Origin of the sequence: Actinokineospora inagensis DSM 44258, from assembly GCF_000482865.1 — a bacterium.
Taxonomy (GTDB): Bacteria; Actinomycetota; Actinomycetes; order Mycobacteriales; family Pseudonocardiaceae; genus Actinokineospora; species Actinokineospora inagensis.
Map to the genome: position 1 here is coordinate 1 of NZ_AXWW01000016.1, position 115343 is coordinate 115343.

At 69.8% G+C, this 115343-nt stretch carries 86 protein-coding genes and 5 pseudogenes (1 of these 91 running past the window's edge); 43 read left to right on the plus strand and 48 right to left on the minus strand.

The features are described 5' to 3' along the window. Positions 1-143 precede the first annotated feature (143 nt). Positions 144-473, minus strand: a complete 330-nt coding sequence (locus tag H504_RS0106230) for a hypothetical protein (RefSeq protein ID WP_026422076.1) — start codon at positions 471-473, stop codon at positions 144-146. Between the two features lie 49 nt (positions 474-522). Here H504_RS0106230 and H504_RS0106235 point away from each other — a divergent pair, with 49 nt between their 5' ends. From H504_RS0106235 to H504_RS0106325, 18 genes are all read left to right on the plus strand, one after another. Then, the gene (locus H504_RS0106235; RefSeq protein ID WP_084467419.1) at positions 523-1341 is read left to right on the plus strand and encodes a lantibiotic dehydratase C-terminal domain-containing protein; all 819 of its coding nucleotides are present in this window, start codon (positions 523-525) and stop codon (positions 1339-1341) included. Further along, positions 1338-2237, plus strand: coding sequence for an alpha/beta fold hydrolase (locus H504_RS0106240; protein WP_026422078.1), 900 nt, complete (start codon positions 1338-1340; stop codon positions 2235-2237). The genes H504_RS0106235 and H504_RS0106240 overlap by 4 nt, the downstream gene beginning before the upstream one ends. Then, positions 2237-2986, plus strand: a complete 750-nt coding sequence (locus H504_RS0106245; protein WP_026422079.1) for a hypothetical protein — start codon at positions 2237-2239, stop codon at positions 2984-2986. Before H504_RS0106240 ends, H504_RS0106245 begins: the two co-directional genes overlap by 1 nt. Further along, the gene (locus H504_RS38450; RefSeq protein WP_026422080.1) at positions 2983-3678 is read left to right on the plus strand and encodes an alpha/beta fold hydrolase; all 696 of its coding nucleotides are present in this window, start codon (positions 2983-2985) and stop codon (positions 3676-3678) included. The genes H504_RS0106245 and H504_RS38450 overlap by 4 nt, the downstream gene beginning before the upstream one ends. Beyond that, complete coding sequence (locus tag H504_RS0106255; protein ID WP_026422081.1) at positions 3665-3865, plus strand: hypothetical protein; 201 nt, start codon at positions 3665-3667, stop codon at positions 3863-3865. Before H504_RS38450 ends, H504_RS0106255 begins: the two co-directional genes overlap by 14 nt. Next, positions 3835-5097, plus strand: a complete 1263-nt coding sequence (locus H504_RS0106260; RefSeq protein WP_084467420.1) for an AMP-binding protein — start codon at positions 3835-3837, stop codon at positions 5095-5097. Before H504_RS0106255 ends, H504_RS0106260 begins: the two co-directional genes overlap by 31 nt. Before the next feature lie 189 nt (positions 5098-5286). After that, entirely contained in the window at positions 5287-6108 is an 822-nt protein-coding gene (locus H504_RS0106265) for a hypothetical protein (protein WP_026422083.1), read from the plus strand. After that, on the plus strand, positions 6105-7259 hold the full coding sequence (locus tag H504_RS0106270; protein ID WP_157440238.1) for a hypothetical protein: 1155 nt from the start codon (positions 6105-6107) through the stop codon (positions 7257-7259). Before H504_RS0106265 ends, H504_RS0106270 begins: the two co-directional genes overlap by 4 nt. A gap of 1886 nt (positions 7260-9145) precedes the next feature. Then, a complete protein-coding gene (locus tag H504_RS33580) occupies positions 9146-12523 on the plus strand; it encodes a phage tail protein (RefSeq protein WP_157440239.1) in 3378 nt (1125 codons plus the stop codon). Between the two features lie 3 nt (positions 12524-12526). After that, entirely contained in the window at positions 12527-12958 is a 432-nt protein-coding gene (locus H504_RS0106285; protein ID WP_035303411.1) for a hypothetical protein, read from the plus strand. Between the two features lie 160 nt (positions 12959-13118). Further along, entirely contained in the window at positions 13119-14534 is a 1416-nt protein-coding gene (locus tag H504_RS33585) for a KamA family radical SAM protein (protein ID WP_051385549.1), read from the plus strand. Beyond that, positions 14527-16278, plus strand: a complete 1752-nt coding sequence (locus tag H504_RS33590; RefSeq protein WP_051385550.1) for a class I adenylate-forming enzyme family protein — start codon at positions 14527-14529, stop codon at positions 16276-16278. Before H504_RS33585 ends, H504_RS33590 begins: the two co-directional genes overlap by 8 nt. Then, positions 16275-17513, plus strand: coding sequence for an MFS transporter (locus tag H504_RS33595; protein ID WP_035303412.1), 1239 nt, complete (start codon positions 16275-16277; stop codon positions 17511-17513). Before H504_RS33590 ends, H504_RS33595 begins: the two co-directional genes overlap by 4 nt. Continuing rightward, a complete protein-coding gene (locus H504_RS33600; protein ID WP_051385551.1) occupies positions 17510-19018 on the plus strand; it encodes an amino acid adenylation domain-containing protein in 1509 nt (502 codons plus the stop codon). The genes H504_RS33595 and H504_RS33600 overlap by 4 nt, the downstream gene beginning before the upstream one ends. Then, positions 19008-19241, plus strand: a complete 234-nt coding sequence (locus H504_RS0106310) for a phosphopantetheine-binding protein (RefSeq protein ID WP_026422087.1) — start codon at positions 19008-19010, stop codon at positions 19239-19241. The genes H504_RS33600 and H504_RS0106310 overlap by 11 nt, the downstream gene beginning before the upstream one ends. Beyond that, the gene (locus tag H504_RS0106315) at positions 19238-20554 is read left to right on the plus strand and encodes a flavin monoamine oxidase family protein (RefSeq protein WP_026422088.1); all 1317 of its coding nucleotides are present in this window, start codon (positions 19238-19240) and stop codon (positions 20552-20554) included. Before H504_RS0106310 ends, H504_RS0106315 begins: the two co-directional genes overlap by 4 nt. Next, a complete protein-coding gene (gene paaI, locus H504_RS33605; protein WP_035303414.1) occupies positions 20551-20955 on the plus strand; it encodes a hydroxyphenylacetyl-CoA thioesterase PaaI in 405 nt (134 codons plus the stop codon). The genes H504_RS0106315 and paaI overlap by 4 nt, the downstream gene beginning before the upstream one ends. Then, entirely contained in the window at positions 20952-21545 is a 594-nt protein-coding gene (locus tag H504_RS0106325) for a TIGR03086 family metal-binding protein (protein WP_026422089.1), read from the plus strand. Before paaI ends, H504_RS0106325 begins: the two co-directional genes overlap by 4 nt. 23 nt (positions 21546-21568) lie before the next feature. Here the strand turns inward: H504_RS0106325 and cutA are convergent, their stop codons facing one another. The 6 genes and pseudogenes from cutA to H504_RS0106360 form a co-directional block, all read right to left on the minus strand. Then, entirely contained in the window at positions 21569-21892 is a 324-nt protein-coding gene (gene cutA, locus H504_RS0106330; RefSeq protein WP_026422090.1) for a divalent-cation tolerance protein CutA, read from the minus strand. A 398-nt stretch (positions 21893-22290) separates the two neighbouring features. Beyond that, the gene (locus H504_RS33610) at positions 22291-23238 is read right to left on the minus strand and encodes a LysR family transcriptional regulator (RefSeq protein ID WP_051385552.1); all 948 of its coding nucleotides are present in this window, start codon (positions 23236-23238) and stop codon (positions 22291-22293) included. A 390-nt stretch (positions 23239-23628) separates the two neighbouring features. Beyond that, positions 23629-23976: pseudogene (locus tag H504_RS0106345) on the minus strand (transposase); the annotation flags it as partial. Between the two features lie 109 nt (positions 23977-24085). Next, positions 24086-25243: a hypothetical protein gene (locus tag H504_RS38455; protein WP_051385553.1), complete on the minus strand. Its 1158-nt coding sequence runs from the start codon at positions 25241-25243 to the stop codon at positions 24086-24088. Further along, on the minus strand, positions 25240-25629 hold the full coding sequence (locus H504_RS0106355; protein ID WP_157440240.1) for a hypothetical protein: 390 nt from the start codon (positions 25627-25629) through the stop codon (positions 25240-25242). The genes H504_RS38455 and H504_RS0106355 overlap by 4 nt, the downstream gene beginning before the upstream one ends. A 99-nt stretch (positions 25630-25728) precedes the next feature. Further along, positions 25729-26523, minus strand: a complete 795-nt coding sequence (locus H504_RS0106360) for an SDR family NAD(P)-dependent oxidoreductase (protein ID WP_035303417.1) — start codon at positions 26521-26523, stop codon at positions 25729-25731. Between the two features lie 106 nt (positions 26524-26629). On the opposite strand from H504_RS0106360, the gene H504_RS0106365 reads away from it, so the two are divergent. Then, a complete protein-coding gene (locus H504_RS0106365; RefSeq protein WP_035303418.1) occupies positions 26630-27202 on the plus strand; it encodes a TetR/AcrR family transcriptional regulator in 573 nt (190 codons plus the stop codon). A gap of 6 nt (positions 27203-27208) precedes the next feature. Here the strand turns inward: H504_RS0106365 and H504_RS0106370 are convergent, their stop codons facing one another. From H504_RS0106370 to H504_RS39505, 10 genes are all read right to left on the minus strand, one after another. Then, the gene (locus H504_RS0106370; RefSeq protein WP_026422095.1) at positions 27209-28894 is read right to left on the minus strand and encodes a serine/threonine-protein kinase; all 1686 of its coding nucleotides are present in this window, start codon (positions 28892-28894) and stop codon (positions 27209-27211) included. A gap of 232 nt (positions 28895-29126) precedes the next feature. Next, the gene (locus H504_RS0106375; protein ID WP_026422096.1) at positions 29127-30092 is read right to left on the minus strand and encodes a CE1 family esterase; all 966 of its coding nucleotides are present in this window, start codon (positions 30090-30092) and stop codon (positions 29127-29129) included. Between the two features lie 182 nt (positions 30093-30274). After that, positions 30275-32989: a polysaccharide lyase family 8 super-sandwich domain-containing protein gene (locus tag H504_RS33620; RefSeq protein WP_084467437.1), complete on the minus strand. Its 2715-nt coding sequence runs from the start codon at positions 32987-32989 to the stop codon at positions 30275-30277. A 225-nt stretch (positions 32990-33214) separates the two neighbouring features. Continuing rightward, on the minus strand, positions 33215-34336 hold the full coding sequence (locus H504_RS33625) for a DUF6895 family protein (protein WP_051385554.1): 1122 nt from the start codon (positions 34334-34336) through the stop codon (positions 33215-33217). Continuing rightward, positions 34333-35097: an ABC transporter permease gene (locus H504_RS0106390; RefSeq protein ID WP_026422097.1), complete on the minus strand. Its 765-nt coding sequence runs from the start codon at positions 35095-35097 to the stop codon at positions 34333-34335. Before H504_RS0106390 ends, H504_RS33625 begins: the two co-directional genes overlap by 4 nt. Then, on the minus strand, positions 35094-36008 hold the full coding sequence (locus H504_RS0106395) for an ABC transporter ATP-binding protein (protein ID WP_026422098.1): 915 nt from the start codon (positions 36006-36008) through the stop codon (positions 35094-35096). The genes H504_RS0106390 and H504_RS0106395 overlap by 4 nt, the downstream gene beginning before the upstream one ends. After that, a complete protein-coding gene (locus H504_RS33630) occupies positions 36005-36550 on the minus strand; it encodes a flavoprotein (RefSeq protein ID WP_051385555.1) in 546 nt (181 codons plus the stop codon). Before H504_RS33630 ends, H504_RS0106395 begins: the two co-directional genes overlap by 4 nt. Before the next feature lie 10 nt (positions 36551-36560). Then, entirely contained in the window at positions 36561-37838 is a 1278-nt protein-coding gene (locus tag H504_RS0106405) for a lanthionine synthetase C family protein (protein ID WP_026422099.1), read from the minus strand. A 50-nt stretch (positions 37839-37888) separates the two neighbouring features. Beyond that, on the minus strand, positions 37889-40942 hold the full coding sequence (locus H504_RS33635; protein WP_051385557.1) for a lantibiotic dehydratase: 3054 nt from the start codon (positions 40940-40942) through the stop codon (positions 37889-37891). Positions 40943-41014: 72 nt separating this feature from the next. Further along, complete coding sequence (locus tag H504_RS39505) at positions 41015-41188, minus strand: gallidermin/nisin family lantibiotic (RefSeq protein ID WP_084467438.1); 174 nt, start codon at positions 41186-41188, stop codon at positions 41015-41017. A 232-nt stretch (positions 41189-41420) separates the two neighbouring features. On the opposite strand from H504_RS39505, the gene H504_RS0106420 reads away from it, so the two are divergent. The 7 genes from H504_RS0106420 to H504_RS33655 all read left to right on the plus strand — a co-directional run bounded on the left by H504_RS0106420 (position 41421) and on the right by H504_RS33655 (position 46419). Next, entirely contained in the window at positions 41421-41975 is a 555-nt protein-coding gene (locus H504_RS0106420; RefSeq protein ID WP_026422100.1) for an RNA polymerase sigma factor, read from the plus strand. After that, positions 41972-42826: a hypothetical protein gene (locus H504_RS0106425; RefSeq protein ID WP_026422101.1), complete on the plus strand. Its 855-nt coding sequence runs from the start codon at positions 41972-41974 to the stop codon at positions 42824-42826. The genes H504_RS0106420 and H504_RS0106425 overlap by 4 nt, the downstream gene beginning before the upstream one ends. A gap of 32 nt (positions 42827-42858) precedes the next feature. Beyond that, positions 42859-43455, plus strand: coding sequence for a hypothetical protein (locus tag H504_RS38460; protein ID WP_157440242.1), 597 nt, complete (start codon positions 42859-42861; stop codon positions 43453-43455). Then, complete coding sequence (locus H504_RS33650) at positions 43452-44276, plus strand: hypothetical protein (protein ID WP_051385559.1); 825 nt, start codon at positions 43452-43454, stop codon at positions 44274-44276. Before H504_RS38460 ends, H504_RS33650 begins: the two co-directional genes overlap by 4 nt. Further along, a complete protein-coding gene (locus tag H504_RS0106440) occupies positions 44273-45148 on the plus strand; it encodes an ATP-binding cassette domain-containing protein (protein ID WP_026422102.1) in 876 nt (291 codons plus the stop codon). Before H504_RS33650 ends, H504_RS0106440 begins: the two co-directional genes overlap by 4 nt. Before the next feature lie 8 nt (positions 45149-45156). After that, positions 45157-45552, plus strand: a complete 396-nt coding sequence (locus tag H504_RS0106445; RefSeq protein WP_157440243.1) for a DUF2511 domain-containing protein — start codon at positions 45157-45159, stop codon at positions 45550-45552. Positions 45553-45750: 198 nt separating this feature from the next. Further along, positions 45751-46419: a helix-turn-helix domain-containing protein gene (locus H504_RS33655; protein ID WP_157440244.1), complete on the plus strand. Its 669-nt coding sequence runs from the start codon at positions 45751-45753 to the stop codon at positions 46417-46419. Positions 46420-46513: 94 nt separating this feature from the next. Here the strand turns inward: H504_RS33655 and H504_RS0106455 are convergent, their stop codons facing one another. Then, positions 46514-47224 (minus strand): ABC transporter ATP-binding protein, encoded by a 711-nt coding sequence (locus H504_RS0106455; RefSeq protein WP_035303421.1) that lies wholly within the window; start codon positions 47222-47224, stop codon positions 46514-46516. Between the two features lie 2 nt (positions 47225-47226). Then, on the minus strand, positions 47227-48027 hold the full coding sequence (locus H504_RS0106460; RefSeq protein WP_026422105.1) for a lantibiotic immunity ABC transporter MutE/EpiE family permease subunit: 801 nt from the start codon (positions 48025-48027) through the stop codon (positions 47227-47229). Between the two features lie 195 nt (positions 48028-48222). Between H504_RS0106460 and H504_RS0106465 the strand changes: the two genes are divergently transcribed. Next, positions 48223-48654 carry a hypothetical protein gene (locus tag H504_RS0106465; protein ID WP_157440245.1) on the plus strand — a complete coding sequence of 144 codons (432 nt, stop codon included), beginning with the start codon at positions 48223-48225 and terminating at the stop codon, positions 48652-48654. On the opposite strand, the gene H504_RS0106470 is transcribed toward H504_RS0106465, so the two are convergent. From H504_RS0106470 to H504_RS33660, 4 genes are all read right to left on the minus strand, one after another. Then, a complete protein-coding gene (locus H504_RS0106470) occupies positions 48655-49416 on the minus strand; it encodes a hypothetical protein (protein WP_026422107.1) in 762 nt (253 codons plus the stop codon). It lies immediately after the preceding gene. Positions 49417-49438: 22 nt separating this feature from the next. Further along, on the minus strand, positions 49439-49999 hold the full coding sequence (locus H504_RS0106475; protein ID WP_157440246.1) for a hypothetical protein: 561 nt from the start codon (positions 49997-49999) through the stop codon (positions 49439-49441). Between the two features lie 198 nt (positions 50000-50197). Next, the gene (locus H504_RS0106485) at positions 50198-50581 is read right to left on the minus strand and encodes a VOC family protein (RefSeq protein ID WP_026422109.1); all 384 of its coding nucleotides are present in this window, start codon (positions 50579-50581) and stop codon (positions 50198-50200) included. A 72-nt stretch (positions 50582-50653) separates the two neighbouring features. Then, the gene (locus tag H504_RS33660) at positions 50654-51394 is read right to left on the minus strand and encodes a TetR/AcrR family transcriptional regulator (protein ID WP_245614087.1); all 741 of its coding nucleotides are present in this window, start codon (positions 51392-51394) and stop codon (positions 50654-50656) included. Positions 51395-51556: 162 nt separating this feature from the next. On the opposite strand from H504_RS33660, the gene H504_RS0106495 reads away from it, so the two are divergent. Then, the gene (locus H504_RS0106495; RefSeq protein WP_245614088.1) at positions 51557-52753 is read left to right on the plus strand and encodes a cytochrome P450; all 1197 of its coding nucleotides are present in this window, start codon (positions 51557-51559) and stop codon (positions 52751-52753) included. A 12-nt stretch (positions 52754-52765) separates the two neighbouring features. Next, positions 52766-52966 (plus strand): ferredoxin, encoded by a 201-nt coding sequence (locus H504_RS0106500; protein ID WP_026422111.1) that lies wholly within the window; start codon positions 52766-52768, stop codon positions 52964-52966. Positions 52967-52984: 18 nt separating this feature from the next. Here the strand turns inward: H504_RS0106500 and H504_RS0106505 are convergent, their stop codons facing one another. From H504_RS0106505 to H504_RS40880, 4 genes are all read right to left on the minus strand, one after another. Next, positions 52985-53617 (minus strand): DedA family protein, encoded by a 633-nt coding sequence (locus tag H504_RS0106505; RefSeq protein WP_026422112.1) that lies wholly within the window; start codon positions 53615-53617, stop codon positions 52985-52987. A gap of 70 nt (positions 53618-53687) precedes the next feature. Continuing rightward, positions 53688-54608, minus strand: a complete 921-nt coding sequence (locus H504_RS0106510; protein ID WP_026422113.1) for a GNAT family N-acetyltransferase — start codon at positions 54606-54608, stop codon at positions 53688-53690. Positions 54609-55109: 501 nt separating this feature from the next. After that, positions 55110-56462 (minus strand): hypothetical protein, encoded by a 1353-nt coding sequence (locus tag H504_RS40875; RefSeq protein WP_157440247.1) that lies wholly within the window; start codon positions 56460-56462, stop codon positions 55110-55112. A gap of 71 nt (positions 56463-56533) precedes the next feature. Next, entirely contained in the window at positions 56534-58345 is a 1812-nt protein-coding gene (locus tag H504_RS40880; RefSeq protein WP_157440248.1) for a P-loop NTPase family protein, read from the minus strand. A gap of 478 nt (positions 58346-58823) precedes the next feature. Between H504_RS40880 and H504_RS0106520 the strand changes: the two genes are divergently transcribed. The 3 genes from H504_RS0106520 to H504_RS33665 all read left to right on the plus strand — a co-directional run bounded on the left by H504_RS0106520 (position 58824) and on the right by H504_RS33665 (position 62471). After that, positions 58824-59945: an FAD-dependent oxidoreductase gene (locus tag H504_RS0106520; RefSeq protein WP_026422114.1), complete on the plus strand. Its 1122-nt coding sequence runs from the start codon at positions 58824-58826 to the stop codon at positions 59943-59945. A 174-nt stretch (positions 59946-60119) separates the two neighbouring features. After that, positions 60120-60809: a methyltransferase domain-containing protein gene (locus tag H504_RS0106525; RefSeq protein WP_245614096.1), complete on the plus strand. Its 690-nt coding sequence runs from the start codon at positions 60120-60122 to the stop codon at positions 60807-60809. Positions 60810-60917: 108 nt separating this feature from the next. Then, positions 60918-62471 (plus strand): alpha/beta hydrolase, encoded by a 1554-nt coding sequence (locus H504_RS33665; protein WP_051385577.1) that lies wholly within the window; start codon positions 60918-60920, stop codon positions 62469-62471. 108 nt (positions 62472-62579) lie between these two features. Here the strand turns inward: H504_RS33665 and H504_RS0106535 are convergent, their stop codons facing one another. Both H504_RS0106535 and H504_RS0106540 read right to left on the minus strand, forming a co-directional pair. Continuing rightward, positions 62580-63245 carry a fasciclin domain-containing protein gene (locus H504_RS0106535; protein WP_026422116.1) on the minus strand — a complete coding sequence of 222 codons (666 nt, stop codon included), beginning with the start codon at positions 63243-63245 and terminating at the stop codon, positions 62580-62582. 139 nt (positions 63246-63384) lie between these two features. Further along, positions 63385-65136 (minus strand): cytochrome c biogenesis protein DipZ, encoded by a 1752-nt coding sequence (locus H504_RS0106540; RefSeq protein ID WP_026422117.1) that lies wholly within the window; start codon positions 65134-65136, stop codon positions 63385-63387. A gap of 255 nt (positions 65137-65391) precedes the next feature. On the opposite strand from H504_RS0106540, the gene H504_RS0106545 reads away from it, so the two are divergent. Together H504_RS0106545 and H504_RS40885 are read left to right on the plus strand one after the other, a co-directional pair. Further along, positions 65392-66195, plus strand: coding sequence for a hypothetical protein (locus H504_RS0106545; protein ID WP_026422118.1), 804 nt, complete (start codon positions 65392-65394; stop codon positions 66193-66195). A gap of 61 nt (positions 66196-66256) precedes the next feature. Next, positions 66257-68446: an NB-ARC domain-containing protein gene (locus H504_RS40885; RefSeq protein WP_051385562.1), complete on the plus strand. Its 2190-nt coding sequence runs from the start codon at positions 66257-66259 to the stop codon at positions 68444-68446. A 34-nt stretch (positions 68447-68480) separates the two neighbouring features. Here the strand turns inward: H504_RS40885 and H504_RS0106555 are convergent, their stop codons facing one another. The 5 genes from H504_RS0106555 to H504_RS0106575 are packed head-to-tail and all read right to left on the minus strand — an operon-like array spanning position 68481 to position 76612. Then, positions 68481-69854: a condensation domain-containing protein gene (locus H504_RS0106555; RefSeq protein ID WP_026422119.1), complete on the minus strand. Its 1374-nt coding sequence runs from the start codon at positions 69852-69854 to the stop codon at positions 68481-68483. Next, positions 69851-71200 carry an MATE family efflux transporter gene (locus H504_RS0106560; protein WP_026422120.1) on the minus strand — a complete coding sequence of 450 codons (1350 nt, stop codon included), beginning with the start codon at positions 71198-71200 and terminating at the stop codon, positions 69851-69853. Before H504_RS0106560 ends, H504_RS0106555 begins: the two co-directional genes overlap by 4 nt. Then, positions 71200-74781, minus strand: a complete 3582-nt coding sequence (locus H504_RS38465) for a type I polyketide synthase (RefSeq protein ID WP_026422121.1) — start codon at positions 74779-74781, stop codon at positions 71200-71202. The genes H504_RS0106560 and H504_RS38465 overlap by 1 nt, the downstream gene beginning before the upstream one ends. Positions 74782-74795: 14 nt before the next feature. Then, positions 74796-75617 carry an ACP S-malonyltransferase gene (locus tag H504_RS0106570; protein WP_026422122.1) on the minus strand — a complete coding sequence of 274 codons (822 nt, stop codon included), beginning with the start codon at positions 75615-75617 and terminating at the stop codon, positions 74796-74798. A 20-nt stretch (positions 75618-75637) separates the two neighbouring features. Then, complete coding sequence (locus H504_RS0106575; RefSeq protein ID WP_035303423.1) at positions 75638-76612, minus strand: ACP S-malonyltransferase; 975 nt, start codon at positions 76610-76612, stop codon at positions 75638-75640. Positions 76613-77371: 759 nt separating this feature from the next. Here H504_RS0106575 and H504_RS33680 point away from each other — a divergent pair. The 3 genes from H504_RS33680 (at position 77372) to H504_RS42855 (ending at position 79614) form a co-directional block, all read left to right on the plus strand. Next, positions 77372-78250: a MerR family transcriptional regulator gene (locus H504_RS33680; RefSeq protein WP_169735336.1), complete on the plus strand. Its 879-nt coding sequence runs from the start codon at positions 77372-77374 to the stop codon at positions 78248-78250. Positions 78251-78363: 113 nt separating this feature from the next. Beyond that, positions 78364-79287: an NADP-dependent oxidoreductase gene (locus H504_RS0106585; RefSeq protein WP_035303424.1), complete on the plus strand. Its 924-nt coding sequence runs from the start codon at positions 78364-78366 to the stop codon at positions 79285-79287. Positions 79288-79446: 159 nt separating this feature from the next. Beyond that, positions 79447-79614 (plus strand): zinc-binding dehydrogenase, encoded by a 168-nt coding sequence (locus H504_RS42855; RefSeq protein WP_245614089.1) that lies wholly within the window; start codon positions 79447-79449, stop codon positions 79612-79614. A gap of 41 nt (positions 79615-79655) precedes the next feature. Here the strand turns inward: H504_RS42855 and H504_RS0106595 are convergent, their stop codons facing one another. Further along, complete coding sequence (locus H504_RS0106595) at positions 79656-80483, minus strand: SDR family oxidoreductase (RefSeq protein WP_026422125.1); 828 nt, start codon at positions 80481-80483, stop codon at positions 79656-79658. Then, positions 80480-80842: a hypothetical protein gene (locus H504_RS0106600; RefSeq protein WP_157440250.1), complete on the minus strand. Its 363-nt coding sequence runs from the start codon at positions 80840-80842 to the stop codon at positions 80480-80482. The genes H504_RS0106595 and H504_RS0106600 overlap by 4 nt, the downstream gene beginning before the upstream one ends. Before the next feature lie 111 nt (positions 80843-80953). Here H504_RS0106600 and H504_RS0106605 point away from each other — a divergent pair, with 111 nt between their 5' ends. Beyond that, positions 80954-81814: a LysR family transcriptional regulator gene (locus H504_RS0106605; protein ID WP_026422127.1), complete on the plus strand. Its 861-nt coding sequence runs from the start codon at positions 80954-80956 to the stop codon at positions 81812-81814. Here the strand turns inward: H504_RS0106605 and H504_RS43965 are convergent. From H504_RS43965 to H504_RS0106620, 4 genes and pseudogenes are all read right to left on the minus strand, one after another. After that, positions 81706-82068: pseudogene (locus tag H504_RS43965) on the minus strand (Scr1 family TA system antitoxin-like transcriptional regulator); the annotation flags it as partial. The gene H504_RS0106605 and the pseudogene H504_RS43965 overlap by 109 nt on opposite strands. Positions 82069-82133: 65 nt before the next feature. Then, complete coding sequence (locus tag H504_RS38470; RefSeq protein ID WP_051385565.1) at positions 82134-82862, minus strand: hypothetical protein; 729 nt, start codon at positions 82860-82862, stop codon at positions 82134-82136. A 141-nt stretch (positions 82863-83003) separates the two neighbouring features. Continuing rightward, on the minus strand, positions 83004-84614 hold the full coding sequence (locus H504_RS33690; protein WP_051385566.1) for a helix-turn-helix domain-containing protein: 1611 nt from the start codon (positions 84612-84614) through the stop codon (positions 83004-83006). 179 nt (positions 84615-84793) lie between these two features. Continuing rightward, complete coding sequence (locus H504_RS0106620) at positions 84794-85162, minus strand: winged helix-turn-helix transcriptional regulator (protein ID WP_026422128.1); 369 nt, start codon at positions 85160-85162, stop codon at positions 84794-84796. An 85-nt stretch (positions 85163-85247) separates the two neighbouring features. Here H504_RS0106620 and H504_RS0106625 point away from each other — a divergent pair, with 85 nt between their 5' ends. From H504_RS0106625 to H504_RS0106640, 5 genes and pseudogenes are all read left to right on the plus strand, one after another. After that, positions 85248-86138: an NAD(P)-dependent oxidoreductase gene (locus H504_RS0106625; protein WP_026422129.1), complete on the plus strand. Its 891-nt coding sequence runs from the start codon at positions 85248-85250 to the stop codon at positions 86136-86138. Between the two features lie 54 nt (positions 86139-86192). Further along, positions 86193-87290: a hypothetical protein gene (locus H504_RS43565; RefSeq protein WP_026422130.1), complete on the plus strand. Its 1098-nt coding sequence runs from the start codon at positions 86193-86195 to the stop codon at positions 87288-87290. 293 nt (positions 87291-87583) lie between these two features. Continuing rightward, positions 87584-87835: pseudogene (locus H504_RS43820) on the plus strand (carbohydrate-binding protein); the annotation flags it as partial. A 189-nt stretch (positions 87836-88024) separates the two neighbouring features. Next, positions 88025-88984: pseudogene (locus tag H504_RS0106635) on the plus strand (chitinase); the annotation flags it as partial. A gap of 124 nt (positions 88985-89108) precedes the next feature. Next, positions 89109-89606 carry a hypothetical protein gene (locus H504_RS0106640; RefSeq protein WP_026422132.1) on the plus strand — a complete coding sequence of 166 codons (498 nt, stop codon included), beginning with the start codon at positions 89109-89111 and terminating at the stop codon, positions 89604-89606. Between the two features lie 23 nt (positions 89607-89629). Here H504_RS0106640 and H504_RS33695 read toward each other — a convergent pair. From H504_RS33695 to H504_RS0106680, 8 genes and pseudogenes are all read right to left on the minus strand, one after another. Further along, a pseudogene (locus H504_RS33695) lies at positions 89630-90864 on the minus strand (RNA polymerase sigma factor). A 58-nt stretch (positions 90865-90922) separates the two neighbouring features. After that, on the minus strand, positions 90923-91396 hold the full coding sequence (locus tag H504_RS0106650) for a YciI family protein (protein WP_026422133.1): 474 nt from the start codon (positions 91394-91396) through the stop codon (positions 90923-90925). A gap of 525 nt (positions 91397-91921) precedes the next feature. Further along, positions 91922-92503: a DinB family protein gene (locus H504_RS0106655; protein WP_026422134.1), complete on the minus strand. Its 582-nt coding sequence runs from the start codon at positions 92501-92503 to the stop codon at positions 91922-91924. A 12-nt stretch (positions 92504-92515) separates the two neighbouring features. Further along, positions 92516-93049 carry an RICIN domain-containing protein gene (locus H504_RS0106660; protein ID WP_026422135.1) on the minus strand — a complete coding sequence of 178 codons (534 nt, stop codon included), beginning with the start codon at positions 93047-93049 and terminating at the stop codon, positions 92516-92518. Continuing rightward, positions 93046-93546 carry an endonuclease/exonuclease/phosphatase family protein gene (locus tag H504_RS43970; protein ID WP_169735343.1) on the minus strand — a complete coding sequence of 167 codons (501 nt, stop codon included), beginning with the start codon at positions 93544-93546 and terminating at the stop codon, positions 93046-93048. Before H504_RS43970 ends, H504_RS0106660 begins: the two co-directional genes overlap by 4 nt. A gap of 566 nt (positions 93547-94112) precedes the next feature. After that, entirely contained in the window at positions 94113-99971 is a 5859-nt protein-coding gene (locus H504_RS33700) for a type I polyketide synthase (protein WP_084467427.1), read from the minus strand. A gap of 230 nt (positions 99972-100201) precedes the next feature. After that, complete coding sequence (locus tag H504_RS0106675) at positions 100202-100642, minus strand: hypothetical protein (protein ID WP_026422137.1); 441 nt, start codon at positions 100640-100642, stop codon at positions 100202-100204. A 9-nt stretch (positions 100643-100651) separates the two neighbouring features. After that, positions 100652-115343: the 3' portion of a toxin glutamine deamidase domain-containing protein gene (locus H504_RS0106680; protein ID WP_026422138.1), read on the minus strand. 1754 nt of this gene lie beyond the right edge of the window; 14692 of the gene's 16446 nt are visible here — the last part of the coding sequence; the start codon falls outside the window, past its right edge; its stop codon occupies positions 100652-100654.

Sequence of the window (115343 nt, forward strand, 5' to 3'; positions counted from 1 at the left end):
GGTTGGCCGGGTCTCGACCTGCCCACGACGTCCCTGGCCGCGTTGCCGAAACGACCAAGTACGTCCAGTACGAGGCCGTTGCGGCGCCTTGCCAGGAACGCCGTGGACAGGCCGATACCCAACCAACCCCCTGGGTCGAGCCACTAGACCGGTGGCCGCTCGACCGAATCGCCGACGAAGCCCTCCGCTGCGCACCCCCGTTTCCCCGGGTGCACCGGATCGCCACCAGGGCCTGCCACTGCCTCGGCGTCCCCGTCGATCGGGGCGAATGGGTCACCATCGACATCGCCGCCGCGAACCGGGACCTCGGCGATTTCAACCCCGGCCGTGAGACTCCCGGATTGTCGTTCGGCCTCGGCGCCTACCACTGCCTCGGCGTCGCTTTCGCCCGCACTCAGATCACCGCCGTTGTCTCCGCTTTGCTTGAGGCCGACCTTGTTCCGGGTGATCTGGTTCTCCGCCGAGGTCCACACACGACTACGGCGACAGCGTTTCCCTACCGCTTGACCGCAGGGGTGTGCCGTGGCTGAGTGGCGTTCAGTGCATGTCTATCGCTGGCACGGCCAGGACGACCTCCTCCTCGACGTGCTCGGCCCGCATCTGGCCCGGTTCTTCTACCTGCGCTATTGGCGCGGCGGCCCGCACTTGCGCCTGCGGGTGCCACCCGAGTCGTTTGAACCTTTGCGGGCCGCTGTGTTGGAGCACGTGAGCCGCCATCCCGCCCTACCTCGCGTGGAGAGCCCGGGGGCTGATGCCGCGCAACGGGAACTGGCCAGGCTGGAAGACAGCGATCCCATTCCCCTGGTTCCGCAGGACACCGTGCGAGAAGAACCATACGAGCCGGAATACGCCAAGTACAGCGGCCCGGAAGGTGTGGCGATCGCGGAAGAGCTGTTCCACACCAGTAGCTTGATCGCGCTCGACGCGGTGCGGGCGTTCCGCGAGAACCCCCGCAGCCGCATTGTCGTCGCGTTGGACATGCTGTTGGCTGGAATCAAGGTGTCTGAAGAGGACACTTCAGAATTCCTTGCGGGATATCACCGGTTCTGGTCTTCGTACGCGCCTGAGCAGTCCGGCTGGGCGGGGCAGTTCGAGGCGAACGCGGCCGCGGTGACGCAGGTCGTCGAACGCAGCCCGGTTGGACCGCTTGCCCACCGCTGGGCGGAAGCAGTGGCGGACGCGTGGGGTCGGCTCGGCGCGCGGGAGCCGGATGTCCAACGCAGACGGTTGTTGCTGCTCAACTACCTGCACACGCACAACAACCGGATGGGCGTTACACCGATGCACGAGGCATATCTGGGATACCTGGGTCTTCGTGCGCCAGTGGGGCGGCCGGTATGAGCGGCAAACCAACCGTGTACCTCGTGCACGGAATGTTGGAGACCGGGCACAGCCACTACGCCAAGCAGATCCCGCTGTGGCGTACCGACCACCGGATCATCGCCGTCGACCTGCCGGGCCACGGCAACTGCCGGGTCGACGCCGTCTCACCGTTCTACGCACAGGCCGTGAGCTACCTGTCCGCTGTGGTGGATCGCTTCGGACCCGGCCACGTGGTCGCGGCGTCGTACGTCGGTGTGCCGGTGGCGGTGCGGTGCCTGTCGCGCAGGCCGTCGGACGCGTTGTCACTGACGGTGAACGGGTTCGCGCCGGATGTGTCGAAGTCCGTTTTCGACGGTTGGAACCAGGGTTTCGACCGGTTGGAGTGGCTGGCCGACCGCACACCGTTGCTGCGTGAGAGCTACGAACACCTGCACGGCCCGCGCTGGAAGCAAACCCTTGCCTGTGTGCAGCGCGATATCGAGGACGACTACCCAGGTCGGGTCATGGTGACCTCCTCGATGCTCCGAGAACTCGACATCCCGGTTCTGGTGGCGAACGGGGACCAGCGGACCGTGGAGAAGCAGGCCGCGCTGACCGCCGCCGGGGTCGGACCGAAGGTGCGCGGCACGGTGATCCCCGATGCCGGGCACGTGCCGGGGCGGGACAACCCGGAGGTGTTCGCCAAGGTCCTGCGCGGATTCTGGCTCCGCCCCGAGCCGCTGACCAGCGACACGGTCCGGCAGGAGCTGTGCGAGCTGTTGCAGGAGCCCGATGACGGTCGACTGCTCGACTCGATGGAAACCCTTGCCGTCCTCGCTCATCTGGACAGCCGGGGGGTCGCGGTCGGCCAGGGTGAGCTGACCGACTACCCGGCCACCATCGCAGGCTGGGTCGACTGGCTGGGGAACGCCTGATGCGCGTCCTGGTCACCGCTCACCCGCTCACCGGCGATCCACGGCTGGCGCTTGCCCTTGCGGCACAGGAGGCCGGGCACGAGGTTGTGATCGCAGGTCGGGGTGTTGCCGCGTCTGGGGTGCCGGTGTGGCAGCTCGGGCAGGGGTTCATTTCGGCGGGCAACGGGATTGACGCGGCGCTTGAGGATGCCCGTGACCTGATCGCGCGGCTGGACGAGCGGGTCGCCGAGTGGCCGCCGGACCTGGTGGTGCACGACCCGTGCGACCTGGTCGCGCCGCTGATCGGCGCGAAGGGAGCAGCGTATTCCGGCGCCCCGGCCACGTCGCCACGGGTGCAGGAATTGATGGCGCCGGTCCTCGCTCCCCTGTACGCGGAGCGCGGGCTGCCGGATGTCCTCGCCGTGCTGCGCCGGTCTGTCTACTTTGATGTGTGCCCGCCCAGTCTGGCCGTTGATGACGTGTCTTGGTGGCCTCGTCGTCTCCTGTTGCGGCCACTCGTCAAGTCCATAATAGACTACGATGTCGTTGAGGCGCATGGAGAACCGGACATCGTGTTCGCCGCGTTGGCCGGTGGTGTGCCGTTGGTGTTGACGCCGCGATACGCGGATGAGCAGCGCATGGCCGACTTGTGCGCCCGAGCGGGCGTGGTTGTGTCCGAAGGGGATGATCCGGCGGGTGCCGCGCGCAAGGTCGCTGCTGAGATCGCGGAGATGCCGGTCCTCGCCGATGTCCTCAGGAGGCTCGGATGATTCCCGTCGTCGTGCTGCACGGATTCATGGAGACGGCTCGCGGTCACTTCGGTCACCAGATCGCCGCCTGGGGCAAGCACCGCCGCGTCCTCGCCCCCGACCTCCCCGGCCACGGCCGCTCCGAGGTCGACGCCCAAGATCCGTACGCCGACCTGTTGGAGCGCTACCTCATCGCTCTGCTGACCAAGTTCGGCCCCGCTGACCTCGTCGCCGCCTCGTACCTGGGCAGCCCGGTCGCGGCCCGGGTCGCCTCGACCAGACCCGACCTGGTCCGCAGCCTCGTCCTCACCGGTGTCGTCCTCGACGTTCCCGCCGACGTCTTCATCGGCTGGCTGAGCTCCTTTTCCGCCCTCGCTGACAACCGCCCCGACGTCGCCGCCGCTTACCACCGCCTGCACGGCCCCCGCTGGCGCGACACCTTCACCGCCTTCCGCACCGATGCCATCGCCCGCTGTGACACGCACTACGCCGTCACTGAAACGCTTCTGCGCGGGCTCCCCATGCCCCTGCTCATCGCCAACGGTTCCGCCAAGTCCGGCGAGCGCGAAGCGGCCCTGCGTGCCGAGACCTGGGGCTCGCCCGCTCACGGCCGGGTGATCGAGGGTGGCGGCCATATCCCCGGCCAGGACCGCCCCGAGGAATTCGCCGCCGCCGTGACCGATTTCTGGGAGGTCGTCCATGTCAACGCCTGAGTTGCGGCAGGACCTGGAACGCGCGTTGCAGGAGACGGACCACGAGCGGGAGTTGGACTCGCTGGAGAACACGACCGTGCTGGCTTTGTTGGTGGGCAAGGGTTATGAGGCCGGCCAGGCGGACCAGGTACCGAAGACGATTGGGGGTTGGTTGCGATGGGTCGAGCACTCTTCGACGGGTTCCTGAGTGAGGGGTCCGGCGGGATTCACGTGGGTGGCGGATTCACCCCGTGGTCGGAGTTGGTGCGGGGCCTGGACGCGGATGTGCGGCCGGGCAACGCCTATCTGGTCGACCCGACGTCCCCGGTCGAGGCGTTGACCGCTTTCTTCACCGTGGCCAAAGTGCCGGACACGGTGTTGTTGTGGGCGGCGCCGAAGGTGTTCACAGGAGAGACGCGGCAACTCGGTCCCGCCTTGCACGCCGTGCCTTGGGAAGGGGCAGTTGACCGTCCACTGTGGGGGATCATGACGTCCGGCAGCTCAGGTGCGCCGAAGCTGCCGATCGGCCACGCGGACACGTTGGAAGCTGTCGCGCTGCACTACGACGCCGCCGTCTTCCGCCCGATTTTCGACGGCGCGACCTTGGCCACCTGCCTGCCCCTGCAGTTTTCCGCCGCGTTCTTCATGGCCGTGCTTCCCGCCTTGTTCTTCCGCCGCGACCTCGTTGTTTTCCCTGCCCACGATTGGCGTCCAGTGGTGGAGGCCGCGCGGCGGGGTTACGTTGTGTGCCAAGCCGTTCCGGCGGTGACGGCGGCTGGCAGCCTCAGCATCGGCGAGCAGGCCGACATGTCCCGCGCCGCCGTGATCATGGGCGCCGGGTACGTCACCCAGCAACGCGTCGACACGATCCGTTCCCGTTTTCGCGACGTCACTCTCGCCAACATCTACGGCACCGCCGAGACCGGCGCCATCTCCCTCGACCGCGACCCCGGCGCGCACCGCCACGTCGGCAAACCCCTCCCCGGCAAACCCGTCTGGCTCACCGACACCGACGCGGGCGGCATCGGCCGCGTCGCCACCACCGGCCCCGACTGCATGCGCTACCGCTGGACCCCCGGCACTCCACCGGAACCCGTCGGCGACATCGTCACCGGCACCGACTACGGCCACTTCGACCCCAACGGCAACCTCTACCTCGACGGCCGCGTCGACGGCGGCGAGAAACTACACGGCGTCACCATCTACCCCCGCCGCATCGAACGCCACCTCCTCGACCTCCCCGGCGTCGTCGACGTCCGCGTCCTCGTCCGCCACACCCCCGACGGCCCCGACCACCTGGTAGCCCGCGTCATCGGCGACACCACCCCCGCCCAAGTCCGCGAACACTGCACCACGCTCCCCACCGTCGAACGCCCCACCCGCATCGAATGCCTCACCGAATCCGACCCCACCGCCTACACCGCCCACGGCAAGCTCTGAACCCGAGAGACCGCTTGTTGTCCAAAGTGGATGGTGGGTTCCGGCGAAGACAAGTGAGTCCGGCTCACGGAATCTGTTCGGCCGGTGGACATTTCGTGGACATTGACCAGACCTGGCCGTATCTCGTTGGCGCGGTGCGGTACGTTCTGTGGCCACCGGAGGACACCGGCCGCCGCTGGGAGGATGTGCATGTCGACTGTGCCCGATCTGCCGTTGGGGAACGACGACGGGGACGCCGTCTACCTCGCTGAGACACTGCGGCACGAGCGGATCGACCTGCTGCTCGACGACTCGGCCGGGGTCGAGTTGGCCCGGTCGGCGGTGCGGCAGACCGTGTGGCTGGTGATCGGCACGGTGTTGCTGTTCCTGTTCATCAGCATGCTGTCGGGTGTCGGCGGGTCGTCGTCGCGGTCGTCGTCGAGTTCGGGCACGCCGTGGTTGCTGATCGGTGTGTTCGTGGCGGTCGCGGTGGGGTTCATCCGGTGGATCATCTTCATCGGCACCACCATGCGCAAGGAGCCGGTCAGCGAATGGGCGACCCTGCTGGTGGGCAAAGCCGCTGCGGCGGACTCGGTGTACAGCCACGTTGCTGGGCGGTTGCGTGACCGCCAGTTGCCGATCCAGAACTACGTCGCCCGTCGCACCGCGGGTGCTTACAACGTGACCGGAAACCGGCTGGTCTTGGTCGACGGCATCCACTACGTCTACGTCTCGGTGTTCGCCTACGGCACGAGCCTCTACCTCGGTTGGAGCATGTGGCGGATTCGCTCCGGCTCCGACCTCTACCGCGACTACCGGGCCCAGAGCAGCGGCGACCGCCTCGACCAGGTCGGCAGGTTGCTCAACCTCGACCGCCTCAAGGCGATGCGCGAGGCCGTCCACTCGGTGTGCCGCGAGGCCCTGCACACCGCCGTGGAAGATGGTCGGATCTCCGAGGGCTACGGGTTCCCCAACGGCATGCCGCACATCGAGGGCCTTCCCTACGCCACCGCCCCGCGCCCGCAGGCATGACCGGGGTCGTCTTCGCCGGTGGGGGAGACGAGTGGTGGGCTTGGTCCGTCGCCAAGGTCGTTCCCAGCGCGCTGTCCGGAAGCTCGACACCGGTAGACGCGCCTGCTGTCCACAACGAACACTCCGGTAGTGCGGCCACGGTCATGCAGGTTGGCCAACTCCATGGCGGAATCCACTTCCACGAAGGGGAAGCGCTCGCTCCTGATGACTCGGTCTGGCTCCGGTCCGCGTGGGAAACGCTCGGCGACAGTGCCATGGAGATCCGCTACCTGACCACCGGTTCGTCCACTCTGGACGCCTACCTGGTCGTTCGCACCCAGGCCTCGTCCCGGGACGCCGCCGAGGCCCGGGTAACGTCCTTGCGGTCCCGCCTGGCGGTACCCCCGCACTGCGGCGCTGCCGTGCCCGTGGCCGACAAGACCGAGACGCACGCGGTGCTCGACCCGTTCCCGGCCGCCTCCATCGTCGAGATACGGAAGCGGATCACCGTCCAGCGGGCCACCCGCCACGACGCCGTCAGCCCGTGGTTGTCGGCGGTGATCCCGTTCGCGTACCGCCGTCAACCGTGGGACGCGCTGTGGTCGGCGCTCGCCGCTGTCCCGTTCCGGGCCATGCTGTCGATCGGGTTGGCGCCGTACCGGATCGGTCCTGGCCTGCGCTCCCACCTGGCGGCCCGCGCGGCGGAGTTCACCAGGCTCGCTCAACGGGGACCGTCGCCCACCGGGGTCTGGAGCAACCCGCGCCCACCCGACGAGTTCGCCGTCGCCGCTGCCCCACTGGTCGCCGACGCCGTTCGCCGCTACGTCGACCGCGCCTTCCTCACCCGCGTGACCCTCGCCGCCGACCACCCCGTCCCCGCGCTGCTCGCCGAGCTGGCCGCCGTCACCATCTCACCGCCGACCCCGAACTCCGGCTTCGTCGGCGCCGGACCTGTGGTCACCCCACTCAGCCCACCCGAGCACCCCACCGCGTGGAACAACGTCACCGCGCTGAACTTCACCCCACTCCCCGCCCACCTCCAGGGCCACCCACCCGAAACCATCGGCGACCTCGAACGCACCCTCTCCACCATCACCGACCTCGACGAATCCGCCGCCGCGTTCCGACTCCCGTACCGCACCCCCGGAACCCCCTCCCCATTCGACGGCTGACTCGGTTTCGTTCACATCGGTGTCAGCCGAGCGCACGCTGCAGCCCCCGAATCAAGCCAACTGCAGGTCAACGACAGTACGAACGGTCGACGAGTGCCCGGCGCCCAGTTGGGGACTGCCGCCTGCATTGTGGATAACCCATGCACAACAGCCTGTCCACAACGCGTTCGACCACCCACAGCCACGCCATTGAGGTCCGCCGCCGCAGTCACCACCCCCTAGGCTTGATTCGGGGGCTGCCAAGTTCGCCAGCGCCCGGTTCCGACCGGTGCGGCGAACTCGCGGCGGCACGGCAGGCGGCACCTGCTGATTCCGATCGGGTGAGCTCCGGGCGACGCCCCCGCCCCTGGGAGGACGGGCCATCACCGGGCCAACCGGCGAGGACGGCTGCTGACGCGGGCGCGTAGCCGGCAGTTCGGGTGGTGAATGTGCCCCGGCCCTGGGCGCGGCCGCGCAAGCGGGTCGCGTAACCGCACGGTTCGGTCGCGTAGCCGCACGGTTCGGACAGAGGAACTTCGCCGTCACCACCGCGGTGCAGCTTGACACCCGCCGCGTCATCCCATACGGGTCACGGGCGGCCCCCACCCTTCCCGGGGGGCGTCCCCGAGGCCAGTCTACCGGCTGGGCAAGATCGACAGGGGTTGGCGCCGTGGGCTGTGGGCGGACAGGCGGGATGTGGACAAGCGGTGGAGCGGACGGAGGATGCCGTGACCTTGCCCGGGGCGCGGGAGGTCGCCGAGCACTGTGCCGACGGTGTCCTCCGGATGGGCACGACACCCCCGACGACCGGTTCCAGCCGGAGGCCGAAGCGGCCCGCCGCGCGGAACGCCAGTTCTGACGAGTCCTTCGGGTGGATCACGTCGCCGGTGAGGATGGTGCGGAGGCCCGGTCACCGGGTGGCCGGCGAGCGGGAGCGCGTCCCGGCAGCCGATCCCGACCACCCGGACGTGCTCGCGGGGTACCGCGCCACCGACCACAGTGGACCACAACTCGAACTCGCCTGCCGCACCTGTTCCACGCACCGGCGGAACGTCCACAAGAGACAATAGGCAGGCGTTGACCGCGTCGAGCAGCGGCTCGATGCCGCGGTAGGCCGAACCGAACGGCACAACCAGGCCATCACCTGCGGAGTGCGGCCCGCAGGGTTTGCGCGGAGACCGGTCGCCGTCGCGCGGAACCCTGCCAATGCGGCCGGATGCAGCTCCGCCACCGCTTTCGCCGATAACCCACGCCGCCGCAAAGCCTCGTCCATGCGGTCGACGAACCTGTCCTCCTGTCCGATCGGTAGCTGGACGACCAGTGGTGCCGGGTGCGACCGCCGTCGAATCGACTCGACGGCTTGGCTGGTGAACCCTCCGGTTCGAGCCCTTCACCGGTCGGCGCGATTCCGGCGGTGCCCACTCGACTCCCAGGCATGCGCCGGTCCTACCCGATGTGGCCGCGGCCTGCACCAGACCCGACGAAGGAACGAGGATCACCTCGTAACGCGAGCACGGGACGACAGCGTTACGCATGAACATCCCCTCTGGCCGCGCGCCCCGATAGCGCGTCCGTGCGAAAAGCAGCCAACCCGAACGCATCGCGGATGCCGATTTCGGTCACCACGGCGGTTCGCTTCCCGTCACGTCGAACATTGAGGTGTAGCTGGAGGGCGACGACACGGCGTGGCCGGATGTGGCGGCGGTGAGGGGGCAGGGGGGATTGCCCGGATGGGTGGACGTGTGGGCGTTACCGGGGTGGTGTGGCGCGGGGACAGTCGGGGGGGCCTGGTTGGGGACGAGCGCGCCGGGAGGGCATATGGGCGAGCTGGGTGCCGGGCGCCGCCTGGTTGGGGGAGAGTGAAGGCGCCGGGGGAGAAGGGGGAGGCGGACGCCCAGCGTGGTGGGATGGGGCGTCGGGTGAAGGCGCGGGGTGGGGTGCCGCGGGTGGCCGGGTTGTCGGTGGCGAACCTGCGGGGGTTGCAGCGGGCGGTGGGGAATCGGGCGGCGGCGTCGTTGGTGGCGCGGCCGGTGCAGCGGTTGGTCGAGGCGCCTGGGGGGCGGCCGCAGGCGGAGGGTGATCCGCGGTTCGCCTCCGTTGAGGCCGATGTTCGGGGCAAGCAGAAGCAGGTCGCGGCGCATCCGGCTGCCGCGTCGGAGGCCAAGGCTTCGCAGGATGCCGCGGTGGCGCCGCCGGACGACAAGCTCGCACAGGGCAAGGCGGCCAATGCGGAGAAGATGAACGCCGCCAAGCCGGGGGAGTTCAACAAAGCCGCGTTCGTGAAAGCCGTTGAAGACGCCATCGCCGCGCAGGCGCCGAAGAACCTCGAAGAGGCGGACAAGTTCAGCGGGTCGGGCAAGGCGGCCGCGGTCAAGGGGCAGGTCCAAGGACAGGTCACCGCGGGGAAAGCGGCCTCGGCGGGGCCAATCGAGTCAACCACCAACGCGCCGCCGGACACCGCCGCGGCCAAGGACAAACCGGTCACCCCGCTGCGCCCCGACCAGCCGCCACCCACACCTGCCGCGCCGGACGCCGCGAAAGCCATACCGGAGAAAGCGCCCGACGCGGCGACGGATTTCTCCGCCGGACCCAGGCAGGTCGACCAGGAAATGGCGACCGCGGAGGTCACCGACGAGCAGTTGGCCAAGTCCAACGAGCCCGCGTTCACCGGCGCGCTGGCCGACAAGAAGGAAACCGAGCAGCACGCCGCGACCGCGCCCGGCCAAGTCCGCGCGCAGGAGGCGCAAACGTTGTCGGCGGCCAAAACGCATGCGGCCCAACAGGGTGTGGCGGCGATGGCGGGGCTATCCGGGGCGCGACAGCGGGCGGGGACGGCGGTCAGCGCCGAGAAGCAGGGCACCAAGGGCAAGGACGAGGCCAGCCGCGCCCAAGTCACCGCGACCCTGCAGAAAGTGTTCGACGGGACCAAAACCGACGTCGAGGCCATTCTGTCCGGATTGGACAAGAAGGTCGACGACACCTTCACCGCGGGTGAGAAGACCGCCCGTGACGCGTTCACCGCCGAGCACAAGCAACGGATGGACGCCTACAAGGACAAGCGCTATTCCGGGTTCACCGGGAAGCTGCGTTGGGTCAAGGACAAGTTCGCCGGACTGCCCGACGAGGCCAACCAGATCTTCGTGACCGCCCGGCAGGGCTACGTGACCCGCATGCGCGGTGTGATTTCGACCGTCGCCGACGTCATCGGCGCCGAACTGGGCCGGGCCAAGGCGCGCATCGCCACCGGTCGTGACCAGTTGCAGGCCGAGGTCCGGAAACTGCCCGCCGACCTGCAGTCCCTCGGCAAACAGGCGGCCGGTGACCTGGCGGGCAAGTTCGACGAACTCACCGAGTCCGTTGACGCCAAGGGCACCGAACTCGTCCAGGCCCTCGCCACCAAGTACAACGAAGCCCTCAAGTCCGTCGACGCCGAAATCTCCGCCGAGAAGGAGAAGAACAAGGGCTTGGTCGCCAAGGCGATCGGCGCGATCAAGGGTGTCATTGACGCCATCCTGCAGCTCAAAGACCTGCTGCTCGGCATACTCGCCAAGGCCGCCTCGGCGGTCATGAAGATACTCAAAGACCCCATCGGTTTTCTCGGCAACCTCGTCTCCGCCGTCGGCGCGGGCCTGCGCGCGTTCATCGGCAACATCGGCGAACACCTCAAGAAGGGCCTGGTCGGCTGGCTCACCGGCGCGATGTCCGGCGCGGGGCTGCAACTCCCGGCGAAATTCGACCTGCGCGGCATCCTGATGATGATCGCGTCCCTCCTCGGCCTCACCTGGGCCGCCATCCGCGGCCGGATCGTCGCCAAGGGTGTTCCCGAACCGGCCGTGGCCGCCGCCGAACAAGCCGTGCCGGTGGCCCAGAAAATCCGTTCCGAGGGCATCGGTGGAATCTGGGAGTCCATCAAGGACAAAGTCAGCGACCTCAAGGCCACCCTGTTCGGCAAAATCGCCGAATACCTCATCCCCACCGTGCTCGTCGCGGGCATCACCCTGCTCGTCTCGATGCTCAACCCCGCCTCGGCCTTCGTCCGCGCGGTCAAGATGATCATCGATATCGTGACCTTCATCGTCACCCAGGGCGCCCAGATCATCCAGTTCGTCAACGCCGTCCTCGACGCCGTCATCGCCATCGCGGGCGGCGGCGCGGGCGGCGTCCCCACCCTCATCGAGGGCGCCCTGGCCGCCTCCATCCCCGTCCTGATCGGCGCCCTCGCCGCCATCGCGGGCATCTCCGGCGTCACCGACAAGGTCAAGAAGATCGTCCAGTCCCTGGCCAAACCGGTGATGAAAGCCGTCGACTGGGTCGTCGACAAGATCACCGGGGTCGCCAAGAAGCTCTGGGCCAGGCTCAGGGGCGTCGGCAAGAAGGGGCGGGAGCAGGACGACCGCCAGGCCAGGCTGACGGGGGCGGTTCGCGACGTGCACGGTCTCATGCGGGCGCAGGGCGCCACCGTGGAGTCCGTGACCGCCGGGTTGGCCCCGATCAAGAGCAGGTACCGGCTCACCGACCTGGCCATCGTGCGCGACGACGTGGGCCGCTACCACCCGCGCGCGGTCATCAACCCGTTGGTCGACGGAAGTCCCGGCCCGCTGTTCAACGCGGCCGAGCTGGCCGAGATGCAGGCCGTCGCCGACGAGTACGCGGCCAAGATCCGGGAGAAGCCCGCCGAGGTCGCCGCGTTCAACGCCGACCCCCGCAAGTACCTGCTGCCCAACGCCAAGACCGGCGCCACCAAGATCACCCTGGGCCGCTCGGTGGAGTCGGCGGCCACACCCGGCCTGCGCGAGCTCGCCGCCGAAGCCGGGCTGACCCTGCTCAGCGGCGTGCACCTCCAGTTCGTGGACGCGGCAGGCCAGCCCATCGGCGGTCAGCAGAACGAGCTTGACTTCGTACTCCTGGGTGCGGAGGGTGTCACCGAGGTCATCTCGGCGAAGTTTTCTCCCGGAAGCGTGAAGTTCAAGCGGGACCGGACGATGCTGGGGCACTTCTACACGATGCCCACCGGGCCGCCCGCCGCCATCGTCGCGTACATCAGGGACAGGTTGAACATCGACTCACCCGCCTACGGCGCGGTCGCCGGGGTCCGGGTCGTGCATTCAGGCGGGTCGCAGTCGCTCGCCGAGTTCCGAGCCGCCCACCTGGCTAAGATCCCGGTCGGCTCGGTGACCATCAAGGCGGTGACGCCGGATGAGCCGGACGCCAGGGGCATCCGGTTGCGGGCGACCAAGGTCGAGCTGATCGACGAGATCGTCAAGCTGATGCGGCCGCCGCTGTAGGAGGTGAACGTGGTGCAGGCGATGCAGGTCTTCTCGGCGCCGGGGGACGAGGACGCGCCGCTGCCGGTGGTCTACCCGGGGTGGTCGTTCGACCGCGAGGTCTACCTGCCGCTGTGGGACTGGTACCTGATCGTCGACCAGGCCAGGTCGCGCGACGCGGGCCTCGGCGAGCTGCTGGCGGAGGTGTCGGGCAGCGCCGATCCCGCCGACCCGCTGCCCAAGGTGGTGCCCGGCGAGCTGCTGGACCGCCTCGTCGAGTTCGTCGAGCGGTTGGCCGCCGAGTTCGCCGGTGGGGTGGACCTGGCCGCCGAGCAGGCGGAGCGGGACCTGGGGGACTACAGCAGCGTCGTCTACGCCGACATGCTGCGCGCGGTCGGCCAGGTGCTGCGGGAGGCACGCCGCACCGGCGAGCCATTCGAGGCCTGGAACGAGTGACGGGCAGGTCGGCACATAACCAGCCGACATAACTGCCGCCCGGATGGGGGTGGCCGACGTCTCAGTCGCTGCCGTGACCGGCAACGATGAGGATGGCTAATCGGTCGATTCGGTACTTCTCCTTGATGGGGTCGGATGGGGTCGTGATGATTTCTGCGACATGGCTCATTCCACACGGCACCGATGGGGAGCAAGTGTGTCGGAACAGCCCTATTCCTACGTTCGGAAAGAACTGGTCGAGCCCGACTGGACTCGATTGTCGGGATGGCGCGACGTCGGGTCGGCGGACTGGTTCGACCCGCAGTGGCAGCGTGCGCACTGCGTGAAGACCGTTGTCGGGTTGCGGGGGGTGTACGGGGATCTGCTGCCCGAGTCGTTCTACGGTGACCTGGCGCGTGACCAGGCCGAGCGGGCGACGATGTCGTTGTTGTTGCCGCCGTATGTGCTCAACATGATGGCGCCCGAGCAGGTGCCCGACGCTGAGGCGATGTACGCCGATCCGGTGCGCAGGCACATGTTGCCGGTGTTCTCCGACCGCATGACCGAATGGCCCAGCCACCCGCACGCTTCCCGCGATTCGTTGCACGAGGCGGACATGTGGGTCGTGGACGGCCTGACCCACCGCTATCCGACGAAGGTGTTGGCGGAGTTGGTCGCGACCTGCCCGCAGTACTGCGGGCACTGCACCCGGATGGACCTGGTGGGTAACTCCACCCCGCAGGTGCCGAAGCTGAAGTTCACCGTGAAGCAGTCCGATCGCTACGACGCGATGCTGGACTACCTGCGGCGCACTCCCTCGGTGCGCGACGTGGTGGTGTCCGGCGGTGACGTGGCGAACGTGCCGTGGCGCCGGTTGGCCGACTTCGTGGGCGCGTTGCTGGAGATCGACAACATCCGCGACATCCGGTTGGCGTCCAAGGCCCTGATGGACCTCCCGCAGCACTGGCTCACCGATGAGGCCCGCCGCACCGTCGAGCAGTTGGCGACCACCGCCCGCGAGCGCGGGGTCAGCCTGGCGGTGCACACGCATGTGAACTCCGCGCGGCAGGTCACCCCGCACAACGCCAAGGCGGCACGCACCCTGCTCGAACTGGGTGTGCGCGACGTGCGCAACCAGGGTGTGCTCATGCGTGGTGTCAACGATTCCGGGCACGCGTTGCTGGACCTGTGCTTCTCGTTGCTCGATGGCGCGGGCGTGTTGCCCTACTACTTCTACATGTGCGACATGATCCCGAACGCCGAGCACTGGCGGCTGCCGCTGCACCAGGTGCAGGCGCTGCAGCACGCGATCATGGGTTACCTGCCGGGTTTCGCCACCCCGCGCATCGTGTGCGACGTGCCGTTCGTCGGCAAGCGCTGGGTGCACCAGGTCGACAGCTACGACCGCACCCGCGGCATCTCCTACTGGACCAAGAACTACCTGACCTCGCTGGAGCGCGACGACCCGTACGCCCTCGCGCGGACGTACGAGTACTACGACCCGATCCACACCCTTGACGAGGAAGGCCAGGACTGGTGGCGCGAGCGCGCGGCGGCCCTGGTGACCACATCGACCGGCAGGAGTGACCATGAGTGAGACCAGCCCCGTCGCGCCGCTCGCGGTCCGCGAGCGTTTCCTGACCGACCCGGACCTGGGCGCGGGCAACTTCCTCGACCACGCCCTGCGGCACAACCCCAACCCGGACCTGCCGCTGGTCTACACGCACAGCACCGATCCCCGTGGTCAGGTGCAGTTACGTGGGCACAGCCTGCGTGACCTGGAAGCCTTGCGCGACCAGTACGCCCGTTGGTACCACGCCAACGGTGTGCGCGTCGGCGACCCGGTGGCGGTGGTCGTGCGGGACGGTCTGCAGCCGATCATCCACTTCCTCGCGCTGTCCGCGCTGGGGGCGATCGCGGCCCTGGTCAACGACGCGATGCCGGTCGCGACCGCCAAGCGCTACCTGGACCACGTCGGCGTGGTCGGTGTGGTCGCCGACGACCAGCGCAGGCTGGCGGCGGAATACCGGCCGGGCCAGGCGCGGCCGCGGTTCCTGGTGTGGTCGGGCGAGGTGCGCGGGCACGACCCGGAGTCCGGTTCGCTGCCTGAGGGATACCCGTTCCAGCACGGGCCGGACGACATCGTCGCGCTGATCCACTCGTCGGGCACCACCGGCACTCCGAAGTCGACGATGGTGGCGCACCGGCAGTTCTGGGTCGGCAAGGAGTCGCGCATGGTGCGCTTCCCCGCCGAGGACTACGACCGCCTGCTGTCGCTGATGCCGCACACGCACGCGGGCGGCCTGAGCTACCTCCTCACCACTGTCCTACTCGGACTTCCGACGTTGACCATGTCGGACTGGCGCCGCGCGGCCGTGGAGCCGGTCATGGCGGCGTTCCAGCCGACCATGGTGGCGTCCTTCCCGCGCACCTTCGTGCAGTTGGCCACCGGCGAGGCCCCGACGGCGGCCGCCGCCAAGGTCCACACCTGGTTCAACACCGGCGATTCCGCGCACCACGGCCACATCCGCAAGCTCGTGCGGTTGGGCACCCGCCCGTCCGGCCTGATCCAGCCGTGGTTGCTCCCCCAGGGCGCTCCGGACAGCCAGGGCCTGCCCGGTTCGCGGTTCATCGACGGGCTCGGTTCGTCGGAGATGGGCATGGCGCTGTTCGGCCAGGTGCACACCCCCGAGTCGGAGCGTGACGACCGCGCGATCGGCGCCCCGGTCGCCGTGGTGGAGAAGGCGGCCGTGCTCGACGACGCGGGTGACGAGCTGCCCGACGGCGAGGTCGGCAACCTGGCTGTGCGGACCCCGAGCCGCACCCCGGGTTACTGGAACGACTCGGAGCTGACCGCGACCTTCGAGCTCAACGGGTACTGGCTCACCGGCGACGTGGCCCGGCGGACCGCCGACGGCCGCTTCTACCACCTCGACCGCACCGTGGACGTGATCCACACCGGCGCGGGCCCGGTCTACACGTTGCAGTTGGAGGAGGTCGTGATCGCCGAGTGCGACGGTTGGGTGCTCGACGCCTCGGTGGTCGGCGTCCAGGACGCGACCGGTCCGGTGCCGATCGCGGTCGCGCAGACCATTGTGGACATCGAGCCTACGGAAGCGTTGGAACAGGCCAACAAGGCGCTCAGCACAGCCGGTCTGGCCACCCTCCGCGCGCTCGTGCTGCTCGACGCGGGCGAGGACTTCCCGCTCGGCCCCACCGGCAAGGTCCTCAAGCGCCACCTGCGCACCCGCTTCGCCGCGCTGTTCACCTCCGGTGTGGACGGTGCGCGAGTGGCCGTGGCCGACAACAGCCAACCATTGCGGAGTCGAAGGAACCGATGAAGTCGCTCTCCAGGCCGGTCGCGTTCTGGGTGGTCGGCGCGACGCAGTGCGCGCTGCTGTTCGCCTCCAGCGCCCCGTCACCCATCTATGCGCTCTACCAGGCGTCGTGGCACTTCTCGTCGATCACCCTCACCTGGGTGTTCGCCGTGTACGCGCTGGTGCTGCTGGTGGCGCTGCTGCTGGTCGGCGGCCTGTCCGACCACATCGGACGGCGACCGGTGCTGTTCGCCTCGCTGGTGCTGCAGGTCCTGTCGATGGTGTTGTTCCTGCGCGCGGACGGTGTCGGCTGGTTGATCGCCGCCCGCGCGGTGCAGGGGTTCGCCACCGGCGCGGCGACCGGGGCCACCAGTGCCGCCGTGCTGGACCTGCGGCCCGCGGACCGGCCCGCGCTCGGCCCGCTGGTCAACAGCATGGCCCCGATCGTCGGCCTGGCGTTGGGCGCGATCGGCGCGGGTCTGCTGGTCGAGTACGCGCCGCACCCGACAACACTGGTGTACGCGCTGTTGTTGGTCGTGTTCGTCGTGGCCGCGCTCCTGGTGCCGGGTCTGCCGGAGACATCACCGCGCAGGCCCGGTGCCTGGGCGTCGCTGGCGCCGCGGTTGGCGGTCCCGACGAGGTTGAGGCCGTTGTTCCTGGTTGTGGCGCCGTCGCTGTTCGCGGTGTGGGCGTTGGGCGGGCTGTACATGTCGCTCGGGCCGTCGATCGCGGTGACCCTGCTGCACGCGCCGAACCGGCTGGTCGGCGCGCTGGTGATCACCGCGCTGACCGGCGCGGGCTCGGTCGGCGCGTACCTGCGCAGGCACCGCGCGCCGCGGACGACGATGACCCAGGGCTTCGGCGCGTTCCTGGTCGGCGTCGGCATCACCCTCGGCGCGCTGCACCTGACGTCGATCCCGGGTTTCTTCGTGGGCGCGGTCATCGCGGGCTACGGCTTCGGCACCGGGTTCCTCGGCGCGTTCCAGACCCTCGGCCCGCTCGCCGCCCCGGCCGAGCGCGGCGGGCTGATCTCGGCGATGTACGTCGCCTGCTACCTCGGCTTCAGCCTGCCCGCCGTCGCGGCGGGCGCGGCCGTGGCGTCCGAGGGCCTGGCCGTCACCACGACCGTCTACGGGTTCGTCGTGATGGCCCTCGCGGTCGCCGCCATCGTCGGCCTGACGACCCTGGGCCGCCGCGACCACCCAGTGGACGGGCAGGCACCCACGCGGTCGGCCGAACCAACAGGGAGACCCAGATGAGTTCCCCCACCGATTCCATGGATATCACGGATATCACGGACATCGTCACCCGGTTCTTCGACACGGCCCGGCGCCACCCGGATCTGATCGCGGTGCGGGACAACGACCGCCAGGTCAGCTACGCGGAACTGCTCGACCTGGTCCGGCGGGTCGCCGGTCCGCTGGCAGGCCCGACCACCCCGGTCGGCGTCCTGACCAGCCGCTCGGTGGACGTCGTGGCCAACCTGCTCGGCGTGCTCACCGCGGGCCGGGCGTACGTGCCGATCGACCCGACCTTCCCCGCCGCCCGGCGGGGCGCGATGCTCGGGGCGGCGGGCTGTGGCGAGGTGATCGGTCCCACGCTGTCGGACAGGGCGCCCTCCCTGGACGAACCGGTGTCGGTGACCGGCAAGACACCCGCCTACATCCTGTTCACCTCGGGTTCCACGGCGGCGGCGAAACCGGTGGCCATCCCCCGGACCGCCATCGCCGCCGCCGTGGATTCACTCGGCGACCTGCTCGACGTCGGTCCCGGTGACCGCGTGCTGCAGTTCGCGTCGCTCAACTGGGACACCTGTTTCGAGGAGATCCTGCCCGCGCTCACCCGCGGCGCGACCCTGGTGTTCGACGACGACGCGTACTCGGGTCTGTTCCCCCGGTTCCTGCGGATGGTCGACCGCCAGGGCGTTACCCTCCTCGACCTGCCCACGGCCTTCTGGCACGAGCTGGTCGTCGACCTGACCGACGACGGTCCCCGCCCGCTGCCGGAATCCGTGCGGACGGTCGTCATCGGCGGGGAAGCCGCCCGGCAGGCCCGGTTCGACGCGTGGCGCACTCTGCCCGGCGCCGAGCGCGTGCGGCTGGTCAACACCTACGGCTGCACCGAGACCACCCTGGTCACCCACGCCGTCGACCTCTTCGGACCGCGGGCGGACCCGGCGCGCGCGGGCGGTCCGATCCCCATCGGCCGCCCGCTGCCGCACGTGGTCCAGGTGATCGGCGACGACGGCGAGCTCGTCATCGGCGGTCCGGCCCTGGCCACCGGCTACCCGGGCCTGCCGGAGCTCACCGCCGAGCGGTTCGTCGACCGGGACGGCGGCCGCCACTTCCACACCCGCGACCGGGTCCGCGCGCTGCCCGACGGCGTGCTGCTGCACGAGGGCAGGCTCGACGACGAGCTGAAGGTGCGCGGCATCCGGGTCAGCCCCGGCGAGGTCGAGGCCGCCCTGTGCGCGCACCCGGGTGTGGCGGCGGCCGCGGTCACCGGGCACGGCATCGGCGACCACACCTCGATCGTGGCCTACGTGGTCGCCCGCCCGCCGATCCGGGACGACCTGGGCGCCGAGTTGCTGCGGCACCTGCGCGCCACCAGTCCCGCCCACCTCGTCCCCGCTCGCGTCACCGTGGTGCCGGAGTTGGCGCACACCGCCAGCGGCAAGCTCGACCGGCGCCGCACCCATCAATTGCACGCGCCCCAGTCCCAACCGCACGCGACCGAAACCAAGGAGGCACACCATGTCCACTGACCTCGTCGTCGACGGCATGATCCGCACGTTCAGCCGCGTCCTCAGGTCCGACGACGTCACCCCCGACTCCGACTTCTTCGAACTCGGTGGTGACTCGCTCTTAGCCACCCGCGTGCTCAGCGCGGTCGCCCGCGAGTTCGGCCCCGAACTGACCATCGGCGACCTGCTGGTCGCGCCGACCCCGAGCGCGCTGGCCAAGCTGATCGAGGTCGAGCTGTCGTGACGGTCGCGATCGTGGGCGCGGGCCTCGCGGGCCTGACCGCCGCCACCGAGTTGGCCGCGCTCGGCATCGACGTCGTCGTGTTCGAGGCCAGGGACCGGGTCGGCGGCCGCACGCACGGCGTCGAGGTGGCACCGGGGCAGTGGGCCGACGCGGGCGCCGCCTACCTGGGGTCCCGGCACACCGAGCTGACGGCGCTCATCTCCCGGCTCGGCCTGGCCACCACCCCGACCAGCACCGAGGGGCAGAGCAGGTTCTCCTTGCGCGACGGCGACCCGGTGACCACCGACGGGCGGTTCCCGCCGGTCAGCGCGGTGGCGTTGGGCGAGCTGTTCGACCTGCTCGACGAGGTCACCGCCGCCATCCGCCCCGACGCGCCGTGGGAGTCGGCGAACGCGGCCGCGCTGGACGCCGAGACGGTGACCGAATGGGTTGAGCGCAGCGTGCGCCACGCCGACGCCCGGCTGTTCTTCCCGCTGTTCCTCGGCGAGATGATGGCCGCCGACCCCGACGACATCTCCGTGCTGCACATGGGTTTCTACCTCGCGTCCGGCGGTGGCCTGCAGTTCCTCAACGCCTTCGAGGGCGGCGCCCAGGAGTCCCGAGTAGACGGTGGGGCTCACCAGATCGGCGAGTTGCTCGCCGCCAAGCTCGGCGACCGGTTGCGGCTGTCGGAGACCGTGCGGTCCATTGCGGAGACCGACGCGAGCGTGGTCTTGACCACCGACGGCGGAACCTGGGACGCCGAGGCGGTCGTGGTGGCGATCCCGCCGCTGCTGGCCGACGCCATCGAGTTCCACCCCGCGCCGCCCGCCCGGTCCGGTTCGGGGGTGGCGCCGGGGTGCGCGATCAAGGTGCAGTTGGTGTACCCGTCGCCGTTGTGGCGCGCGGAAGGGCTCTCCGGCTGGTCGGTCAGCGCGGACGGGCCGCTGTTGTCCACAGTGGACGACTCGCCGCCCGGTGGGGTCGGCGTGCTGACCGGGTTCGTCACCGGCGCCGAGGCCAAGCGGTTCGGCGCGTTGACGGCGGACCGGCAGCGGGCGCGGGTGCTGGCCCAGACCCGGCGGCTGTTCCCGTCGCTGCCCGACCCGATCGGCTACCACCGCACCGACTGGCTCAACGACCCGCACAGCCGCGGCTGCTACGCGGCCCTGTTCGGCCCCGGCGACTGGGTCGCCACCGGCCCCACCCTGACCACGCCGCACGGCCGGGTCCACTGGGCGGGCACCGAGACCAGCACCGAGTTCTTCGGCCTGATGGAGGGCGCCATCCGCTCCGGTCGCCGGGCCGCCGCCGAGATCGCGGGCACCCGGTGACCGCCGGGGTCGACGCCAGCGACCGCACCGCGCTGGCGTTGGGCATCGAGCTCACCGCGGTCGGCGACGGCCGGGCCACCGCCCGGCTCCGGCTGACCGACGACATGGTCAACGTGCACGGCATCGGCCACGGCGGCTACCTGTTCCTGCTCGCCGACGTCGCGTTCTCCTACGCCTGCAACAGCCGGGGACGGGCCGTCGCGCACGCGGCCGAGGTGGCCTTCCTGCGCCCGGTCCGGCCCGCCGAGGTGGTCACGGCGGTGGCGGTGGAACGCACCCGTTCCGGGCGGGACGGCCTGTACGACGTGACCTTGCGCAACGAACGTGGCACGGTGGTGGCGGAGTTCCGCGGCCACGCCCGGTGGCTGGGAGACGCCCCGGCCGCGGAGGTGCCCGAGTGACTGATGTTCGTGACTGGGACCGGCGCGCGCTTGAGGTGACCGACCAGATCGTGGCGCGCGTCCGGTCCCACCACCTCGACCTGCCGTCCCCGTGCGCCGACTGGACAGTCCGGCGCCTCCTGGAGCACATGATCGGCCTCAACCACGGTTTCGCCGGCGCCGCCGAGGGCCTGCACACCACCGCGTCCGACTGGGCCGACCACCCCTTCGACGACACCCCAGCCGCCACGTTCACCGCGTCCGCCCACCGAGCCACCACCGCATTCGCCACCGTCGACCTCGACCAGCCCCTGTGGCTCCCCCTCGTCCGCGGCGGCGGCACCTACCCGGCGTCGGTGGCCATCGGCTTCCACTTCGTAGACAGCGTCGTGCACGCCTGGGACGTAGCCGCCGCACTGGGCGGTCGCCCGGAGTTCACCCCGGAGCTGCTGTCCGCCGTCCAGCCCTACGTCAACGAGGTTCCAGACGGCCCGAACCGACGCCAACCGGAAGCCACCTTCCAACCCGCCGTACCCACCGACAGCGGAGACCACCTGGACCAGATCCTCGCCCTCCTGGGCCGCGACCCCCGGTGGCCGGGCGACGAATGACGCTTTCTCCATGCCGGAACGAGCTACCGGGAACGGGTCTCGTCCCGAATCCAGGACAGGTATTCGTCGGTGCCTGCGACGATTTCCGTGGCGACGACCTGTGGCACGTCGTAGCTGTGGTTGGTCTTGATGTAGTCGATCAGCGGGTTGAGCCGGTCGGCGGCTGTCTTGACCACGAGCCGCAACTCCTGGTCCTTCTCGATCTTGCCCTGCCAGCGGTACACGCTGGTCATGGGGATGACGTGTACACACGCGCCGAGGCGGTTCTCCACGATGCCGCCTGCCAGCTTGTCTGCTTCGTCGTGGGTGTCGGTGGTCGTAACGACCTGGTAGTAGTCCGCAGCCATGCCGCGACCCTACTGATGGCCTGCGGTCAGGACGCCTTGCGCTGCTGCGCCAGGTCGATCACGACACCCACCGGCGGCGCAGGCGGCCTGCGTCGGACCGACGCTGGGCGAAGGCGATGCCGTGGTGCAAGCCGACATGCTCGCCGTAGCGCACGGAACCTCCTCGAGGTCGACCACATACCAAGCCATCGGCCGCGCGCTGGGCAGGAGACGACCCGAGCTCGTTGAGCGAGCGGTCGCCGATCCTCAACGGCTGGATGAACTCTCAATGAGATGTCTATCTCCTGGCCGGACCCGACGCCTGCACACGTCGGCCTCCCCGCCAGCGAACCGGACGAGAGGCAGGGCCATGGCTCCCACTCTGACCAGGGGAACCCGCTGTGTCAGGGGATGAGAGCTCAGCTCACCGCCTCCAGTGGCATGAGTGTCGGGCGCCACGTGGACGTGGTGCGGGGGAGTTCTTCCGCGAGCTGCCGCGTGCAGTCGACCACGGCGTGGATTCGGGCGTTGGACTCCGAGGTGCGCCACACCAGTGCGACCGGTGCGGCGGGCAGGTCGTGCACGGGTACGAACGCGACGTCCGGTTGCGCGTAGTACCTAGCAACCGATTCCGACATCGGCGCCACGCCCTCGCCTGCGGCCACCAGCGACAGGATCTCCTGGCAGGTCCGCACCCGTCTGCCGTGCCGCAGCCTGCGCCCGGACGGGGTGCGGGTCGGCAGGTGGAAATCGCGCCAGTACGCCGGGGCGGTCTCCTGCAGGGCGAACATCGTCTCGTTCGCGGCGTCCTCGATCGACACCGACGCCCGCCGGGCCAGCGCGTGGTCCGGCGGCACCGCCAGCAGCCGCGCCTCGCGGGCGATCACCGGGCCGGTGCTCAGGTCCGGTTCCTCGATCGGCAGCCGCACCACCATCGCGTCCACCTCGCCGCGCTGCAGCGGTCCGATCAGGTCGCCGCACGGCACCTCGTGCAGGGTGATCTCGCAGTTCGGCATGCTGGTGCGGGAGATCCGCAGCAGGTCGGCGACGTAGCGCCCGCCCGCCGCCCCGGTGAACCCGAGCCGCACCGTGCCCCCCGGCCTGCGCGCCCGCGCCACCGCCTCGGCGTACACCGAGCCCATCTCCTCGTAGAGCGGCCCCAGCCGGCCGATGAACTCGTCACCCAGGCTGGTCAGCAGCACCTGCCTGCTGGTCCGCTCGAACAGTTGCCCCCCGATCCGCTGCTCCACGTTGCGCAGCGTCTGGCTCACCCGGGACTGGGATATGTGCAACTGCTTGGCCGCCCGCCCGAAGTGCAACTGCTCGCGCAGGGATAACAGGATCTCGATTTCGCGGAGTTCCAACATCTGATCTCCCCCGGTGTCCTGCTCGCGGCACACGCCCGCCCTACCACGGGCACCACAGCGAGTTCACCCCACGCTACCACCGCAGGAACCCCTGTAACGAGTTGTTCGCCCGGTGGGAAAACCCCTACCGCCCAACCCGAGAAGCCCCCGATCAAGGTGAGATCACGGTGACATCAAGCCTGTATTCAGCCTGTCGGCAATCGGCATTCATCCCGCTCCTTGATGGGTTGTCTCATGTGGGCGGCTTCTTGGCGCAGGTCAGGGCTGCGGCGAAGGTGGTGAAGGCGAGGTGGTGAGATGCCGGCGTGGCGTTCCCGGCGGGCGGTGGGTCGGCGGTAGCCGGTGGTGAGCCAGGCGGGGGTGCGTTCGACGACCGGGCGGTCAGCGATCGCCCTTTTGCGCCCGGACCGCGGCGGCGTCGACCACGACTCGCGACCAGTCGACGAGGCCTTGGTCGTCGAGGCGGTCGAGGACGGCGTGGTGGATCCGGGTCCACAACCCGGCCTTGGTCCAGTCGGTGAACCGCCGATGTGCGGTGGGCACGGTGACCCCGAACGAGCGTGGCAGCATCCGCCACGCACACCCGCTGGTCAGGATGAACACGATCGCGGTGAACACCGCCCGATCGTCCAACGGCGCCGTCCCGCCGCCCTGTGGACGAGCGGCGAACCCCGGGATCAACGGCTCCACCAACCGCCACAACTCGTCCGGCACCAACCGCGACGACAACTCGTCCACGTCGGTGATCCTCCCAGACCAACGTCAACCACGCGAGACGGGGTCTTGACCCGGGTCGATGAACCCGGAGCGCCTTTTCCGGGCGGTCGGTGCGTGGGCTTTGCGTGGTTCAGGTCCGGTCGAGGGTGATGTCGGTGCAGCCGGGGCCGGTGACGGTGCCGGTGAGGTGGGTGCCGGTGATGACGGCGTTGAGGTCGACCATCACGTAGCCGGGGGGTGCGTCGACCCAGCGGGTGTGGTGGAGGGTGAGGGTGGGGGTGGTGAGGGCGCCGGTCATCAGGTAGCGGCCGGTGGGGACGGTGGGGTTGGTGGTGAGGGCGTAGAAGCGGAAGGACGCGGTGAGGGCTTTGGGGTCGTCACCGGCGATGGTGAGGTCGAGGCCGGTTTCGCCCTGGCTGCAGTGGTATCGGCCGTGCCAGGTGCCGGAGGCGGGGCTCGATCCGGTGTGGACGGTCGGCTTGGCGGCACCGGGGGCCTTGAGCAGCGGGGGGTGTTGGCCCATGGCGGCGGCGGCGCGGAGGGCGACGGCGGTGAGGTCGGCGTCGATGGGGTCGGTGAGGGTGGTGCCGTCGGTGCTGAGGCGGTAGGCGCGGCCGTCGTCGCCGCGGCCGATCTTGACCTTGCCCTCGACGATGGGCTGGACCTGTTCCAGGTAGCGCTTGCGGTAGGTTTTCCAGTCCAGCAGGGGGTCGGTGGGGTCGAGCCACACCTCGTCCGGCGCGGGGGCGTAGCCGCGGTCGTCGTGCGGGCGCATGTCGAGCAGGTAGTGCGCGAGCTGGCACTGCAGGCAGCCGGGTTGGGGGTCGGCGTAGTTGTAGGTGCCGACCTTGGCGCCGGTGGTGAGCCAGTTGCCCTTGTCGTAGGTCGCCGTCCCGTGTGGACTGTCCGGTTGCAGGATCGCCTCGAAGGAGCCGCCGCTGTCGTCCAGGGCGACGAACTTCTTGTTGTCGGCAAGGTATCCGGTCTTGCAGGCCACAAGGGACACGAAGGTGCCGGACGTCTGGTGGTAGGCGGACTCGCAGGGTGACATCAGCCGCCACGGCACGCCGGCCTGGTCGGTGTACATGTTGTCCGACTTGTCCGAGTACTCGAACGCCGGCGACGCGTCCGCCTTCGGCTTCAGCGGCCACGCGGGCCGCGGCGAGAACAGGTAGACCCGCCCGCGGTGCAGGTCGAACTGGTCCGGCACGGTCTGGGCGGCGGCCACCGGGGCGACGAGTGACAGCAGCGTCACCACGCCCGCGAGCAGGGCGGCGAGGCGCTTCACTGGCCGCACCTCTTGGTGTCCTCGTCAGTCCACGTGAGACCTGCGGCGTCGTACAGCTTCGGCAACCGCTCGCACACCAGGCGGGGGAGTTCGTCCGCGCACCCGGACCGGGTCAGTGCCGCGTCGAGCTCGTCGTCTTGCGGCAGTGTGATGTCCGCCCGCTGCGCGTCCTTCTCGGCTGACTTCGCGGCTTGGGCCAACGCGTCTGCCTGCTTGGCGAAGTAGCCGTCCACCAGGCTCTCGCAGCTCTGCGGCTGCGAACTGGACACAGTGGACACCGCTGTCGTGTTACCGGCGACAGGCTGCCCCGAGGTCCCGCTGCAACCCGCCACCGCCAACGCGACACCCGACAACGAGACCACGAGGCCCCGAATCCCGTACCTCACACCCACCACTCCGTCCGTCCACCGCACCGACGGTGTCGATGGCGATCAGCCGGGTGTTACCGAAATCCCTTGACCGACAAGGGCATTCGTACGTGAGTTTCAGGCCACCCGCGACGGTTGGACGGAAAGGGCGGACCGGGTGATCCGCTCGCTGATCGCGGTGACCACCTTGCGCGGCCGTCGCGGCGACAGGTGGGCGTTGGCGTAGTTGAGGAAGCCGGGCACGACGTAACCGCGGTCCCGGTCGAGTGCGCGCAGCGTGGCGGTGACGACGGCCTCGGCGGTCATGAACCTGCTCCCGATCGCGGCTTTGCGGCCGACCTCGACCTCGTCGAAGAACCGGGTCTCGGTCGGGCCGGGGCATACACAAAGGACGGTCGCGCGCCCCTTCAGCTCGGCGCGCAGGGCGAGGCTGAAGTTGAGCACGAACGTCTTGCCCGCGCCGTAGGCGGCGAAGTACGGGGTCGGCTGGAGCGCGGCGGTGGAGGCGACGTTGACGATCGCGCCCCGGTTGGCCAGCACCTGCGGCACCAGCGCCCGGCTCAACGCGACCAGGCTGACCACGTTGACCATCAACTGGTCCCGGTCCCGCCCGTCGGCGATCTCCTCGAACCGCCCGGCCGTGCCGAACCCGGCGTTGTTGACCAGTGTGTGCACGCTCATCCCCAGCGCGTCGAGCCCGCGGACGATCGCGGGCACGGCGTCGACCTCGCTCAGGTCCTGCACGATCACCTCGGCGCGCACGCCGTGCGCCGCGCGCAACCGTGCCGCCAAGGCCGCCAACCGGTCTTTGTTGCGCGCGACCAGGACGACGTCGTACCCCCGGGCCGCCAGTTGCCCGGCGAACTCCTCGCCCAGCCCTGCCGACGCCCCGGTGATCAGTGCGGTGCTCATACTTGTCGCTCCCTCTCCCATTCGATCTGCGACACAGTTGTATCAGATAATCTATCATCAGCAACAGTCGTGTAGCAGATACTGGGAACGGGGTACGGTGAGCGCCGTGGCCACCCGGGAACAACGCCCCCTGCGCGCCGACGCCGAACGCAGCGTCCGCACCATCCTGGAGGCCGCCGAGAAGGTGCTGGCCGCGAACCCCACCGCGTCCCTGGAGCAGGTCGCCGAGGCCGCGGGCGTGGCCAGGACGACCGTCCACCGCCGCTTCGCCAACCGCCAGGCCCTGGTCGACGCCATGGTCCGCAACGTGCTGGACCAGGTGGAGGCCGTGATCGACTCCGGTCACCCGGACACAGCGCCCCCCTTGGTCGCCCTGCACCAGATCACCGCCAACGTCCTCGCCGTGAAACTGGGCTGGCCCTTCGCGATGCAGGAGTCCTTCGCGCCGGGCTCCAAGTGGGCGGAAGGCCAACGCCACATCAACGCCCGCTGCGTCCGCCTGCTCACCCGCGCCCAAGCCGCCGGTCTCCTCGCCCCCGACACCGACCTCGACTGGGCCTGCAAGGTCTACTACGCCCTCATCGGCGAGGCCGCCCACAACACCTCATCGACGGACCCCCAACTCCTCGCCACCAAGGTCGTCGAAACCCTCCTCCACGGCGTGGGCCCCCGGGCCTGAGCGGGGCTACTTGTCCCGGGCGTAGAGCTTGACGACCTTGCCGTCGAGGGTGGCGAGGAGGTAGGCGCCGCCGTAGTCGTCGGTGAGGTAGAGGCGCAGGGACGGGTCGCCGTTGATGATGTCGGTGTCGAGGATGAGGTAGCGCATCGTGGGTTTGTCGACGCCGAGGTCCTTGTTGGCACGGTCCCAGAGGGCGGGTAGCGCGTCCCAGTTGACCTTGTTGAGGTCGAGGACCGTGCGGTCGGCGTCCACCGAGTCCGCGCCGTCGCGCTTGGCGGTGCCGTTGCGGTACTCGAAGTTGTCGTAGCCGTTCTTGACGGCCTTGGCGGGGGCGGTGGCGTTGGCGTACTCGGAGTAGATGGTCAGTTCGGACACCTTGGTGCCGCCCATCACCGGGGTCAGGGCGTTGACCACGGCTCGGGCACCCGCCGGGGTGAGCAGGTCCTTCGGCGCGGCGACGGTCGTGGTCGTGCGGGGTGCGACCGTGGGGATGGGGACGTGGCTGGCGCCCGACTGCGTCGTGACCTGGGTGACGGGGGTGTCCGACGCGCCCGAACCGGCGTCGACGGGGGTGTTCGTGGAGTTCATGGTGCGGATGATCACCAGCGTGGCCACCAGCACCAGCGCGACCGCGACCAGGGAGAACACGATCGCCCCGGTCCGCTTGCGGGTGGGTTTCGGCCGCGGGGCGGAGTCGGCAGCCCAGTACGCCGGGAACTGCTGCTGCGGTTGCTGCCACTGCCCGGTCGACGGTTGCTGCCACTGCCCCGTGCTCGGCTGTTGCCACTGCCCGGTGGTCGGCGCAGCGAAGGCGGGACCCGCGGGGGTGGGCGGTCCGAGCGGGACGGGAGTGCCCTGCTCGGCGGCCGCGAGCATCCGGTCCAGCGCGTCGCCGGTGGGTCGCGCGCCCGGCTCGGGCACCAGGACCGCGCTGAGGGCCGGTCCGAGCGCGCCCGCGCGGCGCGGCGGCGGCACCGGTTCGGTCATCACCGCGGCCAGGGTCGCCATGGTCGTCGCCCGGCGCAGCGGGTGGTGCCCCTCGACCGCCACGTACAGCAGCATCGCGAGCGACCAGTAGTCCGACGCGGTCTTGGTCTCGTCGCCGAGCAGCCGCTCCGGGGCGATGTACTCCGGGGAGCCGATCACCTCGCCGGTGGCGGTGAGCTGCCCGGAGTCGTGCAGGGCGGCGATGCCGAAGTCGGTGAGCACGGCGCTGCCGTCCGGTCGCAGCAGGACGTTGCCCGGCTTGACGTCGCGGTGCATCACCCCGGCGGCGTGCGCGGCCCGCAACGCCGCGAGCACGCCGCGGCCGATGCGGGCGGCCGCGGCGGGGGAGATGGCGCCGTCGCGCAGCCGCGCCTCCAGGGACGCGCCCTGGACCAGCTCCATGACGATCCACGGGTACGGCGAGTCGTCGGCGTCGATGATCTGGTAGATCGACACGACGTTCGGGTGCTGCAGCCGGGCGAGCGCGCGGGACTCGCGCAGCACGCGTTCGCGCTGCTGCTCGGCCAGCGCCGGGTTGTTCTCGAACAGCGCGGCGTCGGCCGGGCGCACCTCTTTGATGGCGACCTCGCGCTGCAGGCCCACATCGCGGGCCCGCCACACCGTCCCCATGCCACCGCTGCCCAGCCGATCCAGCAGCTCGAACCGGCCGCCCACCACGCGCCCGGACTGTCCTCGCTCCGACACCGCGCCACGCTAGCAACCGCCCGCACCCGGCCCACCGCCCGACCGTCGGCTCGTTCGCACTGGTGAACGGCGTGACGTGGACTGCGCGGCGGGTGACGGCGGGAAACCGTCTGGTTTGGTCGGAAATGGCAGCGGGCTGCCGCATCGGGCGGCGCGGAATGGGAGCGGTTCCAGCCCTGTGCGAACGACAGCCGTGCCGGACCCGTTCGTTCAGGCCCGGCACGACCCGCGGTCAGATGGTGGTGGTGTGGGCGGTGAGGAAGCTCCAGATCGTGGTGGTGGCGCTGATCTGGGTGTTGACGTGGCCCGGCCCGCTGTTCGTCGCGGGGGTCTTCGGCCAGGTGTGGCCGCCGTCGAGAATCCGGTAGTGCTGGACCTCCTTGTGTGGCTGGCAGGAGTTCCAGGTCACCGACACGACCTGGCTGTAGATCGAGGTTTCGGTCGGGGTGGTCGCGCAGCCCGAGCGGTTGGCCCAGGTCTGCGCCCAGTCCATGATCGCGGGCAGCGCCTGGCCGTGGTTGTTCGTGTCACCGTCGTAGTGGATGATCGAGTCTTGGGTGCCGTGGAAGTCGATGAGCGGCACGGCCGGGGCCGTGGGGCCGCAGCCGCCGCCGGTGTCCGGGTAGAAGGCGCCCGCGACGATGCCGAACGCGGCGATGCGTGCGGGGAGCCTGCACGCGAGCAGGGCGACGAAGCCACCGCCGTTGGACTTGCCGACGGCGTAGATGCGGGCCGGGTCAACGCACATGTGCGCCTGCAGGTCGTCGAGCAGGTCCATGGTGAACAGGACGTCGTCCACGCCCGCGGCCGCGTAGGGGGCGCTCTGCCAGGCGCGCTCGCCGTCCTCGCCCGGCAGGCCCACCGGGTAGACGGCGATGGCGTCGAGGGTGTCGAACTGCGAGTACGTCTCGATGTCGTAGCCGTCACCCTTGCGGCCGTGGTAGGTCAGCACCAGCGGCTTCTTGTGCCCCGGGACGTAGGTCGACGGCATGTGGATGATGTAGTCGCGGTACCCGCCGTTGGTGGACAGCGCCAGGTTGTACGTCTGGCCCGGCGGGACGGGGGACGTCGTGGCCGAGCAGCCCGTGGACGGCACCGGGTAGTCGTGCGCGATGATGTTGGCGTCGGCCACCTGTGGGACGGCGACGGCGGTGGCCGCGGCCAGGGTGATGGCGAGGGCGAGTCTTCGGGATTTCATTGACACCTCAAGGAATCGGGCATCCCCGGTCGGGGTTGTCGCCCACACCTACGGGTGCCGCCGCCACCCCGGTTGCCCGGCGGTTCGATCTTGGTCTGGATGGCCCAGCGCGCGCGTCCGTCCGCCTTCGACCGAATGGCCACCTGTCCACGTTGGACAGGTGGCCACGGGTGCGCCGCCGATCAGGTGATGATCTGCAGCACCGGCCGGTTGGCGGCGGTGGCTTCCCGGCTGTCGAGGTCGACGGCGAACGGGCCGCCGGTCAGGCCGAAGGTCACCAGGCCGGGGTTGGTGGACAGCGCCGCCGTGACGTCCAGACCAATCCAGTCCGGCTGCGAGCTGATCCGGGCGGTGGCCAGCGTGGTGCCGAGCGTGGGCTGGTTGTTCCAGGTCACCCCGGTCTCGGTCCACGACCCGCTGGTCCGGCACACGGTCACCGTCGAGTGGATGTTGTCGCCGTCGTTGACCCTGCCGTGCAGCCAGAGCACCGCCCGCTTCGGCGCGACTGCCAGGGCCAGGCTGAACTTGAGGAAAGCCCGGTTGTTGCCGGTGGGCGATGTCTTGATCGTCAAGACTCCGGTGTTGTAGTTCTGGTTCGCGAAGGCGCCATCGACCACATAGGCGTCCGCGGTGGGACTGGCCGTTGACGCGGTGCCGGGGGAGATGGGGGAGCCGGAGCCAAGCCTGATCACCCGGCTGCCGCCCAGGGTGCCACCGACCTCGACGAGCAGCTTCGTGGTCGGCGATGTCTGCAGCACGGTCACCCCTGGGTCGGCCGCTGCCGAGGTGAAACCGTTGTCCGGCAGCGTGATCGTCACCGTGGGGGAGGTGCGGGACGGGTCGGAGACGGCCACTGACAGCACCGAACCGTCCTGTCGGGCCAGCACGGAACACGCCGCGGTGGCGGTGATAGACCCGCACGAGCCCGCGGCGAAGAAGTTGGCGCCGCGCACAGTTCCCGCCGTAATACCCTGGACAGACGCCGAGTTCGCCACCACCGTCACGCCCGGTGACGCGCTGCGGGCCGCAGTGGTCGTGTTCGACGCCCCCGGGAGGATCATGTAGGAATACGAGGCGTTCGTGGGGTCGGTGCCGTGGTCGTACCACAGCGTCAGGTAGCGGCGGGTGATCTGGTCGTCCGAGCCGCCGCTGTCGATGGTGTCCCACGACTTCACCCGCTGGGACCGGGACGCGCTGACGCTCGCGCCACCCAGGAACACGTACCCGCCGAACCCCGCGATCGACATCCACTGGGCCCCGACGAACTTCTGCGACGACGGCAGGGTCGTGAGCTGCGGAGTTCCGTCCACCGTCAGGGTGTTCGTGCCGGTTTCGCCCAGATTTCGGTTGTCCACAACGGAATCCACGGCCGCGCCGTCGGTCGCCGTGATCCCCGCGCCCAAGCACACCACGGCGTCGTCCAGCAGGAACCACGACTTGCGGCCGGTCAGGGTCGACTGCAACCCCGTCACGTGGTGGCCGACCGCGGCCGCGACCCCGTCCGCGGCGCCACCGGCCCAGATGTTGGTCGGCCGGGTCGCGTTCCAGTTGCCGCCCGCCGCGTCCGCGAGCGCCTTGCGGGAGGCGGTGACACCGGGCAGGCGGTAGGGCTCCACGGTCGGCCAGAAGGCGTCGGTGTACTGGTCGAGGCCGTAGTCCTGACCCCACCAGTACGCCATGCCGCTGCCGGTGTGCCACCCGTGCAGGTTCTCACCGTTCCCGGTCTCGTAGAACGTCGTGCGCGCGGAGTGCATCGAGACCGCGAAAGTCCATTGTGGACGTCGATGCACCGCCCGGTCCATCGCCCCGAACACCCGACTCGACAACGGGTGCGCGGCGGCCGGGACGCTCCCGTTCGCCAGCAGGTTCACCGCCCGAGCCAGGTCCGGCACCGGCATGTCGGCCAGGTACGGCTCGGCGGTGTCCCTGCTGATCCACCCCTTCGCCAGCCCGCGCCACCGATCCGCCTCGGCCGTCGTGGCCAGCCCGGAGTTGGCCAACAACACGACCGACGCGATGACGTTGTGCCCCCGCTGGTGGTCGTTCTGGTCCTCCCGGGCGATCCCGCGCCCCGAAACGGCGTCCATCATCAATCCGTTGTGGATGAACGGCGCGAACGCCGCCTCCACCGAATCGAACAACACCTGCCGATTCGGGTCGGTCACCGCCCAGGTCGACCCGGCGAGCAGGTACAGCACCTTGGTCAACCCGGCGAGCAACACCGCGCCATACCCGCCGGTATAAGGCGCGTACGTGTGCTGGAGGAACGACCCGTCCGCGTAGAACCCGTCCCCGGCCAACACCACCGGAAACACCGGCGACAACCCGTCCCGCGCCGCCGCGATCCCCACCGGGTCCGCGCCCAACACCCCGCGCAGTGCGATCACCTGACACAGGTCGACCCGGTTCGCACCCGTGCTCTTGTCCTTGTACACCGCCACTTGCGACACCGGCACGAAGTGGTCCACCGCCGCCAGGCAGTCCGCCAGGTCGGTCGGGGAAAGCGTCACCAGACAGCAGATGTCCAACAACTTCTGCGGCGCCCCGATCCGCCAATCCCACCAGTTGTCGTACTCCGTGCCGGTCGCGGAATAGGCGTGGTCCACCATCCACCGCACCCCCGCCGACACCGCACTCGCCATGACAGCCGACCCCGTGTACCCGGTCCCCGGCTGCGCCCACGCCAACGCCATCACCCGCAACCGCGCGAAAGACCCGGTAACGTGCGAAGAAATCGCACCAATCGGAAGGTCGGCCCACAACCCGGCACCCCCCAACGTCATCCCACTCAGGTACCTCCCCGCCGAGGCCCCCGAACTCCCCAACGCACTCGCGAACGGCTCCACAGCCGGGTTGTAATCCACCCCCGTCACCACATCCCGCCACCGACTCCGCATCACCTCATACACGGTCGCCGCCCCCGCGGTCCCCTCCACCCCCAACGCGATCGCCGCCACCGACCCCGCCACCAAAAACCCCCGCCGAGAAACCACCACACGCTTCCCCGTCCACTCGCCCAGCTCCCGATCAGACCCGGCCACCGTTAAGTACGGCACCACCCACCCCGAGGTTGCGACATCCTCGACGACGATCTCGCCAACAGCGCGTGACGTCCCTGGTGGTCAGGCCAGACTTCCCGGTCGCTCGCCAGGACTCGGACTTTCGACTGCGGCCAGTGCGGCCTCGCACTTGGCGGTGAGGTTCGGGTCGGGGGGAATTCCGAAGCCGCCCTCTGGTTGCCGTTGAGACCGGAGGAAGGCCGCCGCGGCCTGGACGGTCGGGTTCGATCGAGTCGAGGCGAGGAGCAGGTCGGCGGTGCGGCGGAGATTCTGTCCGCGCACTGCCAGAACGAGGTCCACGCAGGCGTCGGCCGGGCCCGTGATCTCGGGGGTGAGCGGGGCCGTCGGGTGGCTCTGCCAGGCGGACGATGCGAGCGCCGTGACCAGGGTGGTGTGGTAGCCGGTGCCGAACCGGTATGCCCGCGCTTTGCGGCCACTGAGCTGGGCGAGCACGGTGGTGTCGTGGAGCGGCCCCGGGACGTACCCGTCCGGCTGAACCGCGTGCTCGAGGTGGCGGTGCGCGTCGACGAGCCCGGTTGGTCCGCCGGTCAGCAGGGCCGTGTGGAGCAGTTCCGCACCCAGGTCGTAGTCGCCGACAGCGAGATGAGTGGCGAGCAGAAGCCGCGTGGTTCGGTTGAGTTCGGCGTCCTCGGGCAACGGGACCCGTCCGAACGAGGTCGCGTAGAACACGGCATGGGTCAGCGCGTAGCTCTCGGAACCGGTGAGCCGGAACGGGTCGAGGTGTTGTCCGTCTCGCCAACGCCGGTACAACTGAGCTGATGGGGGCAGGTGTGGGCACTCCAGTCCACCCAGCCGGGCGGCGAACCGCAGCTCTAGGGCCGCGACGCCGTCCATCGCGGGTCGAACTCCTGTGTGCAACAACAACTGCGCAGCGGGGAGCAGCGGTGATGGTGAGCCAAGGCGGTTCATCAACGCCAACAGCCACACGTGGTGTGTGAACAGCGCGTCGCCGCGGTACAGCCCGGCGCGGAACCGCTTCGTGGCGGTGACTTCTTCGGCGATCTCCAGAGCTCGGTCGGTCAGCGGGCCGCAAGTGGCGGCGTCACACAGCACGAGCAGCTCCAGAAGGGGACCCGCCGCGAATTGCCGTGCGGGCAGCATCTCGTTCCACACCGCGGGCTTGAACCAGTCGGAGTTCTCAGTGAGCCACGCTATTTGCCTCATCGGCCCACCCGCCAGCGCAACGCGGTGGCCAGCGCCGCGGCGAGCCCGACGACCACCGCCAAATCCAGCCACAGCGGGAACGAACCGTGCCCGGGAACCACGAGGTGACGGATTCCATCGGTCGCGTACGTCATCGGGTTCGCCTTCAGCGCCGCCGTCAGCCACCGGGGACCTGAGTCGGGCCGGAACACCGAACCGGAGAGGAACAACAGCGGGTACATCGCCATCTGCACCACCGACTGCAACACCTGGACCTGGGGGACGAGCGTGGCCAGCAACATGCCCAGCAGACCGAACACCGCGGAGGCGACCGCGAAAGCGAGCACTCCCAGGACATAACCGCTGACGGTCAGCGGCAACCCCAGCAGCGGGCCGAACGCCAGCATCGCCGCCGCCTGCCCGGCGGCCACGACGGCCGTCGCCAAGACCTTGCCCAGCGGCAGGCACAGCCGGGGGACCGGTGCCACGAGCATTTCCCGCAGCATGCCGTACTCGCGGTCGAAGGCGTAGGTCAGTCCGGAACTCACCCCGAGCGTGACCACCTGGATGGTGATGATGCCGGGGAAGACGTACGCGCTGAACGGCAGTCCGTCGACCGACCCGATCATGCCGTCGAACCCGATCGCATAGACGAGGAGGAAGAACACCACCTGCACCCCTTGGGCGACCAGTGCGCCCGGGTGGCGTGCCTGCCGGTGCAGGTCGCGGGCCGCGACCACACCCAGCGCCCGTCCCACTTCGGAAACCGCGGGCCGCGTCATGCCGTACCCCCTCCGGTCGTGGCGAAGTAGACGTCGTCGAGGGAGGGTTCCCGGACGGTGACCTCGTGCACCGCCATCGTCACCGCCCGCACGACACTTGCGATGTGGCTCCCCGGCTGGGCGCAGCGCACGGACACCCCTTCCGGTGATAGCCGCGCGTCGAAGCCCGCCGAGGCCAGTTGCCGGACCGCGACCGGGTCATCCACTGTGGACAAAAGGAGGGTGGGTGTGGCCAACCCGTCCTTCAGTTCGGCGGGTGTGCCCCGCCGGACGATGACCCCGCTGTGGATGATCACGACGTGGTCGGCGAGTTCTGCCTCGCCGAGGTAGTGCGTGGCGTACAGGACGGTCACCTGGTCCTCGTCCCGCAACCGCCGCAGATCCGCCCACACCGCGCGGCGCGCGTCCGGGTCCAGGCCGGTGGTCGGCTCGTCGAGCACGACCAGACCCGGCCGGTGGACCAATGCCCTGGCGATCTCCAGCCGCCGGGCGAGACCGCCGGACAGGTCGGCGACCGGGTCGCGGCGCCGCCCGGTCAGCCCGAACCGGGCGAGGACCTCGTCGATCCGCACCCGCGCGTCCGTCCGACTGAGGCCGAACAGCCTGGCGTGGAACCACAGGTTCCGGTCGACGGACAGGTCGGGGTCGAGCGTGCGCTCCTGGAACACCACTCCGATTCGCCCGCGTGCGGCGACCGGGTCGCGGACGACGTCGTGGCCGAACACCTCGACCTGGCCCGAGTTCGGCGGCACGGCGGTGGACAACGCGCGCAGCAGCGTCGACTTGCCCGCTCCGTTCGGGCCGAGCAAGGCGAGGATCGTGCCGGGCCGCGCGCACAGGGACACCCCGTTTACGGCGGTTCTGCGCCCGTACCGGACTACGACGTCGCGCGCGTCGAACGCGGCGGTCACGGCTGGTCCGTCGCGCTGATCTGGTTGAGCAGGACTTCCGGTGGCGGTACGACGATGCCGGGGACCACCGCGCGGGTTGCGACCTCGTAGGTCTTGCCTGGCACCGGCTCCACCACTTGGTGGCCGTCGGCGCGCAGCGTGGCGACGTTGCGCCTCACCGTGGGACGTTCCCACATCGTCCGGTTCATCGCGGGAGCGATGGTGATCGGACCTTCCACCGCGAGCAGGGTAGTGGTGAGCAGGCTGGGCGCGAGCCCGTTGGCCAGGCACCCGAGCAGGTGCGCGGTGGCGGGCAGCACGAGGGTGTGGTCGGCCCAACGCCCCAGTGCGACGTGGCCGAGCCGGGGATCGGCGTCCGTGCAGACCCGGTCGCAGAGCGCCGCCAGGCTCGTCGTGGGCAGGAACTGGTTGGCGGCCGCCGTGGTGACCGCGATGATCTCCCCGACCCCAGCGGCCCGGAAGGCGTACAGGTAGGCGGGCAGGCTGAGCGCGGCGACGGAACCGCTCACGCCGAGCAGGAGTCTGCGCGGTGGGGTGGCCACGATGCTCTCCTCAAACCAGCATCAGGGCGGTGTCCCACGCCCCTGTCGACGGCAGCAGGGCGCAGGCGACCCCGGCCGCGCCCTCCAACATCCCGGCGACGTTCAGCCGTCGGTACCCGGTGTCCGCGTGTCTGCCCAGTGGCGAGTCCGGGACCAAGTGGGCGAACACGAACGGCGCGTCCGGGTCGGCGAACCCGAGGGTGTGTTCGACCAGCCGGGGCACCGCCGCGAGCAGCGCCGGATCACCAGAGGCCGCCGCGACCCGGCGCACGACCTGGAGCAGACCGCTCGTGCCGTGGCAGACCGTCGGTCCGTCGAGGTTCCACGCCCGCTCGTCGCGGTCCAAAACCGCCCGCAGACCCGCCACGGCGGCGGCACACCACTCGGGTTCGCCGAGCGCTTGGCCCGCTTGGTGCAGCGCGGCCGCGATACCTGGGGCGCCGTAGCACCACGCCGCGCGGGTGAACACCGGCTCCGGACCCGGTTGGGTCTCCTCGTCCCACGACAGCCTGCACGGCCAGTACGCGCCCGCACTGTCGTACTTGCGCCGGTCCAGCAACCAGGTGGCTGTCCGGCGCATCGCGTCCCGTTGCCCTGGCACCTCGCACCCGCGCACCAAGGCGGCCGTGAACAGTGCCAGTGGGCCGGCGATCCCGTGTGCCAGACCGAGGTTGAAGTCCCCGCGCGGGTACTGGCGCGCGTCTGCGGCGACCGGCTGCAGTTCGGCGGGCACCCACCAACCGGGGACGCCAGTCCCCTCGACGATGATCGGCTCGCAGCGGCTCACGAGGTACCGCAAGCTCTCCTCGACCACCGGGCGGGCCTCGGGCCCGGCGTCGAGCAACAGCCGTGCGGTGCCGGAGAGCCCGTTGACCACGTCGTAGTGCGCCCACGACACGCCCGGATCTCGCCTCGCCGCGCACGCGCGTAGCCGGGTCTGCTGGTCGGCCACGACCCACGCGGTCAGCTTGCGCCGCAAGGTCGCGTAGTTCGGTTCCATGCGGACTACGGCGGCCAGTAGCGCGGCAGGCCCGGCATAGAGCCCGTTGGACGCTTGTGACGACATCAACTCGGCCGCGCGACTGATCTGCCCGTGTGCCACTGCCGCCCAGCGGCCGTCCGCCGCGGCCAGCTCCGCGTGTAACAGCGCCATGCCGGGCAGACCGTTGGCCAGGGTCAGCGGTCCCCATTGGGACGCGCCGTAGACCGGTTCCACATTGTCCGGCCGGTCCGAGATCGCGGCGACGGACTCGGGGTCGGTCAGTCGCGTGGCGACCAGGGCAACCACTTCCGTGGCATCCGATGTGGATAGTGCGGGCCGTGTTCTGGTCGAGTGCTTCATGCCCGGTGCCTCCGCCTGCTCCCGTTGTCCTGGACCGCGCCCCTGGCGATGCCGAGCACGGTGCGCTCCCGTTCCGAGTCGCCGCCGAGAAGCCGGTTGCACGTCATGTGCAGCAGGCTTCCGACCACCCGCGCCATCGGCGCGGTGCGGTGCCCGTCGGCGATGAGTTCGCTGATCAGCCGCCCGTAGTCGCGCACCGCCTCGTCGCGGCGGGCCAGCGCGGCGAGCACGACGTCCCCCTCGCCGCCGAGGCCCGGCCACCCGCCCGCCGGGTCGATCCACCGTTGCCACCGGGCCGCGTCGGTGCGGTAGGCCGGGGGCAGGTCGCGGCGGGAGCCGGTGAGCTCCAACCAAGATTCGGCGGGTTCCCCCGTGGCCGATACCCAGGGTGTGCCCGGCGGGGGTTCACCGAAGGCGTGGGCCAGCGACGCGACCGAGATCGCCCCGAGCGCGTCCAGTGTGAAGGGTGTATCCCTGGCCAACCGCAGCAACGTGATCGCCGCGGCACTGTCCTCGCCGAAGACCCGTTCGGCCGCTGCCAGGGCGGCTGGGCCGCCATAGCGCTCCAGTTCCGGTTCGTACTGCTCCACCCGGTGCGCGCCCGCCAGCCCCAGTTCCTGCCACCTCGCCAGCAGAGCGCTCGCCGCGGGCAGCAGCTCCGACCACATCCGAGCGGGGTCGCCGTGGAAGCGCAGTCGGAGGTGGTGGCCGTCGGCGTCGGTGTAGCGGATGAAGAACCACCGGTCGGCGCCTGCGGCCGCGGCTAGTTGGACCAGCCTGGGCACCTCGTCGCGCAGCAGGTCGTCCTGTACCAGCCGCGAACCGTGCACCAAGAGGTACAACCAGTCCCCGGCCAGCGGTGGCGCGGGCCGTTCGACGGCGTGCGCCACATGCGGTGGCCTGGCCCGTTCCGGACGCGGTACCAGGGAGATGACGAGTTCGCGAGTATGTCCGTCACCGGTGGTCTCGTCGCCCCCGGCGACCTCTTGGGCGACGAGTTCGGGGTTGCGGCGCAGTTCGTCGCGCAGCAACAGCCGGTGCCAGGGGTCGTCGAGGTGCACGAGCAACCGCTGGTCGGTGCTGACGAGGAGCACGTGGTCCGGTACCGCCCATTCTTCACGCCACCGGGTGAGGCAGGCATCGAAGTCGTCGAACTCGCGCACCGCGTCCAACCGCCAGGTCGCCGGGGCGAGCACGCACTTGCCGTGGCGGACCCTGGGCAGGAATGGCGCGTTCGCCATCGGACCCCAGTTCCACGGCTCCCACAGCCGCTGGCCCTCCATCCCCAACTCGAACAGCAGACGGACCGCGTTAGGTGCCTGCACCGCGGGGCTGACCATGTTCGGCAGCACCGGTACCAGTTCGCGGCCAGTCGGCACGTGCACCGCGTAGAGGCGGTCCAGGGTGGCGCCGACGGCGATCTCGGCGAGTGGGACTTCCTCGACACCCGGGGCGTCCGGCAACCCGACTGTGATGCGCCTGCCCGTCGTGGGCGGCGTGTGCGCGAGGTTGGCGGCGCGGCCGGAACGGGGCGTGAAGGCGAGGTCGGCGAGAACCGCGCCGGAGACGTGCACCGGATGCCGCTCGGGTGACCACTCTGGGACCAGGTCGTGGAACCGGGCCGCGGTCGCGCCCGCGTGGTGGGACCCGGGACTGGGCGAGAGCACCACTCGGAAGTCCCCATCGCGCTGATCGACGACGTGGACGTACAGCTCGCACGAGTTGGGTAGGTCTGCGGGATCGGCCTCGTCGTGGGCGAGCTCGGCGACCAAGTCGTCGGTGAGCACCGTCTCGCGCGACCCGGTGCGTGCCGCCGCCACGACCATCTCGCTGACCAGCCGGTCGCGTCGGGTGCTCGACGGCTCCCCGGCGTCGTGCGGGGCGTCCTCGCTGGGCGGCCACTCGTAGCCGTGTGGGGCGCCCAGCGAGCGAGTCGCGTCGAGCAGCGCGAGCACCGGGACCAGCCGGTCGGCACCGTAGCGCTCCAGGAACCGGCCGTGGAAGTCCCGTAACGGCCGCATGCCCAGCCGCGGCGGCGACAACCGCCACAGCACCGTCGCGGCCCGCTCGACCTCCGTCCGCACCTCCTCGGCCACGGTGACCCGTAGGTCCAGCCGGGTGTCCACATGCAGCGGCGTGTCAAACTCCTCGATCTGCGCGGCCGCCCCCACCAGGTCGACCAAGGCGGCGGTGCCCTCTCCTGGGGCGAACGTGTCGTACTTGCCGCGCAACCGGTCGAGCTCGGTCAGCCGGGCACGCCGCTCTCCGCCGGGCAATCGGGACAGGACGTGGCGCAGTGGGTCACCGCCGTCCAGCGGCGGCCGCAGGTCCGTGACCAGGAGCTCCTGCTCGACCAGCGAGCGGACCAGCTTCGTGGCCGGAGCGGGTGCGCCACCGGAGAACCGATCGGCGAGGACGCTGACCAGTTCGGCGACCGGCACCGGGTGCGCCGCGGCGGCCAACGCCGCGACGACGACCGGCGAGCGGCGCACCGACACCACCGACCGGGTCGTCTGCCCGGGCAGCGCGCCGAGACCGGACGGGGTCTCCAGCACCACCCGGTCGCCGCGGTGGACCAGGGCCTGGTGGGCGCGCACGCGCAGCCCGGCCAGCACACCGAGGTCTGCTTCGGCGTGGTGCACGACCCGGGCCAGCCACGCCATGTCCACGTGTGTGCGGTGCCAGTCGTCGCCACCGCGGACCACCGCCGGGTCACCGAAGCGGCCCGTGCTGACCCCGGCGAACAGACCGAACGGTGTGGGCCGGGTGCGCATCCGGATCTCGTAGCGCAGCACCGAAAGCGCGGCCCGGCGCACCTGCTTCGGCTTGAGCCCGGCCAGGTCACCTGCGGCGACCCTGGCCAGTACCGCGCCGAGGGACGGGCTGGCCAGTGTGATCGCCTCGGTCAGCACCGGGTCGGACACCGCGGTGGTGAGCACCCCGAGGTGGTCGTCCGGCCCGGGGGCCTGGTGTGTGCCCGGGTTCTGGGTCTCGGGCAGCAGCGGTGCGCGGACCAGGAACACCGGCCAAGCACGGAACAGCGGATCCATCGGTCAGCTCCCAGGGTTGAGTGGGACGGCGCCGGGCCGGGGTGCCCGCCCCCGACCCGGCGCCACGAACCATCAGCAGCAGAAGCTGCAGTTGCTGCCGCCGCCCGCGCTGGTGCACCCGGGGGTGCACAGCGAGATGCTGGTGATGGCCGGGGTGAGCGACATCTGCTCGACACCGACCTCCAGGTCCAGGTCGAACAGGTCGATCTCGTCCACGGCCGGAGTGGTCAGCTCGATGGTCGGCATGTGCTGTCTCCCTTGGTCGATGTCCGGTGCGCGGTCGGCGCACCGGTACCGCAATCCCCGCGAGGCGGCGGCCTCGACGAGGCCGCCGCCATCCACACAACCCCGGCCCGCTCGGTGCTTCAAGGCGTCGGACGACAACTGGCAGTCACGACGGTCGGACGGCAGTTCACTCGATCGGTTAGGGGGGCGACAGGTGTGAACCGCTCGGCTGCCGCCTGCTACACACGTGTGTGTGGGGTCGGACGAGCAGCTCATGACCGCCGTGGCGCGTGGTGACCAGCACGCCCTGCGCGGTCTGTACGAACGGCACAGCAGCGGGGTGTTCCGGCTGCTGCGGCGGTTGACGGCCGACACCGGGGTCGCTGAAGAGATCCTGCAGGAGACCTGGTTGGCAGTCTGGCAGTCCGCGGGCAGTTTCCGCGGCGAGGCCTCCGTGCGCGGGTGGCTCTACGGCGTGGCCCGCCGCCAGGCGCACAACCGTCTCCGCCGGGCCGGGCCGGTGGAGACCGACCTCGACGGGGCTGCTGAGGTCCCCGATCAGAAACCCGGTGTCGAGGACCAGGTACTGGCCGCCGCGGAGCGCGACACGCTTGCCGCTGCGGTGGCCGAACTGCCCGAACACCTGCGTGAGGTGCTGGTGCTCGTGCTCGCCGAGGATCTCTCCTACCCGGAGGTGTCCGCCACACTCGACATCCCGGTCGGGACCGTCAAGAGCAGGATGTCGCACGCCCGACGGCGGTTGGCCAGTCGGCTCAGCCCGTCCCAGGCACCCAGGAGCATGCCATGACCCACCTCTCCGCGGACGAGCTGCGCGGCCCGGCCCGGCCCCCTCACGTCGACACGTGCCGCGACTGCGAGCAGAGGTGGGAGTCCTGGCGGCGGCTCGCGGTGGCGACCCGGCAGGCCGCCGACGCATTGGCGCCCCCGCTCGCCCCGCCCGCGTTCGACACCCTGCTGCCCGCCATCGCCCCGAGCGCTTCCCGGGCCGGATCGGTTCGCCCGTGGCGCGCGGGCACGCGGCTGGTCCGGTGGCAGTTGCGGCTGATGCCCCGGCTGCTGCTGCCGTCGAGTGTGCTCGGTCTCGCGGCCGCCACCGCGATCGCGGTGACTACCCCGGACGCCCGGCTGGGCGCACAGGCTTTCGCCGCCGCCGTCGTGCTGACGGTGCTGTTCGGCTCGCTCGCCACGTGTTCCCGCCGCGCGGATCCGCGCGGCGAGCTGCTGCACGCGCTGTCGGTGTCGCCGGTCACCGTCTTCATCGCGCGGCTGGTGCTGGTCCTCGCGGTCGATCTGCTGCTGGCGCTGGGATGTTCGGTCGCCGTGCACCTAGTAGGGGCGGGCACGCCCGTACCTGACCTGGTCATGGGCTGGCTGGGGCAGTCGTTGCTCGCGTCGGCCGTCGCGGTCGTCGGCGCGGTCCGTCACTCTTCGGGGGTTGGCGCGGCCGCGGCGGTGGCCATGTGGTGCCTCGGATCGATGACGTCGCTGTCGCGCGGTGGACTCGCCGAACGGGTTGGCACCGTCTTCTCGCACGTGTGGGCGACGACACCCTGGACCGCCGCCATCGCACTCGCGCTGTTCGCGCTGGCCGTCCACCAGGTCCGGCAGTTGCCGACCCGGCGGTGGGAATCGGCGTGAACCGCGGTGCGCCCTTCGGCTACACCCAGGGTGTGGACGACGTGCGAGTGTGGCGGTATGAGGCGCGCCGCGCAGGCAGACACCTGCTCGCCGCGCCGCCGTTGGTGGCCGCGGCGCTGCTGTGCACCGGCATGGCGTTGCCCGGCGCGGGTTTCACAGGCGGCTGGCTGACCCGGGTGGTGCTGCCGTTGGTCGCGGGCCTGACGACAGCGGCGGTGGCTGTCGGTGAGCCCGCGTTCGAGTTGCACTCCAGCCTGCCCACCTCGTTGCGCACCACCCTGGCCCGGCGCGTCGCGCTGCTCGGCGCCTGCACCATGATCGGTGCCGTTGCCCTGGCCCTGGCATTGGTGCCCGCTGCGGCGGCCGTCGAGCGGCTGGCCACGGTAGGCGGCCTCGCCGCGCTGATGATGGGGGTGGGCGTTTGGGCGGCGGTGGCCCTGGGGTCTGTCGCGGGGGCCTCCACAGTGGTGCTCGCGGCGTGGTTCGCCGACCTGTTCGTGCTCGACCGGATGTTGCCGTCTACGGCCGCGCGATTGGTGTCGTACCTGCTGCCCGCCGCTGTCCTCGCCGCGCGGGCGGCGTACCTGCTGGGCGGCGACCGCGATCTCAGTGAGGGGGCAAGGCGATGAGCACCACTTGGTCGGTCCTGCGCGGTTCGGCTTGGTACGAGGCCAGGATGGCCACCCGGGGGCGGGTGCTGTGGCTGTCGCTGTTGCCGCTCACCGCGCTCGCCGTCGTGCTCGCGCTGTCGTCCCCCGCGGTGTTGGGAATCGCGGACCCGGCGGGCCGAGTCGGGACGGCGGTGTTGGTCGTCACCACCTTCGCCGTGGTCGGGCTCGGGGTCGCACTCGCCGGACGGCTCTCCCAGCACACCCGGCCCGGGCTGACCGACCTGCTGGATACCACACCGGGAAGCCGCACCACCCGGATGTCCGGTGTCCTCGCCGGTGCCTTGGCGGTGGCGCTCGCGCCGGTGCTCGCCGCAGTGGTGCTGCTCGGCACGGTGGTGGCGATTCAGGTCGGGCAGTTGCGGCCGCTGGTGGTCGCCGTGGTCGGGGCGATCACCGTCGTGCTGCCCGCGGCGCTGGTGATCACCGCGTTCGCCTGCTTGCTCGGGCTGCTGATGCCGGTGGCGGTCGCGCGGGTGTTGGTGGTGGCGGCGTGGTTCTGGGCCACTCAGTTGAGCCCGTCCATCGTGCCGGTCCCGTCGCCGACCGGCACGATCCTGTCGCCGCTGGGTGGCTACCAGGCGGTCGCTTGGCTCGGTGCGCGCGGGATCTGGGCCGATCGTGGTCGCGGCGGCGTGCTCAGCCCGGACGCGAACACCGGCTCGGCCCTGCTGAACCTGGTGGCGGTGCTCGCCTGCGCCGTCTTGTTCTTCCTCGCCGCCCGGCTGGTCGTCGGCAGGCGCGCGAGCGGCCGTTCGACGACGGAAGGAGTGCGCCAGTGAAGATCGTCATCGAGGGCCTCGGGAAGACGTACCGGGGCGGGCAGGTCGCGCTCGCGGGGATCGAACTGCGCGTCGACGCGGGCATGACCGGGCTGCTCGGCCCCAACGGAGCGGGCAAGACCACACTGATGCGAATCCTCACCGGCGTCTTGCGCCCCACCTCGGGTCGGGTGCTCGTCGGTGAGCACGATCTGACCACCTCAGCCGGGCGGACCGCGGTCAAGCGGTTGTTGGGCTACCTGCCCCAGGAGCTGTCCCTCTACCCGGATCTCACCGCCCGCGAGACCCTGGACTACATCGCGCTGCTCAAGGGGATCGACGACCGCAAGGCCCGCGCCGCCCAGACAGCGGACCTGCTCGACCAGGTCGGTCTCGCTGAGCACGGCTCCCGCCGGGTTGGCATGTTCTCCGGTGGGATGAAGCGCCGCCTCGGCATCGCCCAGGCACTCCTCGGCGATCCCCGGTTGATCGTCGTCGATGAACCCACCGCCGGGCTCGACCCGCACGAGCGCATGCGGTTCCGCGCGCTGCTCGCCCAGCTCGGCGGGGACCGGGTGACGATCCTGTCCACGCACATCCTCGACGACGTGGCCCAGACCTGCCCCCGGGTGTGCGTGCTCGGCGGAGGAGCGCTGCGTTACCACGGCACCACGGCTGGGCTGACCGAGGCGGCCGCGGGCCGCACCTACCTGCTGCGAGCGGACTCCCAGCCCTCGGGTGGCACGGTCGTCAACGCGGTGACCGACTCGGCGGGTATCGAGTACCGGCTGGTCGGCGACCCGCCACCGGGTGCCACCGTGATCACCCCGACTCTGGAGGACGGTTACGTCGCCCTCCTGCAGGCAGGCGAAACCACGAAATCGACGAGGTGATGTGACGAATGTTCCGGTCCGACAACGGGTTCGCAATTCCCCGAGCCGCCCTCTCCGCGGCGGTGGCCGTGCTCGTGCTGTCCGGGTGCGCCGCTGGCAAGAGCGATCCGACCACCACGTCCACCGTCCCGTTGCCACCGCCCACCGGGACCACCCAGAAGGTGTCCGATGCCAATTTCGGTTACCTCTGGCCGCTGAGCGTCAACGAGGGCACCTTGGAATGCCGTGGCGCGGACGAGGTCGTCTTCGTCACATCCAGCGGTGACGCCTACGCGCTCAACGACAAAGCGGAGGCCGCAGGTGTGCGGAAAATCGATCCGCTGCGCACCGAGGGCAGCCAGGGCGGTGACATCAGCCTGGGCGCGCTGCTCAGCACCGGCCTCAAGCTGTGCGAGAAGCCGTGACGCCGCGGAGTCGGCTCTCCTCGAGCTGTCCAAAGTGGATGGCATTTCCGTGAATCGCATACGGCGGTTGTCAAGAAATTTTCCCGTCACGGTGCGGTAATCAGCAACAAGCGAAGCTGCCGCTTTTCCCGCGCTGATCAAGTGAGTAGTCTTGCAGAGCACGACGAAAGCACGTGATCACTAAGGAATGGGGGCCCGGTGCCGGATTCAGCAGGACGCGGCCTGGTGTTGGCCGCGCACGCCAGATTGCGCACCGAACTCGCGCACACCTTGGCGGACTGGGCGGAAGCTGGTGTAGCCGTCCGGTTCGGCGAACCGGACGCGCTGTTCGCCGAACTCGACGACATCCCCGCGCTGCTGGTGCCCGCGGCGAGTGAGCCCGACCGGGAAGTGGTGCGTTCACTGCGCCGGGGCCGGTGTCTGACACCGATCCTGGCCGTGGTCAACGACATCAGCGGTCACCAGACCTTCCTGGCCATCAAGGCGGGGGCCAGCGGCGTGCTGAACATCCGACTGCCGGTCGACGAGCAGGTCGACGCGGTACTCGCCCTCTGCGCCGCCGCCATGCCCGCGCAAGTTGCCCGCGGACAGGTCCTCGTCGGCGGTGGTGGTCCCGACCTCCCAGCCGACCGGGTACGTGACGACAGCCGCTTGGTCAGGATGTTGTGCGGTACGACCAGTATTTCCGCGATCGCGCAGCAGTTCTACTGCTCGGAGCGGTCGATGTACCGCCGGATCCGGCGGCTCTACCAGGAGTTGGGAGTTCGGGGCCGGTCGGAGTTGCGTTCGCGCATGGACGTGCCGACCCAGCGGGTGGGCGTGGGCGTGGCACCGTCCGTGTGCCTTCCGTCGACCGGATCGGACTGAGCGGGCTGTAGGCGGGCGGCCTCGGTGCGGCGGGGGTGTGCCACACCGAGGCCTTGATTGGCGCCCGCTCACCGCGCCGTGGTCCGGCCCACGTTCAGCGCACGCCACCGCCGACGCTGTCGATGATGCGGAAGAACCCGGCCTCCAGGTCGCCGTCCACCGCGAGGCCGTCGACCGGCCCCTCGTACCTGGTCTTCCCCGCCACCAGGACGCCCACTCGGTCACACACCTGCGCGATCTCACCGAGTTGGTGGCTGGACACCATGATCGTGGTTCCCGCCCCGGCCAGGGTGCGGATGAGCTCGCGCATCTCCCGGATGCCGACGGGGTCGAGCCCGTTGGTCGGCTCGTCGAGGATGATGAACCGCGGCCGGACCAGCAGGGCGACGGCGATGCCGAGTCGCCAGCGCATGCCAAGAGAGTACTTGCCGACGGCGCGGTGGCGTACGTCGGCCAACCGCACCTGGTCGAGCACATCGTCGATCCAGCGCTCGGCCACCCCACGCAGCCGCGCGTGGACACGCAGGTGCGCCACCGCGTCGAGGTGTTGCCACAGCCCCGGTACCTCCACCAGCGCGCCGACCTGGGCGAGCAGCGACCGGTCGTAGGGCAGGCCGAACAGCCTGATGGTGCCGCTCGTCGGTCGCTGCAGGCCGAGGACGACCTTCATCAAGGTCGTCTTGCCCGCGCCGTTGGGTCCGAGCAGCCCGTAGACCTCACCGGGGCGGACGGTGAGATCGATGCCGTCGAGGGCGTGGTGATCACCGTAGTGCTTGTGCAGACCGGCTACTTCCAGTGTCGTCATGATCAGATCTCCTTGCGGCTCATGTGCCTGCCACCCAGGAGCAGCAGGGCGGCGGCGAGGGCCACGGACAACCCGAGCGCGACCGGGATGGCGTCCGGGTTGGCCAGTGGGCTGCCCTCCGGCAGCACGATCCCGTTCGGACCGATACCGGCGATCGGGAGGATCACCCGCATGGGCCACGCCACCGGGATCACGTACCAGAAGACCTTGTCGGCGGTCAGAGCGCCGCACAGCAGCCCGGCCACGCCAACCGTGATGCCCGGGCCGAAGCCCCAGCACACAGCCACCAGCAGTGCCAGCGCCGTGCTCGCCAGCCCCGCCAGCCACGGCAGGTACGCCGCGGCGAGGATCATGCCGGTGGCCGACCCGAGCGTCCCGTTCAGCGCGGCCCCCGCGGTGAGCACCACCGCCAAGATCGTGCTGGAGATCAGGCTGAGCACCGACAACGCGCCGAACTTGCCGACGAAGTAGCGCCACCTGGGTACGGCGTAGGACAGCAGCATGCGCCAGGCGTCATGGTCGGCGCGCACTGAGAGGGTGGCGGCTAGCCCGGCGGTCATCGGGATCAACACGCCCCAGAACTCCAGGGTCACCCGGCTGAAGGACTGCCAGGTCTGCCCGGAGGCGCCCTCGGGGGAGAACAGCGAGCCCAGGTAGAGCGGAATGGCGATCACGACCGGGGCGAACACGGTGTACCAGGCGAGGAAACCGTGCCGAAGTCTGCTCAACTCGGTACCGATGACGGTGCGCACCGGGGGGCGGTCGCGGGTACCCACGGTATGTGTGTCCGTGGTCGAGGTCATGGTCACTCCTGCCGAAGTCCGTCTGGTCACCAGGTGTGTAGCCGGATCGGCGCGAGCGGTTCACGGTCGCCTTGGGCCGGTTCAGTGGACTGCCAGGTTCACCCCGACCACTGCCACATCGACCACGGGGCGGGCTTGTCCGCGTGTGTGGGCCGTTAACTGGACCGGTAACCACTCGATGGCAAAGGGGTACCTGTGAGGAAAGCGAGTGTGCTGGTGGCCACCGCGTTGGCGGCGCTGGGTGTGCTGGTTCCGGTGACCGCGGCGAGCGCCACCACGGCGGCCCAGCCGGTCTGCACGGTGAGCGTCGACTATCCGCATGGTTCGAGCACGAATCCCGGCGCGACCAACGTGCACGGTGTGCTGAAGTGCGACCAGAAGGTCACCAGCCTGACGATCCAGGTGAAGCTGTGGCGGCGTCTGGGCCTCAACAACTACCAGTTGGTCGGCGACAGCGGTTCGGTGTCGAACTCGGGCAAGGACCAGCTCAAGTCCAACGCGGCCTGGGGCGAGTGCCACGACGGAATGGTCATGCACGGTGAGGCTTACGGTAGTGCGCTGCAGGTGCCGTGGCTGCCGGTGAACGTACACACCAGCGGGCAGGATGTCGTGGTCGTCGGCTGCTGATCACTCCAGTGGTGCCCGCCCGGCGGCGGGCACCACCGGACGGCGTTCGGCGCGGGGTGAGCGCAGCCAGGCCGTGGACTCGCTGTTCCAACCGCGCAGGGCGGTGGTGCCCCGGCTGGTCTTGACCAGCGCCGACTGGGTGTGCACGAGGCCGCGGGCCGACAGGTGCACGGCGTCGAACTCGGTTGCCGCGGTGCGCCAGTCGACGCGGGGGACTGCGCTGTTTGTCAGCGGGAACCTCTCCAGTAGGTCCAGGTAGTCCACAGTGGACTCGATGCGGTAGATCTTGGCGGCCGCTACATCGATGGTCCACCAGTGCTCTTGGCGGACGAGGTCCTTGCCCGCGGCCCGGGTCTCGGGGGTGCCGAGCACGGTTTCGGCCCGTGACCAGGTGCTGGTTCCGTCCGGCAGCCGCGACGAGGTCCACCACGCGCCTCGCGGCTTGTCGTCGAACACGGTGGTGCTGGTCGGCGGTGGCGTGATCAGCCTGATGTCGACCGGCTCGGTCGTCGCGCTGAAATGGGCCTGGTCCGGGGTTGGTGAGTGTTCGGCGAACCAGCCCGAGCGGAGCCGGTCCTCGACCGCCGGGACGAGTTCGGCCAGGTCCGCGGTGACCGGGATCGGGTCACCGACCCACTCGGCGACGGTGACGACGGTCTCGTAAAGCTCCACATCGGACAGATCGTCGAGCGGCCTTCCGGAGTCGGCCAAGGCACGGCACACGCCGCGGAGAACGGGGAGCTCGCGCAGTGCTTCGGTCATGGCTCGACGCTACCGCAACGGTTCAGCGGATGAGGTCCTCCATGAAATCCGGCGCCGAGACGAGCGCGTAGCCGACGGCCGTCGTCATCGGGAGGTAGCGGGCTGCTCGCGGGTGCACCGGTCGGGAGCGCCACCAGAGGGCGGCGAGGGTGACGAGCAGGAAGGTGGCCAGAACGGGAACCTGATGTGGGTAGTGCAGCCCCCGCCGGGCCGCGTCGGCGATCAGCAGGCCCGCGGCGGACGCGGTGGCGAGCGGGTACGGGATGTGGCGGAACGCCTCGCCCAGCACCAGACCGGCCGCCACGGCCAGCAGCAGCCACAGGGCCAACTTGCCCGTACCGAGGTGGAACCCGGGAACCCCGTAGAACGTGATCACCGCACCCACCAACGCGATCACGGCCCTGGTCAACGCCACTACGCGAGTGGTTCTCGCACAGAGCAAGGCCACCAGCAGAACCCACAGCCCGACGGTGTGCGCGAGTGGACGGACCACCGCCATCGACGCGGCAGCCGCACCCACCGCGCCAGACAGAACTCCCCAGGCCGCCGCGAGAACAGGCCGCGCTTCACTGGGGTATCGCACAGAACCCAGCATGGCACGGCCTTCGCGATCAGATGTGTAGGGAGAACGACTCGTTGTTGGTCGGGCCCGCGTTCTCGTAGAAGGTCACCAGCAGGTCGCTCGGCAGTGGGCGATGCCGCACCGTGGAATTTTGGCAGCTCGTGGCATAGATCCGGCTGATCGGCGAGCTGATCCCTGAACTCGGCTAGCCCGCCTCGACTAGCCCGCGGCGTCCAATCGGCGGCGGAGTAGGCAAAATTCGTTGCCTTCTGGGTCGAGGAGCACGTGCCAGTGCTCCTCGCCGGTCTGGCCGATGTCCGCTGTCCGCGCACCCGCGGCGAACAACCGTTCCAGTTCGGCGTCCTGGTCCCGGTCGGTGGGGTTCACGTCGAAGTGCAGGGGCAATTGGCCTCGCCTCGGTGTGTCGTTGCGGCTGAACACCACTGTGGGTTGCGCTCCGCCGAATCCGCTCGCCGGGCCGATTTCCAGGGCGTCGTCGCCGTCCCAACCCAGTTCGACGTAACCGAGGACCTCGCACCAGAAGTCCGCCAACCGCTGCGGGTCGACGCAGTCGATGACCAGTTCGGTGATCCTGCACGCCATGCCCGCGACCATACGGGCTGGCGAGTCCCGCGGCCAACGCAATTCCGCAGCTTAGTCCAATGAGGACGGAGCCTACCGGGCCTGGGTGGATTCGTCGTCGACCGGTGGGGTGGGTTTGCCGAAGCCCGCGAGGCCGCCGCGGTGGCGGAGGTCCTCGATGTCGCGGTGGTCGACGGGGCGGCCGGGCAGTGGGGTGCCGGGGGTGGCGCGCAGGCCGTCCATCACGAGGGTGAACAAGCGGGCGAAGACCATGTCGCCGAGGTCGTCGGTGCCGGGGGGCACGAGGCGGGAGACCATGAGCAGGGCGAGCATCGTGTCGCCGATGTCGATGTCGGGGCGGATGGCGCCGGTGTCCTGCGCGCGGTGCAGCAGCCTGCGGGCGACGGTGACGATCTCGTCGCGGCGGGCGGCGATGGCGGGAGAGTCCGGGATCGGCTGGAAGGCGCGGGGCGACACCGAGGTCATCGTGCTGCCGAGGCGCAGGTCGAGCGCGGAGCGCAGCAGCGCGGTCAGTGCGACGGCCGGGTCGGGCTCGGACCGCTCGGCCTCCAGCGCGAGGTGGGCCAGCCGGGCGAGGTTGTCCAGGCTGACGGCCTTGATCAGTTCCTCGCGGTCGGGGAAGCGGCGGTAGAGGGTGCCGACGCCGACCCCGGCGGCGCGGGCGATCTCCTCCATCGGCACGTCCACCCCGACCTGGGCGAACAGCGCCCGCGCGGCGGAGATGATCTGCTCGCGGTTGCGCCGGGCGTCGGCGCGCAGCGGCGCTGGTGGCGTGATGTCAGGGGTGTCAGGGGTGTCGCCGTGCACCTTCACCGTCCCGGTCCGTCGTCGACAGGGCTGGATTGTCGCATTGCCGGACACCAGGGGGTCACCCACACGGCGGATATGGAAGAAAAGCTTCCACTTAGCTATCCTGGACCAGGTAAGCGGAAGCTTTTCGTCCACATGGGGTTGGTGGTCGCCATGGCAGAAGCGATGACTGAGTTCCCGGTCGAGCGGCGGTGCCCGTTCGCCGCGCCGCCCGAGTACGACAGGTTGCGCGAGCAGGCCCCGGTCAGCCGGGTCCGGCTGGGCGGCGGCACCGAGGCGTGGTTCGTGTCCGGGCACCGGGAGGGCCGCGCGGTGCTGGCCGACCCCCGGTTCTCCTCCGACCGCCGCCACGTGAACTTCCCGCTGGTCAACGCGGATGAGGTGACCCGGGAGCGGTTCCGCTCGCAGCCGCCGTCGATGATCGGCATGGACGGCGCCGAGCACACCGCGGCCCGGCGCGCGCTGATCGGCGAGTTCACCGTCAAGCGCCTCGCCGCGCTGCGCCCGCGGATCCAGGAGATCGTCGACGGGTTCGTCGACGACATGCTCGCCGCCGAGGAACACCCGGTCGACCTGGTGCGGGCGCTGTCGCTGCCGGTGCCGTCCCTGGTGATCTGCGAGCTGCTCGGCGTCCCGTACACCGACCACGACTTCTTCCAGCGGCGCACGTCCGCGCTGGTGCGCAGGAGCGAGGACCCGCAGGTCCGGCAGCGCTCGTTCGACGAACTGCGCGACTACCTCGGCGAGCTGATCGACCGCAAGGCGGCCGAACCGGGCAACGACCTGTTCAGCCGCCAGGTGACCCGCGCACTCGCGGACGGCACCTTCGACCGGGACGCCACGGTCAGCATGGCCTTCCTGCTGCTGGTGGCGGGCCACGAGACCACGGCGAACATGATCTCCCTCGGCGTCGTCGGCCTGCTCGACCACCCGGACCAGCTCGCCGCCGTCCGGGCCGACCCGGCCAAGACCCCGCTCGCCGTCGAGGAGCTGCTGCGCTACTTCACCATCGTCGAGACCGCGACCTCCCGGGTGGCGACCGAGGACGTCACGATCGGTGACGTCACCATCCACGCGGGTGAGGGCGTCGTCGTGTCCGGGCTCGCCGCCGACTGGGACCCGGCCGTGTTCGACCACCCGGACCGCCTCGACATCGACCGCGGCGCCCGCCACCACATCGCGTTCGGCTTCGGCCCGCACCAGTGCCTCGGCCAGAACCTGGCCCGCGTCGAACTGCAGGTCGTCTTCGACACCCTCTTCCGCCGCATCCCCACCCTCCGCCTGGCCACCCCGGTCGACGACGTCCCCTTCAAGACCGACTCGGGCGTCTACGGGGCCTGGCGGCTACCGGTCACCTGGTGAACGGAGCACCCAATGTTGATCAAAGCCGACCCGACCGCCTGCGTCGGCGCGGGCCAGTGCGTGCTGACCGAGCCGACCGTGTTCGACCAGGACGAGGACGGCATCGTCACCCTCACCACCACGCACCCCGAAGGCCCCGCCGCCGCGGCCGCCCGCACGGCCGTCACCCTCTGCCCGTCCGGCGCGCTGTCCCTGGTGGAACACGACACCTGATCTGGCGGTGGCAGGCGCTCACTCGGAGACCTTCTCCGTCTCGTTCTCGTCGTGCGCGCCCATCCGCTTGCGGACGACCAGCGTCACCACCAGCCCCACGACAACGGCCACGATGAGCCCCGCCCACGAGAACCGGGACAACCACTTCTCCGCGACGATGCCCAGGTAGTACACCAGCGCGGTCGTCCCACCCGCCCACACGATCCCGCCGAGCGCGTTCGCCGTGAAGAACCGCCCGTAACTCATGTGCAGCGACCCGGCCAGCGGCCCGGACAAGATCCGCAGCAGGGCGATGAACCGCCCGAAGAACACCGCCCACATCCCCCGCTTCGCGAACAACGCCCGCGCCTTCGCGATGTGCGCCGGACCGAAGTGCTTGGGGAACTTCCGCCCCGCCCACGCGAACAGCCGCGGCCCCCCCTTCCGCCCGATCGCATACCCGATGCTGTCCCCCACAATCGCCCCGGCACTGGCGCACACCCCCACCCACACCGGACTCAGGTCGTGATGCTGCGACGCCAGCAAAGCCGCGCTGACCAGCACAATCTCCCCCGGCAACGGAATGCCGAGGCTCTCCACCCCGATGACCACCCCGACCAGGAGGTAGATCGCCACCGGGGGGATGGTGTTGAGAATCTCGTCCACTGACACGGGGGCATCCTCCCTTGCCCCCGTCTGTCTGCGCAGCTATACCCCCGATGTTCCGATTTGTCCGCTTACCTCACCACCGCAGGTCGATCTGGCGCTGGAACACCGCGTAACCGGCGTGGGCGAACGCGGCGGCCATGGGGGTGTTGCCGACGTCCGTGGCGGCGCGGACCCGGGGGGCGTCCTGAGCAGCCAGGATGGCGGTGCCGGTGGCCAGGAGATCGTGGATGTGGCCGTGACCGCGGTGGGCGGGGACGACCCCGATGTAGGCGATGATGTGGTTGTAGCCGTTGTGCGAGGGCAACACGAAGCCGACGGGCTCACCACTGTGCAGCGTCGCCACCCGCCACCAGTCATGCGAACCGGGGTACTGCTTGAGTTCGTCGTGGTACTGGGCGCGCGCGGCCTCGACCGGGGTGAGGGCGGTGAGGTCATCGCGGCTGTGGGCGTCGAGGGTGCCGTCCAGGACGAGGGTCATGAGGGTGATCAGCTCGTCGGGGTCGCGGACGGGGCGGATCGCCAGCCTGCCGGTGAGCGGCGGGATGGCGGTGCCCGGGTCCCACTGCAGGCGGAGGCGCTCGACGAACAAGCCGGCACCGAGCCGCTCCAGGGCGGCGATCCGCCGGTTCACCGACTCGGCGTCAGCGCGCCAGTCCGGCGGCAGGAACCGGGTGAACTCCGGGGGAGTGCCGTCCGGGACGACGGTGGGCAAAGCGGCCTCGACCAGGCGGACAGCGTCGTCAACGCCGCCCGGGTCGTCGGTGAAGTCGAGGAAGTCCATCACCTCGGGCTGAGCGTGTCCGGGCCGCGACCACCACCCCGCCCGGGCGACGAGCCCGCCACCGCGCAGAGCGACCCACAGCCACTCCGGACGTCGCCGTCCCACCGCGAGGTCATTGGCCAGCTCGGCGTTGAGGACGTACGGCAAGGTCGTGAACAGGTCGAGTTCGTCCGGGCCGGTGATCGGGCGCAGGACAAGGTCGTGCTGGGTCAAGGCGGTTCTCCGTGGTTGAGGAGGCGCCCCGTCCGCTCAGCGGGTCATCGGAGAGGACGAGAGCGCGGCGTGCATTGCTGACATGGCTTCGTCCTCCCTTCTTCCGTAGCTGCCGTAGATGTACCGGGAACCCGCAACCACCCGCAACTCATTTTCCGCGACGCCCGGGGACTGCTGGCCGTTGGAGGCGGCGGGGACACGCCGGACACCTGACACCCAGCCTTGGCGAACACGGTCGAGCGGAGTTTGCCCGAAGCCCACATCACCAAGGTCGAGAACTCGAGTAGATCAGCTCGATACGGGTCCGCTCTTTCCTGAACAAGGTCAATAGTTTTCCACTCCGGCGGCCATGGCGTGGATGGACGCCGCAACCACGCCATGTGGCGTGGTTGCCCACTTGATCGTCAACTGTCACCAAACACCCCCGACTTGGCGATGCTCGGCCAGGAGATCGTTTGCCAACTCGGCCCGCACCGTTGCCCGGCGATCTCGCGCCGGATATTATCCAGTACTTGTCAGCGATTCCGGATCGGCATCACTGCGGTTGAGCCGATCTAGTTCCTGCACGATGGCGGGATAGGCTCGTGGGTCAACCTTGACCACCCTGTCGACGATTTCCATCCAGTTCATCAGGGTCAGTGCTCTGGCAAGTCCTTGGTGGGAAGTGGCGTATTGGGATGTTCGTATCCACAGTGGTGTTAAGCTGGACCGGAGGTGCGGTGGTGTCTTGAATTGTTCAAGATTGGGAGAGTTGTCAATCGTTTCCACGATTTGGGTCATGCTCTCCGAGCGTCCTAGGAAGGTAGGCACTGGGTTGATGTTTGCGATGCTATAGTTCGACCGCTCGGAGAGTCGATCGTGAAGGGGTTTTAGGAGTTTCAAAAGGAATTCGACGGTGGTTCGGTCGGTTAAGTTGGCGGCGGCGCGAAGTGTTGAAACGAGCGCCATCGCTTGTTCCTCGAAGTTGTCGATGGTTATCGCCAGGTTTACCGCCTCGTTGAGAAGGTCTCTACTATTAATTCTCTCCGCGACGAAAGCCAGGGCTGCTACCTGGTGCCTGGTTGTTGGAGTCGTTCGCGCTAATTCTGTGGCATGGTCGAGGTCGCCCCGCGCCAGGAGGACGCGAATCATCTCCATGCGCGGACGCCGTTGCCGCTCCGGTTGTGTGACCGACGTGAGCGCATTAGTGAAGCGGTCGAAGTCGCCAGTGGTGGCGATGTGTTCGGCGATCCGTTCCCAGGAGGCAGCCTTGATTGCGGGATCTTGGAGCGAGTGGGCTGTTGCCTCTGCGCGGCTGAAGTCCTGGAAGTCGGTCATGACGTCGATCCAATTCAACTGCTGTTGCTCATTGACCTCTGGCCGCGTTGACCGTGTGGTGTGTTCTACCGTTTCAAGTAGCTGCACGGCCCGGTCGGTGTGCTCGCCCCTGAGGTAGGCTACAGCTACGGAGAGGATGCCTGTGGCATCTTCATGCGGGACGAGTTCGAACTCGACGAGCGTCTCGGTTCGGCCGTAGTGTCCCGCGTCAGCGGATGCGACGGCGGTCGCTAAAGCTGCATGTCGGCGGAATTGGCCTTCCGGTAAGTTGTCGATACCGGCTTCGACCTCGATTGTGAGACGTTCAGCTCGAATAGGATCGTTACTCCTGCCCGCAGCGACGGCGACTGCCGCTAGTCTTGCATACCGGTGTTGCAGGTGCTCGGCGGTACGGGCGTGTGCTTCGGCCTCTTCTAGCCAGCCATTTTCTGCCATGGCTCGGGTGACTGTGAGGAGAGTTTCTTCGCGTTCCTCGACGGTGCTACAGACTTCGGCGAGTTCGAGCGCGGCGCCGCTAAAACTGCTTCTGGTCAGCACCTTTGCCAGTATGAGCACCTCATGTGGCTGATCAGGTATATTGGCTTCGTCAAGATTGAAGGCTAAGTCGACTAATTCTTCTGCTCGTCTTGAGTGGCCAAGGGCTGCCGCTGCGGCGGCGATGTCGCAAAATCAATTGACTCAACTTGACAGATCTTCCGGTCGAGTAGCGTCGTGTGCCTTGGCCTGAGTTTGAGCAGATCTTCGGCTTCTTGGTACCACTGTTCGGCGACTTCGCGAGTCGAGAACTGGGTCGCGGTCAGAGCAACCTCGGCAGATATTCGAGCTCTGGAAACCATATCGTCGACGTCGTCTACTGTGCGCCGAGCTCTGTTGTGATCTCCGGTTCGCATCGCGATCCGGGCGAGATTTCCGTGCAGTGGTTCGCCGAAGTACTGATTGAAGGAATGGGCCATAGACTCGACGACATCCAGTAACTTATTGGCCCGTTGTGCTTGAAGGTGGTCGTAAAGTTCCTGTGCGGTCGAAATCAGAGCATGCCCACGTCTAACAGGATCGTTGATCGTTGAGAGCAGGTTCTCTGCGTGGTCGAAATAGCCGGCCATCGCCCACACCTGTGGGAGCGCAGTTGGAATTTCATAGTAAGTTTCCCGTAGATTGGAGTAGTGCACAGCGAGCCTGGCCAGGGCGACCAGATCGGGTTCCTCTGCGTCGAGGAACACCGATTGTGCTGCTTCGATCTCGTTCACGCAGGCGTGATGGTTCCCAAAAGTCAAATGCGCGGTCGCATGTCGGAGCGGATCGGTGACGTGGTCCAACAGATTTGTCCGGTCGCCGATTGTGATCAGTGTTGCGGTGTGGCCTCGTAAGAAGTAGCGGGGGGTGTTGGGTGGCCAGCCCTGTGTGCGGTAGGTGGTTGCCCATTCCCGCAGTTGGTCACGGTAGCTCGGTAAGCGGCCGGCCAGCATCTTTGTTGCTTCTGCTTGTAGTTGTTCGTGCGCGAGGATATACATTGGGGGATCGCCGGGTTTACAGGAAAAGCTACGGCCGGCGACAGTGCGCAGTTCGTTTTCGATCTGCCAGGTCGAGGTTTTGGTCAGTTCGGCGAGGTCGTGTGCCGACAGGGCTCCGGCTGCGGTAATAAGGCCGAGGATGTCTCGCTGGATCTGCGTGCCCTGCATCAATCGTTTGACGTCTCTGATCATCGCGTCGCGCACAGCGTTGGCTTTCGAGGAAGGGGCCAAGTGGAATACTTGGGCGGATGTGTGCAGTGGGTGTTCGGGGGGAACATCGTCGGGTAGGGAAGGATCGGGGCGGCTGGCAACGATGACGCGGACACCGGTGCGGGGCAGTAGTGCGGCGATGCTGTGTGCGTCGGGGGAGCCATCGACTCCGCGATCCTCGTCCAGGCCGTCGACCACCAAGGCGAAGTGCTCGCCCCGGGCCTGGACTTGACGGGAAACCTCGGTGAGCAGGTGGAGCAGATAGGGCTCACGGGTTGAATCGGTCAGATCGCCGCGAGGTGGACTTCCCGCGATGTCGAGGAGTTGGTCCAAGACGTTGTCGACGAAGGCGCGACGGTCGTTTTGGCCGGGGAGCCGTGAGGTTACGAAGAAGGTCACGAGTCGTACGGCTGGTGGGGGGTGTAGGGCGAACCAGGAGAGCAGCGCCGACTTCCCGGACCATGCCGCCGCCTGCCACCACAGATACTTTTCGGCTGTTGATGGGCATGTGCAGTAGGCGGCAAGCAATGCCAGCTCATCATCCCTGTCCGCTAGGGCGTCGGGCGCCAAGGCGCGTACCTGGGACAGGTAGGCGGGCCGAACTGGGGCATGGGCGGCCACGGTGACGTCACCGGCTACGAAGCCGATCTGCACCGTCGTGCCGTCGACCTGGCCTGACACCTTGTTGGTCCAGTGCACTCGGTGATCATCCCACCGGTGGACCTCGAGCGCAGGGGTTCCGCAAAATAGTGGGAATCTGCTTCGGGTACTGGCGGCTGACCTGCGGTTTCAGTGTAGGAATACATCGTGGTGGAGGCCGGGAACAGCACTCTTCATCGTGTGGCTGGGGGCGGCCAGTTTGCTGCCCGAGTTCCATGCGGAAGACGAGTGAGGAAATGCCCTGAAAAATCGAAGTCGGTGGCGCTACCTACGTCGAGTCGGGTGAGTAGATCCCCATGCTGCCGGATGTCCAGATGAAGACGATGATCGCGAACCGCCGGGTCGACCTACTGTCGTTGGGCTGGTCGGCGCTGTGCTCCCCGGGTGCAAAGAGTCGTCGTGGACTGGTTGAGCGGGAGCTGACAGGGCTTGTCAGTTCGGTGCCGGCGTTGTGTGCGTGGTGTGCCGGCGGGGTGGGGGAGTCTCGGGCGGACGAACACTTCCCAGAGGAGCGATCATGCATGTCACGATCATCGGGGCTGGTCTCGGCGGTTTGACTTTGGCTTGTGTGCTGCACGTCAACGGCGTTGCGGCCACTGTGTTTGAGGCGGAGGGGTCCGCGATGGCGCGGGCGCAGGGTGGGATGCTTGACATCCACGACTACAACGGGCAGCACGCGGTGGCTGCGGCGGGCTTGATGGACGAGTTCCGTGGTCTGGTCTTGGAGGGCAGGCAGGCGTTGCGTGTCCTTGACCGTGACGGCACTGTGTTGGTTGACAAGGCGGACGACGGCACCGGTGGGCGTCCTGAGGTGCAGCGCGGTGAACTGCGGCAGATGCTGCTCGATTCGCTCCCGGATGGCGCGGTTCGGTGGGGGCACAAGGTTGACGGTGTTCGCGCGCTCGGTGACGGGCGGCACGAGGTGATTTTCGCGGACGGCGGGACCGTGGAGACGGATCTGTTGGTCGGCGCGGATGGCGCGTGGTCGCGGGTGCGGTCGTTGCTGTCGAACGCGACCCCCGAGTACGCGGGCACGTCGTTTGTCGAGATCTACCTGTTCGACGCGGACACCCGGCATCCGGCCGCCGCGAAAGCGGTTGGTGGTGGGTCGCTGATGGTGCCGGACGGGGCAGGCGGGATCAGTGCCCACCGGGAACGCGGCGACACCCTGCACACCTACGTGGTGCTCGACCGGCCGCTGGACTGGTTCACCGCCATTGACTTCACCGACGTCGCCACGGCCACTGCTCGGGTCGCGGCCGAGTTCGACGGCTGGGCGCCGGAGCTCACCGCGCTGATCACCGACGCCGACACCGCGCCGGTCTGGCGCCCGCATTACGCGTTGCCGACTGGGCATCGGTGGCCTCGGGTGCCCGGGGTGACCCTGGTCGGGGATGCCGCTCACCTCGGGGCCCCGGACGGTGAGGGCGCCAACCTGGCCATGCTGGACGGCGCTGACCTCGGCACCGCCCTCGCCGCGCAGCCCGACGACGTGGAGGGCGCGCTCGCCGAGTACGAGCGGGTCATGTTCGACCGCGCTGAGACGCCAGTGGATCGTGACGCCGTCATCGCCAGCTTGTTCGGTGAGGACGAGGTCCCGCAGGTCCTCCTCGACATGTTCGACGAGCACGGTCGGTGATCTTCGCCGATTGGGTGATGTCGTTGGGGCGCTGGGGTTGGCAAGGTGTTCGGCGAGCCATCTGATTGGAGATCGTCGCTGACCAGGTATGTGTTTGACAATGCTGATCCGCGCAATCAGACGCGGTTTGATGCTTTGGCGGCGTTTGATCCGGTTAGCCATGCCGTGCTCGGTATGGCGGGTGTGGCGCCGGGGTGGCGGTGTTGGGAGGTCGGGGGTGGCTCTGGTGGGATTGGGCGCTGGCTGTCGGATCGGGTTGGGGCGGATGGGTCTGTGCTGGTCACCGATATTGATACCCGGTGGCTGACTGATGATGACCGTGACAACCTCACTGTCCGCCAGCATGACGTGGTGGCTGAGGAGCCGCCTGCTGGTGGCTTCGACCTGATCCACGCGCGTCTGGTTTTGATTCACCTGCCTCAACGGCACGCCGTGCTTGATCGGCTGATTTCCTCCCTCAAACCTGGTGGGCGGCTCGTCTTGGAGGAGTTTGACCTTCGGCACCCGCTTGCGACGCAGGCCGGTCACCGGGCGGAGTTTGACGCCGTCCAGGACGCTTTTCTTCGGGTGATGACGACGCGAGAGGTTGACATCGACTGGGCGCGGTCCCTTCCGGAGAATTTTGCCGCTCGTGACCTCGATGATGTCCACGTGCATACCCACACAATCCTGTGGCGTGGCGGTTCTCCTGAAATCCAGCTCTACCGCGTGAATGTCGAACAGGTGGCCGCAGACCTCGCGACCGAGGGCATATCCGCTCAAGCCCTTGACGACTTCTACGCCCTTCTGGGAAACCCGGCCTTCACCGCGTGGTCCCACCCGCTCGTGTCCATCTCGGCGGCCCGGCCGCGCCTGTGCCGCTAGTGGCTCGGCCGGATGGTCCAGACCTGATGTCGGTAGGTCGTGCGGACTACGGACATGTTGGTCGCTGGGTGGATGTCGGGGTACGCGGGTGGTCCTACGGTCGACCAGGTGCGACGTTCACTTCCGGTTCTGCTCGGCGCGGTGGTGTTGGCGAGTTTGGTCACCTCCGTGCCCGCGCAGGCCGTTTCCGAGACCACGCCCCCGCCGCCGACCTGGACCACGTGTCCGCCCGACCCCGCCGGTAATCCGGTCGACCCACGCCTGCGGTGCACGAAGATCTCCGTGCCGCTGGACTACTCCGATTCGCACAGCCCCACCATCGACATCGCGGTTTCCCGGTTGGCCACGGCGAAGCCCGAATTGCGCCGGGGAATCCTGTTACACAACGCGGGCGGTCCGGGGGGTGTGAGCCTGAACCTGCCCAGTTTCTACGTCCAGATCTACCCGCAGGACGTGCTCGACCGGTATGACCTGGTCAGCTTCGACCCGCGCGGCATCGGTTACAGCGCACCGGTCACGTGTGGCCGCACGCCTGCGCAACTGCCCCGGGCCAAGACGCTGCCCTTCCCGGCCGCCAACGGTTCCATCGAAGACAACATCACCTTCGCCCGTGACCTGGCCCGCGACTGCCTCGCCCATGGTGGCCGCGAACTCCCGTACATCACCACGGCGAACACGGCGCGCGACATGGACCGCATCCGCGCCGCCTTGGGGGAGCGGAAGATCTCCTACAACAGCGGTTCATACGGTAGCTATCTCGGTGCCGTGTATGCCTCTTTGTTCCCCGATCGCACCGATCGTGTCGTCATCGACTCGAATGTCGGTCCCAGTTCGGTGTGGCAGGCCCAGTGGCGCCTGTGGGACCGCGCGGCCGAGGTCCGGTACGGTGATTTCGCCAAGTGGGTCATCGCGAACGACCCGGCGCTGGGCACCACGCCCGACCAGTTGCGCGCCAACATGTTCGCCATGGCCGACAAACTGGACAAGAAACCGGTCGAGATCCCCGGGTTCATGCTGGTCGACGGGAACACCTTCCGGTTGATCTACTTCGCGGCCTCCTACTACACGGCCGCCTTCCCCGGTTTCACCGGCATCTGGCACTTCCTCAACGGGGAGGGTCCGCCGCCGACCGTCTTCCCACCGGTGGACATTCCCGGCATCCCGGCGGACAACGGCACCGCCTCGCAGCTCGCGGTGGTCTGCGGCGATGCCCGTTCCTCGCACGACATCGACCAATACCGCCGTGCGGTTCGCGATGACCGTGCTCGATACACGTTGCTGAATGGAATGGGCGCCAACATCTGGCCGTGCGCGTTCTGGCCGGACCCGAAGGAACCCCTGGTCCCCATCACCGATCACGGCCCGAACAACATCCTGATGGTGCAGAACCTGCGGGACCCGGCCACTCCCTACGAGGGCGCGCTCGACATGCGCCATTCCCTGGGCCACCGCGCCCGCCTGGTCACCGTCAACGGTGGCAACCACGGCGTCTACAACCCGACCGTCCCGTCCTGCGGGGTCACCGCCGTCAACCAGTTCCTGGCGGCCGGAACCCTGCCCAGCCACGACATTTCCTGTGATCTGGATCCGGCTCCCCAGGTCACATCCCTGACCCGCGCGCCTTTCGCGGGTGAACAACAGTTCCCACTCCTGGGAATCTGATTCGATCTCCGCACGGGTGAAAGGCCGCGCCCGCCGGTCCCGGGAGGGGACTGGCGGACGCGGCCGGGAGCGGTCGCGTCGCCCCGCAAGCCGGGGCGACGCGGCGGCTCAGCTCTTGGGCATCAAGACGGAGTCGATCAGGTAGACGGTGGCGTTGGCGGTCTTCACGCCGCCGCAGATCACGTTGGCGCCGTTGACCTTGAGGCTGTCGCCGGACCCGGTGACCTCGACGGTGCCCTTCTCCACGGTGGTCTGCGAGCCGACGATGGCGTCGGGCGACTTCTGGCCCGCGACCACGTGGTAGGTGAGGATCTTGGTGAGCAGCGCGTCGTCGGTCTTGAGCTTGTCGATGGTGGCCGAGTCGATCTTCTTGAAGGCGTCGTCAACCGGGGCGAACACGGTGAACTGGCTGCCGTCGAGGGTGTCCACCAGGTTCACCTTCGGGTTGAGCTTGCCCGACACGGCGGCGACCAGGGTGGTCAGCAGCGGGTTGTTGCTCGCCGCGACCGCCACCGGGTCGGCGGCCATGCCGGACACGGAGCCCGCGCCGCTGGGCACGGCCTTGGCGTAGTCGGCGCACCCGGGGCCGACCAGGCCGGACGCCGTGTCGGACATCGCGGACGTGGTGGTGGTCATCGGCGCCGCGGCGGAGGTGGTCATCGCGGACGAGTTCGAACCGGAGGCGGTGTTTCCGCTGCTCCCGCAGGCCGCCGCGGTCAGCACGAGCGAGCCGATCCCGGCGACGACCGCTGCGGTGCGAATCCTGTTCTGCATGGCGCTTCTACTCCAGTGTGCTCGGAACTTGCAGTCTTCAGTGGACTTCGGGGAGGAGGTCCACCGCTCGTGGCCTCATGGGTGATTCGGTGACGTCGGGCGGGCGGATTGGTCAATCCTCGATCGGATTTCGCCCCGCTCAGCCGAACGTGAAGGAGAACATCTCGACACCGCTGCTCGCGGTGGCCGTAATGGTTCCCTGCTGGGAGTTCGCGGTGCTGATGACCTGGTACGACCGTGGTGTACCGGACACGGCCATGGTTCGGGGTCCTGCCGGGGTGTCGACCGTGAGTGTCCCGGTCCCCGCGAGCACGACGCGAACTTCCTTTGCCTTGTACGTCAACCGAACTCGGGCGTCCCCGCCGGTCGGTGTGATGCTCTGCGTGTCCAGCGTCCAGGCGCCGTCCAGGGCGAAGGTGTTGTCCGCCTGCCGCGCGGGAAACGTGAAGGAACGCTTTCCGGTGGTGTACTGGCCCTGTTCGGCGAAATTGACCTGTTTCGTCGACCCGAGGAACGTCTCGCGGGTGATGTCGCCGGTGTTCGGCGTCGAGTCCGTGGTGTCGGTGGGTGCGGGCAGGGTGGCGCCGGGATTGGCTTCGTGCAACAGTTCTCTGATCAGGCGTTCGGTGACGTCGTAGTCGCCCTCGCCGAACTTGATGTGCCGCACGGTCCCGGTCGCGTCGATGAGGTAGTGCGCGGGCCAGTACCGGTTGCGGTAGTTCGTCCACGTGGACAGCGAGTTGTCCAGCGCCACCGGATACTTGATGCCGAACCCCGCCGCCGCCGAGACGACGTTTCGCGGCTCTTTCTCAAAGGCGTACTCGGGCGAATGCACGCCGATCACCTGCAGGCCCGAGGCGCGGTAGGCGTTGTCCCACGCGGTCACGTGCGGGATGGAACGCTGGCAGTTGATGCAGGAGTACGCCCAGAAGTCAAGCAGGACAACATGTCCACGCAGGTCGGCCAGGTTGACCGCCGCGCCGTCGGGGGTGTTGAGCCACTGCTGGATACCGCGGATGTCCGGTGCCTTCCCGCAGCTCTGCAACTCGGTGGCGCCGACCGCGCACTTGGACAGGTCCTTGTTCTGGTCGTTGGTCAGGTTCCCGAGGTCCAGTACCGGCTGGGAGTTGTTCACCTTGTCCTGCAACGGAGCCGTGTAGTCCGGCAGTGCCCGCTGGAGCAACTGCGGCACGTCGAACACCAAGCCCACCGCGAGCAGGAGCATCACGATCCCGGCCGTGATCCGAATCCCGCGCTGCCGCTTGCGGAACGCGCCGACCCGCTCCGCGACCCGGCGACCCGCAAGCGCGAAGACCAGCAACGGCGTGGCTGTGCCGACCGAGAAAGTCCCGGTAAGAACCACCGTGTCCAAACCAATCTGACCGGTGGACCCGGCGACCGTGATCGCCGCCAACACGGGTCCCGCGCACGGCACGTACACCGCGCCCAAGGCCAGACCGAGTGCGAACCCGCCCTTCGACGCGTCCGGGTTCCGTTGCGGGATCCAACTGAACGGCCGCTCCAACAGGTGCTCGAACCGCGGCACGATCAACCCGACACCGATCAGCGCGAGCACGACCAAACCGGCCCACCGCAACACATCCTGCGGCAACCCCAACACCGACAGCAGGAGCGACCCGAACAACGTCACCAGCGTGAAGCTCACCACCAGCCCGCCGATCACCAGGTACGGCCGCGCCCGCCCCGCTGCTCGCACTGGCCGCTCCGCCACCGCGACCCCACCGCCGGTCTCACCCGCGGTCTCACCCCTGGCATCCCGTCGAACCGACTGCGTCCCGGAGAAGAAGATCACCGGCAACACCGGCAGAATGCACGGCGAGATCCCAGTCACCACCCCACCGACGAACCCGATGAGCGCGAGCGTCAACACCGGAACCACCACCTCCACCCGGCCCACGACCGCGAGCCACTACTCACCCCTTCGCCCCCCACCACCCATACGGCTTGCCGTCCAGCAGGTAATTCCCTTTCCGGCCACCCACCCGTACCAACAACCGCCCACGCACCAATCCGCTTGCCGGCGGGCTCCGAAGGCAGAGCCGTCACCGATTGTCTGCCGCTGTGGGGTAACGCTCGGCGCCTGTGACCGATGCAGTGATCGGTTCCCGTGGGCAGGAGATGGATGATGAGCGCGACCCCGCAGGCCCGGCCGCAGGTGGGCAACTACTTCCGTTTCCTGCTCCCGGACGGCTGGACCGTTCAGGAGAACGCCAACATGCTGTGCCTGAACTCCCCCGACCAGCAGGCCGCGATCATGACCGTCGGCCTGGTCGGCCTGTTCCAGCCGTTCAGCCCGGACCAGTTCGTCGACTACGCGATGCGGATGCAGGGGATGCCGGTCGCCGCGTGGCATTCCGGGCGGCCGATCCCGCCGCCGCCCGGGACGACGGCGGCGGGGTTGTTCGAGGTGACCTACGTGATCGGACAGGTGGCCTGTCACGCCGTGGTCGTGTCGCACGTGACCCATGGTTACGGGCAGTGCAACGCGTCGATCACGATGGCGGCGGCTCAGGTGCCGTCCTGGCCCGCGTACCGCGAGTGGCTGCCCGATGTCGCCGCCCAGGTGGCGCCCGCTGGGTCGCAGACCTACGGGGCGGGTGCGCTGGCTCGGCAGAACCTGAACAACTCGATCGCGTTGGGGGAGCGGTTCCACGAGGTCAACGACTACAGCAGGCGACAGTGGCAGGGCGTCGTCGACCAGCGTTGGCAGTCCGATGAGCGCCGCAACTTCGAGTTCCGCGAGGCCTTGGGCAACGTCGACACCCGGGTCAACCCGTACGACGACAACCGGCCGATCGAGCTGAGCACCCAGTACCGCTTCTACTGGGTCAACCGCCAAGGCGAGATCCGCGGCAGCGACGACCCCAACTACGACCCCCGGATCGGCTCGACCGACGACTGGACCACCATGCCCCGCTACCAGCCGTAGTCCTCTGTGGACACCTGATGTCCCCGTGGTGACCGGGCCGCCTCGGTGCGACACTGGGGTCGTGGCGGACAGTCCTGATTCCTACGGGCGTCACGTCGTCAACCGGATCGACGGTGACGTGCGGGGCTCGGCTGTCCAGATCGGTTTCCTCGACATCGGCGCGCACTACCACGCGGCGCCGCGCGCACCGGCGGAGTGGCCGCACCAGGTCGGTGTGATCCCGCCGCGCGCCCTGGCCTTCCAGCACCGCCCCGAGGTCGACCGCCTGCGGGCGGCGCCCGGCGGCACCCGGTTGCTGACCGGCACCGGCGGCGTCGGCAAGACCCAACTGGCCGCCGACCACGCCCGGAACCTGTGGGCGCAGGGCGAGTTGGACGTGCTGGTGTGGATCAGCGCGAGCAGCCGCCAGGCCATCGTGGCGGGGTACGCGCAGGCCGGTCTGGAGGTGCTCGCGGCGGACCCGGATCAGGCCGCGCGGGCGTTCCTGGCCTGGTTGGAGCCCAAGGCCGGTCAGCGGCCGTGCCGGTGGCTGGTCGTCCTCGACGACCTCGCCGACCCGGCTGACCTGCGCGGACTGTGGCCGCCGAACAGTCCACACGGTCGTACCGTGGTCACCACCCGCCGCCGGGACGCCGCCCTGCTCGGAGCGGGCAGGCACGTGCTTCCGGTGGGCCTGTTCACGCCATGGGACGCCGCCGCCTACCTCGGGTCCGTGCTCGCGGCCCACGACCGCCGCGAACCCGTCGACCAGGTTGACGGGCTGGCCGCGGACCTGGCGTACCTGCCGCTCGGCCTCGCCCAGGCCGCCGCGTACCTCGTCGACGCCGGGCTTGGCTGCGCCGACTACCGCCGCCTGCTCGCCGACCGGATTCGCAAGCTCGCCCACCTGCTGCCCGAGCCGGGTGCGCTGCCCGACGACCAGGTGGCCACCGTGGCCGCCACCTGGTCGCTGTCCATCGAACGCGCCGACCTGCTGCGGCCCGTCGGACTGGCCCGTCCCGTGCTCGAACTGGCGGCGATGCTCGACTCCAACGGCATCCCGCAGGCCGTGTTCACCGGCCTCGCCGTGAACCGGTACCTCCGCCGCCGGGCGGGTGACGACGACGCGGTCGGTGCTCTGCGCGTGCTGCACCGGCTCAGCCTCATCGACCACCACCCCGACACCCCGCTCCGCGCCGTCCGGGTGCACCACCTCATCCAGCGCGCCACCCGGGACGCCCTCGACCAGCGCGACGAACTCGCCGTCACCGCCGGTAAGGCCCTGGACTGGGACTGGCCCGACGACCCGAGCCGCGACGCCGCCCAGATCCAGATCGCCAACATCGACGCGCTCGTCGCCCACGGCGAAGACGCCCTCTGGGACGGGGAACGCAGGCAGGTCTTCGTGATGAAAGGACGCGAACTGGGCGCACTCGGCCTGTTCGCCGCCGCCGAACGCCACTTCCACCAGCTCGCCGCCGCCTCGCACCGCCGCCTCGGCCCGGATCACCACGACACCCTCGCCGCCCGCAGCTACCACGCCGAATGGCGAGGTCGGGCAGGCGACCCGGCGGGCGCCGCCGCCGAACTGGCCGACATCCTCGTCGACCGGGAACGGGTCCAGGGGCGGGCCATCGACTCGATCGAGGTCCGCACCGCGCACAGCCACCTCGCCCACTGGCAGGGTCAGGCCGGCGACCCCGCAGGCGCGGTCGCCACCATCGCCGAGGTCGTCGCCGCCCAGCGCGCGGGTGCCCTCCGCACCCTGACCGACACCGCCATCCGCGAGTTCTTCACGCTCTCGCGGCGGCTCGCCAGTTGGCGGGGAGCCGCAGGCGACCCGGCCCGCGCGGTCGCCGACCTCACCGCGATCCTGGCCGAGTACCCCCGCGCCCGCCAGGGGTTCGTCGACACCGTCCGACACCCCCGCGCCCACTGGCGGGGTGTGTCCGGCGACCCGACGGGCGCCATGGTCGAACTCGCCGAGCTCCTGGCCGAGCAGGAACGAGCCCTGGGACCGGACCACCTCGAAGTCCTGGTACTCAGACACCACCACGCCCACTGGCGCGGAGTCACCGGCGACCCAACAGGCGCGGCGGCTGAACTCGCCGGGGTACTGGCCGACCGGGACCGACTCCTCGGCCCCACCCACAGCCACACCCGAATGACCCGAGCCCACCTCTCGTACTGGCACGACGCGGCGACGCACCCAGCCGAAGCCGCCCCATCCACCCGGTTGCTGCCCGAGTTGCAGCAGACTTTGAGCCCGTAGTGACTCACTTCGCGCAGCCGCTGGGCAACCATGCTCAAGGTGAGGTGGCGTTCTCGACCGTCAAGTCCCGCACACGGTCCAGCGACACGTCTGCTTCGGCCAGTTCGACGGCTACTCGTTCGAAGGTCAGCAGGAAGGCGGCGATGCCTGGGCGGGGGAGGATGGCGGTGTCGACCATGGCGCCGAGGAGGATTCGGTGGGGTGTGCCGCGGATGTCCAGGTAGATGGCCATGTTCTCCGCGTCGGAGACGGCGGGCCAGGTGAGGGCGGAGGGGGACGGGTCGGCCGAGGTGCGTCCTTTGTGGAGGGTTGACCACATGTCGTTGAACTGGACGCCGGGGGCCAGGTCTCGGCCTGACGTGCGGATGACCTCCCGCGCGGAGCGGTTGTCGTAGCGGGAGTGGGTGATGGCCAGGGTCATGGTCCGGGCCGCGACTTCCAGCATGGTGGACAGTGACTCGCCGGTCAGGTCGGTGACGGTGTGTACGACCTGGTTCAGCGTGGTGGTGGCGGCGGCGATGTCCGGGGTGGTGCGGTTGCTCTGCATGATGTCCAGGCGCAGCAAGGGGTCTGGCCAGAAGCAGCGCACCAGCGCGGAGGTGATGGCCAACAGGACCACCGACGTGCTGGTTCGGCAGCGACGCGCCGCGCGGCGGACCGCCACCGCCAGGATGTCCGACTCCAGGTTCGCGCCGATGAAACGGGGGGACTCCGGCACCGCCTGGGGGGTGATCGGGTCGGGCATCCGGTCGAGCACCGACCGCAGGTGCCGGACGGCGTCGATGTTGCGGCGTTGTCCGTCCGGGGACCGCTCGGCGAGGGCGATGTCCAAGGGCTGCAACGCTTGTCGCGCTGGGGGGAGCGGAGTGCCTGCGGCTTTGGCGTCGAGCATCGCGGTCAGTTCGCGGACCAGGGCCTCGGTCGCGGTGAAGTCCGCGGCCAGGTGCGACAAGGCGAACGCGATGACCACTGGGATACCGTCGTGCAGGGCCACCGACAGTCGCAAGGGGAGTTCCCGCGAGTGGTCAAGCGCTTGCGCCGTGCCGCGTTCCCAGCAGGTGTCCACGATGTCGCCGAACTGGACCGGGTCGTCGGCGGGGCGGTCGTAGACGTCGATCGACAGCGTGCCGGACGCCAGTACCCGCTGGGTCGGTTCGCCGCCGGGTCGCTGGTCGACGAGTGTGCGCAGCGATTCGTGTCGCAGCAGCAGTTCGCCGACGACGTCCAGCACATCACCCAGTTCCAGCAGCAGCGGGACCGGCAGCCAGCGGGTCAAGAAGAAGAACGGTTTCACCTGCGGATACCACAAACTCAGACTGTCCCATGTGCCCTGTTGACCCCAGCAGAGCGGACCGGACCGCGCGGTGCCGCCGTGGAACTCCACGGTGGCGCGGCTCTCGGTGATCACGACGGCAAGGCCTCCTCAAGGGCGGGCGCGGTGAACAGCACGCGGCGCAGGCACAGCACCGAGTACGTGAGCCCGGCGGTCCAGCCGACCACCACCGCCCACATGACCGCCTCGATGCCGAACACGCTGTGGAACAGGTAGGCGAACGGGATCTGCACCAGCAGGAACGCGATCACCGTGCAGATCAGCGGGGCGGTGGTGCGGCGGGCGCCGTTGAGGTAGCCGTGCAGCACCACCATCAGCGTGTAGAGCGCCAGGAACGGGTAGATGATCACCAGGTACCGCTCGGTCAGCGCCCGGGTCGCCGGGTCGTCGGTGAAGATCGCGGCGATCGGGCCGCGGGCCACCAAGACCACCGCGGCGGTGACGACGGTGAGCGCCGCGGTCAGGCCGAGCGTGCGGGTGAGCCCGGTCCGCGCCCGGCGTTCGTCGCCCGCGCCGAGGTTCTGCGCGGTGAACGCGGTGATCGCGCCGGAGAAGTCCAGGAACAGCATGGCGGTGAACTGCTCCACTCTGGACACGATGCTGAACGCGGCCAGCACCACCGGCCCGAACGCCTGGATGATCCAGACCAGCACCATGATCCCGACCGCCAGGATGATGTGCTGGCTGGCCAGCGGGAACCCCAGCCGCACGGCGCCGGTCAGTTCGCGGCGCAGCGCGGGCCGGCCGCCGGTGCGCGCCACCGGGTACTTGCGCGCCGCCACCACCAGCCCGACGACCAGCGCCGCGGTGGACGAGGTCGCCGTCGCCAGCGCGGCACCGGCGATCCCCATGTCCCACCCGGCGACCAGCAGCAACACCAGCACCGCGTTGGTGACGCTGCCGAAGCCCGCCACCCACAGCGCCGCCCGCGAGTCGCCGAGGCCGCGCAGGTAGGCGCTCACCGCCGCCGAGCCGAAGATGCCCGGGAAGCCGATCGACAGCGTGCTGATGAACACCGCGCCGTCGTCCGCGACCTGCCCGTGCAGGCCCATCAGCGCCAGCGCCGGGTTGACCAGCGCCGTCGCCACCAGCACGCAGCCCACCGACCACACCGCGGTGACCAGCGCCAGCGACAGCACGACCCCGCGCCGGGCGTCGGCGTCGCCTGCGCCGCGCAGGTGCGCCAGCCGGATGGTGAACGCCGTGCCCAGCCCGATGAACATGGCGTTGAGCAGGTAGAACAGCGGGCCCGCCGCGCCGATCGCGGCCAGTCCGCCGACCCCGGTCCAGTGCCCGACGACGATGCCGTCGACCAGCACGTAACCCTGTTGCAGCAGGTTCGCCGCGGTCAGCGGGAGGGCGAAGCCGAGCACCTTGCGCAGCGGCGGCCCGGTGGTCATGTCCGTGGCGTCGCCCGACATCAGGCCGCCTCGGGGTTCAGCTCGGCGAACGCGACCAGTTCCTCGATGTGGTAGGCGATCTCGCTGGTCGTGCGGTCGGCCAGCAGGTCGGCGACGTCGTAGCCCACGCCGTGCACCGTGGCGATCGTGCCTGCCACCGTCGCCGCCATGATCGAGTCGCCGCCGAGGTCGAAGAAGTCGGCCTCCACGTCCAGTTCCGGGTAGCCGAAGGCGAGCGCGAGGCACTGCGCGACCGTCCGCTCGACGTCGGTGAACTCCTCGCGGCCGGTCAGTTCGACCTCGACCGCGGCGACCGTCGCCTTGGTCTTGTCCGCCGCCGCGCGCAGCCGTTCCGCCAGGGCGTGCATCTCCTTCTCCACTTTGGCCTCGATGTCGGCGGACAGCGCGACGTCGTAGGACCGCAGCAGGTGGATTAGTTCGCCGCGGTAGTTCAGCTCGCCCGCGAACAACCGGGACCGCCGCGACCGCAGGCCCGCGTCGAGCACGTCGAGCCCGGTGGTCGTGGGCAGGGCCTTGAACATGGTGTCGCCGTTGGTGCCGAAGTCGACCGCCATGCCGATTTCCTTCCACGCCACCCAGTCCAGCGCGATGACGTGGCAGGGACCGCCCGCCTGGGCGCGCGCCAAGTTGTCCAGGTAGTAGTTGGCGGCGGCGTAGTCGGCCTGGCCGGGCGCGGGGAACACCGACGCGACCGAGGAGAAGTGCGCGATGAAGTCCGGCCGGTCGGCCTGGGTGAGCTGGTCGAGCACGAAGGCCGCGTGCAACTTCGCCCGAACGACTGCGTCGAAGTCCGCGCGCTCGCGGAACATCACCGTGCTGCCGCCGGGCAGACCCGCAGCGTGCACGACGCCGTCGATGCGGCCGTGGTCGCGTTGGATTCCCGTGATGGCGGCACCGAACGCGGCCGGATCACCCGCGTCCGCCGCGACGACGTGCACCCGGGCGCCGGTCTGCTCCACCTCGCGGACGGCGGCGACGCGCTTGGCCACCGCGGACCCGCTCGGCACCGCCGACACATCGTTCCACTGCTCGCGCGGCGGCAGCCCGGACCGGCTCAGCAGCACCAGGTCGATGTCCGGCTGGGTGTTGGCGAACCGCGCGGCGACGGCGAGGCCGAGTGCCCCGGTGCCGCCGGTGATCAGGTACGTGCCGCCCGCCCGCAAGTGCTCGACCTTTGCTGTGTCCAATTCGGACACTTCAACGAACACCTCGCGCAGCCGCTGGTCGCCGCGCAGCACGGACAGCCCGCGCTCCTCGGACAGCACCTCCGCCCGCAGCGCCGCCGGGGACACCGCCGGGTCCACGTCGATGTGGCTCACCTTGATGTACGGGTATTCGCGCTCCACGACCTTGCCGAACCCGACCAGCGCCGCGTTCTCCGGCACCACCTGCTCACCCGGCGTCGCGCACACCGCCGTCCGGGTGAGTACCACCAGCCGGGTCTTCACCCCCGCCGCCATCAGCGACTTGGTCAGTTGGAACAGGCCGTCCAGGTTCTTCGCCACCCGGCTGTCCACTGCAGACACATCCAGCGCGGCCTTCTCCTCGAACGCGGTCGCGTGCACGACATGCGTGACGCCGGCATCGACCAGCCGGGCGAGTTGGTCGCAGGCGACGGGGTCGTTCGGCTGGAACGGCACGCCGCCGGGTTCGACGGGTTCGCCGAGCCGGATGAACCGCACGTCACCCAACCCGGCCGCCACCAGGACGTCCTCGGCGTCGGTATCCGGGTCCACGACCGCGAGCACCTTGGCCGCGACGTTCGACACCGCGTGCGCCGGGACCTCGCGGAACTCCACGTCGTGGGTGACCGGGTGCCGCTCGTCGTTCGTGGTCAGGTTCATCGTGTCCCGCCACGTGTCCGGGAACTGCACCCACGCCAGGGCCTCGTCGAACACGTAGCCGGGCAGCCGCACGACCCGCGCCTGCCGGTCCTCAGTGGACGCCAGGTCCACCGAGCCGTCGCGCAGGAACGCGGTCGCCCGTTCGCCCAGCGGGCCGTCCGGCAGCGGGTCGCGCCGCTCCACCAGCAGGCCCGCCAACTGACGGCGCAGGTCGGCGGCGTCGGTGACGACCAGCGCGACGCGGTGCCGGTGCCCGGCGCGGGACACCCGGGTCGTGTGGCAGACGTCGGCGATGTCCACACCGTCGAGCCCGCCCGCGTCGATGAACGCGATGTGCCGCTCCACGATCCCGGTCAGCGACTTGATCGTCGCCGCGCTGAGCACGAACAGTTGCGGCCCGGTGGACGCGGGCCGGTCGTCCACCGCGACGTATTCCTCCAGCACGGCGTGCGCGTTGGTGCCGCCCAGGCCGAACGCGCTCACACCCGCGCGGCGCGGTCCCTCGGACTCCCACGGCAGCAGCTCGGTGGGCAGGTACAGCGGGCCGGAGGTGAAATCCAGCTTCGGGTTCGGCGTCCGGTAGTTGGCCTGCGGCGGGATCATCCCGTTGCGCAGCACCGCGATCGCCTTGATCAACCCGATCACGCCGGACCCCTCGAACAGGTGGCCGACGTTGGCCTTCACCGTGCCCACGGCGCAGAACTGCCGGTCGGTGGTGTGCCGGGCGAACGCGCGCTTGATGCCCTCGTGCTCGATCGGGTCGCCGACCCGGGTCGCCGTGCCGTGCGCCTCGAAGTACCCGATGCCGCGCGGGTCGACCCCGGCGTTGCGCCACGCGCTCACCAGCAGCTCGGCCTGAGAGTCGCTGTCCGGGTTGGTGATCCCCTCGGTGTTGCCGTCGTGGTTGACCGCGCTGCCCTTGAGCACCGCGTACACCTGGTCGCCGTCGGCCAGCGCCCGGTCCAGCCGCTTGAGCACCACCGCGCCCGAGCCCTCGCCGAACCCGGTGCCATCGGCCGCCTCGTCGAAGGTGCGGGTGACCCCGTCCGACGACTCGATGCCGATGTTCGAGTGCCGGTGCTTGACCGGTGCGAACACGATCCGCGCCCCACCGACCACGGCCAGGTCGCAGTCGCCCAACAACAGCGCGTTCTTGGCCTGGTGCACCGCGACCAGCGTCGCCGAACACGCGGTGTCCACCACCATGCTCGGCCCGCGCAGGTCGAGGAAGTGCGAGAGCCGGTTGGCCAGCATCGCCGGGATGTTGCCGGTGATCGCCTGCTGGCCCACCGACGGGTCGACCCGGCTGATGTAGTCCAGGTAGGTCGACCCCGGGTTGACCGCGAAGCCGACGAACACGCCGGTCCGGCTGCCGCGCAACCGGTCCAGCGAGTAGCCCGCGTCCTCGAACGCCAGGTACATGGCGCGCAGCACCATCCGGTGGTGCGGGTCGGTCAGCGTCGCCTGCCGCGGGTTCATGCCGAACGCGGTGTGGTCGAAGTGGTCGACGGTGTCCAGGAAGTAGCCGTTGTGGTACTCCACATCCGGCTCGTCCAACGGGTCGATGCTGGTGGCGCGCAGGTACGAGATGTACTCGGCCAGCTTGCCCCTGCGGTCGACCGGGAACGGCCGCGCCGTGCCCGACCCGGTGCTGATCAGCCGCCACAGCTCGTCGAGCCCGGACGCGCCCGGCAGGTCGACCGACAAGCCGACCACCGCGATGTCGTTGTTCCCCATGTTCGCCTGCGCCCCTAGTGGATCCGGGTGACCAGCGCGGTCACCGTCTTGCCGTTGACCTCGTCGAACTCCGTGACACCCAGCGCGCGCAGGGTGTGCACCACGCGCACCCACGCGACCGGCTCGGCCAGTTGGCGGGCCAGCAGCCCCGCCCCGTCAGCCGGGTCGAACAACTCACCGGTGACGCTGGAGACCACCGGGATCGCGGCGGGCGCGAACACCTGCCTGGCCAGCACCGCGTGGAACTCCGCGGCGGCGGGCGCCATCAGCGGCGTGTGGAACGGGCCGCTCACGTTCAGCGGCACCACCCGCGCGCCGGGCAGCCCGGCGATCGCCTTGCCCGCCACCGCCAGTTCGGCCCGGTCACCCGCGATCGTGGTCTGCGTGTCGGCGTTGAGGTTCGCCACGAACACGTTGGGCAGCCCGGTCTCGGCGAGCGCGCGCCGGACGAACGCGGCGGGCACGCCCTGCACGGCGGACATGCCGCCGCCGGTGACGCCCGCCATCAGCTCGGCCCGCCGCACCACCAGCGCCAGCCCGTCGGCCAGGCTGAGCACGCCCGCCGCGACCAGCGCGTTGTACTCGCCGAGGCTGTGCCCGGCGACGCACTCCGGGGCGGCCTGTTCGAGGCCCATGAGCGCGTTGACGAAGAACACGGCGGGCTGGGCGTACCGGGTGTCGCGCAGCCGCCGCAGCGGGTCGCGCACGCACAGCTCCTCGATGGAGCAGCCCAGCACCTCGTCGGCCAGCGCGGTCGCCTCGGGGTGGCGGGCGAACAGGTCCGACCCCATCCCGCGCTTCTGCACGCCTTGACCCGGGAACAGCAGACAACGCACGGTTTCGCTCCTTCTCCAGCTCAGCGGGCTTGTCGCAACGGTTCGACGCGGACGGCGCGCAGGCACTCGCGGGCGAACCGGCGGGCACCCGGCCCGGGGCCCGCGTCCAGCACCCGGTCGGCCGCCGAGTCGGTGACGGCGCGCGCCACCGCGCCCGCCCAGTCGTTGGGGCGCGCGAAGACCTGGTCCAGGTACTCGGTCACCAGGTCGTCGGCGCCGCGCAGGTCGTGCCCGCCGTCGGCGGCGTAGACCGGCAGCGCCAGGTCGCCGGGGCGGGGGAGTGGGCCGATCGCGGGCAGGTCGGCGCGCACCAGCGCGGGCAGCCCGGCCAGCAGCGGGCTGTGGAACGGGATCGTCGTGGGCAGGTCGGTCCAGGTCACCGTCGACCGGGTGAACGGCGTCGTGTGGCGCAGCGCGCGCAGGTCGGCGGGCGGGCCGCTGAGCACGTGCGCGGTGGGGGTGTTGACCAGGCCGACGCACACGGTGGGGTGGTCGACCAGCGCGTCCCGCAGGTCCGCCGTGGTCAGGCCGGTGACGGCGCTCATCGGGGCGCCTGAGTCGGCGGAGAGTTGTTGCGCGCGAGCCAGGCTGACCACCACCAGCTTGACCGAAGCCGTTGCCAGCGCGAAGAAGTCGTCCATTCGGCGGTTGTGGACCCCCGCCACGATCGCGGCCTGCAACCCGATGCTGTGCCCGAGCGCGCCGACCACGTCGTCCGGCAGCGCCCCCGGCTGCAGCCCGCCGAGTTGGCGCAGGTGCACCAGGACGCCGGTCGCGGTCGAGTCGAGCACCGGCGGTTCCAGGCCGTCCAGCCACTTCTCCACCGGCAGACCACCGGGCAGCGCGGGCCCGAGGTATTCCACCATCTCGTCCAGCGCGCGGTGCACCGAATGGAAGAACGCGGCATTCGCCGGGTTTCGACGAGCCTGTCGCAAAGCGGGAATCAACGCCTCGTTCCGTGCACCGAGGCCGTCGAACAGGACAAGCGAGCGCATCGCACCCTTACCATTTTCCGACAATAGGGGGTCGACCGGAAACACGTGGTGAACACGGTGTTTCGGCCGGTCGGGCCGCAACGACGGGGTAACCGGGTATTCATCGGGAGATGGTGACAGCGCTACCAAAACCCGTGCCGCACCGGTTGTTGCCATTCCCGGATGGGTGGCGCAGCGGTATTCCGGCCGGATTCTCCTTGGTCCGACCGCAGTTTCAAGGACGGTCAGTACGCTAATGCCGGGATACCCGGTAGACAATTACCGACGTCGGCTATCCACCCGAACGGCTTAAATCATCACCGAATGTCACCGGCCGGTCAGCGCGGGTGCGGTTGTGGGAAACTTTCCGGCTCTTGTTAGGATTGGTTGTCGCCGGTTCGGGTCGTACGCGGCACGTGTCAACCCCGGCCATCCCCGGGTCGCTCCCGGGTCATCCCGTGTGGACGGGGTCGGTCCCGGCGCAACGACACGCTGTGCAACGGAAACGCAACGCTTGTCCCGAAAAAACACTTCCGTGTGTCACTCACAAGAGTGACAAGGGGTGTGAGTGCCGGGCAGGCGGACTACAACTGATCCGGCAAGATCGACGCGAGTCGGGGGCCCTGGGTGTCGGGCGCGGTACCCAGGGCGGGTCTCGGTGCTGGTCCGGGGCGGATGGGTTCCGCGACGCACGGGGCGCGTCGCGGAACCCACACACCCGGTCGGAGTTGGAGCGATGGAACCGCGCAGTCAGCAGTGCAGAACGGGAAACCCGCCCCGGTGAGCGTCGACGAGGAGCCGCCCGTGCCGTCCGGCCGCGAGGTACCCGGGTGGACCGCCGGACAGGTCGCGACCAGACTGGGCATCACCGAGTCGACCCTGCGCTCGTGGCACCGCCGGTACGGACTGGAGCCGTACGCGGCGCGGCAGAGCGGCCAACGCCGCTACGGCCCCGACGACGTCGTCCGGCTGACCCGCATGTGCGAACTGGTCAACACCGGCATGCGCCCCGCCGCCGCGGCGGGCCTGCTCAACGGCGCCGCCCCGCTGCGCAACACCCAGGCCGCCGTCGTCACCGCCGCGCGCAAACTGGACACCGGGACCTGCGCCGACCTGCTGATCCAGTCCGTCCACCGCTGGGGTGTCCTGCGCACCTGGGAACGGGTGTGCCGACCGTCGCTGACCGCCGTCGAACGGGCCCAGCGCCGCGACCCGGACTGTGTCGACAACGAACACGCCCTGTCCTGGTCGATGACCGTCGCCATGCACCGCGTCCACCGTCCCCTGCGCGAGGCCGACATCCTGCTGGCCTGCGCCCCCGGCGAACAGCACTCCCTCCCCGTCGAGGCCTTGGCCGCCGCCCTCGCCGAACGCGACATCTCCGCCCGCGTCCTCGGCGCCGCCATGCCCACCCCGGCCCTCGTCCGCGCCGTCACCTCGACCACCCCGCGAACCGTGCTGCTCTGGTCCCACCGCGCCGACCACACCCACCACACCGCCGCGACCGCCATCGCCGACATGGGGCCGCGCCTGCTCATCGCGGGACCGGGTTGGCAGCCCGGGGCCGCCACGTGGGAACACCCCCATTCCCTCGCCACGGCCATCACCATGCTGACCCCCAGCCCATCCCTCGCCGATCTGTCCACCGATCTGGAGTGACCAAGCCGGTCGTATTCCCGGTGCGCGCCACTCGACCGAGGGGTGAGACCCCGTTGTTCGAGCCGTTGTGCTGCCTAATCTCGCGGGCACAGTTCGGATCTTGAGGAGGAACCATGGGTACTTATCGCGCGGTGGAGTTCGGCGAGTACGGCGGTCCCGAGGTGCTGCGGGTCGCCGAACGGGACGTTGTCGAGCCGGGCGCGGGGCAGGTGCGGATCAGGGTGCGGGCGACCGGGATCAACCCGGTCGACTGGAAGATCCGGGCCGGGTTGCTCGCCGCCGTCCGGCCGATCGACTTCCCGTACGTACTCGGCGGTGACGTCGCGGGTGTCGTCGAGGCGGTCGGACCGGACGTCACCACGTTCAGCGTCGGGGACGAGGTGCTGGGTGCCGTTGGTCAGGGCGGTTACGCCGAGGTCGTCGTCGCCGACGTCGCGACGCTGGCCGCCAAGCCCGCCGGGGTCGACTGGCAGGTGGCCGCCGCGCTACCGGTCGCCGCGAACACCACGTACGGGGTCTTCGACCTCATCCGCCCGGTGGCGGGCGAGACGATCGTGATCCACGGTGCCGCGGGCGGGGTCGGCACCGTGGCCGTGCAGATCGCCGTTGACCTGGGACTACGGGTAATCGCCACCGCAAGCGAGTCCAACCACGACTACCTGCGATCCCTCGGCGCCGAGCCGACGACCTACGGCGACGGCCTGGCGGACCGCGTCCGCGCCCTCGCCCCCAACGGCATCGACCTCGCCTACGACGTCGCAGGCCACGGCGCCGCCCCCACCCTGGTCAACCTGGTCGGCACCCCCGACCGCGTCGTCACCATCGCCGACTTCACCGCCACCGAAATCGGCGTCCGCTTCGCCAGCGGCACCGACCCAGCCGCCGTCAGCGCCCGCCTGACCACCGCGGCCGCCCTCGCCGCAGCGGGCAAGCTGACCGTCCCCACCGCCGCCACCTACCCATTGACCGAGGCCGCCGAGGCACACCGGGTCAGCGAGGGTGGTCACGTCCGGGGCAAGCTGATCTTCCTGCCCTGAACCGCCTCTGCCCCGGGGAGTTGCCGTCTCGCGCCGATATCGCGATCTGCACCCGACTTCTCCCCGGGCCGGGCGGCGCTGCGCCAACGGAGGTCCTGCCTAGAACCTGGATCATCTGCACGACGCAGGTCGGTAGGTGGTTTGCCGCAGGTATTCGTAGTGCCCCCTGGGGAGTGGGATGACTCCCATCTCGCTGCGGCCGCCCTCGCCGCAGCGGGCAAGCTGACCGTCCCCACCGCCGCCACCTACCCATTGACCGAGGCCGCCGAGGCGCACCGGGTCAGCGAGGGTGGTCACGTCCGAGGCAAGCTGATCTTCCTGCCCTGAACCGCCTCCAACCCGGGGAGGGCAACCCGGCCATGCCGCCGCTACCGGGTGGGGATGCCGAATGCCGCCGCGTACTCGTGCAGGAAGGCGTTCAGGGGGCGTGGGGGCCTGCCCAGCAAGTGGGCAACGGTGTCATTCGGGTGTTCGGGGTGGGTGGTGGCCATGTGCTGGATCTCCAGCACGTGGTCCACCAGCCAGGGCGGTGCGCCGCGGAGGTCTTCGCGGAGTTCGGTTGGGGTGACGGTGACGCATCGTGCGGGTCGGCCTGCTGCTGTGAGTCGGGCCGCGACATCGGGGTAGGAGATCGCCTCCGGGCCGGTGAGCAGGTGGGTGCCGGTCGTGTCGTGGGTCAGTGCGGCGACGGCTACGTCCGCGACGTCCCGGGCGTCCACCATGTTCAGCGGGGTGTCGCCGGTGGTGGTCGGGAACCAGCCGGTCGCGCGGATGCGGTCGGCGTGGAACAGCAGGTTCTGGAAGAAGGCGTACGGGCGTAGGAACGTGTGCCTGATCCCCGCCGTGCGGATGGCGGTCTCGACGCGGTGGTGCATGCGGGCGATCGCGACCGGTGAGTTGTCGACCTGGGGGGCGGACAGCTTGACCAAGTGGTGAACATGGGCTGCCGCGGCGACCACGCCGAGTTCGATCTCCTCCTGCCGTGGGCCGTTGCCCATGGCCAGGAACACGCCGGTCGCCCCGGTCAGCGCGGCGCGCAGCGAGTCGGGGTCGGCCGCGTCGCCGACGATCTGGTCGATGTGCGCGGGGAGGCGGCCGGGCGTGCGGACGAGTGCCCGGGTCGGCACGCCGCGCGCGCCGAGGGCGTGCAGGACGGCGCGTCCGGTGGTCCCGGTGCCGCCGATGACGACGATCATGAGTTCTTCTTCCGGTTGGAGGTGCGGGCCGCCGTGATGACGCCGCCGAGCACGGCTGACGGCACGGCGTCGAGGAACAAAGTGGACTCGGCCAGTCCGGTGTGGACGAGGGCGAGGCATCCCGCGGCCGCCGCCGCCGCGCACAGGACAGCGGCCACAAGCATGCGGACCACCCGCCGTCCGCCGCGCGGCGCGAAGGTGACCGCGAGCGCGGCGATGGCGGACGGGACGGCGATCGTGGTGAGCGCGGCCGCCGCCAACCGGTGGTCGGCCAGCAGCAGCGCGCTCACGTAGCTCATGGCGGCGGGCATGACGTAGGCCGGGACGACGTTGGCCGCGATCACGGTTGCTCGTGGCACGGATGCTCCTGGGGTTGGCCGGTTTGACGCCTCCAACGCTAAGAGCGTTGCCCTCTCCGCACTAGTGACCGAGTCCCGAACGGACTGTTCCACTGGTGGCACAATGTCCTGGTGGACGAGTTGGGTGACGTGGCGGTCTTCGTTCGGGTCGTGGCGGCGGGGAGCTTCTCCGCCGCCGCCCGCGCGCTGTGGATGCCGAAGTCGACGGTGAGCCGCCGGGTGGCGCGGCTGGAGAACCGGCTGGGTGTGCGGCTGCTGCACCGCACCACCCGGTCGCTGGCGCTGACCGACGCGGGTCGCGCCTACCACGCGCGGGTGTCGGTGGCGTTGTCCGAACTGGACTCGGCGGCGGGCGCGGCGGCGGACAACCGGGAAACCCCGCGCGGACTGGTGCGGATGACCGCGCCGCCGGACGTGGGCGCCGAGGTCCTGCCCGAGCTGCTGGCGGCGTTCCTGGCCCGGTTCCCGGAGGTGCGGGTGGACGTGTCGCTCTCGACGCGGACCGACCTGGTCGACGGCGGGTTCGACCTGGCGCTGCGCGGCACCGGCGGTCGGGGCTCGACCCGGCTCCAGGACACCCGGTTCCGGCTGTTCGCCTCCCCCGTCTACCTGGCGCGCAGGGGAGTCCCGCCACGGCCGGCCGACCTGGCCGGGCACCAGTGCCTGCGCTTCGGGGACGTCGACCAGTGGCTGCTGCACGGGCCGCGCGGGGAGGTGGCGGTGTCGGTGTCGGGTCCGCTGGTCGCCGACGACCTGTCGTTCGTCCGACGGGCGGCGGTGGCCGGGGCCGGGATCGCGCTACTCCCCGAACCGTCGGTGGCCGCGTCGGTCCGGTCGGGTCTGCTGACGCCGGTACTGCCCGATCACCACGCCGAGGGCAGGCCGCTGCACCTGGTGGTGCCGTCCGACCGGCACCTGCCGTCGCGGGTGGCGGTGTTGCGCGACTTCCTGGTGGCGAACTTCCCCCGGTGACCACGTGCGCCCGTGGCCCCGAAAGCCGATGTCGGGATCTGCGGCGAAGAGGTAGACGCGCAGGGTGACACCTTGGCGCTCGCCGGCCGCGAGCAGCGCGCCAATTGGTCCTCTCGCTCGGTCAGGATGTCCTGGCGCTTGAGCCGGAGCTGGACCCGCTTCTCCCGTTCGATGTCGTCATCGCGGGGGTAGATCGCGCGGAACAGCTCCCGCGCGTACTCCTCGGTCTGGAACATGCCGGGGAACGTCGACTGGACGTAGTACCGAAAGCCGACGACCGTGGCGCGGGGGAGCCCACGCCACGGTCGTCAGACGGGGGTCACGGGGTGCCGCAGGTCCTGACCCACTTCGAGCCCGCGATCTCGTCGTTCATCGACTGGTTGTAGCCGTCCTGGCCCGCGCCCCAACTGAAGTAGTTCCAGCGGAGGTCGCGCCAGACGCTGGCGGGGCCGAGGCAGGCCCAGGCGCCGGTGGCGTTGGTGTGGTAGTAGAGGTTGATCGAGTTGTTGTACTTGGTGCTGCCGTTGTTCTGCACGGCGCTGGCGCGGTTGCGGAAGTTGCCGCAGTCGTCGCCCCAGTTGTAGTCGTCCTCCGGCCAACTGCAGCTCAGGCCACCGTTGTTCTCGTCGTTCCAGATGTCGGCCCAGGCGTAGACCCGGCCGTCGCGGCACTTCAGTTCCAGGACGCGGATGTAGGCGCCCGAGGAGAACCGGTCCCAGCCCATCGGGAAGTAGCGCTCGTTGCCGCCGACGCTGACCCGGGCGACGCAGCCCGCCGGGATCTCGACCTGGTCGATGTCCAGGCAGTCCAGCCCGGAACACCCGCCGAGGGTCTGGCCGGGGTTGAGCGCCAGCGTGGTCCACGGGTCGCTGTTGTTGTTCTTGTACCGCGCCCGCAGCGGCGTGCCGGTCTCGTTCTTGACCGAGCCGCAGATGACGACCAGGTGGCAGTCGTCGGCCTGGGCGGTGGTCGGGGTCAGCGCGAAGGTCATCCCGGTCAGCATCAGGGCGGCTGACAGGAAGGTGAGCAGTCTGGATCTGACGCGCACGGTGGTCCTCTCCTTGAACCGGCTGTGGTGGCCAGACTCTAGGGAGAGACCCGGCGCGACGGCGGTGTCGCGCGCCAAGTCGGGACGGTGGGACGCCGTCCCGGCCCTGACCTGCGGGGACGGCGGCGGGTAGGACGCCGGTCAGCCGCGTTCCACCAACACCGGCTCCTCGGTGACCGTCAGCGGGTCGCCCGCGCGCAGCGGATCGGTTGTGCCGTCGAGGTGTCGGATGGCGCGGGTGCCCGGGGGAGCGGTGGTGGTGGCGGTCCCGGTGTGTGTCCACAGGATACTCGCCGGGTAGGTCCGCTCACCATCGGTGATCAGGAAATCGCACTGCCACACCGTATCGGGCAAACCGCTGCCGCGCCCGCGCCCACAACTGGTCACCCGCGCGTCGGCCAGCCACACCTGGAGTTGCTCCACGGCCAACGCCGCCGCCGTCGGCTCCCCACCGACGGCCTGCAGCACCAGCGGGATGTGGGTGCCGCCCCAGTTGTAGAAGTACATGCGTTCCAGGTTGGTGTCGTACGCGTAGAGCCCGACCAGGAAGAACCGGACCGCGTAGTTCCGGCTGGTCGTCTCGTCGAGCTTGTCCGCCAACGGGATGGTGTACGTGGTGCCGGTGTTCCAGATCGGCGGGTGTAGCCCGACCGCGTGCAGCTCGTGGTCGACGGTGGCGGTCAGCTCCAGCATCGACTCCGGCGGGTCCGTGGCGCGGCGCTGGAACAGCTTGACGCTCGCGACGTCGCAGTAGCCGTACCCGCCCAGCTCGGCGAACCGGCGCAGCACGGCCATCCCCTCGTCCGTCCACAACTGGCCCATCCCCGGGCAGGCCAGGGTGGCGGCGGGGTCGGTGGCCCGCAGGATCTTCGCCGCCCGCCGGGTCATCTCGACCAGGGTTTGCACGCTGCCCGAGTAGAACCGCTTGTCGTTGCCCAACACCCACAGCTCGTAGGACTCGATCCGGCCCCGGTACCGCTGCACGACGGAGGTGACGAAGGCGTCCCAGTCGGCCAGGTCGTCCGGCGGCGCCGACGACGACTTGTCGCTGTACGGGGTCGGCGGTCCGATCGGCGCGGCCCAGTGCGGCGTACCGCCGAAGACGAACAGCACCGGCAGCCCGGCTCGGTTCGCCCCGTCGACCAACCTGTCGAGAGTGGACCAGTCGTAGCGGTCCCGCTGCCGCTCCACCTCCGACCAGCGCGTCCCACTGTCCCACAACCGGACCGCGCCAACCCGGAACGTCGGCATCGCCCCCACCGCGCTGTTGATCGTCACCCCGAACAGCTCGCGCGGCACCGGTGTCGGCGGCCGCATCCACGCCGGTCCGGACACCCACTGCGGCGCCCGCGCGGGCGGCACCGCCGCCGACCCGCCGATCAGCAGGAACACCCCCGCCACGACAAGGACCACCGGCCACCACCGTCTGCGCCTGACCACCACCTCTGGCGTCTCCGGCACCTCTGGTTCCGGTGGCTCGACCGGCTCCCGTCTGGCCGTGCCCCCGGTCGCGACGGCTCGGGCCCACAGCCGGTGCAGCTCCAACAACTCGTCCGGATCGGCGCCGCAGGCCAACCCGATCTGCTCGACCACCCCGAACCGCTCCGGCACCGCCGCCCCGGTGCAGTACCGGTGCACCGTCGACTTCCCCAGGTTCACCCGGCGCCCGATGCTGTCGTAACTGCGCCCGCTCCGGGCCTTCAACCCGGCGAGCCGTTCCCCCAACTCCCGCGCCCCGGCCAACCCAGCCACCGTTCCCCTACCAGCCCATCACCACCACGACCACCGTGGCGCTGGAACGGTACCGGCCCCTCACCCGGGTTCACCGCCGGTTCAACCACTGTTGCGCAGGCCGCCCCGATGATCCCATCACCCGGCGGCACGACTCGATCACCGGACACGCCGGTGACCAAATCTGTCCATTGTGGTCTCTACTCGGTGTGCTGGTGAGGTGGGGTGACCTCGAGGTTCTGGCGGCGGAGGCGGTCTCGTCCCCAGGCGCCGAGGGGGCGGAGTGCCTCGTTGAGCGCGGCGCCGGACTCGGTGAGGGAGTACTCGACCTTCGGGGGCACCTCGGCGTAGACCTCGCGGTGGACGAGGTCGTCTTGCTCCATTTGGCGCAGGTGCTGGGTGAGCATCTTCTCGCTCACACCCGGCAGCGCGCGGCGCAGCTCAGCGAACCGGCGGGTGCCGTGGGCGTGCAACTCCCAGAGGACCAGGCCCTTCCACTTGCCGCTCACGACGTCCAGGGCCGCGTCGATTCCGCAGATGTACGGGCCGGACCTCGGTGCCTTCGCCATCGCTCGTCCTCACTGACGAAAAGGTGAGTACCGCAGAACTTGGTGGGTACTTCCCAGTCTATTCGACCTTGTCCACCATGGGCGCATGTCATCACCACCTACCAGCGGTGCCGTCAGCGTGATCGGTCTCGGTCCGATGGGGCGGGCCATGGTCCGTGCGTTACTGCGCGCCGGGCACGCGGTCACGGTGTGGAACCGCACGCCTGCCCGCGCCGACGACGTTGTCTCCGCAGGCGCGCGACTCGCCGACAACCCCTCGGCCGCGGTGGCGGCGGGCGACCTGATCATCCTGAGCCTGACCGACTACCGCGCCATGTGGGACATCCTGGGCCAAGCGACATCGGTGCTGGCCGGGCGCACCCTGGTCAACCTCAGCTCCGACACGCCGGACGCCACGCGAGAGGCGTCGACCTGGGCCCGATCGCACGGCGCGTCTTTCCTGACCGGTGGCGTGATGGTTCCCGCACCCATGATCGGCACCAGCCGCGCGTACGTGTACTACAGCGGCGATCATGGTGCGTTCGCCACCCACCGCCTCGTTCTCGCGCACATCGGCGACCCCCGTTTCCTGGGCGACGATCCCGGGCGCGCTCAACTGATGTACCAGGCGCACCTTGACGTCTTCCTCACCACCTTGTCGGGACTCGCGCACGCGACCGCCCTCGTCGGCTCCGCGGGAATCACCGCGGAAACGTTCCTACCCGAGGTGATGCGGCTGTTCCACGCCATTCCCGACATGATCGCGGCCGATGGTGTCGGCGGTCTCGGAGCCCGGATCGACGCGGGTGAACACCCGGGTGCGGGCAGCAGCATCACGATGCTGGGCGCCACCGCCGACCATATCCACGCGTCCAGCGCGGCTGTGCGCATCGACACCACCCTCCCCGACGTGATCAGGGCGCAGTACCACCGGGCCATCAACGACGGCCACGGCGCCGACGGGTGGACCCGAATCATCGACGGTCTTCGGGCGTAACGTGCCCCGGTATCCCAGGGCATGATCACAAACATCGCCCTGGGTGGGCGTCGCGTGGCGCTTGCCGCGGCCACGGGGATCGCCGCCACCGCCGTGCTGGCGTCGACCGCGCTCGCCGCCACGGGACCGTGGACCGTCGTGCCGAGCGCCAACTCCACCACCGTCACCGACACCGAGCTGCGCGCGGTGTCCATGGTGGACAACACGCACGGGTTCGCGGTGGGGGACGCCGACGGGAAGGCCGTCGTGGAAAGCTGGAACGGCAGCAGTTGGGACCTGGTGAGCCAGGACTCCTCCGGTTTCCTCAACGGTGTGGCGGCCTTGTCGGCCACCGATGCCTGGGCGGTCGGTACCACGTACACCGGCGGGACGCAGAGGACGCTGATCGAACACTTCAACGGGACCAATTGGACAGTCGTCCCCAGCCCGAACAACGGGGTCAACAGCGCGCTGAACGCCGTCGCCGCCCGCGCCGCCAACGACGTCTGGGCGGTCGGTCAGGACGGGGTGAACGAGTCCAAACCGATCATCGAGCACTGGGACGGTACGTCGTGGACACTCGTCCAGGGTGTGCAGGCCCCGAAGAACGGGATCGAGTTCCTGAAGGGCGTCACGATCACCTCCGACGGCACCGTCTGGGCGGTCGGCACCGTGGGGAAGTCGTTGGCGCCTGAGGGTTTCCGGCTCACCGCCTTCATCGAGCGCCTGACCGGCGGCACCTGGCAGTCCGTGCCCGTCCCGGCGACCAACCCGTCGTCCAGCGCCAACCTCAACGCCATCTCAGCCACCTCGGCGACCGACGTGTGGGCGGTCGGCGCCGTGGGCAGCCAGGCCCTCGCCGAACACTGGAACGGCACCGCGTGGACCATCGTGCCCACCCCCACGGTCAGCGGTAAGAGCACGGTGCTGAAGGGCGTCAAAGCCATCGCCCCCAACAACGCCTGGTTCATCGGCGACCAGTCCCTCGCCACCATCTCCGCGCTCTCGAACGGCACCACCACCACATTCCTCCCCACCCCCACCGGCACCCAACGCGGCGACCTCTCCGGCATCGCCGCGGTCGACCACACCCTCTACACGGTCGGCTCCCAGATCAACAACGCCACCACCTTCCAGGAACAAACCCTCGCACTGACCAACACCGCGGGCTGAACCACACGCCCCCCGGCCGCCCTCCTTCCCGGGAGCGCGGCCGGAGGGACTGCGGAATAGCCGGACCATCGAGCATCTCGCCCATCGAATCAATGGACGACCTATTTCAACCGGACATACAGTTACCGGGCGGTGGAAAGGGGGTGGTGGGTGGGCGTTGTCAAGTGGGTGCGCGCTTGGGAAGTTACCAGGCTGGGGGTTGTCGGGGCTTTCTCGCGCGGGCAAGTATGGACAGGGACTGGCGCATTTATGATAATCACAGTATGTGGAACATTTCTTTACCATCGAGATTTATGAGATCGCAGCGGTTTGTGGCCGCCGCGGTTGCCGGTATTGCCATTGCTGTGGTGACGACGCTTGTGGTGGTGGGTGGCGGGTCCGCGTCGGCTCAGTCGGGTGTGGCGGCGGTGGTCTGTGACGCCCCCGCGTGGGCTGAGGGCAGCACGTACGCCGCGGGCGCGAAGGTGACCTACCAGAGCAGGCTCTACAGCGCCAAGGTCGCGCACACCGCGTGGCCGGGTGCCGGGTGGAACCCCGCGTCGACGCAGTCGCTGTGGTCGGACCTGGGCGCGTGTGATGGCACGCCGCCTTCGTCGACCACCACGACGACGAAGACGACGACCACCACCACGACAACGAAGACGACGACCACCACCACACCCCCGTCGTCGACCACGACCACCACCACGACCACCCCGCCGTCGACCACGACCACGACGACTGACCCCGGTGGCGACACCTGCGCGGTCAAGTCGCGGCCCGCGGGCAAGGTCCTCGTCGGTTACTGGGAGAACTGGGACGGCTCCATCAACGGGGTGCACCCGCCGTTCGGCTGGACCCCGGTGACCAACCCGGTGATCAAGCAGCACGGCTACAACGTGCTCAACGCCGCGTTCCCGGTGATCCGCTCCGACGGCACCGTGCTGTGGGAAGACGGCATGGACAGCAACGTCAAGGTGTCCACCCCCGCCGAGATGTGCCAGGCCAAGGCGTCCGGCCAGACGATCCTCATGTCCATCGGTGGCGCCGCGGCCGGTATCGACCTGAACTCGACGACGGTGGCGGACAAGTTCGTCAGCACCATCGTGCCGATTCTGAAGAAGTACAACTTCGACGGCATCGACATCGACATCGAGACCGGTCTTTCCGGCGCGGGCAACATCAGCACCCTGTCCGCGTCGCAGTCCAACCTGATCCGGATCATCGACGGCGTGCTGGCCCAAATGCCGTCGAACTTCGGTCTCACCATGGCCCCGGAAACCGCGTACGTCACCGGCGGCAGCGTCACCTACGGTTCCATTTGGGGCGCCTACCTGCCGATCATCAAGAAGTACGTCGACAACGGCCGCCTGTGGTGGCTGAACATGCAGTACTACAACGGCAGCATGTACGGCTGCTCCGGCGACTCCTACCAGGCGGCCACGGTCCAGGGCTTCAAGGTCCAGACCGACTGCCTGAACAACGGCCTGACCATCCAGGGCACCACCATCAAGGTCCCCTACGACAAGCAGGTCCCTGGTCTGCCCGCCCAGCCGGGCGCGGGCGGCGGCTACATGACGCCCTCGCTGGTGTCCCAGGCGTGGACGACCACCGGTGGCGGCGGCCTCAAGGGTCTGATGACCTGGTCGCTCAACTGGGACGGCTCGAAGAGTTGGAGCTTCGGCGACAACGTCAGATCGCTGCAAGGCCGGTAGAAGCGCACACCGGGAACCCGTCCGGCCACACACCTGAGTGGCCGGGCGGGTTCCCGCCGGTAGCGATGTCCGACCAGCAGGCGATCATGGAGACGACGTCCACCGTCCCGCTGAAAGGTCGCCCATGCAGCAGGCCATCATCGCCGCCCTCGCCGCGCTACTCGGCCTCGTCGTCGGCCGGTTCTGGGACACCCGCAGCGAAGCGGGCCGCTGGCAGCGCGACCAGCGCATCCGGATCTACGAACAGTTCATCGGCGCCTACTACGCCTCCCGCGAGGCATACCGCACACTGGCGCTGACGGAGGTCGACACCCCCGAGGCCGACGAGGCCTTCGCCAAAGCGCTGGACTTGGCCGTTGACTTCAACCGCTCCGTGGTCGCCGTGTGGTTCCACGGCACACCGGACGTAGCCACCGCCGTGTACCAGGTCGACCTCAAGGTCAACGAACTAGCCGTCCTCGCCCGCCAACGCAAATACTCATGGGAAGACTGGCGCACCACCCGCGGCGGCGCCGAACACGCCGCCGAACACTTCACCCAGTCCGTCCGCCGCGAACTCGGTCTCCCCGAAACCCCTGTTACTCTTTGCTATCCGCCGCACGACCCCGCCGGTCCGCACTGACTTTCTCGGAAATGGGTCGGCAATCAAGCCGAATCGCATTCGGCTGCGCGGCTGAGTAGTAGGTCGCGTTCTCTTTGTTGTTGGTTAGTTCGGCGGCTCGGTTGAATTCGGTGCGGGCTTCGTCGGGTCGGGCGAGTTTGACCAGCAGGTCGGCTCGGACGGCGGGCAGCAGGTGGTAGCGGGCCAGCGTGTTCGACTCGACCAGCGCGTCCACCAGTTCCAGCGCCGCGGCCGGTCCGTCCGACATGGACACCGCGACGGCTCGGTTCAGGTCTACCACCGGAGACGGAGCGACCCGAGTCAGCACGCCGTACAGGGCGGCGATGCGACCCCAGTCGGTCTCCTCGGCGGTTCGTGCGCGGGCGTGGCAGGCGGCGATCGCGGCTTGTACGGCGTACTTACCGGCGCCGCCGCCCAGGGCGACGGCTCGGTCGAGGGCGGCGAGTCCGCGTCGGATCAGGAGTTGGTCCCAGCGGGCGCGGTCCTGGTCGAGCAGGGTGACGATCTCGCCGGACGCGTCGGTCCGGGCGCGCAGCCGGGACGCCTGCAGTTCCATCAGCGCGATCAGCCCGTGCGCCGCGGGCTCGTCCGGCACGAGGGCGGTCAGGATTCGGCCCAGCCGCATCGCCTCGTCGCACAGGCCGGGGCGGGTGAGGTCGGGGCCCGCGGTGGCCGAGTAGCCCTCGTTGAACAGCAGGTAGACCACGCCGAGGACGGACGCCAGCCGGGGCGCGAGCTCGGCGCCGGTCGGCACCTCGAACGGCACCCGCGCCTCGGTGAGCGTCTTCTTGGCCCGCACGATGCGCTGCGCCATCGTCGACGTGGGGACGAGGAACGCGCGGGCGATCTCCTCGGTGCGCAGCCCGGCCAGCATCTTCAACGTCAGCGCCGCGCGGGCGGGTGGGGTGAGGACGGGGTGGCAGGCGGTGAACATCAGCCGCAGCACGTCGTCCTCGACGTGTTCCTCGACGTCGATCTCCGTGGTGGTCTCGGTGGTGTGACCGAGCTCGGTGACCTTGCGTTCCAGCCGGACCTCGCGCCGGACACCGTCGACCGCCCGGCGCTTGGCGACCGTCATCAGCCACGCGCCCGGGTTGTCCGGGATGCCCGATGTCGGCCACTGTTCGAGCGCGGCGACCAGGGCGTCCTGCGCGAGGTCCTCGGCCGGCCCGACATCGCGGACCACGCGCGCCAAGCCCGCGATGACCCGGGCCGCCTCGATCCGCCAGACCGCCTCGACCGCCTTGTGGGTGGGCATCGGATCGGGCACGTCGAGGAATAAACCTCACCGGACGGATGGGCGCAACCGTCCGTCCTCAGCTCTCGCCCTGCTCCTGCGCCGCCACCTCGGCCCGCCACTTGGCCACGTTGGCCCGCCCCAGCTCCCCCACGCCGTCGGCGAAGGCGGCCACCTCGTCCGTGGCGACCTCGGCGAAGTCCGCCGCCTCGAAGATCTGCCGGATCTCCACCTCGCCGACCTGGCCGGGCATCAGGTTGGGGCAGCGCTTGACCCACTCGACGGCCTCCTCCTTGGACGCCACCTCCAAGATCGTGTACCCGGCGATCAGTTCCTTGGTCTCCGCGAACGGCCCGTCCACCACCGTCCGGTCGTCGCCGTCGAACAGCACCCGCGCGCCCTTCGCGCTCGGCTGCAGACCGTCCCCGGCGAGCAGGACACCCGCCTTGACCAGCTCCTCGTTGTACCGCCCCATCGCCACCATCGCCTCGGTGCTCGGCAACTGCCCAGCCTCGGACTCCACCGTCGCCTTGGCCAACACCATGAACCGCATCGTCATCCACTCCCCGTCGTCCCGGAGCCCAGGCCGGCCGCCCGGTCACCACCCCGATCCACCAGGGCGTCGAACGGGCGACCCCGGTTTCGACATCGTCCCCCGAGAAACTTCCAAGATCTTTTCGCGGGTGCTCCGCGCGGCGGCTGCCGTGTCGTGTGGACAGGGCGTTCGCCCTGGTGGAAGGGACTGCGGATGGCGGTCGTGACGGTGCGGCGGCCGACCGCCGGTGGAGCGGGCGGTCTCGCCCACGTGCCTCCCCGCCCGAGGTCTTCCTGGCCCGGTGCCGCTCACGCAGGCCGGGCCAACTGTCGGCCGTCGCCGCCGACCAGGACTGGACCAGACCTGCGTTGCCCGTGCGACGAACGTGCCCGACTCGACCGCGTCCATGACTTCCCGGGTCATGGTCCACATCGCGGCCACCTGGATGGCGGCGGAATCGTTCGAACGTTCGACAACGGGATCACGTGGGTGAGCTTGGCGTCGCGGGGACTGGGCGTGCGGCCGTTCACGTCAGGCCGCCCGTCAGCCGCGAGTCGTGGTGGCCGCTTGTGCGGCCCGCTCGATTTCTGCGGTCCGGGCTTCGCGGAGAGCGGCGTCGCGCTGGGGGGAGCCGGGGGCGGTGCCTGTCGCACCGTCGAGGTGTTCGCGGAGGATGTCGGCGTGGCCTGCGTGTCTGGTGGTTTCGGTGAGCATGTGGACCAGGATGTTGAAAAGCATGACGTTGGGGCGTGGCCACCACGGCACGTGTCCCGGTGAGTCGATGTCGAGGGCGGTGATCGTCGTGTCGGAGTGGGTGCAGGCGCGGCGGTAGTTGTTGATGATTTCTTCGCGGGTTTCGTGTTCGGTGGCCCACATGTCGGTGCCGCGTTTGTCGAGGTCGTCCCACCGGGGGAGGGGATCGGGGAAGGGGCGGTTGAAGACCTCACCGAAATACCGGCATTCCGACAACGTCAGGTGTTTGACCAAGCCAAGGAGGTTGGTACCCGTCGCGGTCAGGGGGCGGCGGATGTCGTACTCGCCGAGACCGTCGAGCTTCCAGAGCATCGTCTCACGGATCTCCCGCAGGTCGCCATGCAGGTATTCCTTCGCGAAGTCATCGATCACGAAGCCACCTTCTCATGGCAGGGGGTGTGGCTTGTCGGCCTTGGTGGGGATCATGGTCCACGACTGCGCGGCGTTGACCGTGGTGGTGCTGCCGCACGTCTGCAGGCGGACGGTGTGGGTGCCCTGGGCGTTCGGGGTGGTGATGGTCAGGCAGGAGGAGGCACTGTCGGGGGAGTTGCGCAGGCTCATGGTGGCTCCGTTGTCCCGCGTGTACACCAGCCAAGCCTGGGAACTGTCGAGTCGGTTGCAGTTCACCGGTGCCAGGCTCGAACCGACTGTGGCGGGTGCGAGGCAGGTGCTGGTGACGGTGTTCTGGATGACGACGTACCTGCCGTTCGCGGTCTCGGTGAACACCCAGCTCGTCCTGTTGTCGACGCCGCACGACTTGACCACGATGGCGCCGGATGTGTTCAGTTGCAGGCAGGACGCATCCGAGGCGATCTTGTAGGGGCCGTAGCGGAAAGGCTCCGCTTGCGCGGGGGTGGCGCAGGCGAGCAGGGCGAGGGTCGACGCGAACGTGGCGGTCCAACGCAACATGATCTTCATGCTCCGCTCCCTCGGGGCTTCTTGATGAACCGCACGGGCCGGTGATCTGATCCCCATTTCTCCGTCGCGAGGGGAACGCTCGCGGCGAAGTGTTCCGTCGCGTTCTGGTCGGACCAGATCAGGTAGTCGATGGTTCGTATGCCGTGCGTGGGTGCGGCGGGGTCAACCACCCAGACCCGTTGTGGGACGTAGGCGCGCGGGTAGTTGGGTTCGATGTTGAAGTCCCCCAGCATGACCCACCCGGTGGGCCTGGGGCTGAGGGCCGCGGTCGCCTGTTCCGCCTTCTGTAGCAGCGCCGCGACGTTGCCCCCTTCGGCTCGGCGTCGGCGTGCGCGTTGTAGATGACCGTGTTGTCGGTGAGTACCAGTTGCAGGAGTCCTCGGTCGCCTTCGTACACCGAGGCGGAACGGACCGGCGGCAGGTAGTTCCAGGATTTGACCGGGGCCGTGCTGGTTCGCACGACGAACGCGAGGTTGGGGCGGGCGCCGTTCAACGATTCGCTGTCCTCGACATCATCGGTGCGCAGGATGAACACCTTCCGCTTCTGCGGGGTCCCGTTCCTGGGGAACGTCCAGTCGCATTCACGCCCCTCGCGGAGCATCTTGACCACGGTCTTGCAGGTGAATGCGACTCCGGCAGGCTTGTGCCGCTTGACGAGGTCGTCGAAGTCGGCGAGTTTGCCCACTTCTTGGAGGGCCACGACGTCGTGGTCGGCGGCCAGGTCGGTCACTTCGTACAGCGCGCTCTGCGGCAACCAGAGGCTCAGTCCGCCTGAATTCGCGCCATGGGTGTTCCAGGTCGCGAATGTGTAGTCCGTCACGTGTTTGGCCGACGCCTGTGGTGCGCCCACCACGGTCAACACTGTGGTCAATACGGTGGCCATCGCCACCACGAGCCAGACCCGTCTGCTTCCGCGCACAACCATCGCCCACCAACCCCGGTTACGTGATCATTCTCAACTGCCGGGGAACTTCCCACCGTGCTCAACGAAGGCGCAATGCTCGCGGACTGGGTTTCACCCACTGGGGGACGATCGTCCACCGATAGGAGGAGCGTGCGTCGACTAGTCCATAGTGGACAGCCACGTGTCGACCGCGGTTGCCGTGGTGTGGGCGGAGGTGGTGAGCACGGTGAAGTGGGTGCCGGGGACGTCGACCGTGGTGGTGGTCATCGGCCATGGGGGGAGGGCGGGGGTTTGGGCGCGCAGCAGCAGGGTCGGTGTCGTCAGTGGCTTGGGGGTCCAGTCGGCGAACAAGGTGAAGTGGCGGAATGTGGCGATGAGGTTGGTGTCGTTCAGGGTGGCCGGGTCGCGCAGGACCAGGCGGCAGGTGTCGGCGGCTTGGCTGGTGAGGGCGGTGGGGCCGGGGCTGGCGGTGGTGTCCACGAGGATGACGCCGGTGGGTGCGTGTGGGCCGGTCTCCAGCAGGCGGGCGATCTCGTGCGCCACCCAACCGCCGGAAGAGTGTCCTAATAGGACGTAGGGGGAGTCGTCAATGTGGTCGAGGACGGCTGCGGCGGAAGCGGCTATCAGGTCTTCGCGGGTCGCTGGCAGTGGTTCGCCTGCGCGGTAGCCGGACAGGGGGAGGACGGCGATGTCGCGCTGGTTCTCGAATGTCAAGCTGAACTGGCGGTACTGCTCGGGGCTGGCCGGGGCGGGAAGGGATGGCACGCAGATCAGCCGTACGCGTGCGGGGCCGGTGGTGAACGGCACCACCCGCAGCCGTGGAATCGGCTCGGCAGAAGGGGGAGCAGCGGACGATGCGAGTGTGATGGCGCCTGCGGAATCGCCGGTGTTGTGGGCGTGGGTGAACCGTTCGACGAGGGTGGTGCGTGCCGGGGCGGGCGTGGTGAGCTGGGTGGTCAGGTAGCGGGCGAGGGCCTCGGGCGTGGGGTGGTCGAAGATCACCGTAGTGGGCAGGCGCAGGCCGGTGGCCGCGTTGAGCTGGTTGCGGAGTTGGACGGAACCGAGCGAGTCGAAGCCCATCTCGCGGAACGGGCGGTCGGCGGCGATAGCGTCCGGTGTGGAGTGTCCCAAAGCGACGGCCGCGTGCTTGCGGACGAGGTCGAGTGGGGTGGTGGCCGAGAGCGGCGCCGGTGCGCCAGTGGCCGCCACGCGCGGGCGCGGTCGGACCAAGGCGCTGAGCAGGGGTGGGACGTCGGCGCGCGGCGCGCGGTCGATGGGGGTGGCGGCCAGTACCGGTTCGGGCGAGCGCAGGGCCGCGTCGAAGGAGGCCAGGCCGGTGGCGTCGGAGAGCGGGAGCAGGCCGAGACCACGGATGCGGGCGCGGTCCGTGTCGGTGAGGTGACCGGTCATGCCGCTGGCGCGTTCCCAGAAACCCCAGGCCAATGCCGTCGCGGGGCGGCCGTTCGCCCGGCGGTGGCAGGCCAGGGCGTCCAGGAAGGTGTTGGCGGCGGCGTAGTTGGCCTGGCCGCCGGTGCCCAGTTGGCCTGTGCAGGACGAGTACAGGACGAACGCGGCGAGGTCGCCGGTCAGTTCGTGCAGGTTGAGCGCGGCGTCGACCTTGGGGCGGAAGACGGCGTCGACCTGGGCGGGGGTGAGCGAGTCCAGCACACCGTCGTCGAGGACGCCTGCCGTGTGCACGACCGCGGTCAGCGGGTGATCGGTGGGGACTGCGGCCAGGACCTCGCGCAGCGCCGCGCGGTCGGCGGCATCGCAGGCGGTGATGGTGACCGTCGCGCCCAGGGCGGTCAAGTCGGCTTGCAGTTCGGCCGCGCCCGGGGCCGCCAGGCCGGAACGGCTCAACAGCAGTAAGTGGCGAACCCCTTGTTGGACAACGAGGTGACGGGCGAGCAGCGCGCCGAGCGTCCCAGTGCCGCCGGTGATCAGCACGGTTCCCTCGGGGTCGAGCGGGGTTGTCAGGCGGGCTGAAGTATCCATTGTGGATAGACGAGGCGCGTGCGGGATACCCGCCCGGATGACCAGTTGCGGTTCGCCGAGAGCGAGGGCCCGGCCCAGTGCGTCCCGGGAGTCGTCCTGGTCGTCCACGTCGATCAGGAGGAACCGGCCTGGGTGCTCGGTCTGCGCGGACCGGAGCAGGCCCAATAGTGGTGCGTGCACGAGGTCGTGGACGTCCTCGCCCATCGCGCGCCGGGTGAGGATCACGAGCCTGCTGCCCGCCGTGTTCTCGTCGGCGAGCCAATCCTGAAGCAGGGCAAGGATTCGTTGGGTCGCCGACCGAACGGAATCGGCCGTGACCGGTAGATCCGCCGCGCACTCGACCACAACGAGATCAGGTCTGGCGGCTCGCAGCGCTGCCAGGTCGAGGCGGGCGCTCCCGTCGAGCCACATCCACTTACCGGGCGTTTCCGGGCCGAGCGCCAGGGGAACCCAAGCGATCCGCCACAGTTCGGCCCGGCCGCCCGGAGTCAGATCGTCCGGCGCCGGGCGCGTCGTGATCGCGTCGGCCGTCATCACCACCGCGCCGGTCGGATCGGTCGCGGTCAGTGCGACGGTGTTCGGTGCTGTCCTGGTCAGCCGGACCCGCAACGAGGTGGCGCCGGTCGCCCACAACCGCACACCGCTCCACGAGAACGGCAGCACGACCTCACGGACTCCGGCGCCGAACAAGGCGTGCAGGACCGCGTCGAGCAGTGCCGGGTGCACGCCGAACCGTTCGGCGTCGGCGTGCTGGTCGGCGGTCAAGGCCACCTCGGCGAAGATCTCGGACCCGTGGTGCCACAATGCGCGCAGGTTCTGGAACGCTTGCCCGTAGTCATAACCGGCCTCGGCCAAGTCCTGGTAGAAGCGGACGAGGTCGATGGCCTCGGCGTCCGGCGGCCAGTGTCCGAGCGGTTCTGGTGCCGCCCCGGCCGCGCCCAGGACGCCGGTGACGTGTCGGGTCCACGGCGTGCCGGGATGGTCGGCGGGTCGAGAGTGGATCTCCACCGACCGCGCCCCGACCGCGACCTGGATGTCCACCGCCGTGTCCGGCGTGAGAACCAGGGGTGCTTCGAGCACGATCTCTTCGATGGCCGTGTCTGCCAGGTGTAGCGCCAGTTCGACAAAACCGGTGCCAGGCAACAGAACTGTGCCGCACACGGCGTGATCGGCCAGCCAGGGATAGGTGTCCAGCGAGATCCGGCCGGTCGCCAGCCGGCCACCACCGGGCAGCTCGACCTGCGCGCCGAGTAAGGGGTGCTCCGGGTCGGCGAGCCCGGCGGACGCCACGTCGGTCGACCGGGACACGATCGGGTCGAGCCAGAACCGCTTGCGCTGGAAGGCATACGTGGGCAGGTCGACCCGCCGGGCCTGCTCGCCGTAAACGGCACGCCAGCGCACCGGGACACCGTGCGCGTGCGCCTGGGCCAGCGCGAGCCGGAAGTGGTCCAGTCCACCCTCGTCTCGCCGGAGCGTGGTCAGCACGGCGGCGCGCGCGTCGACCGACTCGACGGTCTCCTGCATGCCCATGGTCAGCACCGGGTGCGGGCTGATCTCGATCAAGGCCCGGTGCCCGTGCTCGACCACCGCGTGAACGGCCCGGTCGAACCGCACCGGCTGTCTCAGGTTGTCGAACCAATACCCGGCGTCCAGCGTGGCAGTGTCCACCGGCGTGCCGGTTACCGTGGAATAGAACGGAATTCGACCGGTGCGCGGCGCGATGCCTGCCAAATCGGCCAGCAACCGTTCGCGGACCGCCAGTACTGCGGGGGAGTGCGACGCGTAGTCGACGGCGACCCGCCGGGCCCACACACCATCGTTCACGCACGCGGCGACCAGCTCGGTGATGGCTTCCGCGTCGCCGGACACCACGATCTTCTCCGGACCGTTGACAGCGGCCACGGAGAGCCGCGATCCCCACGGCGCCAAGTAGTCCACCGCCGCGTCGGGGGTGAGCGACAGCGTGGCCATGCCGCCGGAACCGGCCAGTTCGACCAAGGCCGCGCTGCGCACCGCGACGATCTTCGCCGCGTCGGCCAGGCTCAGCGCCCCGCAGACGGCGGCCGCCGCGATCTCGCCCTGGCTGTGCCCGATGACGGCGGCGGGCTCAACGCCATGGGTCCGCCACAGTTCGGCCAGTGACACCAGCACGGCGAACAACGCGGGCTGCACGACGTCGACCCTGTCCAGCCCGGGTGTGTCCGGTTCACCGCGCAATACGGCGAGCAGGGACCAGGAAACGTGCGGTGCCAAGGCATCCGCGCAGCGGCTCAGGCTCTTGGCGAACACCGCCGAGGTTTCCAGCAGTTCGACGGCCATCCCCGGCCACTGCGAACCCTGGCCGGGGAAGACGAACGCCGGCCGGGCGTCGGGCACGGCCTCGGCCTGGACCACGTTCGGCGCGGGCACCCCGGCGGCGAGCGCCGCCAGCCCCCGGGTCAGGCCGTCAGAGCTATCAGAGCCATCAGAGCCATCGTCGAGCACGATGGCCCGGTGGGCGAACCGGGTCCGCGTGGTGGCCAGCGACCAGCCGACGTCGACCGAGTCGAGCGTGGGCTCGGTTCGCAGGTGTGCCAACAGTTTCTCAGCCTGCGCGCGCAGGGCCTGCGGTGTCTTCGCCGAAAGCACCCAGAGCGTCGGTTCGGCAGGGGATGTTTCCTTGTTGGGCAACGATTCCGCCGGTGCCTCTTCGACGATGACGTGTGCGTTGGTGCCGCTGATCCCGTAGGACAGCACGCCCGCGCGGCGGGGTGTGTCCCGGCTCGGCCACTCGGTGGCCTCGGTCAGCAGCCGCACGTGCCCGGTGGTCCAGTCCACCGCTTGATTGTGGTGTTCGGCGTGCAGGGTCTTGGGCAGCAGGCCGTTGCGGATCGCCAGCACGGTCTTGATCAGTGAGGCACCGCCCGCGGCGGCGAGCGTGTGGCCGATGTTGGACTTGAGCGAGCCCAGGTACGCGGGCCGATCCGCCGGACGGTCGCCGTACACCGCGAGCACGGCCGCGGCTTCAATCGGGTCGCCGACCTTGGTGCCGGTTCCGTGCGCCTCGACCAGATCGATGTCGGCCGCGGTCAGCCCGGCCGTGGCCAGCGCCCGGCGCATGACCAGTTCCTGTGACGAGCGCCTGGGTACGGTCAGTCTGCCGCTCGCGCCGTCCTGGGTCAGCGCGGAGCCGCGCAGCACGGCCAACACCGGCAGACCGGCCCGCTGGGCGTCGTCGAGCCGGGCGAGCAGGGTCATCACCACGCCCTCGGCGGCGCCGAACCCGACGGCGTCCGCGCCGAAGGCCCGCGACCGGCCATCGGCGGCCAACGCGCCTTGGCGGCTGAACTCGACCAGCACACCCGGTGTGGCCAGCACGGTCGTGCCGCCCGCGAAGGCCAGCGAGCATTCTCCCGCGCGCAACGACGCCATCGCCAGGTGCACGGATGTCAGCGCGGACGAGCACGACGTGTCGACGGTCATCGTCGGGCCGACCAGCCCCAGTGTGTAAGCGATCCGGCCCGCCAACACGCTCGCCGTGCTGCCGACCAACAGGTAGCCGCTGGAGCCGGTGCCGCCCTCGGTCATCCTGGGGCCGTATTCGATGTCGAACGTGCCCGCGAACACCCCGGTCATGGTGTCGCGCAGGCTTTCCGGGTCGATGCCCGCGCGTTCGCAAGCCTCCCAGACGGTCTCCAGGAGCAGTCGTTGGTGCGGGTGCATCGCGCGCGCCTCGCGGGGGCCGATGCCGAAGAAGTCCGCGTCGAACCCGGCTATGTCGTCGATGAACCCGCCCTGCCGCACGTAATACGTGCCGTCGTGAGCCTGGTCCGGGTGGTATCCGGCGAGGCTGTCCCAGCCGCGGTCGGTGGGCAGGTCACCGATGACGTCGCGTTCGCCGAGCACCACTCGCCACAGGTCCTCAGGCGACTCGACCCCACCCGGCAGCCTGCACGCCATGCCCACGATGGCGATCGGCTCGGCGGCGGGGTGAACAGCCTGATTGTCCACTATGTACTTTTGTGGCGGCTCCGTCGCAGACATGCCCACACCAACTCTCGTCGAGACCTGCTGAGACCAAGATAGACAGTCCACAGCGGATTGCCGCGAGTATGTGCCCGCGCGTGGGGCGCGCAGACCTGACACAGCGAGTTTTAGTCGGATGGTCAGGCCACCGGGCTCCGCTGTTCGGCAGCCCGTTGCACTCTAGTCAACTTTGGTCTTGACCAATAGGGCTGCAGTCAAGCGGTCTGCAGTCCGAATTGGACTCCCGGTCAGCGTCGGCTGGTGGCCAGGATGACCAGGAACTGGCCGCCGCCGGGCTCGACCTTGGTGGTCACCGGCAGGTCGGGGGTGAGACGGGAGAAGCGGTCGGCCAGCCACGCGGCCGCCTCGTCGGCGTCGTGCCGGGTTGGGCAACGGGCGACGGTTTCGCGCCCGCCTTTCCGGTCCAGGCGGGTCGCGACCGTCATCAGGGGTGCGGGGTCGACCACGTGCAGGTGGGCGGCCCAGGGGATGACCACCTTGACCGCGCCCTTGCGCGTGTTGCAGCCGCGGTGGGCGAGGCGTTCGGGGACCTTGGCCTTGCGGTCCGCGGTCCGGCTGTCCACGCTCGGCCCCCGCGAGTCGTTCACCGACATGTCGGGGTCGACCGGCTCGTCGCACACCCAGCACCGCCAGTTGTCACGCTCGGCCACGTCGTCGAGGAGGCTCATAGGAGCAAACTACCGCCGCCCCGCCGTCAGCTCCGGTTCGACACCGAGATCACCGGGGTCGTCCACCGGCAGCGGGCGGCCGCGCGGCGGGAACCTGAAGTGCCGCCGGTCGTCCGGGTCGGCACCGACCACCGCCGCGGTGATGTTCCCGATGACCACGGTGGACGCCAGGTGCGCGACGTACCCCGCGTCAACCGGGGTCGTCGGGAGCAGCACCCAGCCGCCCCGGTACGGCACGAGCCTGCCAGCGCCGTCGGGCAGCGTGATCACGCCGCCCCGCGCGGCCGCCGCCCGCACCTGCTCGACGAAGATCTGCTGCCGGTGCGCACCCAACGCAGCCAGCCGGTCCCGGACCGTGCGCGGAGTCGACCCGCCCAGTTCGGCCGCGGTCCGCCGGTGGTCCGCGAGCTCCTCGTCAACCTGCGTCCAGTGCTGGACCGGGTCAGCCTTCGACCGGTGGTCCCGCGCGATCCCGCTGGGTAGGCCCGAGGGGCCGCTCGCGGCGTGGATGTACTCGCCGCCAGCGGTCAACGGGATCGCGTGCACCGCGCCGAGATCCGGGATCGCGGTCGCGTTGGCATCCGCGATCGTGCCCGCCTGCGGGTCGACGAGCAGGACCCGGCCGTTGTGGTTGACCACGTTCCACGCGTGTCCGGCCAAGAGCCCACCACGCCCCGGCCTGCGGTGCCCGAACACCAGGGCGGCCGCGCCCGGACCAGCGGCCGCCACCCGGCCGATCACCTCGCCCAGCCCCGGGGCACCCGTCCCGACGAACTCCGGGTGGTGCCCCAGCCTCGCCGCCACCCAGGCCCCCGCGTCCCTCGGCGGCGCGTCCGCCGACCACCGACCCGCCACGGTGGGCTCACCGTTGTAGGTCCGGTGGAACGCCACCACCGCGTCGACACAGTTGACACCACTGCCGACCTCGGTCCGATCACCGTTGACCAGGTGCGCCCAGCCCGCCGGGTCCACGAACCGAGCACCGTCCGGTACGACCGCGCGCAGCGCCGCCGCGGCCGCCGTGCTCCCCGGCACGAGGACGTTCGAGACCGGCGACTGCGGGTCCGCGTCGGCCTCGTCCAGGGACCGCTTCACCCCGGCCACCTGCTCGACGGTGACCGCCTCGGCCCAGGTCCCGCCGACCCGGCGCAGCGGTGTCGACGCGCTACCCGGGTTCCCGGTGTCCGGCCGCTCTCCTGGCGCGGCGGACCGCCGAGGTCCACCGGCTCCCCTGACGAAATCACGCCAGAAGAGGCCGCGTCGTCGGGGCTGCGGCTGGGTGGCCGCGGGGGCAGGGGTGAGTTCGGTGTAGTCGGGTGGGGTCGTTGTCTGGTCCGGTTCGCCCGTGTACGGAGGTGGTGATGCTTCCTGGGTTGTGGTGTTGATCGGCGGGGCTTCGACCCGGGTGGTTTCGATGAGTCCGTTGCCGAGTCCGCTTGGTCCGCTGGCGTCGGTGGGTGAGTGGTAGCGGGGCAGGAAGTCTGGGTCGACCCCCTCCGGCAGGTCCGCCCGGCGGATTTGGTTGTCGTAGCCGTCGAGCTGGAAGAACTCGTCGTCGCTGACGGGGTTGGCGTTCTCGCGGGCGGGGCGGCTGGACTCGGCGAGGCTGGTTATCAGGTAGGTGACCTTGGCAGGCGCGAGGTCCTGCGGCAGGGTGTTCGCCCACGCCTGGACCTCTTCGAGGTTCACGCCCGGGGCGACGTGCAGTACGCGGCCCCGCTTGTCGGGATTGGTCTCGTGTTGCGGCGGCAGAACAGGCGCGCGCTCGTGTCGATCCCCGCTCCGCCGCACGACGATGCCGTCACCGGTGGACACGAAGTTCATATTTCCAGGAGTCCGCACGCCCGCGCGCCGCCAGGCGTGGACGAGGGTGATCATGCCCATCCGGAGGGCGTCGTCCTCCCACACGCGGATGTGGACGTCTTGGTGGGTGTGCACCACGACCGTGGTCGGCGGGGTGAGGTTGTGCGCGGTCCGGGGCTGCCCCGGCGCGGACGGCATCCCGCCCCCGGTCTCGGCGTAGAAAGTCGCGTCGGCCAGGAACAGGTAGGAGCGGCCGCCCTGCCGCACGAGGGTCACGCCCGCTTCGTCGAGTTCGGCGGTGTCCGACCGGGTGAGCGCGGTGTCGCCCGCGCGGTCGACGTTCTCGATCTCCTGGCTGTGCGTGATGTCGCCCGCGCGGACCCCCTGCGGCAGCAGGCGCAGCGAGCCCGGCACCAACCGGGCGCTCACCCGCAGGTCGAGGGTGTCTTCCTGACCCGGTGCCCGGCGCACGGAGATCCCGTTGGCGGCGTAGGACCGGTCGGTGAGCATCTGCCGCATCCCGTTGAGCAGTGACTCACCCGACGTCAGCCGGTGCAGGGCGAGTTCGGAGATCGATCCCGGCGTCGTGCTCGCCGAGGTCGACCTCGCCGCTGTGGCGACCTGGCTCGTGCCCAGCCCGCGCTGCCCCGCCGCCAGCGGTGCGCTGCCGAACTGGGCGAGGACCGCGTGGCGGATGGCGTCGGCCGAGCTGGAGCCCAGCGCCTCGACGTTCCAGGCGGCCGATGGATCGAGCACGACCTGGTCGTGTGCGCCCGCCCAGGCCTGGTCGATGGTGAGCGGGTTGTGGGTGAGCACGTCGAAGCGGGGGTCCTGGGTGGGGCCGGGCAACAGGGGTGACGTGTGCGTGTTCGGCGCGACCAGAGCCACCGTGGCTTTCACCCTGACCGGGACACGGCCTGCCCCGGCGATGGTCTGGTACTGCTGGGTCGCCCCCGGCTCGGGTGACCGGACAACGCTCATCTGCACCAGGAAGGTGACGGGGTGGCTGGTGACCTCCAAGCCGCCGTCGAACGTGGTCATCACCACGGGCTTGCGGGTGTGCGAGCCCAGTTCGCCCCTGGTGTGGCTGCCCTCGGTCTGCTGGGCGGCCGTCGTGGTCAGCGCGTAAGTAGAGGTTGTCTGCGTGTGTGGTCGCTGGGGGGCGCGCGGATCGCGGGAGTCCAGTCTCCTCGGGGCGGTGGCGTTCGGCGGCGCCACGCTGATCCGGATGTCGACGATGTCAGTGTGCGACGCCTGGTGGTGCGGTACCGAGACCACGCCCCCGCTCGCCAGCACGGACTTGAGGTTCACCTGTGCCCCGGGGCCGGTGAGCAACTGATTGAGGCTGGTGACGACCTCTGTCCGCCAGTGGGGGTCGTCGACGCCGAGCGCGATCAGTTCCGCGATCACCTTCCGGTCCAGCGGTTCGTTCAGCGCGGAGCTGTACACCGTTGTCGGGCCGTGCGCCGCGTATCCGCCGGTGTCACTTGGGCGAGAGCCGTACTCGTAGATGACGTGACCGACGTGCAGCAGCGCCTGGGAGCTCGTTTGCCCGGACTGGAGCGGTGGGACCCAGCGGTGGGCGCTCGCGACTTCTTCCGGCACGGGTAGGCCGAGCTCGGTGAAGATCCGCACCGCGTCGTGCACGGGCACCTCGACGACGAGCCCGTTCGGGACATCGACGGTCACCGTGAGCGGCGCGGTTGGGCGGTGGCCCGGGTTGGTCGGGATATCGAGGTTGCCCGTGGTTGTCATCCGGGTGTCCAGCGCCAGCCACACCGTCGAGCCGTGGTACTGGTGCACCTGCCGGGAGCCCGGCGCGAGGTCGTTGACCTCGGTCCTGCCGGGACCCGCCGTGTTCTGGCGCGACCTGGTGGAACTCACCGGTTGCTCGCCGTCCCGCCGGTGCACCAGGCGACCGTCCGTGCGCACCGCGACCAACCGCGGGTTGTGCAAGGTCGTCTTGACCGCGATCGAACCCCGCCCGGTGTTGGCCGAGCCCGGCCGGATCAGGTGCGGGGCGGTCACCTCGCCGCTGAGCGCGAGCACGGCGGAGCCGCGCGCACCGGCCTGGGACACGAGGCTCCGCAGCGCGGACGCTTCCGGGGTGCCCGGCATGGACAGTTGCGACAGCTTGGCGTGCAGTGTGCGCGGGGTCGCGGACCCGCCCCGATCACCCTCGGGGATGTGCAGGCGCCCCCAGGACGGCCACGGGGTCGACGACGGGGGTGACGTTCGCACGACCTTGGCTGTGCCGTCGCCGCTCATCGCCGTGACCTTCTTGGCGACCGCGAGCTGCAGGGCGTTCTTGACGTCGTTGGTGAGCCGGACGTGCGCGACGGCCGCGAACTGGCCGAGCAGCGCGGGCGTGACTTCCTTGGTGCCCAAGGCGTGTGGGGGCGGGTCGGCCACGTAGAGGCCGGGGGACAACGCGGACTCGGGGAGCGGCCGGGTGGCCCAGGTGAACTTGTCCGCGGCCGTGGACACGACGACCGCGTTCGGCACGGTGGTGGTGCGCTGCGCGGGTGCCGACCCGTTCGGTTGGCCGCTGTCGTTGTGCACCGTGTGCAGCACCAGGTTGCCGGGGAACTCGAGGAACAGGCCCTCGTAGGTGCTGTGCCTGCTGTCCCGCTGGTGTGTGCCCACCGAGGTCGTGGTGGAGCTTCCCCTGATCGCGCCGGAGTCGGAGCCGACGCGCATGCCTGCCGCCTCGAAGCGCCGGGACGTGGCGGTCACCTGGTCTTGCACGGTCGCCCTGGTCTGGCTGGAGGGGGTGGTCCGCGTGGGCGGGGACATCGCGGCGTTGACGTCCAGCGAGTGCCAGCGGTCGCCCGTCATCCAGGTGATCTGGTGACCGCCGTGCATGGCGTCGAGGATGACCTTCTTGGCCGACTCGGCGGTGGCGAACACCGAGCGGATCGCTGCCCGCCCGCCCTCGTCGATGCCCTCGCTGAGGGACCGCACGATCGCGCGCAGACCGGGGACGTCGACGATGTCGTCGGTGCCGATCAGGTACTCGCGGCCCGTCCCGGTGGTCCGCGGTTCGTCCCCGGGGTTCAGCGGCGCGGTCTCGGGCACCGGGAGTCGGTACCTGACCGCGGCGGGCTTGGCCAGGGTGACCATCCCGGTCACGGTTCCGGTGTGCGGGCCGGCCTGCCCCCGGCTGGTCGACTGGGCTCCATCGACGGTCACGGCCACCGACCGGTCCATCCGGTAGGTCATGACGGCCTGGCCGGAGTTGCGTTCGAGCGCGGTTTCCAGCCCGCGGGTCATGCCGCCGAACTGGTGCAACGTCCGGTCGGTCGCCATCCCGACGTTCGGGGTGACGTTCCGGTCCGCCGCCGAGGTCGTGGTGGCGGTCGCGCCGTCGCGCGCCTCGACCAACCGGTGCGAGGTGCCGACCCAGGACACCTTGAGCTCGCCCGCCGTCACCCGCACCGACCGGCCGCCGATGGTCCGGGTGATCGCCTGGTTGTCGCCCAGGCGGAGGACGTCGGTCGAGGACAGCAGCGCGACCACCTCGTCCCAGTGCTGGTGGCCGACCTGGTTCACCACGGCCCTGGTCACCTCGTGCGGGACCCGGACCCGACCGACTTCCCCGGCGAGGCCGTCTCGGTGGTCTTCCGGCCTGGTCGGGTCCGGGTCGTCCGCCGAGCGCGCGGCGGACGTGGGCTGCTCGGGGGCCGCGGTGAGCAGGGGCCTGCGCAGTTCGACGTCAACGACCTCGCTGACCTCAGTGACTGTGCTGACTTCAGTGGCTGTGCTGACTTCAGTGACGTCGCTGACTTCGGCGACCGCACCCGCCTCGTCGAGCCGGGTCGCGGTGATCGTGATCCGGTCGGGCCGGACCAGCCGGTTCTCGGTGCGGTCACCGGATGTGCGGCTGGTGCTGAACCCGGTGCTGACGGTGCCGCGTGACGCCGTGTCCCGCGCTGACCGGAACGCCTCGGTGCCGGGGAGGCCAACCATGAGGCCGCTCGCCCGGGTGGTCCCGTAGGTTCGCGTGCCGCGGTGGACATCGACGACCTCGGGTCGGTGCGCGTGCGCGGGGTACCGGCCGTCCGCGAACGCGTTCCTCGTGCTCGCGGGGTGGCCCGTCAGCAGGACGCGCACCGGCCCGGCGGGGCCGGGCACGGTGACCACGTGGCCGGTGTTGACGATGGCGTGCAGGTGGCCCAGTGTCGCGGCCACCACGGCTCGCCGCGCCCCGTCCGCCTGCTCGGGATCGGTGAACCACTCGGCGACCCGGTTCGCCAACGTCGTGCTCTTGACGCCCAGCACACCGACGCGCCGGTCGAAGGGCAGGTCGTTCGACTGGTCCAGATCCAGCGTGTTCCTGGCTCGGAGCGCGGCGCTCTGAGCGGCGCTCGCCCGTTCCGCCGCGGTGTCCCGGTGGTTTCGCGTGGACTCGGCGGCGCGGGTTATCCGATCGGACTGCTCCGTGATGGTCGCCAGGAGGTTGTCGATCCGCTCGCGCCCCTCGGCGTACGTGCCTGCGGCGAGGACCTTCTTCAGTTCGTCGTACGCCGTTACCGCGGCGGTCCGGGCATCCCAGGCCACCTCGAAGTCCGCCTTGGCCTTCTTGACCGCGTCGGCAGCGGTCAGCGCTTCGTTGACCGCGGCCCGGTACAACTCGTCCGCGGCGGCGACGGGCGCCATTCGCTGGTGCGCCGTGGTCAGCTTCGCCCGTTCCTGATTGATGATCGCGAGCTCCGCGGCCAACCGGCTCTCGTGGCCTGCCAGTTCCGCCCTGAGATCGGAGATCTCGATCGTGTTCCCGTCCGCGACCGCGTCGCGCAACGCCTCTTGGGTGATCTTCTGCCTACCGAGCAAGACGAAGACGTTGCCTTCTTGTTGTCTCAGCCGCTCCCACCTGCCCGCCAGCGCCGCGCTCACCTGTTCGCCCGTGTGGTCCTCTTGCGTCACCTGGTTCCTCGCGGCGGTGGGTGCGAGGAAGGTGGCCGACGCGGCTGCCCTGGCCGCCTCGGCGTGGGTCACTGCGGAGTTGTTGTCGCCGAACACGGCCTCGGTCTGCGCGGCGAGTTTGCGGACCAGGCGGTTCGCGTCCCGGTAGGCCTCCTGGGCGGCTGGTTCCAGGCGCGCCAGCTCGAATGGCGCCGTGTCGGTGGCGTCCTGTCTGCGGGGCGCCTGGGGTGGGGTTCGCCGCTGCCCGGTGTCAGCGGGAGTTGTGGTGTTGCGGCTTTGGCCTGCTTGGGCGGCCGAGGGTTGTTCCACAGTGGACGGTCCGTGGAAGGTGCCCGCGAGTGGGCGTGCCGTGACGTCGTCGAGTGGGGACAGGGGGAGGGAGGAGCCGTCCGGGGCGATCGGGATCGCCCAGATGTCGCCCGGGGTGGGTGGGTTGCCGACGGTGCCGGACTGGCCGTCCACATGGGACACTTCGCCGTGGAAGTTGATGATGTTCCAGGCGTGGCCGGTGCCGCCTTCGGTGATGGTGAACACGAAGGCGTCGGAGCCGTGGCCGCCGTCCCGCACTTGCTGCACGACCGCGTCGAGGGCGTGTTGGCCTGAGCCGACGTAGGTCGCCGGATGGCCGGTGCGTGTGGTTGCCACCGTGGGGGACGCCGGGCCGTCGGGTGGCAGGACGGTCAGCAGGTCCCGCCAGGCCAGGTGGACCGTCACGGCCGCGTTGACGCAGTTGACCGTCGAGTGTCCGGGGTTGATCAAGTGCAGCCAGCGGCGGAAGTCGGTGAACGGGTGTTCGCCCGTGGGGACGGCGGCGGGGTGTTCGGCCGCGCCGGTGACATACCCCGAGGCCGCGGTTCGCGGGGGTGCGACGGGGAGTGGGTGGGGGGTATTGCTTTCTTGTCCTGTGTGGAGTTGATGGGTGCGTGACGCGTCGGTTCGGGTGGGGGCGATGGGGGTGGGGGGCGCCAAGTCCTCTGTGGACACCCTGGGCAGCGCGACGCCGGTGTGGGTTGGCGAGTAGTCGACCCGGCTGACCCTCGTGTTGCCCAGCAGTTGGTCCACCCACCGCTGGACGTCCGCGTGGGACACGCCGTCGGCGACGTACAGGACTCGGCCTCGGGTGTCGTCGTCGAGCGATCGGGTGAGCGGCCGGGGCGGGTGGACGGGTGTCGCGTTCGCCTCGTGCAGGATCACGCCGTCGTGGGTGGGGGTGATGGCGAGGCCCGCGGGTGGTTGCACGCCCGCGCGCTTCCAGACGTCGGCGATGGTGATCAGCCCGGCGCGCAGGGCGTCGTCCTCCCAGACCCGGATTCGGGCGTCCTGGTGGGTGTGGATCATGACCGCGGTCGGGGCGACGGCGTGGTGGCTGGTTCGGGATTCCCCTGGTAGCGCGGTCTTCCCGGCCTCACTGCGCACGACGTAGTCCACGTCCGCGGTGAACAGGTAGGACTCCCCGCCCTGACGGACGAGGGTCACGCCGAACTCGCCCAAGGCGGTGGTGTTCGACTGCGTGATCGCGGCGTCCCGGCCCAACGCCGGGACGGCGGTGCCGTCGCCGGGTCGGGTCTGCCCGCTGTCGAAGGCCTCGGTCGCCTGCGCCACGCCCGCGAGGCCGCGGGTCACCGCGGTTGTCCGGGTGGAGCCGGACAGGCTGATGTCCTCGATCTCCTCGCTGTGCGTGATGTGACCGGGGTTCGCCCCCTGGTCGACCAACCGGAGCGAGCCCGGCACCAGGCGGGCGCTGACCTGCAGGTCGAAGCTGTCCTCGCGCAGCAGGGCCTTGGGGCCGCCGACGTTGTTGATGGTGTAGTCGTCGCCGGTGAGCATCTGGAACAGCCCGCGGCGCAGTGATTCGCCCGCGGTCAGCCGGTGCAGGGCGAGTTCGGCCATCGAACCCTGCTTTGTGTACGCCGAGGTCCGCCCCGCCGCCCTGGCGACCGCCGCGGCCTCGGGTGTCTGCCCCACCGGCATCGGCGTGGCGCCGAGTTGGGCGTAGGCGGCGTCGCGGATGGCCTTGGCCGAACTGGAACCCAGGGCCTCGACGTTCCACATGAGGTCCGGGCCGAGCAGGGTCTGGGTGATCCCGTCCACCCGGGTCGAGTCGTTGGTCAGCGGGTTGTCGGCGCGCACCTCGAAGGTGGGTGGTGCCGCGGGCTTGCGCAGCAACGGCGCGGCGTGCTGGTTCGACGCGACCAGGTCGACCGAACCGTGCACCCGGACCGGACCGCGTTCGCGACCGGTGACGATGTCGAGGCGCCGGGTCGCGGTCAGGGTCATCGCCTGCAGCGGCGGCGTGGCCATGCGCCTGCGGGTGATGGTCAGGTCGTAGGCGATGTTGTGGTTGGTGACCTCGACCTCGTCGAAGGTGGTCATCCGCATGGGCCGGTAGGTCCGCGAGCCCGGGGTGGTCTCCACGGCCGTCACCTGTTTGCCGTACCCGAGGGCCGCGCCGAGGGTGGCCAGCACCGAGCCGGGGTGACGGCGGGCGCCGCTGTGCTCGTCGGTGTACACCCCGTCGGCCTGCAGGCCCGCCGAGAACCCGTGCCCCTCGGTGGTCTGGGTCGCTTTCGTGGTCAGGGCGTACGAGTACGTGGTCTGCGCGTTGGGCAGCGTCGAGTAGTCCTTGCCCGCCTGGAACCGCCTGCGTGCCTCGCCGACCGGCACCGGGGTGACCCGGATGTCGACGGTGTCGGTGAACAGCAGGCTGTCCCTGGACACCGAGAGCACGCCCCCGCCGGTGAGCACGTCCTTGAGGTTCGCCCGCGCGTTCGGGCTGGTGAACATGTGGTTGAGCTTGTCGAGCACTTCCGCGCGCCACTCGTGCCCGATGCCGAGGTCGACGAGCCGCTGCCGCACGTCGTCCAGCGACCCGTGCAGCCGGGAGTCGTACACCGTCGCCGTGTCGTGCACGAGGTAGTCCGTGTGCACGAGCGACTGGGAACTCGGCGCGGCTGACCGCTTGACCCTGACGAGCTGGGCGGCCTGCTGGACCTGCGGGTCCACGTCCACCTTGTGCTGGTTCAGGATTCGCAGCGCGTCGTGCGCGGGCATCCGCACCCGGATCCCGTTCGGGACGTCGGCGATGACCTCGACCTGCTCGGCGTCCTTGGTGCCGAGGATCGACCGGATGCCGAGGTTGCCGGTGAACGCGTAGCGCACGTCCATCTCCAGCACCACCGTCGCACCGTCGTACTGGTGCACCTGCCGGGAGCCCGGGGCCAGCTCGTTGACCTCGACCTTCCCGAACCGGGCGTTCGCGCCGAGGGTGAACTGCGCCTGGCCGGTCAACCCGTTGTCGCGCGGGCGCGCGGTCCCGCCGACGGTGAAGGCCAACCCCGCGCCGCGCTCCCGCTCCACCACGGTGGTGACCCGGGTGTCGCCGTCGCCCCGGTCGTGCTGCAGGCCCTCCGGGCTGATCCGCACCGCTCGCGGGTTCAGGTAGGTGACCTCGGCGCTGAGCGAACCGTGCATGGTGGTGATCGCGCCGGACCGGATCAACTGTTGCGGGCTGATCACCTCGCCGTTGAGCCCGAGCACGGCCGCGCCGCGGCTGCCCGCCTGGGACACGAAGTGCGCCAACACCTCCGTGTTCACCGTGCCGGGCTCGGACAGGCTCGGCAGCTTGTAGGTCGCGACGCCGCCGTCGCTCAGGGTGGCCCGGCCCAGGCCACGGGTCGGGTGCCAGCCCGACCCGGCGGGTGGCGTCCGGACGGGCTGGGTCCGGCCGTCCGGGTACCGCACCGTGCTCCGCTTGGCGAGCGCGATCCCCAGTGCCTTCTCGATGTTGCGGTCGGTGGTGTCCACGTGCTCGACGGTGGCGAACTTGCCGAACATGGCCGGGTCCACCTTGCCGCCGGTCACCTCGGGCGCCTTGCCGAGGTGCAGGCCGGTGGTGAACGTGGTCGGTTCGTGACGCAGGTCGGGCGCCCGCAACTTGTCCGCGGGCGAGGCCACGCGCACCGCGTCCGGCACGATGACGGTGCGCGCCAGCCTGCTCTTCGTGCCCGTGCCCGTGCCTGCGGCGGGTGGGCGGGACGCGGCGGCGATCTCGTCGGCGGTCGGTTGGATGAGCCGGTGCTCCGCGCGGGGGCCGAACACCATCCGACCGATGGCCCGCTGGAGCGGGTTCGGCAGGACGCCCTTGGTGAGGGTGAGGTCCAGCCGCAGCTCGCCAGGGAACTCGTAGTGTTCGCCCTGTTGGGTGGTGTTCCGGCTGGTGCGTTCGCGCACACCGACCGAGGTCGTGCCCGCACTGCTCATGGTCGCGTTGAAGGAGACCAGCGGTCCCCGGTACTTGCTGCCGTTCGCCCTGGTGAAGCGCGGGTCGATGGTCACCCGGCTGGCGACGCGCCTGCCGGTCGCGCCGGAGCGCTGGGACAGCGAGGTGACCTGGTCCTGGACCGTCGCCCGGGTCTGGCCGGACGCGGTGACCCACTCGGATGGGGTGATCGAGGCGCGGATGTCCAGCACGTACCGGTGGTTGCCCGCCGTCCAGGTCACCTGGCGACCGCCGTGCAGGGCGTCGAAGATGAGCTTCTTGGTCAGCTCCTCGGTGCCGAACGCCCGGCGCACGGCCGCGCTGCCGTGCTGGTCGAGGCCCTCGGCGACCCGGTCGGCGATCTCCGCCGCGCCGGGGACCTCGATGATCTCGTCGGTGCCGATCCGGTACTCGCCCCGGTGCGGGCCGATGCCGGTCTCCGCGAGCAGGCGCGGGGGGACCGGCAGTCCGTGCCGGGACGCGGCGGGCACCGTCAGCGGGACCAGGCCGGTCACGGTTCCACTGTGCGAAGTGGACCCCGCCGACGTGGTGACGGTGACCGTCACCGGCCGGACCAGTTGGTAGTCCAGGATGACCTGGTTCGAGTTGCGTTCGACAGCGGCTTCGAAACCCCGGCTCATCCCGCTGGTCTGCTGGCTGGCGAGGTCGACGAACCCCCCGACGGACAGGTTGGTGGCGCTGTCGGACTGGCCCGCTCCGATCCCGGCGCCCAGCAGGGCGTCGCTGCCCTTGAGCGTGGCCGAGGTGACGGTCGCACCGGTGCGCTGTTCCATCGTCCGGTTGGAGTCACCGACGAAGGACGTGGTCAGCGGGTCCGCGACCACCCGCACCGTCGCGCCGCCGATCTCCCGGGTCATCTCGCCGTTGTTGGGCAGCCGCAGGACATCCGACGAGCGCAGCAGCGCCACCACGTCGTTCCAGTGCTTGATGCCGACCTCGGCGGCCACCGCCCTGGTGAGCTCGTGCGGAATCCGGATCTCGGCTTGGCCTGCGAGCGCCTGCTGGACGTCCGCGTGGATGAACGCCGGGGAGCTGTCCTCGACCGAGTGGCGGTCGGTGGCGAGTGAGCTGACGATTGATCTGCGGTCGCCGAGATCGGCGGGTTTGGTCTGGTCGTGGACCTGGGGCGTCGTCAAGTCGATGGGTGACCCGGTGGTGGAGTCGGTGTTGTCGAGTCCGTGCGGGCCGAACAGGGCCGAGAAGAAGTTGTCCTCGTCGACCTCAGTGCTCGCCCTGGCCACGGTGGTGGTGATGTCGATGGGCGGCTCCTCCGCCAGGTCGACGATCGAGGTGATCCGGGTGGGCGCCGTCCCGGCGATGTCCTGGCCCGCTGGTTCGGCCGATTCCGGGACGGCGTTGGGGATCGGCTCGGCCAGGTCGTCCGGTGCGGCGGTGATCGGCGGCACCTGCAGTTCGACCGGGGCGGCGTTGGGGATCGGCCCGGCCAGGTCGTCCGGTGCGGCGGTGATCAGGGGCACCCGCAGTTCGACCGGGACGATCTCGGTCGCCTCGTCCGCCGTGTCGAGCCGACGCGCGGTCATCTCGATCCGTTCGGGCACCACCGATCGGTTGCCGGTGCGCACACCGGGTCGGTTGGTCGTGCTGAACTGCACGACATCGGCTTCCCGCCGGGTCACGCCCACCGAGACCCCGCCCCGCACGAAGGGCGTGTCGCCCAGGACCGGCAGCACCCCGGTGACCGGGAGACCCGCGGTGCGGGCGGTCGCCGAGGTGTCCGACTTGGCGGTCTGCTGGTCGTGGCTGACGACCTTGACGACCTCGGGCCTGCGCGGCACCGGGTTGGTGTCCCCGGTCATGACGTCCACCCCGATGGGGCGGCCGGTCAGCAGCACGCGCACCGGGCCGCCATCGGTCCGCACGGTGACCACGTGACCGCTGTTGACGATCGCGGGCAGGTGGTCGCGCATCGCGGTGGTCACGGCGGCCCGGACCGCGCCTGCCACATCGGGATCGGTGAACCACGCGGCGGTTCGGCCGGGCAGTGCCCCGGTGGTGACCCGCACCGCGTCGAACCGGTTGTCGAAGGGCAGGCCGCTGGCCAGCGCGGCGGTCACCTGGCTCTTGACCTGGTCCACGGCTCGCCTGGCGATGTCCGCCGCGCGGTTCGCGATCGCCGCCGCCTCCAGCGCGTCGTCGGCCGCCCGCTGGTACGCGTCCTCCACCCGGCGTACTTGGCGCAAGGTGTCTCGCAGTTGCTCGGGCTCCTCGGTGTACTCCGAGCCCCATGTGTCGCGCGTCAGCAGCTCGCCGTGCAACTGCTGCGCGTTCTGCTTGGCTTGTTCGGCGGCCTTGACGACCTCCTCGGCGCGGGCAACCGCGTCCCGTGCGGCCATGGCCTGCTCGATCGTGGTCTTGTGGGCTTCGGTGGCGGTGTGCGCCACGTCCAGCGGCCGCCCGGCCTCCGCCAGTCGCGCCCGCTCCTGCTCGAAGATCCCGAGCGCCGCGTGCAAGGCGTTCGTGTCGTCTTGGGCCAGGACCCCGAGGGCCGCGATGCCCTCGGCGTCCACGCCGGTCCGGGTCGCTTCGTACCAGTTGTCGTAGGACTCCTTCTGCCTGGCGAACAGTTCCCCGATGCGCGCGGGCAGGTTCACCAGCGCGTTCCGCCTGCCCCCGATCCGCGCGTCCACCTGGCCCGCGGTCAGGTCCTCGTTCGCCACCCGGTCCATCGCGGCGGTGGCAGCGGTCGACGCCACCGCGACCGCCTTCTGCGTCTCCGCGTACCGCGCCTGCGCGATCTGGAGCGCCGCCTTGGCTTCCGTGACCACCTGGTTGGCCCTGAAGGCGACCTCCGCCACGATGTCGTGGATTGACGGGTCGTCCGAGTCGGTGCTCTGCCTGCTGAGCCGACCGTCGGTGTCGTCGGTGCCGCGGAACGAACCGGCGAGTTCCCGGGGCTCGGCGCCCGCGGTCGGGGTCACCTCGGCGAAGGTTCCGTCCGGGTGGATCATGATCACCCAGACCGGGCCCGCCGCGGGCGGCCTGCCGACGATCCCGGTCTGAGCGTCCACATGCGACACGACGCCGTTCAGGTTGACCGTGTTCCAGACGTGCCCGACACCCGTCTCCGGGATCACGGTGAACACCAGGGCCTCCGACCCGTGCCCACCCGCCTGGACGAGCCGCGCCACCGAGTCGAGGGCGGCAGGCCCCTCGCCGATGAACCCCGCCGGGTAGCCGACGCGTTCGGTCGCCACCGAGGCGGACACCTGCTCGCCGGTCGCCGTGCTGGGCCGCCCCTGCCAGTTCTCGTGGAACGCCACGGCCGCGTTGACGCAGTTGACCCGCGAGTCGCCGGGGTTGACCCGGTGCAGCCAGTGGGTGAAGTCGGTGAACGGCCGCTCGACCGGCGCCGCGATCTCCACCGGCCGGGTGGTCGAGCCGTTCGCCCGGGTCGTGGTTTCGGGCGAGACCCGGCGTGCCGTCGCGTCCCCGGCGACGGCCTCGACAGCCGCTGTCCGGGGGGACTCGGTGCGGGACGCGGGAGCCTGCGTGCGCGGCCGGTCCGCCGCTTTCCGCGTACCGGCTTCCTTCGGCACCGACTCGGCCTCGGGCCGGACGGTCTTCGCTTCCGGGGTGCCCGTGGGACGGGTGGCGCGGGTCGTCGAGGTGGTGGCCTCCTGGCCCGCGGTCGCCGCGACCTCGCGCTGCCCCCGAACGCCCTTGGCCACCTCC

Excerpts from the sequence above, each read along its gene's own strand:
- H504_RS39505 (WP_084467438.1), bottom strand. The coding sequence starts at position 41,188 with ATGCCGACCATCGAGCTGACCACTCCGGCCGTGGACGAGATCGACCTG.
- H504_RS0106650 (WP_026422133.1), bottom strand. The coding sequence starts at position 91,396 with ATGCGGTTCATGGTGTTGGCCAAGGCGACGGTGGAGTCCGAGGCTGGG.
- H504_RS38450 (WP_026422080.1), top strand. The coding sequence starts at position 2,983 with ATGATTCCCGTCGTCGTGCTGCACGGATTCATGGAGACGGCTCGCGGT.
- H504_RS33635 (WP_051385557.1), bottom strand. The coding sequence starts at position 40,942 with ATGGATCCGCTGTTCCGTGCTTGGCCGGTGTTCCTGGTCCGCGCACCG.
- H504_RS0106240 (WP_026422078.1), top strand. The coding sequence starts at position 1,338 with ATGAGCGGCAAACCAACCGTGTACCTCGTGCACGGAATGTTGGAGACC.
- H504_RS0106660 (WP_026422135.1), bottom strand. The coding sequence starts at position 93,049 with ATGAAGATCATGTTGCGTTGGACCGCCACGTTCGCGTCGACCCTCGCC.
- H504_RS0106640 (WP_026422132.1), top strand. The coding sequence starts at position 89,109 with ATGCAGCAGGCCATCATCGCCGCCCTCGCCGCGCTACTCGGCCTCGTC.
- H504_RS0106470 (WP_026422107.1), bottom strand. The coding sequence starts at position 49,416 with ATGACCGAAGCACTGCGCGAGCTCCCCGTTCTCCGCGGCGTGTGCCGT.
- cutA (WP_026422090.1), bottom strand. The coding sequence starts at position 21,892 with ATGGCTGCGGACTACTACCAGGTCGTTACGACCACCGACACCCACGAC.
- H504_RS0106620 (WP_026422128.1), bottom strand. The coding sequence starts at position 85,162 with ATGGCGAAGGCACCGAGGTCCGGCCCGTACATCTGCGGAATCGACGCG.
- H504_RS0106575 (WP_035303423.1), bottom strand. The coding sequence starts at position 76,612 with ATGCGCTCGCTTGTCCTGTTCGACGGCCTCGGTGCACGGAACGAGGCG.
- H504_RS33700 (WP_084467427.1), bottom strand. The coding sequence starts at position 99,971 with ATGTCTGCGACGGAGCCGCCACAAAAGTACATAGTGGACAATCAGGCT.
- H504_RS0106360 (WP_035303417.1), bottom strand. The coding sequence starts at position 26,523 with ATGAGCACCGCACTGATCACCGGGGCGTCGGCAGGGCTGGGCGAGGAG.
- H504_RS0106460 (WP_026422105.1), bottom strand. The coding sequence starts at position 48,027 with ATGACCTCGACCACGGACACACATACCGTGGGTACCCGCGACCGCCCC.
- H504_RS0106375 (WP_026422096.1), bottom strand. The coding sequence starts at position 30,092 with ATGAAATCCCGAAGACTCGCCCTCGCCATCACCCTGGCCGCGGCCACC.
- H504_RS0106525 (WP_245614096.1), top strand. The coding sequence starts at position 60,120 with ATGGCGGGTGTGGCGCCGGGGTGGCGGTGTTGGGAGGTCGGGGGTGGC.
- H504_RS0106500 (WP_026422111.1), top strand. The coding sequence starts at position 52,766 with ATGTTGATCAAAGCCGACCCGACCGCCTGCGTCGGCGCGGGCCAGTGC.
- H504_RS33585 (WP_051385549.1), top strand. The coding sequence starts at position 13,119 with ATGGCTCATTCCACACGGCACCGATGGGGAGCAAGTGTGTCGGAACAG.
- H504_RS0106390 (WP_026422097.1), bottom strand. The coding sequence starts at position 35,097 with ATGACGCGGCCCGCGGTTTCCGAAGTGGGACGGGCGCTGGGTGTGGTC.
- H504_RS0106425 (WP_026422101.1), top strand. The coding sequence starts at position 41,972 with ATGACCCACCTCTCCGCGGACGAGCTGCGCGGCCCGGCCCGGCCCCCT.
- H504_RS0106265 (WP_026422083.1), top strand. The coding sequence starts at position 5,287 with ATGTCGACTGTGCCCGATCTGCCGTTGGGGAACGACGACGGGGACGCC.
- H504_RS0106585 (WP_035303424.1), top strand. The coding sequence starts at position 78,364 with ATGGGTACTTATCGCGCGGTGGAGTTCGGCGAGTACGGCGGTCCCGAG.
- H504_RS0106545 (WP_026422118.1), top strand. The coding sequence starts at position 65,392 with ATGAGCGCGACCCCGCAGGCCCGGCCGCAGGTGGGCAACTACTTCCGT.
- H504_RS33595 (WP_035303412.1), top strand. The coding sequence starts at position 16,275 with ATGAAGTCGCTCTCCAGGCCGGTCGCGTTCTGGGTGGTCGGCGCGACG.
- H504_RS0106535 (WP_026422116.1), bottom strand. The coding sequence starts at position 63,245 with ATGCAGAACAGGATTCGCACCGCAGCGGTCGTCGCCGGGATCGGCTCG.
- H504_RS33625 (WP_051385554.1), bottom strand. The coding sequence starts at position 34,336 with ATGAGGCAAATAGCGTGGCTCACTGAGAACTCCGACTGGTTCAAGCCC.
- H504_RS0106260 (WP_084467420.1), top strand. The coding sequence starts at position 3,835 with ATGGGTCGAGCACTCTTCGACGGGTTCCTGAGTGAGGGGTCCGGCGGG.
- H504_RS33590 (WP_051385550.1), top strand. The coding sequence starts at position 14,527 with ATGAGTGAGACCAGCCCCGTCGCGCCGCTCGCGGTCCGCGAGCGTTTC.
- H504_RS0106485 (WP_026422109.1), bottom strand. The coding sequence starts at position 50,581 with ATGGCGTGCAGGATCACCGAACTGGTCATCGACTGCGTCGACCCGCAG.
- H504_RS0106560 (WP_026422120.1), bottom strand. The coding sequence starts at position 71,200 with ATGTCGGGCGACGCCACGGACATGACCACCGGGCCGCCGCTGCGCAAG.
- H504_RS38465 (WP_026422121.1), bottom strand. The coding sequence starts at position 74,781 with ATGGGGAACAACGACATCGCGGTGGTCGGCTTGTCGGTCGACCTGCCG.
- H504_RS0106445 (WP_157440243.1), top strand. The coding sequence starts at position 45,157 with ATGTTCCGGTCCGACAACGGGTTCGCAATTCCCCGAGCCGCCCTCTCC.
- H504_RS33620 (WP_084467437.1), bottom strand. The coding sequence starts at position 32,989 with ATGCGGAGTCGGTGGCGGGATGTGGTGACGGGGGTGGATTACAACCCG.
- H504_RS0106595 (WP_026422125.1), bottom strand. The coding sequence starts at position 80,483 with ATGATCGTCGTCATCGGCGGCACCGGGACCACCGGACGCGCCGTCCTG.
- H504_RS33610 (WP_051385552.1), bottom strand. The coding sequence starts at position 23,238 with ATGTTGGAACTCCGCGAAATCGAGATCCTGTTATCCCTGCGCGAGCAG.
- H504_RS0106455 (WP_035303421.1), bottom strand. The coding sequence starts at position 47,224 with ATGACGACACTGGAAGTAGCCGGTCTGCACAAGCACTACGGTGATCAC.
- H504_RS0106270 (WP_157440238.1), top strand. The coding sequence starts at position 6,105 with ATGACCGGGGTCGTCTTCGCCGGTGGGGGAGACGAGTGGTGGGCTTGG.
- H504_RS0106255 (WP_026422081.1), top strand. The coding sequence starts at position 3,665 with ATGTCAACGCCTGAGTTGCGGCAGGACCTGGAACGCGCGTTGCAGGAG.
- H504_RS0106245 (WP_026422079.1), top strand. The coding sequence starts at position 2,237 with ATGCGCGTCCTGGTCACCGCTCACCCGCTCACCGGCGATCCACGGCTG.
- H504_RS0106625 (WP_026422129.1), top strand. The coding sequence starts at position 85,248 with ATGTCATCACCACCTACCAGCGGTGCCGTCAGCGTGATCGGTCTCGGT.
- H504_RS0106310 (WP_026422087.1), top strand. The coding sequence starts at position 19,008 with ATGTCCACTGACCTCGTCGTCGACGGCATGATCCGCACGTTCAGCCGC.
- H504_RS33600 (WP_051385551.1), top strand. The coding sequence starts at position 17,510 with ATGAGTTCCCCCACCGATTCCATGGATATCACGGATATCACGGACATC.
- H504_RS33580 (WP_157440239.1), top strand. The coding sequence starts at position 9,146 with ATGGGGCGTCGGGTGAAGGCGCGGGGTGGGGTGCCGCGGGTGGCCGGG.
- H504_RS0106520 (WP_026422114.1), top strand. The coding sequence starts at position 58,824 with ATGCATGTCACGATCATCGGGGCTGGTCTCGGCGGTTTGACTTTGGCT.
- H504_RS0106495 (WP_245614088.1), top strand. The coding sequence starts at position 51,557 with ATGACTGAGTTCCCGGTCGAGCGGCGGTGCCCGTTCGCCGCGCCGCCC.
- H504_RS0106675 (WP_026422137.1), bottom strand. The coding sequence starts at position 100,642 with ATGAGCCTCCTCGACGACGTGGCCGAGCGTGACAACTGGCGGTGCTGG.
- H504_RS33650 (WP_051385559.1), top strand. The coding sequence starts at position 43,452 with ATGAGCACCACTTGGTCGGTCCTGCGCGGTTCGGCTTGGTACGAGGCC.